95 protein-coding genes (2 of these 95 running past the window's edge) are annotated in these 115343 nt (G+C 59.2%); 44 read left to right on the top strand and 51 right to left on the bottom strand.

Annotated elements, in window-relative coordinates; all coding sequences use genetic code 11:
- The 5 genes from nirB to F3I21_RS20445 all read left to right on the top strand — a co-directional run.
- Positions 1–352 carry the 3' end of a nitrite reductase large subunit NirB gene (gene nirB, locus F3I21_RS20465; protein WP_150059659.1) on the top strand. 2189 nt of this gene lie to the left of the window's left edge, so 352 of the gene's 2541 nt are visible here — the last part of the coding sequence; the start codon falls outside the window, past its left edge; its stop codon occupies positions 350–352.
- Positions 349–675 carry a nitrite reductase small subunit NirD gene (nirD, locus tag F3I21_RS20460; protein WP_021507431.1) on the top strand — a complete coding sequence of 109 codons (327 nt, stop codon included), beginning with the start codon at positions 349–351 and terminating at the stop codon, positions 673–675. The genes nirB and nirD overlap by 4 nt, the downstream gene beginning before the upstream one ends.
- Positions 676–705: 30 nt before the next feature.
- Entirely contained in the window at positions 706–1509 is an 804-nt protein-coding gene (gene nirC / locus F3I21_RS20455; protein ID WP_058780172.1) for a nitrite transporter NirC, read from the top strand.
- A 45-nt stretch (positions 1510–1554) separates the two neighbouring features.
- Complete coding sequence (cysG, locus tag F3I21_RS20450; protein WP_150059658.1) at positions 1555–2919, top strand: siroheme synthase CysG; 1365 nt, start codon at positions 1555–1557, stop codon at positions 2917–2919.
- A 72-nt stretch (positions 2920–2991) separates the two neighbouring features.
- Complete coding sequence (locus F3I21_RS20445; RefSeq protein WP_058759299.1) at positions 2992–3438, top strand: hypothetical protein; 447 nt, start codon at positions 2992–2994, stop codon at positions 3436–3438.
- A gap of 40 nt (positions 3439–3478) precedes the next feature.
- On the opposite strand, the gene trpS is transcribed toward F3I21_RS20445, so the two are convergent.
- From trpS to pilM, 12 genes are all read right to left on the bottom strand, one after another.
- Positions 3479–4483: a tryptophan--tRNA ligase gene (gene trpS / locus F3I21_RS20440; RefSeq protein ID WP_058770971.1), complete on the bottom strand. Its 1005-nt coding sequence runs from the start codon at positions 4481–4483 to the stop codon at positions 3479–3481.
- A gap of 15 nt (positions 4484–4498) precedes the next feature.
- Entirely contained in the window at positions 4499–5176 is a 678-nt protein-coding gene (locus tag F3I21_RS20435; protein WP_021507426.1) for a phosphoglycolate phosphatase, read from the bottom strand.
- Positions 5160–5843, bottom strand: a complete 684-nt coding sequence (gene rpe / locus F3I21_RS20430) for a ribulose-phosphate 3-epimerase (protein WP_021507425.1) — start codon at positions 5841–5843, stop codon at positions 5160–5162. The genes F3I21_RS20435 and rpe overlap by 17 nt, the downstream gene beginning before the upstream one ends.
- A gap of 65 nt (positions 5844–5908) precedes the next feature.
- Entirely contained in the window at positions 5909–6721 is an 813-nt protein-coding gene (gene dam / locus F3I21_RS20425; RefSeq protein WP_021507424.1) for an adenine-specific DNA-methyltransferase, read from the bottom strand.
- A 96-nt stretch (positions 6722–6817) separates the two neighbouring features.
- A complete protein-coding gene (locus F3I21_RS20420) occupies positions 6818–7846 on the bottom strand; it encodes an SPOR domain-containing protein (protein WP_150059657.1) in 1029 nt (342 codons plus the stop codon).
- Positions 7847–7940: 94 nt separating this feature from the next.
- On the bottom strand, positions 7941–9029 hold the full coding sequence (aroB, locus tag F3I21_RS20415) for a 3-dehydroquinate synthase (protein WP_058780177.1): 1089 nt from the start codon (positions 9027–9029) through the stop codon (positions 7941–7943).
- 39 nt (positions 9030–9068) lie between these two features.
- Positions 9069–9590 carry a shikimate kinase AroK gene (gene aroK / locus F3I21_RS20410; protein ID WP_010617392.1) on the bottom strand — a complete coding sequence of 174 codons (522 nt, stop codon included), beginning with the start codon at positions 9588–9590 and terminating at the stop codon, positions 9069–9071.
- Positions 9591–10071: 481 nt separating this feature from the next.
- Positions 10072–11331, bottom strand: coding sequence for a DNA uptake porin HofQ (hofQ, locus tag F3I21_RS20405; RefSeq protein ID WP_059011217.1), 1260 nt, complete (start codon positions 11329–11331; stop codon positions 10072–10074).
- Positions 11273–11653 carry a HofP DNA utilization family protein gene (locus F3I21_RS20400; RefSeq protein ID WP_127834665.1) on the bottom strand — a complete coding sequence of 127 codons (381 nt, stop codon included), beginning with the start codon at positions 11651–11653 and terminating at the stop codon, positions 11273–11275. The genes hofQ and F3I21_RS20400 overlap by 59 nt, the downstream gene beginning before the upstream one ends.
- Positions 11643–12131, bottom strand: a complete 489-nt coding sequence (locus tag F3I21_RS20395) for a hypothetical protein (protein ID WP_150059656.1) — start codon at positions 12129–12131, stop codon at positions 11643–11645. Before F3I21_RS20395 ends, F3I21_RS20400 begins: the two co-directional genes overlap by 11 nt.
- Positions 12124–12666 carry a PilN domain-containing protein gene (locus F3I21_RS20390; RefSeq protein WP_150059655.1) on the bottom strand — a complete coding sequence of 181 codons (543 nt, stop codon included), beginning with the start codon at positions 12664–12666 and terminating at the stop codon, positions 12124–12126. The genes F3I21_RS20395 and F3I21_RS20390 overlap by 8 nt, the downstream gene beginning before the upstream one ends.
- Positions 12666–13475, bottom strand: coding sequence for a type IV pilus biogenesis protein PilM (gene pilM, locus F3I21_RS20385; RefSeq protein WP_150059654.1), 810 nt, complete (start codon positions 13473–13475; stop codon positions 12666–12668). The genes F3I21_RS20390 and pilM overlap by 1 nt, the downstream gene beginning before the upstream one ends.
- Positions 13476–13623: 148 nt before the next feature.
- On the opposite strand from pilM, the gene mrcA reads away from it, so the two are divergent.
- Positions 13624–16173, top strand: coding sequence for a peptidoglycan glycosyltransferase/peptidoglycan DD-transpeptidase MrcA (gene mrcA / locus F3I21_RS20380; protein WP_150059653.1), 2550 nt, complete (start codon positions 13624–13626; stop codon positions 16171–16173).
- 83 nt (positions 16174–16256) lie between these two features.
- Here the strand turns inward: mrcA and nudE are convergent, their stop codons facing one another.
- The gene (gene nudE / locus F3I21_RS20375; RefSeq protein WP_021507415.1) at positions 16257–16823 is read right to left on the bottom strand and encodes an ADP compounds hydrolase NudE; all 567 of its coding nucleotides are present in this window, start codon (positions 16821–16823) and stop codon (positions 16257–16259) included.
- A 398-nt stretch (positions 16824–17221) separates the two neighbouring features.
- On the opposite strand from nudE, the gene F3I21_RS20370 reads away from it, so the two are divergent.
- From F3I21_RS20370 to pckA, 4 genes are all read left to right on the top strand, one after another.
- Positions 17222–19363 carry an intracellular growth attenuator family protein gene (locus F3I21_RS20370; protein WP_150059652.1) on the top strand — a complete coding sequence of 714 codons (2142 nt, stop codon included), beginning with the start codon at positions 17222–17224 and terminating at the stop codon, positions 19361–19363.
- Positions 19364–19602: 239 nt separating this feature from the next.
- Positions 19603–20004, top strand: coding sequence for a ribosome-associated heat shock protein Hsp15 (hslR, locus tag F3I21_RS20365; protein WP_021507413.1), 402 nt, complete (start codon positions 19603–19605; stop codon positions 20002–20004).
- Between the two features lie 25 nt (positions 20005–20029).
- The gene (hslO, locus tag F3I21_RS20360) at positions 20030–20902 is read left to right on the top strand and encodes an Hsp33 family molecular chaperone HslO (RefSeq protein ID WP_150059651.1); all 873 of its coding nucleotides are present in this window, start codon (positions 20030–20032) and stop codon (positions 20900–20902) included.
- 270 nt (positions 20903–21172) lie between these two features.
- Positions 21173–22792, top strand: a complete 1620-nt coding sequence (gene pckA, locus F3I21_RS20355; RefSeq protein ID WP_021507411.1) for a phosphoenolpyruvate carboxykinase (ATP) — start codon at positions 21173–21175, stop codon at positions 22790–22792.
- A 133-nt stretch (positions 22793–22925) separates the two neighbouring features.
- Here pckA and envZ read toward each other — a convergent pair whose 3' ends face one another.
- Entirely contained in the window at positions 22926–24284 is a 1359-nt protein-coding gene (envZ, locus tag F3I21_RS20350) for a two-component system sensor histidine kinase EnvZ (RefSeq protein ID WP_031279686.1), read from the bottom strand.
- Complete coding sequence (ompR, locus tag F3I21_RS20345) at positions 24281–25000, bottom strand: two-component system response regulator OmpR (protein ID WP_001157751.1); 720 nt, start codon at positions 24998–25000, stop codon at positions 24281–24283. The genes envZ and ompR overlap by 4 nt, the downstream gene beginning before the upstream one ends.
- Before the next feature lie 510 nt (positions 25001–25510).
- Here ompR and yjbE point away from each other — a divergent pair.
- Positions 25511–25753, top strand: a complete 243-nt coding sequence (gene yjbE / locus F3I21_RS20340) for an exopolysaccharide production protein YjbE (protein WP_021507409.1) — start codon at positions 25511–25513, stop codon at positions 25751–25753.
- A 102-nt stretch (positions 25754–25855) separates the two neighbouring features.
- Here the strand turns inward: yjbE and greB are convergent, their stop codons facing one another.
- Positions 25856–26362, bottom strand: coding sequence for a transcription elongation factor GreB (gene greB, locus F3I21_RS20335; protein ID WP_021507408.1), 507 nt, complete (start codon positions 26360–26362; stop codon positions 25856–25858).
- A 53-nt stretch (positions 26363–26415) separates the two neighbouring features.
- On the bottom strand, positions 26416–27678 hold the full coding sequence (locus F3I21_RS20330) for a hypothetical protein (RefSeq protein ID WP_150059650.1): 1263 nt from the start codon (positions 27676–27678) through the stop codon (positions 26416–26418).
- 236 nt (positions 27679–27914) lie between these two features.
- Between F3I21_RS20330 and F3I21_RS20325 the strand changes: the two genes are divergently transcribed.
- Both F3I21_RS20325 and F3I21_RS20320 read left to right on the top strand, forming a co-directional pair.
- Positions 27915–30245, top strand: coding sequence for a Tex family protein (locus tag F3I21_RS20325; RefSeq protein ID WP_150059669.1), 2331 nt, complete (start codon positions 27915–27917; stop codon positions 30243–30245).
- A gap of 96 nt (positions 30246–30341) precedes the next feature.
- Positions 30342–32030: an alpha-amylase family glycosyl hydrolase gene (locus F3I21_RS20320; protein ID WP_150059649.1), complete on the top strand. Its 1689-nt coding sequence runs from the start codon at positions 30342–30344 to the stop codon at positions 32028–32030.
- Here the strand turns inward: F3I21_RS20320 and bioH are convergent.
- Entirely contained in the window at positions 32011–32784 is a 774-nt protein-coding gene (gene bioH / locus F3I21_RS20315; protein ID WP_150059648.1) for a pimeloyl-ACP methyl ester esterase BioH, read from the bottom strand. The genes F3I21_RS20320 and bioH overlap by 20 nt on opposite strands.
- A gap of 35 nt (positions 32785–32819) precedes the next feature.
- On the opposite strand from bioH, the gene gntX reads away from it, so the two are divergent.
- Together gntX and nfuA are read left to right on the top strand one after the other, a co-directional pair.
- Positions 32820–33497 carry a DNA utilization protein GntX gene (gntX, locus tag F3I21_RS20310; protein ID WP_150059647.1) on the top strand — a complete coding sequence of 226 codons (678 nt, stop codon included), beginning with the start codon at positions 32820–32822 and terminating at the stop codon, positions 33495–33497.
- 58 nt (positions 33498–33555) lie between these two features.
- The gene (nfuA, locus tag F3I21_RS20305) at positions 33556–34131 is read left to right on the top strand and encodes a Fe-S biogenesis protein NfuA (protein ID WP_021507402.1); all 576 of its coding nucleotides are present in this window, start codon (positions 33556–33558) and stop codon (positions 34129–34131) included.
- A gap of 36 nt (positions 34132–34167) precedes the next feature.
- Here the strand turns inward: nfuA and malQ are convergent, their stop codons facing one another.
- The 5 genes from malQ to glpE all read right to left on the bottom strand — a co-directional run bounded on the left by malQ (position 34168) and on the right by glpE (position 40885).
- Positions 34168–36225 (bottom strand): 4-alpha-glucanotransferase, encoded by a 2058-nt coding sequence (gene malQ, locus F3I21_RS20300; RefSeq protein WP_150059646.1) that lies wholly within the window; start codon positions 36223–36225, stop codon positions 34168–34170.
- A 56-nt stretch (positions 36226–36281) separates the two neighbouring features.
- Entirely contained in the window at positions 36282–38687 is a 2406-nt protein-coding gene (gene malP / locus F3I21_RS20295; protein WP_150059645.1) for a maltodextrin phosphorylase, read from the bottom strand.
- 212 nt (positions 38688–38899) lie between these two features.
- Positions 38900–39658: a DeoR/GlpR family transcriptional regulator gene (locus F3I21_RS20290; RefSeq protein ID WP_058759319.1), complete on the bottom strand. Its 759-nt coding sequence runs from the start codon at positions 39656–39658 to the stop codon at positions 38900–38902.
- A 43-nt stretch (positions 39659–39701) separates the two neighbouring features.
- Entirely contained in the window at positions 39702–40526 is an 825-nt protein-coding gene (gene glpG / locus F3I21_RS20285; protein ID WP_058759383.1) for a rhomboid family intramembrane serine protease GlpG, read from the bottom strand.
- 32 nt (positions 40527–40558) lie between these two features.
- On the bottom strand, positions 40559–40885 hold the full coding sequence (gene glpE / locus F3I21_RS20280; RefSeq protein WP_021313438.1) for a thiosulfate sulfurtransferase GlpE: 327 nt from the start codon (positions 40883–40885) through the stop codon (positions 40559–40561).
- A gap of 227 nt (positions 40886–41112) precedes the next feature.
- Here glpE and glpD point away from each other — a divergent pair, with 227 nt between their 5' ends.
- Positions 41113–42621 (top strand): glycerol-3-phosphate dehydrogenase, encoded by a 1509-nt coding sequence (glpD, locus tag F3I21_RS20270; protein WP_058759321.1) that lies wholly within the window; start codon positions 41113–41115, stop codon positions 42619–42621.
- 12 nt (positions 42622–42633) lie between these two features.
- Positions 42634–42924, top strand: coding sequence for a DUF943 family protein (locus F3I21_RS23645; protein ID WP_150059644.1), 291 nt, complete (start codon positions 42634–42636; stop codon positions 42922–42924).
- A gap of 362 nt (positions 42925–43286) precedes the next feature.
- On the opposite strand, the gene iolE is transcribed toward F3I21_RS23645, so the two are convergent.
- From iolE to iolD, 3 genes are all read right to left on the bottom strand, one after another.
- On the bottom strand, positions 43287–44183 hold the full coding sequence (gene iolE, locus F3I21_RS20260) for a myo-inosose-2 dehydratase (RefSeq protein WP_058770955.1): 897 nt from the start codon (positions 44181–44183) through the stop codon (positions 43287–43289).
- Between the two features lie 69 nt (positions 44184–44252).
- Entirely contained in the window at positions 44253–45266 is a 1014-nt protein-coding gene (locus F3I21_RS20255) for a Gfo/Idh/MocA family protein (protein ID WP_021507394.1), read from the bottom strand.
- Positions 45267–45329: 63 nt separating this feature from the next.
- On the bottom strand, positions 45330–47264 hold the full coding sequence (gene iolD / locus F3I21_RS20250) for a 3D-(3,5/4)-trihydroxycyclohexane-1,2-dione acylhydrolase (decyclizing) (protein ID WP_021507393.1): 1935 nt from the start codon (positions 47262–47264) through the stop codon (positions 45330–45332).
- Positions 47265–47809: 545 nt separating this feature from the next.
- Here iolD and iolC point away from each other — a divergent pair.
- Positions 47810–49723 carry a 5-dehydro-2-deoxygluconokinase gene (gene iolC, locus F3I21_RS20245; RefSeq protein WP_150059643.1) on the top strand — a complete coding sequence of 638 codons (1914 nt, stop codon included), beginning with the start codon at positions 47810–47812 and terminating at the stop codon, positions 49721–49723.
- 576 nt (positions 49724–50299) lie between these two features.
- Positions 50300–51142, top strand: a complete 843-nt coding sequence (locus F3I21_RS20240; RefSeq protein ID WP_031279682.1) for a MurR/RpiR family transcriptional regulator — start codon at positions 50300–50302, stop codon at positions 51140–51142.
- A gap of 86 nt (positions 51143–51228) precedes the next feature.
- Here the strand turns inward: F3I21_RS20240 and iolB are convergent, their stop codons facing one another.
- From iolB to F3I21_RS20225, 3 genes are all read right to left on the bottom strand, one after another.
- A complete protein-coding gene (iolB, locus tag F3I21_RS20235; protein WP_058759327.1) occupies positions 51229–52044 on the bottom strand; it encodes a 5-deoxy-glucuronate isomerase in 816 nt (271 codons plus the stop codon).
- A 23-nt stretch (positions 52045–52067) separates the two neighbouring features.
- Positions 52068–53573 carry a CoA-acylating methylmalonate-semialdehyde dehydrogenase gene (locus F3I21_RS20230; protein WP_150059642.1) on the bottom strand — a complete coding sequence of 502 codons (1506 nt, stop codon included), beginning with the start codon at positions 53571–53573 and terminating at the stop codon, positions 52068–52070.
- A 568-nt stretch (positions 53574–54141) separates the two neighbouring features.
- Positions 54142–55365 (bottom strand): MFS transporter, encoded by a 1224-nt coding sequence (locus F3I21_RS20225; RefSeq protein WP_150059641.1) that lies wholly within the window; start codon positions 55363–55365, stop codon positions 54142–54144.
- A gap of 208 nt (positions 55366–55573) precedes the next feature.
- On the opposite strand from F3I21_RS20225, the gene F3I21_RS20220 reads away from it, so the two are divergent.
- The 3 genes from F3I21_RS20220 to F3I21_RS20210 all read left to right on the top strand — a co-directional run bounded on the left by F3I21_RS20220 (position 55574) and on the right by F3I21_RS20210 (position 59527).
- Positions 55574–56650, top strand: a complete 1077-nt coding sequence (locus tag F3I21_RS20220) for an AI-2E family transporter (protein WP_150059640.1) — start codon at positions 55574–55576, stop codon at positions 56648–56650.
- Positions 56651–56988: 338 nt separating this feature from the next.
- On the top strand, positions 56989–58593 hold the full coding sequence (locus F3I21_RS20215; protein ID WP_058770992.1) for an EAL domain-containing protein: 1605 nt from the start codon (positions 56989–56991) through the stop codon (positions 58591–58593).
- Complete coding sequence (locus tag F3I21_RS20210) at positions 58568–59527, top strand: D-2-hydroxyacid dehydrogenase family protein (RefSeq protein ID WP_104189573.1); 960 nt, start codon at positions 58568–58570, stop codon at positions 59525–59527. The genes F3I21_RS20215 and F3I21_RS20210 overlap by 26 nt, the downstream gene beginning before the upstream one ends.
- A 27-nt stretch (positions 59528–59554) precedes the next feature.
- Here F3I21_RS20210 and F3I21_RS20205 read toward each other — a convergent pair whose 3' ends face one another.
- Together F3I21_RS20205 and F3I21_RS20200 are read right to left on the bottom strand one after the other, a co-directional pair.
- A complete protein-coding gene (locus F3I21_RS20205) occupies positions 59555–60025 on the bottom strand; it encodes a hypothetical protein (protein ID WP_021508122.1) in 471 nt (156 codons plus the stop codon).
- Entirely contained in the window at positions 60018–60809 is a 792-nt protein-coding gene (locus F3I21_RS20200) for a hypothetical protein (protein ID WP_150059639.1), read from the bottom strand. The genes F3I21_RS20205 and F3I21_RS20200 overlap by 8 nt, the downstream gene beginning before the upstream one ends.
- A 358-nt stretch (positions 60810–61167) precedes the next feature.
- Between F3I21_RS20200 and proP the strand changes: the two genes are divergently transcribed.
- The 3 genes from proP (at position 61168) to F3I21_RS20185 (ending at position 65018) form a co-directional block, all read left to right on the top strand.
- Positions 61168–62673 (top strand): glycine betaine/L-proline transporter ProP, encoded by a 1506-nt coding sequence (gene proP, locus F3I21_RS20195; RefSeq protein ID WP_058759333.1) that lies wholly within the window; start codon positions 61168–61170, stop codon positions 62671–62673.
- 276 nt (positions 62674–62949) lie between these two features.
- A complete protein-coding gene (gene hemB, locus F3I21_RS20190) occupies positions 62950–63927 on the top strand; it encodes a porphobilinogen synthase (RefSeq protein WP_031279816.1) in 978 nt (325 codons plus the stop codon).
- A gap of 116 nt (positions 63928–64043) precedes the next feature.
- A complete protein-coding gene (locus F3I21_RS20185; RefSeq protein WP_150059638.1) occupies positions 64044–65018 on the top strand; it encodes a diguanylate cyclase in 975 nt (324 codons plus the stop codon).
- Positions 65019–65025: 7 nt separating this feature from the next.
- On the opposite strand, the gene F3I21_RS20180 is transcribed toward F3I21_RS20185, so the two are convergent.
- Complete coding sequence (locus tag F3I21_RS20180; protein WP_370515581.1) at positions 65026–65994, bottom strand: alpha/beta fold hydrolase; 969 nt, start codon at positions 65992–65994, stop codon at positions 65026–65028.
- Between the two features lie 373 nt (positions 65995–66367).
- Between F3I21_RS20180 and F3I21_RS20175 the strand changes: the two genes are divergently transcribed.
- Complete coding sequence (locus tag F3I21_RS20175) at positions 66368–66862, top strand: helix-turn-helix domain-containing protein (RefSeq protein ID WP_058759336.1); 495 nt, start codon at positions 66368–66370, stop codon at positions 66860–66862.
- 238 nt (positions 66863–67100) lie between these two features.
- On the opposite strand, the gene F3I21_RS20170 is transcribed toward F3I21_RS20175, so the two are convergent.
- Positions 67101–67448, bottom strand: a complete 348-nt coding sequence (locus tag F3I21_RS20170; protein WP_141496757.1) for a hypothetical protein — start codon at positions 67446–67448, stop codon at positions 67101–67103.
- 178 nt (positions 67449–67626) lie between these two features.
- On the opposite strand from F3I21_RS20170, the gene F3I21_RS20165 reads away from it, so the two are divergent.
- Complete coding sequence (locus F3I21_RS20165; protein ID WP_150059637.1) at positions 67627–71319, top strand: S6 family peptidase; 3693 nt, start codon at positions 67627–67629, stop codon at positions 71317–71319.
- Positions 71320–71467: 148 nt separating this feature from the next.
- A complete protein-coding gene (locus F3I21_RS20160) occupies positions 71468–72871 on the top strand; it encodes an autotransporter outer membrane beta-barrel domain-containing protein (protein WP_190286118.1) in 1404 nt (467 codons plus the stop codon).
- 250 nt (positions 72872–73121) lie between these two features.
- On the opposite strand, the gene F3I21_RS20155 is transcribed toward F3I21_RS20160, so the two are convergent.
- Together F3I21_RS20155 and F3I21_RS20150 are read right to left on the bottom strand one after the other, a co-directional pair.
- Positions 73122–76745 (bottom strand): transporter substrate-binding domain-containing protein, encoded by a 3624-nt coding sequence (locus tag F3I21_RS20155; protein ID WP_150059635.1) that lies wholly within the window; start codon positions 76743–76745, stop codon positions 73122–73124.
- A 2-nt stretch (positions 76746–76747) separates the two neighbouring features.
- Positions 76748–77374 (bottom strand): response regulator, encoded by a 627-nt coding sequence (locus F3I21_RS20150; RefSeq protein ID WP_058770944.1) that lies wholly within the window; start codon positions 77372–77374, stop codon positions 76748–76750.
- 248 nt (positions 77375–77622) lie between these two features.
- On the opposite strand from F3I21_RS20150, the gene F3I21_RS20145 reads away from it, so the two are divergent.
- The 8 genes from F3I21_RS20145 (at position 77623) to F3I21_RS20110 (ending at position 88446) form a co-directional block, all read left to right on the top strand.
- Positions 77623–78225 (top strand): response regulator transcription factor, encoded by a 603-nt coding sequence (locus F3I21_RS20145; protein ID WP_150059634.1) that lies wholly within the window; start codon positions 77623–77625, stop codon positions 78223–78225.
- A 1070-nt stretch (positions 78226–79295) separates the two neighbouring features.
- Positions 79296–79988 carry a DUF1120 domain-containing protein gene (locus F3I21_RS20140; RefSeq protein WP_150059633.1) on the top strand — a complete coding sequence of 231 codons (693 nt, stop codon included), beginning with the start codon at positions 79296–79298 and terminating at the stop codon, positions 79986–79988.
- 123 nt (positions 79989–80111) lie between these two features.
- On the top strand, positions 80112–80801 hold the full coding sequence (locus F3I21_RS20135; protein WP_150059632.1) for a DUF1120 domain-containing protein: 690 nt from the start codon (positions 80112–80114) through the stop codon (positions 80799–80801).
- Between the two features lie 74 nt (positions 80802–80875).
- Positions 80876–81565, top strand: coding sequence for a DUF1120 domain-containing protein (locus tag F3I21_RS20130; protein WP_150059631.1), 690 nt, complete (start codon positions 80876–80878; stop codon positions 81563–81565).
- Positions 81566–81666: 101 nt separating this feature from the next.
- Positions 81667–82368 (top strand): fimbria/pilus chaperone family protein, encoded by a 702-nt coding sequence (locus F3I21_RS20125; RefSeq protein WP_150059630.1) that lies wholly within the window; start codon positions 81667–81669, stop codon positions 82366–82368.
- A gap of 11 nt (positions 82369–82379) precedes the next feature.
- Positions 82380–84788 (top strand): fimbria/pilus outer membrane usher protein, encoded by a 2409-nt coding sequence (locus F3I21_RS20120; protein ID WP_150059629.1) that lies wholly within the window; start codon positions 82380–82382, stop codon positions 84786–84788.
- Positions 84789–84802: 14 nt separating this feature from the next.
- A complete protein-coding gene (locus F3I21_RS20115) occupies positions 84803–85360 on the top strand; it encodes a hypothetical protein (RefSeq protein WP_150059628.1) in 558 nt (185 codons plus the stop codon).
- Positions 85361–85440: 80 nt separating this feature from the next.
- Positions 85441–88446, top strand: a complete 3006-nt coding sequence (locus F3I21_RS20110; protein ID WP_190286117.1) for an autotransporter outer membrane beta-barrel domain-containing protein — start codon at positions 85441–85443, stop codon at positions 88444–88446.
- 73 nt (positions 88447–88519) lie between these two features.
- On the opposite strand, the gene F3I21_RS20105 is transcribed toward F3I21_RS20110, so the two are convergent.
- Positions 88520–88885, bottom strand: a complete 366-nt coding sequence (locus tag F3I21_RS20105; protein ID WP_058780214.1) for a hypothetical protein — start codon at positions 88883–88885, stop codon at positions 88520–88522.
- Between the two features lie 390 nt (positions 88886–89275).
- On the bottom strand, positions 89276–90460 hold the full coding sequence (locus F3I21_RS20100) for an NAD(P)/FAD-dependent oxidoreductase (protein ID WP_150059626.1): 1185 nt from the start codon (positions 90458–90460) through the stop codon (positions 89276–89278).
- 240 nt (positions 90461–90700) lie between these two features.
- On the opposite strand from F3I21_RS20100, the gene pitA reads away from it, so the two are divergent.
- Entirely contained in the window at positions 90701–92200 is a 1500-nt protein-coding gene (gene pitA / locus F3I21_RS20095) for an inorganic phosphate transporter PitA (RefSeq protein WP_021508108.1), read from the top strand.
- Between the two features lie 78 nt (positions 92201–92278).
- Here the strand turns inward: pitA and uspB are convergent, their stop codons facing one another.
- Positions 92279–92614 (bottom strand): universal stress protein UspB, encoded by a 336-nt coding sequence (uspB, locus tag F3I21_RS20090; RefSeq protein ID WP_010618665.1) that lies wholly within the window; start codon positions 92612–92614, stop codon positions 92279–92281.
- A 426-nt stretch (positions 92615–93040) separates the two neighbouring features.
- On the opposite strand from uspB, the gene uspA reads away from it, so the two are divergent.
- Positions 93041–93478, top strand: a complete 438-nt coding sequence (gene uspA / locus F3I21_RS20085) for a universal stress protein UspA (RefSeq protein ID WP_021508107.1) — start codon at positions 93041–93043, stop codon at positions 93476–93478.
- Between the two features lie 156 nt (positions 93479–93634).
- On the opposite strand, the gene rsmJ is transcribed toward uspA, so the two are convergent.
- The 4 genes from rsmJ to F3I21_RS23455 form a co-directional block, all read right to left on the bottom strand.
- Positions 93635–94384, bottom strand: a complete 750-nt coding sequence (gene rsmJ, locus F3I21_RS20080) for a 16S rRNA (guanine(1516)-N(2))-methyltransferase RsmJ (RefSeq protein ID WP_058759341.1) — start codon at positions 94382–94384, stop codon at positions 93635–93637.
- An 8-nt stretch (positions 94385–94392) separates the two neighbouring features.
- A complete protein-coding gene (gene prlC, locus F3I21_RS20075; protein WP_150059625.1) occupies positions 94393–96435 on the bottom strand; it encodes an oligopeptidase A in 2043 nt (680 codons plus the stop codon).
- Positions 96436–96651: 216 nt separating this feature from the next.
- On the bottom strand, positions 96652–98430 hold the full coding sequence (locus tag F3I21_RS20070; protein ID WP_150059624.1) for a hypothetical protein: 1779 nt from the start codon (positions 98428–98430) through the stop codon (positions 96652–96654).
- Between the two features lie 133 nt (positions 98431–98563).
- Positions 98564–99013, bottom strand: coding sequence for a hypothetical protein (locus F3I21_RS23455; protein WP_021508101.1), 450 nt, complete (start codon positions 99011–99013; stop codon positions 98564–98566).
- 336 nt (positions 99014–99349) lie between these two features.
- On the opposite strand from F3I21_RS23455, the gene F3I21_RS20060 reads away from it, so the two are divergent.
- Positions 99350–100192 (top strand): 23S rRNA (adenine(2030)-N(6))-methyltransferase RlmJ, encoded by an 843-nt coding sequence (locus F3I21_RS20060; protein ID WP_021508100.1) that lies wholly within the window; start codon positions 99350–99352, stop codon positions 100190–100192.
- A 3-nt stretch (positions 100193–100195) separates the two neighbouring features.
- Here F3I21_RS20060 and rnz read toward each other — a convergent pair whose 3' ends face one another.
- Positions 100196–101107: a ribonuclease Z gene (gene rnz / locus F3I21_RS20055; RefSeq protein ID WP_059012345.1), complete on the bottom strand. Its 912-nt coding sequence runs from the start codon at positions 101105–101107 to the stop codon at positions 100196–100198.
- Between the two features lie 130 nt (positions 101108–101237).
- On the opposite strand from rnz, the gene gorA reads away from it, so the two are divergent.
- Positions 101238–102590 (top strand): glutathione-disulfide reductase, encoded by a 1353-nt coding sequence (gene gorA / locus F3I21_RS20050; protein ID WP_058770933.1) that lies wholly within the window; start codon positions 101238–101240, stop codon positions 102588–102590.
- A gap of 141 nt (positions 102591–102731) precedes the next feature.
- Positions 102732–103664, top strand: a complete 933-nt coding sequence (locus F3I21_RS20045) for a hypothetical protein (RefSeq protein ID WP_058759347.1) — start codon at positions 102732–102734, stop codon at positions 103662–103664.
- Positions 103665–103703: 39 nt separating this feature from the next.
- Here F3I21_RS20045 and F3I21_RS20040 read toward each other — a convergent pair whose 3' ends face one another.
- A complete protein-coding gene (locus tag F3I21_RS20040) occupies positions 103704–104525 on the bottom strand; it encodes an SDR family oxidoreductase (RefSeq protein ID WP_150059623.1) in 822 nt (273 codons plus the stop codon).
- A 95-nt stretch (positions 104526–104620) separates the two neighbouring features.
- On the opposite strand from F3I21_RS20040, the gene F3I21_RS20035 reads away from it, so the two are divergent.
- Positions 104621–105523: a LysR family transcriptional regulator gene (locus tag F3I21_RS20035; RefSeq protein WP_141496764.1), complete on the top strand. Its 903-nt coding sequence runs from the start codon at positions 104621–104623 to the stop codon at positions 105521–105523.
- Between the two features lies 1 nt (position 105524).
- On the opposite strand, the gene F3I21_RS20030 is transcribed toward F3I21_RS20035, so the two are convergent.
- Complete coding sequence (locus tag F3I21_RS20030; RefSeq protein WP_021508093.1) at positions 105525–106166, bottom strand: hydrolase; 642 nt, start codon at positions 106164–106166, stop codon at positions 105525–105527.
- 253 nt (positions 106167–106419) lie between these two features.
- Between F3I21_RS20030 and F3I21_RS20025 the strand changes: the two genes are divergently transcribed.
- On the top strand, positions 106420–107337 hold the full coding sequence (locus tag F3I21_RS20025) for a bestrophin family protein (protein ID WP_150059622.1): 918 nt from the start codon (positions 106420–106422) through the stop codon (positions 107335–107337).
- A gap of 88 nt (positions 107338–107425) precedes the next feature.
- On the opposite strand, the gene F3I21_RS20020 is transcribed toward F3I21_RS20025, so the two are convergent.
- The 4 genes from F3I21_RS20020 to F3I21_RS20005 form a co-directional block, all read right to left on the bottom strand.
- The gene (locus F3I21_RS20020; protein ID WP_058759350.1) at positions 107426–108322 is read right to left on the bottom strand and encodes an alpha/beta hydrolase; all 897 of its coding nucleotides are present in this window, start codon (positions 108320–108322) and stop codon (positions 107426–107428) included.
- Positions 108323–108483: 161 nt separating this feature from the next.
- On the bottom strand, positions 108484–108831 hold the full coding sequence (locus F3I21_RS20015; RefSeq protein ID WP_021507870.1) for a hypothetical protein: 348 nt from the start codon (positions 108829–108831) through the stop codon (positions 108484–108486).
- Between the two features lie 25 nt (positions 108832–108856).
- Positions 108857–110206 carry a sodium:proton antiporter gene (locus tag F3I21_RS20010; RefSeq protein ID WP_150059621.1) on the bottom strand — a complete coding sequence of 450 codons (1350 nt, stop codon included), beginning with the start codon at positions 110204–110206 and terminating at the stop codon, positions 108857–108859.
- Between the two features lie 53 nt (positions 110207–110259).
- Positions 110260–111468, bottom strand: coding sequence for an MFS transporter (locus F3I21_RS20005; protein WP_031279767.1), 1209 nt, complete (start codon positions 111466–111468; stop codon positions 110260–110262).
- Between the two features lie 93 nt (positions 111469–111561).
- On the opposite strand from F3I21_RS20005, the gene F3I21_RS20000 reads away from it, so the two are divergent.
- Positions 111562–112491 (top strand): LysR family transcriptional regulator, encoded by a 930-nt coding sequence (locus F3I21_RS20000; RefSeq protein WP_132466546.1) that lies wholly within the window; start codon positions 111562–111564, stop codon positions 112489–112491.
- A 157-nt stretch (positions 112492–112648) separates the two neighbouring features.
- Here the strand turns inward: F3I21_RS20000 and F3I21_RS19995 are convergent, their stop codons facing one another.
- Together F3I21_RS19995 and kdpD are read right to left on the bottom strand one after the other, a co-directional pair.
- On the bottom strand, positions 112649–113149 hold the full coding sequence (locus F3I21_RS19995; protein ID WP_021507874.1) for a TIGR00645 family protein: 501 nt from the start codon (positions 113147–113149) through the stop codon (positions 112649–112651).
- Between the two features lie 54 nt (positions 113150–113203).
- A protein-coding gene (gene kdpD, locus F3I21_RS19990; RefSeq protein ID WP_150059620.1) for a two-component system sensor histidine kinase KdpD crosses the window boundary here: on the bottom strand, positions 113204–115343 show its 3' portion. Its footprint extends 536 nt past the window's final position; only the last 2140 of its 2676 coding nucleotides appear in the window; its start codon lies beyond the right edge, outside the window; it ends in the stop codon at positions 113204–113206.

The raw sequence follows: 115343 nt of genomic DNA, 5'->3' as shown, positions 1-115343 counted from the left end.
TCTCGACCGCTTCATGATGTTTTACATCCGCACCGGCGACCGCCTGCAGCGCACTTCGCTGTGGCTGGAGAGCATGGACGGCGGCATCGACTATCTGCGCAGCGTGATTATCGACGATCGGCTCGGCCTTAACGCGCAGCTGGAGCAGGAGCTGACGCGTCTGCGCGCTGACGTCCGCTGTGAATGGACCGCCACGGTTAACGACCCGCAGCAGCAGGCGCACTTCGCCACGTTTATTAACAGCCCGCAGCGCGACCCGCTGGTGCAGCACGTCAGTGAACGCGAGCAACATCGCCCGGGGCGTCCGGCGGAGCGCATCGCGATTACCCTGATCGAGGAGGCTGACGCATGAGCCAGTGGTACACCGTGTGTGAACTCACACAAATCCTGCCCGCTACCGGCGTGTGCGCGCTGGTTAACGGCCAGCAGATCGCCATCTTTCGCCCGCGCGACGATGCGCAGCTGTACGCTCTGAGCAACATCGACCCGTTTGCTGAAGCCAGCGTGTTGTCGCGCGGCCTGATCGCCGAACACCAGCACACGCTGTGGGTCGCCAGCCCACTGAAAAAACAGCGTTTTCGCCTGAGTGATGGCGTTTGTCTGGAAGATGAAAGCCGCTCGGTGGCGAGCTATGCGGTGCGCGTCAGCAACGGCCAGGTCGAAGTCTGCGCCTGACAGAATTCCTTCACTTTATGAGACGTCACTATGTTTTCTGATACCCTGAACACCTGCGCCGCCAATGCGGCGCGCATTGTACGCACCGCGCAGCACAGCCCGCTGGCCTTCTGGATTGGATCGGCGATGGCCGGCGCTTACGTTGGCCTGGCGATCATCCTGATCTTTACCCTCGGCAACCTGGCGGACCCGGCGTATCGTCCACTGCTGATGGGTGCCACCTTCGGTATTGCCCTGACGCTGGTGATCATCGCCGGTTCCGAGCTGTTTACCGGTCATACCATGTTCCTCACCGTGGGCGTCAAAGCCGGCACCATCAGCCACGGTCAGATGTGGTGTGTGCTGCCGCAAACCTGGCTGGGTAACCTGATCGGCTCGGTGTTTGTCGCCCTGCTCTACTACTACGCCGCTGGTGCGCTGCTGCCGAACGCCGGTTCGCTGATCCACAGCGTAGCGCTGGCGAAAACCACGCAGACGGCGATGGCGCTGTTCTTTAAAGGCGCGCTGTGCAACTGGCTGGTGTGTCTGGCGATCTGGATGGCGGTGCGCAGCGAAGGTGCCGCGAAGTTCATCGCTATCTGGTGGTGCCTGCTGGCGTTTATCGCCTCCGGCTACGAGCACTCCATCGCCAATATGACGGTGTTTGCGCTGTCGTGGTTTGGCCAGCACAGCGCCGACCTGACGCTGAGCGGCATCGGCCACAACCTGCTTTGGGTGACGCTCGGCAATATGTTCTCCGGCATGGTGCTGATGGGCCTCGGCTACTGGTATGCCACGCCGCAGGCGCAGCGCCCGCAGACGCAGGCTCAGGCTTCGCCGCTGAAATCGGTATAATCCCTTCCACAGCCCGCACCGTGCGGGCTTTTTTCAGGATTCGTTATGGATTACTTTCCGCTGTTTTGTCGGCTGCAAGGCAGGCGTTGTTTACTGGTTGGCGCAGGCGACGTGGCTGAACGCAAAGCGCGTTTGCTGCTGGAGGCCGGCGCAGAGCTGTACGTCGGCGCGCGGGATTTTTCCCCGGCATTTCAGCTGTGGGCTCAACAGGGAAAAGTGACGTTACTGCACGGCGCATTTACCGATGACTGGTTGGATGAATGCTGGCTGGCGATTGCGGCCACCAACGATGATGCCGTCAATCAGCAGGTGGCTGACGCCGCCGAACAGCGCCGCCTCTTCTGTAACCTGGTGGATGCGCCGCAGCAGGCCAGCGCCATTATGCCGTCGATCGTCGACCGCTCGCCGCTGATGATCGCCGTTTCTTCCGGTGGCCGCGCGCCGGTGCTGGCGCGTCTGCTGCGCGAGAAGCTGGAGGCAATGCTGCCCCAGCATCTCGGCGAACTGGCTGCGCTGGCGGGCTCACTGCGCGAGCGCGTGAAGCAGCATTTTAGCGCCATGGCGCCACGCCGCGCCTTCTGGGAGCGCTTCTTTACCAGCGATCGGCTGGCTCAAACGCTGGCCAACGGCGATCGGGCACGCGCTGCCGCACAGGTCGATGCCTTGTTTGCGGCGCCGCTGACGCAGCAGGGCGAAGTGGTGCTGGTCGGCGCCGGGCCGGGCGATGCCGGTCTGCTGACGCTGAAAGGGTTGCAGGCTATCCAGCAGGCTGATGTGGTGGTGTATGACCGGCTGGTGTCGGAGCCGATTCTTAATCTGGTGCGGCGCGATGCCGAGCGCCTCTTCGTGGGTAAGCAGGCGGGCCATCACTGCGTGCCGCAGGAACAAATCAACCAGCTGCTGCTGGAGCAGGCGCAGCGCGGCAAGCGTGTGGTGCGCCTCAAAGGCGGCGATCCCTTTATTTTTGGCCGCGGCGGCGAAGAGCTGGAGGTGCTGGCGCAGCATAACATCCCGTTCAGCGTGGTGCCGGGCATCACCGCCGCCTCCGGCTGTGCCGCCTACAGCGGTATTCCCCTCACCCACCGCGACCATGCCCAGAGCGTGCGCTTCGTCACCGGCCATCTGCAGCAGCACGGCGAAATGGAGTGGAGCAAACTGGCGGCGGAACAGCAGACGCTGGTGTTTTATATGGGCCTCAGCCAGGCGGCCGACATTCAGCAGCAACTGTTACGGCACGGGATGGACGCAGCGATGCCGGTGGCTATCGTGCAGCACGGTACCACGCCGCAGCAGCGTGTCGCCTGCGCCACGCTGCAGGAGCTGGCGACGCTGGCACAGCAGTTTGCCAGTCCGGCGCTGATCATTGTGGGCCGCGTGGTCAGCCTGCGCACGCAGCTGCGCTGGTTCTGATGCGGTAAAATACTGTACAGCGCTGCGCTTTGCCGCCAGACTGAGCAGCCAAATCAATCACAAGGAGTTTCCATGCGCATTATTTCTCTGGCCGCGGCGCTGCTGATGCCGCTGAGCGTGGCGGTGAGTGCCGCCCCGGTGACGTGGTCAACGGTCACGGGCGAATGGCAGGTGGTTGCCGTGACGCCGAAAAAGGAGAACGGCCAGATTTACATCAAAAACGATCCGCAGTTTATGGGCGCGCGCGTGGCGTTTAAACCCAATGCGATTAGCTGGACGCGCGGTACTGCCGAACGCGGCATCAATCCGGCGACCGACAATTGCCAGGGCAAACCGCGCCTGAGTGCCGCCAGCGGGGCCGGACAGGATCGTGATTTCAGCTTTCGCTATGGCTTCAACGTGCACTGTGGCAATCAGGCGTGGGGACCGGCACCGGGCGCGGTACTGAGCGTGCTGGCCGACGGCAATGCGCGGCTATTCTGGGATGGCGCAGAGCTGACGCTGCATCGGGTGAAATAAAGCCTGCGGGGCGCGTTGTGCTGCGCCCCGGCAAACCGGCTTATGGCTGCGCCACGAAGCCTACGGCGTCATACACTTTCTTCAGCGTTTCCTGGGCATGCGCACGGGCTTTCGCTGCGCCATCGCGCATCACCTGGTTGAGGAACGCTTCGTCATTGCGGAAACGATGATAACGCTCCTGCAGCTCAGTCAGCATCTCAGACACAGCATCTGCCACCGCGCCTTTCAGGTGACCATACATTTTGCCTTCGAACTCCTGCTCCAGCTGCGCAATCGACTTACCGGTCACGCCTGACAGGATATCCAGCAGGTTAGACACGCCCGCTTTCTCTTTGATGTCGTAACGCACCACCGGCGGCTCTTCCGAGTCGGTCACTGCACGCTTAATCTTCTTCACCACCGATTTGGTGTCTTCCAGCAGACCAATCACGTTGTTGCGGTTGTCATCGGATTTCGACATCTTCTTCGTCGGCTCCAGTAGTGACATCACGCGCGCGCCGGACTTCGGAATAAACGGTTCAGGAATTTTAAACACGTCGCCATACAGCGCATTGAAGCGCGCGGCGATATCGCGGCTCAGCTCAAGGTGCTGCTTCTGGTCTTCGCCGACCGGCACCTGGTTAGTCTGATACAGCAGAATATCGGCCGCCATCAGCACCGGATAATCGAACAGGCCGGCGTTGATGTTCTCTTCGTAACGTGCCGATTTGTCCTTGAACTGCGTCATGCGGCTCAGCTCGCCGAAGTAGGCGTAGCAGTTCAGCACCCAGCTCAGCTGGGCGTGCTCCGGTACGTGCGACTGCACGAAGATGGTGCTTTTTTCCGGATCGATACCGCAGGCAAGGTACAGCGCCAGCGTATCCAGCGTGGCTTTGCGCAGCGCGGCCGGGTCCTGACGAACGGTGATGGCGTGCAGATCGACGATGCAGTAAATGCAGTGGAAATCATCCTGCATCTGCACCCACTGACGCAGCGCACCCATGTAGTTGCCAATGGTCAGTTCACCGGAAGGCTGGGCGCCGCTGAAAACGATGGGTTTGCTCATGTTATGTCCTGATAATCACAGCCCGAGAACGGGCAAAAGTTCGCTAAAAGTATCGAGTGTTAAATCGGGCTGGCTGGTGGCAATCGGCTCACCGTAGTTGTAGCCGAAGGTCATCGCAACGTTTGGCACGCCCGCCGCCTGGGCAGCGAGAATATCATTGCGCGAATCACCGACAAACAGCAATTGTCCTGGAAGCACGCCGAAACGGCCGAGAACGAGGAAAATCGCCGCCGGATGTGGTTTTTTCACCACCACATCGTCGCCGCCGATGATCAGAGAAAAGTAGTCGGCAATGCCGAGCGACTGCAGCAGCGGAGCAACAAACGGTGTGGGTTTGTTGGTGACGATGGCCAGCGGCAGACCGCTGGCATGCAGCGCAGCCAGCGTCTCCTGCACCTGTGGAAACAGCGTACTGCCGGCTTCCACCGTTGCGGCGTAATGCTTGTCGAACAGCGCACGCGCGTCGCGCTGCTCGTCGGCCTGCGGCTCACGGCCCAGCGCCCAGCTGAGCGCCCGCGCCATCATGATGTCCGCACCGTTGCCAATCCAGGTTGAGACGCGCTCAACGCCCGCGGGCGGCAGCTGCAAATCGGCCAGCGCCAGATCGATCGCCTGTGCCAGGCCTGGCGCGCTGTGCACCAGCGTGCCATCGAGATCGAACGCCAGCGCGCGGATATCAGTGAAATGAGCCATTAACTTTCTCCAGTTCGCTGCGCATCTCATCGATCACCTTCTTGTAATCCGGATGACCGAAGATCGCCGAGCCGGCAACAAACATATCGGCACCGGCCGCCGCGATCTGACCGATGTTATCGATCTTCACGCCGCCATCCACTTCCAGACGGATTTGATAACCGCTCTGGTCAATGCGACGACGCGCTTCGCGCAGTTTATCCAGCGTGCCCGGAATAAAGGACTGGCCGCCGAAACCTGGGTTGACCGACATCAGCAGAATGATGTCGAGCTTATCCATCACGTAATCGAGATAGCTGAGCGGCGTTGCCGGATTGAACACCAGACCGGCTTTACAGCCGTGCTCTTTGATCAGCTGCAGCGTACGGTCAACGTGCTCGCTGGCTTCGGGATGGAAAGTAATGAAGCTGGCACCCGCTTTGGCGAATTCCGGGATCAGCGCATCGACCGGTTTGACCATCAGATGCACATCGATGGGCGCGGTGATGCCGTAATCGCGCAGCGCTTTCAGCACCATTGGCCCCATGGTCAGATTGGGAACATAGTGGTTATCCATCACATCGAAATGCACCACGTCGCCACCGGCTTCCAGCGCTTTAGCGGTATCTTCGCCCAGGCGGGCAAAATCAGCGGCAAGGATTGATGGGGCCAGTAAAAATTGTTTCATCCGAATCTCCCAATTTTGTGCGCCAGCCGGAGCTGGCGTGATGCGTTGGTCGCGGACGAAACAGGCTAGCGGAAAAGCGCCAGCAGTTCGTCAACCTGAGTGCGACCACTTATGCTTCGGCTGATGGAACGCCGGGCTTTAACTACGTGTAAATCCGCATGCTGATACCACTCGCGCGTCAGCAGGGTATCGTGGTTTGAAATCAGTACCGGGATGCGGCTCTCCTGCGCCAGCTTACTGGCCAGTTCCGCCAGATGCTGCTGCTCGCGCAGGCTAAAGCTGTTGGTGTGGTAAGCGGTAAAATTAGCCGTCGCCGACAGCGGCGCGTACGGCGGATCGCAATAAACCACTGAGCCTGCAGGGGCGTTGCCCAGAGTAACATCGTACGATTCACAGACAAAGGTGGCTTTTTGCGCGCGCTCGGCGAACCATAACAGTTCGGCTTCCGGGAAGTACGGCTTACGATAGCGACCAAAGGGCACATTAAATTCACCGCGCAGATTGTAACGGCACAGGCCGTTGTAACCGTGGCGGTTAAGATAAAGAAACAGCACGGCGCGCTGATAGGTATCCGTGCTGGCGTTGAACGCCGTACGCTGGGCGTAATAGGTTTCCGCCGTATTGCCGCTGGCGCTGAACAGCTGGCGCGCGTCTTCAATAAACGAGGCGGTGCGCGTTTTGACGATATTGTAGAGATTGATCAGATCACCGTTGATGTCCGCCAGGTGATAACGGTCATAATCGGTGTTGAGGAATACGGAACCGGCGCCGACAAAAGGTTCGATTAAACAATCACCTTGTGGCAGATGACGACGGATATCGTCAAGCAGCGGGTATTTCCCTCCGGCCCATTTCAGGAAAGCGCGATTTTTCTTCATGCTGTCGTGGCTATTACATCTTAATTATTGGCTGTGGCGAAACCGACAGCAGATCTGCGCTTAGAACGGGGCCGCAGCAGCGCGGCCCCACATCACTTACTGGCTCTCTTTCTTCACCTGGCTGAGCGGTTTAACCCACGGGTTCGCCGCACGCACTTCCGCCGGCAGTGAAGCTACTGCACGTTTGGCTTCGGCCGGTGTGGCATAAGCGCCGCTCACCAGCACGTACCACGGCTGGCCGTTACGCGTGGTTTTATACACGTGATAACCGCTCAGATTCTGTTTCTTCGCCCAGGCGTTCAGGCTCGCTTCTTTCGACGCCCCGCTCAGCTGCAGCGTGTAGTTGCCGCCCGATGGCAGCGACTTGCTGGCACCGCCACTGCTGGCCGGTGCGCTGTTGTGCGCGGTGGTGGTGTGCGTTTTGTTCTCTTTTACTGCGGCCGGTTTGCTGGCAGCCGGGGTTTTGTGGCTGCTGCCGCTGCTGGCACCGAGGCTGCGTGGTGGCGTCTCAGCGCGTACCGCCGGCGGCGTGACCGCTTTGCCGGCGCTGCCGCTGACCGTTGCCGGTGCGGTAGGCAGCGAACTGTTGCCCTGTGCGCCCTGCGCCGCGGCATCAACGGAACCCTGCTGATTATTCAGCGCGGTATTGAGATCGCCCGGCAGCGTTACGCGCTGCTGGTTGGCCGGTGTGTCAACCGGTTCTGCCTGAGTGGGCGTGGAGGAGACAGACGGCATGGAGATTGACTGACCGTCACTGCCGGCGGGTGCGGCGTTACCGGCGGTATTCTGCGGCGCACTGCCCTCAGCCGACGGCGTGGCATTCTGCTGGCCGCTCATGGCGGTTGAACCTGACAGGTCGATATTCTTTTCACTGCCGCCGCCAGCCGGTGCCGCGCTACCAGTGCTGGCGCTGTTGCTGGCCGGTTTTTTCTCGTCCGGGCCGGTCAGCGCGGAGCCAATGCCCAGCACCAGAATCAGCAGCACCAGAATGCCGATACCCATCATCATATGCTGACGGGAAACCGGTACTTTCGCTTTCGGCGCAGAAGACGATTTGCGAGGCCGCGTGGGACGGCGGTCACTGGCGTCAGGTTTTAACTCGTCTTCCGGTTTGAACTCATCCATTTAGCCTCCTCCGTAAAACGGCACGCTTCCCACGTGCCGCATCACTGCTCACTGTTCCCCCGCCGGACGGCAGCCCGACGTAGTCCGGGGATAATCAAGATACTTTGCAATCGTTAATCGCAGCCAGCACCATATCATGCGCCACGCCGCCGCGCACTTCGGAGCGGCCAATAGCGAGAGGCAGCACCAGACGCAGCTCGCCGCCGAGCACTTTTTTATCGCGCATCATGTGCGGCAGATAAGCTTCTGCCGTCATGCTGGCCGGGCCGTTAACCGGCAGGCCAGCACGCTGCAGCAGCGCAATAATGCGGTCAGTGTCGGCAGCGCTGAACTGACCCAGACGCTCAGCAGTGCGCGCCGCCATCACCATGCCCGCCGCAACCGCTTCACCGTGCAACCAGTTGCCGTAACCCATATGCGCTTCAATCGCATGGCCAAAAGTATGACCGAGATTGAGCAGCGCACGCAGGCCGGTTTCACGCTCGTCGGCCGCCACCACGTCGGCTTTCAGCTCGCAGCAGCGGCGAATGCAGTAAGCCATGGCGGTGTTATCCAGCGCCAGCAGCGCATCAAGATTCTGCTCCAGCCACTGGAAAAATTCACCGTCGAGAATGATGCCGTATTTGATCACTTCCGCCAGACCGGAGGCCAGCTCGCGCGGCGGCAGCGTGGTGAGGCAGTCGGTATCGACCACCACCGAAGCCGGCTGGTAGAAAGCACCGATCATGTTTTTACCGAGGGGATGGTTCACCGCGGTTTTGCCCCCGACCGAGGAGTCAACCTGCGACAGTAAGGTGGTCGGCACCTGAATAAAGCGTACGCCGCGCTGGTAGCTGGCGGCAGCAAAACCGGTCAGATCGCCAATCACGCCACCGCCCAGCGCAATCAGCGTGGTGTCACGGCCGTGCGGCTTCTGCAGTAGCGCGGTGAAAACCTCGTCCATCACCGCCAGCGTTTTGTACTGCTCACCGTCGGGCAGAATCACCTGATCCACTTTCACCCCGGCGTTGCTCAGCAGCGTCGCGAGTTTGTCCAGATAGATCGGTGCCAGCGTCTGATTCGTCACCAGCATGGCATTGTCGCCGGCTTTCAGCGGCCAAAAAGAAGCCGGATCGTTAAACAGTCCGGCAGCGATGGTGATGGGGTAACTGCGATCCCCCAGTGAGACAGTGATCTTCTCCATGATGACCGATACCTATTGCTGAGCCCTCAGGGTGCTGGATTAATTTTTTTCCAGCATGTTGATGATCTGATTGGCGACAACTTTTGCACTTTGATCGTCAGTGCGAATGGTGACGTCAGCGATCTCTTCATAAAGCGGATTACGTTCGCCAGCCAGCGCTTCCAGTACTTCGCGCGGCGGTTCGTCAACCTGCAGCAGCGGACGCTTTTTATCACGCTGAGTGCGGGCAAGTTGCTTTTCGATGGTGGTTTCGAGGTAGACGACCACACCGCGGGCGGAGAGACGATTACGGGTTTCACGGGATTTGACGGAGCCGCCACCGGTCGCCAGGACAATGCCCTGTTTCTCGGTCAGCTCGTTGATGATTTTCTCTTCACGATCGCGAAAACCGGCTTCGCCTTCCACATCAAATACCCAGCCTACATCCGCTCCGGTACGTCGCTCAATTTCCTGATCGGAATCGAAAAATTCCATATTGAGTTGCTGAGCTAACTGACGACCAATAGTGCTTTTGCCGGCACCCATCGGCCCAACCAGAAAGATATTGCGTTTCTCTGCCATTTTGTCGGTATTACTAAGAATTCGTTGATGATACCCCGCGTTCAGCACATTGCTGGCGGGACAGGAACTGAGACCTCATGAGCGTTAGCAAGAGTCAGACGGAAAATTATCTCAACACTCATGGCCGTTTGGCAACCGAATAAATTGCCCCCGGCGACCTTCAAACAGGACCGGTCTGTGGTTCGCGAGACGGTAACGCTCTTCCTTTTTTGCCATCCTTGTGCGCGCTACAGGTGCGCTGGCTGGGCCTGTCGCTCCCGACAGCTTACCTGCGTAAACTGTGGAATAGGTGCCGTTGCTGACGTCCTGTACCACCCAAAATTCGGGCATATTTCTTTCGATGTCAGTATCGCTTGTCACTGACACCCGCCGGAAGGTTATCCTGCCGCGTTCCGTTACACCGTTTTAAAATCGCTAAACCTTGTATGCTAATTCCTGCCCTGCGTCAACGCAGTTGGTCATATGGAGCGAATTTTCCGCTTTATCCGGCGGTAAGCGCTGCTTCCCTGACCAGTCGCGGCGTGATGAAGATCACCAGCTCACGTTTTTTGCGCTCGTCGGTCTGCTGACGAAACAGACTGCCGAGCAGCGGCACCTCGCCCAGCCACGGCACGCGCTTTTCGCCCTGGGTGCGCTGCTGCTGGAAAATACCGCCCAGCGCCAGCGTTTCACCGTCGCGCAGCGTCACCTGAGTGGCGATTTCCTGCTTATCGATGCTCAGCACCTGACTTTCCCCCATCGTCAGGCTGCGACCCGGCATGTTCTGGCTCAGCCGCAGCGTGAGCTGAATACGCCCGTTGCCCAATACCACTGGCGTCACCTCCATGCCCAGCACCGCCTCTTTGAACTCAATCGCCGTCGCACCGCTGTTACCGGATTTCACCTCATAGGGAATTTCGGTGCCCTGCTTGATGGTGGCGGTCTGCTGGTGTGAGGTAAACAGCCGCGGGCTGGCGATGATTTCGATCTGGTTCTCCTGCTCCAGCGCACTCAGCTCCAGATTAAGCAGTTCGCCGTTCATCGGTCCGAGCGTGACGCCGGCGCGTATCGCCGGATTGCTCACCGCCAGCGGCACCAGCAGCTGCGGATTGCGCAGCGCCCCGGTGACGACATCGCCGGGTGCGGTGCTCCAGCTGACGCCGAGCTCGCGCAGATGCTCTTCATTGATGGTGACAATGTGCGCTGACAGCTCAACCTGCTCCAGCGGCAGATCCAGCGCCTGCAGCCAGCGCTCGGTGTCGCGCAGCGCCTGCGCACTGTCCCGCAGCAACAGGCTGTTGGTACGGCTATCCACCGTCACGCTGCCGCGCGGCGTCATCAGCGAGCGTTCCGCCTGCAGGCTGCGGTAGACATCGCTGGCACTGGCGTAGTGCAGCGTGACAGTGCGCTGCTCAAGCGGCGCCTGCAGCTGCTTCTCTTCACGCTCCGCCTGTGCCTGCTGTGCCTGTCGCTGCTGCCAGCTCTCCGGATAGACCAGCAGCACGCCCTCCTCCTGGATCACCGTGAGTTTCGCCAGCCGCGTGACCAGCGCCAGTGCGCGCTCCCAGCCGACGTTATCGAGTCGCAGCGACAGCCGCCCCTCCACGCCCGGCGCGATCAACAGGTTGGTTTGCTGATAGTCAGCCAGCGCCTGCAGAATGCGCTCGACCGGCGCATCATCAAATACCAGGCTCAGGGGCTGATCAGCGGCGTGCAGCGGACTGCTCAGCGCCAGCGACAGCAGCAGCATCATCCTTTTCATAAAATCCTCCTTTTATTACCCATGTAATGTGCTGCGGCGGACAGCTCTGCGGGGCGCTCAGTACCAGCGTATGTGCACTGAGCTGGGTCACCTGCCACGGTGCCACCGGAAAAGCAGCCGGTGCGCTCAGCCGCTGACGTTTGCCCTGCGGTGAAACCAGCCAGGCCACAAAGTGCGGCGCGCGACCAATGATGCCCTGTAAGCGCCAGCCCTGCGGTACGGCAGCGGGTGCCTGACAATGGCTGGCAGCCAGCGGCTGGAACGGATCGCGCGCCAGCGCCCAGCTGCTGCACAGCAGTAACACCAGTGCGCTACTCCGCATCGTCACTCTCCAGCCAGAATTCGCTGTGTAACACGCCCTGCTCCGCCTGCAGCTGAAAACGCTGTGGCACCGCTAACGCCGTCGCAGCCAGCCCGCTGAACAGCGGCAGAAACTGCGGCCAGCTCAGGCGCAGCGCCAGCTGCTGTGGCTGACTGTCCGGATGCCAGGCCTCGAGCTGATTGCCGCGCGCTGCCACCAGTTGCTCTAACGATACGGACGCCGCCGTTGCCGCTGGCTGCAGCGTTGCGATCTCCGTCTGAAGCTGTCCGATGGCCGGTCGCGCGTCCAGCTGCTGCTGACGTTGCTGGTGCTGCTGCGCCAGTTGTGACAGCTGCTGTTGCAGCGTGCTGAATTGCTGCTGTTGCGGACGCAGCAGCAGTAGCCACGCCAGCCCGAGTAGCAGCAGCGCCAGCAGCTGCAGGCTGGCTATCCGCCACGTCAGTGCCAGCTGCAGCCAGCGCTGGATGAGTTCATTCATCGGTCGCGTCCTGCAGCCGGGCACGCAGCGCGAAGCGGTAATCTCCCTGCGCCTGACGCTGTACGCTGCCCTGCTTCACCGCCGCAAACAGCGGCTGCGTCTGCAGCTGATGGCGGAACGCACTGACATCAGCCAGGCTTTGCGCCAATCCGTCCAGCACCAGTTGCCCCTGACGCCGCTCCACGCGACTCAGCCACAGCGTCTCCGGCATCAGCGCGGGCAGTTGCTGCCAGAACTGCTGCCAGCGTTGATGCTGCTGCAGCCGCTGTTGCTGCGCCTGCTGCCTGCGTAACAGGTCATCCCGCTGCGCCATCAGGGTTTGCTGTTGCGCCAGCCGCTGCTGGATCTGCTGGAGCTGTATGGTCATATCGGTGTGCTGCCGGGCTGCATGCTGGAGCCGCTGTTCAGCGCGCCACCACAGCAGCAGCGTGACTAACAGCGTTACCAGCAGCACGACAACCAGCAACGCCACACTGTGCTGGCGGCGTAGCAGCAACTGCTGTGCCCGCCACGGGAGCAAATTGACCGCCAGCATCAGTAATCCTCCGGACGCAGCGCCAGGCCTAGCGCAATCGCCAGCGCGCCCGCCTCTGCGGGTAGTGGCGGTTGCAGATAATGCAGCAGCGCCAGTGGTTTGCAGCGCTGCACTTCCGCCTCCGGCAACGCCTGCGGTGAGGTGCAGAACACCGTTTGTGCCTGGGGAAAGGTGTCACGCAGATGGGCGAGCGTCAGGGGTTCGGTTGCCGCGCCGCAGGCGCTATTTTCGCCGGCCAGCGTCCACAGCCAGTGGTCGCAGAGCGGATGGATCAGCAGCTGATGCGGGCGCAGCGGAACGCGCATGGCGATCTGCATCAGCGCCAGACTGCTCAGCTCAAACACGTCGGGGCGCAGTCCGGCCTGCTGCAGCGGCGCCAGCCACTGGGCGATGACGTCGCGGCGCGCGGCGGTGACGTGCAGCTGGCTGGCGCTGCCGCCCAGCCGGTAATCCAGCGACAGCGAGGCGGCTTCGACCGGGAACAGGCGTGATGCGGACGCGTTAACGTAGCGGCTGAGCGCCGGCTCGCGCAGTGAGGTTTGCGGCAACGGCAGCGTACGCTGCAGCACCAGCTGCGGCGGCAGGCCAACGCGCAGTGAGTAGCGCCTGGGTAAATGACGTTGCCAGCGCACCAACATCTCCTGTAACACTGGCGAGGTTTGCAACACGCCGTTGCGTAACGTATCGTGCGGCAGCGGCTGCTGCCACCAGTGTCGCAGCTGCCATCCGTGACGGCGTCGTTCAATGCCAAGGGCGCAGAGTTGCCCGTTCTGGATGTCCAGTCCAATTTGCCAGCGCTGAAAAGCCATGCGCGCGATCTCCTTATCGTTACAGGAAAAAGGATGATTACCCGCATTGCATGAAGAATGACGGGTATATCAAAGCGTCAGGCTTGCCTTTATACTACCGCGCGATTGTTTATAAACTGCCCAAACGCCAACAGATGGGAATTCTCAGGTGAAGTTCGTAAAGTATTTATTGATCCTTGCAGTGTGTTGCATTTTGCTGGGAGCCGGCACGGTTTATGGTTTGTACAAATACATAGAGCCGCAGCTGCCTGATGTGAACACATTGAAAGATGTGCGCCTGCAAACCCCGATGCAGGTTTACAGCGCGGATGGCGAGCTGATCGCCCAGTACGGTGAAAAGCGCCGTATCCCGCTCACCCTGCAACAGATGCCGCCTGAGCTAATCAAAGCGTTTATCGCCACCGAAGACAGCCGCTTTTATGAGCATCACGGTGTCGATCCGGTGGGGATTTTCCGCGCCGCCAGCATCGCGCTGGTCTCTGGCCACGCCTCGCAGGGCGCCAGTACCATTACGCAGCAGCTGGCGCGTAACTTCTTCCTCAGCCCTGAACGCACGCTGATGCGTAAAATCAAGGAAGCCTTCCTGGCGATTCGCATCGAGCAGTTGCTGAGTAAGGATGAAATCCTTGAGCTGTATCTGAATAAAATCTATCTCGGCTATCGCGCTTACGGCGTCGGTGCGGCGGCGCAGGTTTACTTCGGTAAACCGGTCGATCAGCTGTCGCTGAGTGAGATGGCGATGATCGCCGGCCTGCCGAAAGCGCCGTCGACCTTTAACCCGCTCTATTCACACGCCCGTGCGCTGGCGCGCCGTAATGTGGTGCTGGCTCGCATGCTGGATCAGAACTACATCACGCAGCAGCAGTATAACGACGCGCGCAACACGCCGCTGACCGCCAGCTATCACGGCCCGGAAATTGCCTTCTCTGCACCGTATCTCACCGAGTTAGTGCGTCAGGAGATGGTGAAACGCTACGGCGACAGCGCCTATGACGATGGCTACAAGGTGTATACCACCGTGACCCGCCATCTGCAGGAAGCCGCACAGCAGGCGGTGCGTAACAACGTGATGGCGTACGATATGCGTCACGGCTATCGCGGCCCGACCAACGTGCTGTGGAAAGTGGGTGAAGCCAGCTGGGATCACACCCGCATCGTCAATACGCTGAAAAATCTGCCGGTCTACGGTCCGCTGAATGCCGCCATAGTCACCAGCGCCAGCGCCGACGAAGCCACCGCCATGCTAAAAGATGGCAGCAGCGTTTCGCTGACCTTAGCCGGCGTGCGCTGGGCGCGTCCGTATAAATCCGACACCCTGCAGGGCCCGACGCCGCGCAGCGTCACTCAGGTGCTGCAGGCTGGCCAGCAGATTTGGGTACGTAAAGTCGGTGACGCGTGGTGGCTGGGACAGGTGCCGCTGGTGAACTCGGCGCTGGTGTCGCTCAATCCGGAAGATGGTGCGGTACGCGCGCTGGTGGGTGGTTTTGACTTCAACCAGAGTATGTTCAACCGCGCCACCCAGGCGCTGCGTCAGGTCGGCTCGAACATCAAGCCGTTCCTGTATACCGCCGCCATGGACCGCGGCCTGACGCTGGCCTCCATCCTCAACGACGTGCCGATTTCACGCTGGGATGCCGGTGCCGGCGCAGACTGGCGACCAAAGAACTCGCCGCCGACCTATGCGGGTCCGATTCGTTTACGCCAGGGGCTGGGTGAGTCGAAAAACGTGGTAATGGTGCGCGCGATGCGTGCTATGGGCGTTGATTACGCCGCTGAGTATCTGCAGCGCTTTGGCTTCCCGGCGCAGAACATTATTCATACCGAGTCGCTGGCACTGGGCGCCGCATCCTTCACGCCAATGCAAGTGGCGCGCGGCTATGCGGTGATGGCCAACGGCGGCTTCCTGGTCGATCCTTACTTCATCGCGAAGATTGAGAACGAACAGGGCGGCGTGATTTTCCAGGCGCAGCCGAAGATCGCCTGCCCGCAGTGCAATCTGCCGGTGATCTATGGCGACACCAAAAAGTCGGTGGCGCTGAATGAAGAGAGCGTGGAAAACGTCGCCACCTCGAATCAGCAGCAGAATCAGACCGTGCCGCAGCCCGAGCTGGAGCAGGTACCCGCGCAGCCGCAGCCGGCCGGCGATCAGCAGTACGCGCCGCACGTGATCAACACGCCGCTGGCGTTCCTGATTAAGAGCGCGCTGAACTCCAACATCTTCGGTGAACCGGGCTGGATGGGAACCGGCTGGCGTGCCGGCCGCGATCTGAAGCGCAACGATATCGGCGGCAAAACCGGTACCACCAACAGTTCCAAAGATGCCTGGTTCTCCGGTTATGGTCCGGGCGTGGTGACGTCGGTGTGGATTGGCTTCGATGATTCGCGCGCGCTGGGACGCACCACGGTATCGGGTGCGATTCCGGATCAGATCTCCGGCTACGAAGGCGGCGCGAAGAGTGCGCAGCCGGCATGGGATGATTACATGAAAGTGGCGCTGGATGGTGTGCCGGTGCAGCCGCTGACACCGCCGGACGGCGTGGTGACGGTGACCATTGACCGCAGCACCGGCAAGCTGGCCAACGGTGGCGGCAACACCCGTCAGGAGTACTTCATTAACGGCACCCAGCCGACCGAGTATTCGGTGCATGATGTGGGCACCACCATCATGGACAACGGTGAAAGCCACGAACTGTTTTGATCAAAAAAGCCGGGGGAAATCCCCGGCTTTTTGTTTTTACCCCGTGCGACTTTCCGCGCCTTTTATTGCGCCGCCAGGTGTCCTCAATAACTCAACCGCCCCTGCTTCACCAGCCACTCACGCACCATGAACAGCGCGCTGACGTTACGCGCCTCGCGAAAATCCGGCTCTTCCAGCAGCGCCAGCAGATTGCTGAGCGGCCAGCGGCGTACAATCAGCGGCTCCGGCTCATCCCCTTCCAGCTTCTCTTCGTACAACCCTTCAGCTACCACGATATTCATCTTGCTGGAGAAATAGGACGGCGCCATGGTGAGTTTGCCCAGCGCTTCCAGCTGGTGCGCGCCAAAGCCCACTTCTTCTTTCAGCTCACGGTTAGCGGCTTCAAAAGCGCTTTCACCAGGATCGATTAAACCTTTCGGGAAGCCCAGCTCATAGGTTTCCAGTCCGACGGCGTACTCCTGGATCAGGATCACGTCATCGCCAATGATCGGCACAATCATCACCGCTTCACGATCGGAGGGCTTCATGCGCTCATAGACGCGACGCGCCCCGTTGCTGAAGGCGAGATCAACCGCTTCGATGGTAAACAGGCGGGAGCGGGCCACCGCTTCCACGTTGAGGATGTCAGGTTTTTTCAGGGGAGTGGTCATATCAGCCTCAAACTTAGCACAGCCTTGTGAAACGCGATGACGTCAGCATACCGAAGCCCGCGGCATTGTGCGACACGCAGCGCGGGTCAATCATGGTGACATACATTTGCCCGCTGCCGCTAACAACTTCTTGTTATCTGCACAGTAAGATTTTCACAATAAGTCAACGGGGTAGCAGCAAATTCGGATAATACCGATGTTTAATTGAGGGGCTTGTGAGTACCATCCCGTTAAGGAATAATCTAACAAATTTATAATACAATGATTTTGCGCGGTATTTTGTTTCATTTGCCTCTTGTCAGAATGACTTCTGCTCGCCAAAATTGACTCGTATTGCAGGTTTTACCGGGAGCACATCGTAAACGTGACGGCAGTTTTTTGGCTGGATTGAGCAAAGCATGAGCACTCTTATCGTCATTCTGGCTGTCATGCTGGCCTGTTCGTTAGTGGCCGGAATCGGCTACTGGTACGCTATGCGGCATCGTCCGCCGTTGGCGAAACCACTGCCGTTTATCAGTCCGCCCTGCCGTAAACTCACCGATGAAGAACGCGCTGCCGTTGAGAAGTATATTGCGTCGCTGGGTAAAGCGCGTCAGCACAGCAGTGGGCGATCGACCCGATCGTCACGGGAACCCGAAGCGCTGGCGCTGACCGCACAGAGCAATAATGTTTATCCCGTTACCCGCTCCATCACCCGTTACGGCCTCTCCACTGACGATCCCCACAAATGGCGCTACTACCTGGATGAGGTTGAGGTGCATCTGCCACCGCTGTGGGAGCAGTACATCGCTGAAGAAAACTACGTCGAGCTGATCCGCACCCAGACCCTGCCGCTGGTGATCTCGCTCAACGGCCACTCGCTGGTGAACTATGCGGTGGAACAACCGGCGCTGCCACCGCTGGTGCGGCCGATGTCGACCAACGCTTCGATTCGTAAAGAGGAGAGCGAAAACGTCGAGCTGCTGCAGGTGCGCAAAGAGTCGCCGGAAGAGTATCAGCTGTCGCGCGCCGACGGCACGCGTGAAGCGAGCGCTATTTGCTGCGCCTTCCTGCTGTTTTTCCTCAGCCTGGTGCTGCCCGGCAGCCTGATGCTGTGGATTGCGCTGCCCGCCGGCGCGATCGTTGCTGTCAGCCTGTGGTTTATGTACCGATTCCCCGGTGAAAAAGGGCTGCGTGATGTGCACTGTCTGCGTGGCGCACCGAAGCGCTGGGGTCTGTTTGGCGAATCCAATCAGGAGCAGAGCAACATTTCGCTCGGCATCATCGACTTAATCTATCCGGCACACTGGCAGCCTTATGTGGCGCACGACCTGGGCCAGGTGACGGATGTGGATATCTACCTGAATCGTCAGGTGGTACGCCAGGGGCGCTTCCTGTCGCTGCAGGATGAAGTCCGCAACTTCCCGGTACAGCGCTGGCGTAAAAACCTGGTGCTGGCGTGCGGTTCGCTGCTGGTGCTGGTGATGCTGGTGAGCTGGATTCCGCTCAGCATGCCGATCAAACTCAGCCTCGCCTGGTTAAAAGGGACTGAGAGCGTGGAAGTGAACAGCGTCGATAAACTCACTGCCCTGCCGCTGCACATTGGCGATAGCCTGAAAGTGAGCGGCACCGGCATGTGCTCGGTTCCGGGCAATTACCAGAGCAACCGCAGCTACGCGTACATGCCGTTCGACTGCTCGGCGATTTACTGGAACAACGCTGCGCCGCTGCCGCTGCCGCAGTCCGACATCATCGATAAGGCCGCCGCGCTGCTGGAGACCACCACGCAGCAGCTGCATCCGGAAACCAACACCGACCCGAAACTTAACCCGCAGCTGGCGTCGGCGATTCAGAAATCAGGCATGATCCTGCTGGATGATTTCTCCGACCTGGTGCTGAAAACCCAGCAGCTGTGCAGCCAGCAGCAGGACTGCGTGCGCCTGAAAAATGCGCTGGTCAACCTCGGTAATGCGAAAGACTGGGATACGCTGATTCACCGTGCGGATTCTGGCAAGCTCAACGGCATGAATGTGCTGCTGCGCCCGGTTAGCGCCGAAGCGCTGGAGAATCTGGTGAACACCGCCACCTCGACCTTCTTCTCGCGGGAGACGCGTCGCGCGGCGGAAACCCTTAACAGCCCGCCGCCGGGCGGATTCCTGATCATTAGCGATGAAGGCCGGCAGATGGTGAACCAGCCGCAGCCGTCGGTGGCGCTGTTCGATCTCGACGCCCCAGCGCAGTGGCACGAACTGCAGCGCCTGTCCGGCATGCTGCTGCACACGCCATTTGCCGCCAGCGGTATCATTACCAGCATTACCACCGATGCCAACGGCACGCGCCATATCGCCCTGCACAACGAGCCCGACGCCATGGCGCAGTGGCGCTATCTGGGCACCGCGCTGCTGATGCTGGTGCTGATTGTCAGCGCCGTCAGCAACGGCCTGCTGGCGCTGCGCCGCATCCACCGCAACCGCCTGCGTATGGCGCAGATTCAGCAGTATTACGACAAGTGCTTTAACCACAACCTCAGCACTATGCAGAGCGTGCGCTCGCTGTTCTGACCCTCCGCCTTCTGTGCTACCCTGTCGCCCTGTTTTTCAGGGCGGAAAACAAAATGCCGATTACGCTTAAGGGATTGGCGATGGATCGGCAGTCCGCAACGGTACCTCGCCCTTGATTTATCACGTTGTACCCATACCTTTGGGTATCAGGCACCGGCCCGATCCATCTTTCCGGCGTCATGCGACCGTGTGCGACCGATCGCCAAACGGCGCGACGCAGCGTAACAGCAGGAGCCGCAATGAAAGAGAAAACCAGTGAAGGCGTCCGCCTTGATAAATGGCTGTGGGCCGCGCGCTTCTATAAAACCCGCGCGCTGGCTCGCGACATGATTGAAGGCGGCAAAGTGCATTACAACGGCCAGCGCAGCAAACCGGGCAAAGTGGTCGAACTGCAGGCCGAGCTGACGCTGCGTCAGGGCAACGATGAGCGCACGGTAATCATTACCGCCATCGGCGACCAGCGGCGTCCGGCCAGCGAAGCGCAGCAGATGTACGCGGAGACGGCCGCCAGCATCGAAAAGCGCGAAAAGAACGCGCTGGCGCGCAAAATGAATGCCCTGACCATGCCGCATCCCGATCGCCGCCCGGATAAAAAAGAGCGCCGCGATCTGCTGAAATTTAAATTGTCGGGCGATGAATAACTCGCGCCCCCACGAGAGAAACCTTATGTCTGTTCAAGATCAACTGCATCGTTACCTGTTTGAAAACGTCGCCGTGCGCGGCGAGCTGGTCAACGCATCTCAAACCTGGCGCGACATCGTGCAGAACCACGACTACGCCGAGCCGGTCAAAACGCTGCTGGGCGAACTGCTGGTCGCCACCAGCCTGCTCACCGCTACGCTGAAATTTGACGGCGATATCACCGTGCAGCTGCAGGGCGATGGCCCGCTGAGCATGGCGGTGATCAACGGGAATAACCGCCAGGAGCTGCGCGGCGTGGCGCGGCTGAAAGAGGATGCGGAGATCGCCGTAGGCAGCAGCCTGAAGCAGATGGTGGGTAACGGCTATCTGGTGATCACCATTTCACCTGAGAAAGGCGAGCGCTATCAGGGCGTGGTCGGCCTGGAAGCCGATACGCTGGCGGGCTGTCTGGAAGATTACTTCATGCGTTCCGAGCAGCTGCCAACCCGCCTGTTCATTCGCACCAGCGAGAAAGGCGCAGCCGGTATTCTGCTGCAGGTGCTGCCCGCGCAGGAGCCCAACCTGGATGACTTCAACCATCTGGCCACGTTAACCGAAACCGTGAAGAGCGAAGAGCTGATTGAGCTGCCCGCGACTGACGTACTGTGGCGTCTCTATCATCAGGAAGAAGCCACGGTTTACGATCCGGCGCCGGTCAGCTTTAAATGCACCTGCTCGCGCGAACGCTGCGGTGAAGTGCTGAAAACGCTGCCGCCAGAGGAAGTGGATGAGATTCTGGTCGAAGACGGCAAAATCGATATGCACTGCGACTACTGCGGCACGCACTATGTGTACGACGCCGTGGATATTGCGGCCATTCGTAACGCTCCCTCCGGCAATAGCGATCAACTGCATTAATCAGCAAACGGGCGGTGACGCCGCCCGTATTTTCCGCCGGCGTAGCGCTATGATTTTTCACGGAAATTAACTAATTTACGCTAACTTTAGTTTCATAAGTGGCAGATTTCTCTACTTGTCACGTTCCAGCTCGCATTTTTAACTCTCTTCACTTTTCCACCTCGCTCAGACGTGTACACTGCGCGCGATCTGCCCTGTGCGGCTATGCGCAGCAGGACGCAGAAACCCTCATAAAAAATGCCATGAAGTACCGATTTAAGGAGCAGTCACATGCGCGTTAACGGCCTGACATCGCAAGACCTCGAAACGCTCGGAATTAGCGGCACCACCGAGGTGGTGTACAACCCTGATTACGCCACGTTATTTCAGGAAGAAACCCGCCCGGAGCTGGAAGGTTACGCGCGCGGCACCCTGACGCAGAGCGGTGCCATTGCCGTGGATACCGGCATCTTCACCGGACGTTCGCCGAAAGATAAATACATCGTGCGGGATGACACCACGCGTGACACGCTGTGGTGGAACGATGTTGGCAACGGCAAGAACGACAACCAGCCGCTGTCACAGGAAACCTGGCAGGCGCTGAAAGATCGCTGCACGCAACAGCTTTCCGGCAAGCGTCTGTTTGTGATTGACGCCTTCTGCGGCGCCAACCCGGACACCCGCCTCAGCGTGCGTTTCGTGATGGAAGTGGCGTGGCAGGCGCATTTCGTCAAAAACATGTTTATCCGTCCGACTGAGGCCGAACTGGCTGAGTTTACGCCGGATTTCGTGGTGATGAACGCAGCGCAGTGCACCAATCCGGACTGGCAGGCGCAGGGTCTGCATTCAGAGAATTTTGTCGCCTTTAACCTGACCGAACGCATGCAACTGATCGGCGGTACCTGGTACGGCGGCGAGATGAAAAAAGGGCTGTTCGCCATCATGAACTATCTGCTGCCGCTGAAGGGTATTGCCTCAATGCATTGCTCGGCCAACGTCGGCAAAGCGGGCGACGTGGCGGTGTTCTTTGGCCTGTCCGGTACTGGTAAAACCACGCTCTCTACCGATCCGGATCGTCAGCTGATCGGCGACGATGAGCACGGCTGGGATGACGACGGCGTCTTTAACTTCGAAGGCGGCTGCTACGCCAAAACCATCAATCTGTCAGAGCAGGCCGAGCCGGAGATTTACCGCGCGATTCGCCGCGATGCGCTGCTGGAGAACGTGGTAGTGCGCGCCGACGGCACGGTCGATTACGCCGACGCCAGCAAGACGGAAAACACCCGCGTGTCTTACCCGATCGAGCACATCGAAAACATCGTGCAGCCGGTGTCGAAAGCGGGCCACGCGAAGAAGGTCATCTTCCTGACCGCCGATGCCTTTGGCGTACTGCCACCGGTTTCGCGTCTGACGCCGGAGCAAACCCAGTACCACTTCCTGTCCGGCTTTACCGCCAAGCTGGCCGGCACCGAGCGCGGTGTGACGCAGCCCACCCCAACCTTCTCCGCCTGTTTTGGCGCGGCGTTCCTGACGCTGCATCCAACGCAGTACTCGGATGTGCTGGTGAAACGTATGCAGGCGTCCGGCGCGCAGGCCTATCTGGTGAATACCGGCTGGAACGGCAGCGGCAAGCGCATTTCGCTGAAAGACACGCGCGCTATCATCAACGCGATTCTGGCCGGTGAGCTGGATGAAGCGGAGACCGTAACGCTGCCGGTGTTTAATCTGCAGGTGCCCACCACGCTGGCACAGGTGGACGATGCCATTCTCGATCCGCGCCGCAGCTGGCCTGACGCCGCCGCCTGGCAGCAGGCTGCCGAAGCGCTGGCGCAGCGCTTTATCACCAATTTCGAGAAGTACACCGATAACGATGCCGGCAAGGCGCTGGTGCAGGCCGGCCCGCAGCTGTGAAGTAGCCCAGCCGCCACAACGGCGGCTTAGCGATGGCACATTTCGTCGCGGCGCGATTTATCGCGCATGCCTGCAGCGGCAATATCGCTGATGGATGCGCAATAGATTGCGCCGCGACGGTTGGTGCGGAAATTTAACTAACGTTACTGCTTACTGCCGTCGTGGCGCTGTTTTCCGGGATCGGTAACCACGCGCGGATACGTAATCCGCCGCGTTCACTGTCGCCAATCTCCAGCGATCCGTCATGCGCATCGATAATACGCTGCACAATCGCCAGGCCAAGGCCGGTGCCGCTGGTGCTGCGCGCGCTGTCGCCACGCACAAACGGCTGGAACAGATGCTGTAACTGATCCGGCTTAATGCCCGGACCATCATCCTCCACCTGGAACCACGCGCGATTCAATTCCTGACCGCTGCTGACCTTGATCCAGCCGTTACCGTAACGCGCCGCGTTAACCACCAGATTCGCCACCGCGCGTTTAATCGACAGCGGGTTAATATCCAGCATCAGCTCCGCGTCCATCACCGCATTCTCAATCTCGCGCTCGTAGCCGCTCTCCGCCGCCACCACTTCGCCCAGCACGCTATTCAGATCGGCGCGCTCGGTTTGCATCTCCTGCCCGGTGCGCAGGTAATCGATGAACTGCTCGATGATGGCGTTACACTCTTCGATGTCTTTGTTGATCGACTCGGCCAGGTAGCCATCTTCCTCGCCCATCATCTCGGTGGCGAGACGGATGCGCGTCAGCGGCGTGCGTAAATCATGGCTGACGCCGGCCATCAGCAGCGTACGGTCATCGGCCAGCTGCTTCACGCCCGCCGCCATCTGGTTGAAGGCGCGCGTCACCGAACGCACTTCCGAAGCACCGTATTCGCGCAGCGGTGGCGGAATAATGCCTTTCCCCACCTGCAACGCAGCGTGTTCAAGATCGACTAAGGGCCGGTTTTGTATTCGGATAAACAGCCAGGCGCCGCCAATCGCCAGCAGCATAATCGCCAGGGTATAGCGGAATAGCGGTGAGAAGTCGCCCTGATGGATTTCGGTCAGCGGTACGCGCACCCAGATATCCGGCGACAGCCAGGTTTTCAGCCAGACCACCGGCGAGTTTTTGTTAACCTCAACCCGCACGTCGGTCGGCCCGCCCAGCTGCTGCGCCATCTGTTCACTGAGGAATTCATAATGCTGCGCCCAGCGCAGCCCGCTCTCTTCCGCCGCCGCGTTGGTGTACAACGAGATGCCCAGCTCACGATAAATTTCGCGCCGGAAGGCCGGCGGCACTTCCAGCTGCGTACCATCCTCCAGCTGCAGCCGATCGGTCATCAGCATACGCACTTCGTAGGCGAGGACTTTGTTGAACTGCTGCAGGCTGGGAAGAATGGCAAAATTGAGCACCACCAGGTAGGTCGTTACCAGGCTGACGAACAGCAAGGTAACGATCAACAACAGGGTGCGGGCAAACGAACTGCGGGGTGAGAAGCGCAATCGCCTCATGCTTTACTGCCGTCCGGAACGAACACGTAGCCAAGGCCCCAGACGGTCTGGATGTAGCGCGGATGCGCCGGATCTTCTTCGACCATGCGGCGCAGACGAGAGATCTGCACGTCGATAGAACGCTCCATCGCACTGTACTCACGCCCGCGCGCCAGGTTCATCAGCTTATCGCGCGACAGCGGCTCACGCGGATGGCTCACCAGCGCTTTCAGCACGGCAAACTCTCCGCTGGTCAGCGGCATCGGCTCATCTTCACGGAACATTTCGCGCGTACCGAGGTTCAGTTTGAACTTACCGAAGGCGATGACCGCTTCTTCCTGCGACGGCGCGCCCGGCAGCTCATTGGCCTGACGACGCAGCACGGCACGAATTCGCGCCAGCAGCTCACGCGGGTTGAACGGTTTTGGAATGTAGTCATCGGCGCCGATTTCCAGCCCCACGATACGATCGACCTCTTCACCTTTCGCGGTGACCATAATGATCGGCATCGGGTTACTCTGGCTACGCAGACGACGGCAAATTGACAGGCCATCTTCGCCCGGCAGCATTAAATCCAGCACCATTAAATGGAATGATTCGCGGGTCAGCAGACGATCCATCTGCTCGGCGTTGGCGACGCTGCGCACCTGAAAGCCCTGTTCGGTGAGATAACGTTCGAGCAGTGCGCGCAGACGCATATCATCATCGACGACCAGAATTTTGTAGTTCTCTTGCATGTTCAACTCCCAAAGGCGCCATTGCCTGAGCCGATATTGTGTAAAAAAGATGCCCGTCTGTGACAGTCATTAATGGTTTATATTCTAGCCGAAATTGTTACAAAGCATATTAAACAGCAGCTTATCTTTAATTTTAACCGCGAACTGCGGCTTCGCTCGCGCTTTTCTGACTGATTTTGACGCCGTTTAGCGCTTGTCTGAAAATCAGCGCCGTTTTCTGCCGGCGAGTGGTCCAGCCGGGCCGTCCCGCTTCCGCCGTCAGGCGGGGCGCGCCATTTGGCTTAAGTTTCGCCTGCAGGATAAGCCAGCGGCCGCGCTCAGCAGCATAAAATATCGCGTTTTCGCCGCTGACTGCGTATCCGCGCTCGGAACAGTGCCAGTGCGCGCGTAAAATAAGGCCAGCGTTAAATAAAGTGATTTAAATCAGTCAGTAAACTCCCCTTTCCTCTGCGCAAATGATCTCCGACACTGCATCGGTACCTGCTTACTGAGTTCATGTGGAGAAGAAAGATGAAAAAAACCGTTGTTCTGCTGAGCGCTCTGGTACTCACCAGCCTCACACAGGTTCAGGCCGCTACGCCAGCGGGCGAAGCCGCCGGCGCACAGGCGTCGACCACGGCCAAAGGTAATTCCGATGCTATCGGCATCGGTGCGGTGGGAGCCCTGCTCGGCGTCGCGCTGGCCACCATGGGCGGCGGCGATCACGGCGGCAGCAGCACCTCAACGACCACGGCGACCACGCCGGGCAAATAACGCTTATCTGGCGCGGCAAGGCTGCGGCGCTTCCCCCTCTTATACTGCCAGCCCTTTCGCCAGCGGAGAATAAGTTGCGCCCCGGCTTGTTTCACCAGGCCATTACTCTCCGCCTCTTTTTTCCTCACTTTCCGTGACGTACTCAATGCGGTTCACAAACCACACCTTCTGTCCTTCCGGCGTGTTTACCGTCACCTCGTCATCCACCTCTTTTTTGATCAGCGCGCGCGCCATCGGCGAGTCGATGGAGATGTACTCTTTCACCGTATCGCCATAGATCTCGTCCGGTCCGACGATGCGAAAACGCTTCACGTCGCCCTGCTCATTCTCCACTTCCACCCAGGCACCGAAGAACACTTTGCCCTCCTGCTGCGGCGCATAATCAACAATTTTCAGCTCGGCGAGGCATTTACGCAGATAGCGCACGCGGCGATCGATCTGGCGCAGCAGGCGCTTGTTATAGGTGTAATCGGCGTTTTCAGAGCGATCCCCCAGGCTGGCAGCCCAGGAGACAATGCGGGTGATTTCCGGCCGCTTCTCATTCCACAGATGGTCGTGCTCAGCACGCAGCTTGTTATAGCCTTCGCGGGTAATCAGTTGGGTTTTCATCGCTTCACTCGTGGTTACAGCCCTGTTCACTGCACAGAGGCTATCACAAAGCATTACCTGCCCGGACAGGCACCCAGCGTCTTTTTCATCAGGCGCACATAATCGGCGACCAGGCCGGGTGTCCAGGTCATGATTTCTGCCCGTTCGCGCAGCACGCAGGCGCCCCAGAATGCCGGCTGCAGCAGCAGCGCAAACACCTGTTGCAGCCGCTGGCCGTAATAGCCTTCAAACGCCACGTCCAGCGCATCCACCACGGTGGTCGAACAGTTTTTTGCCGTCAGATTATACAGGCTGTCACCACGGTTGGCCTGCCAGTAGCTGGCGAGCGCCTGTCCGTTGTAGTGCTGAAAACTGAAGGTTAAATCCGGGCTGCGCCAGTCGGCAATCTCTGCCGCCAGCGAGGGGAGAAAACGGCCGGGACGATCGTTAATCTGTCCGGCCAGCAGCAGACGCGGCAGCTCGTGCGGTTGCGGATCGATCTCCTGCTGCGGATAAAGGCTGATGTAGCCGCGCTCGCCAAAGCTCAGTGCCGCGTGGCCGGTACAAAAGTGCCCTTCACCGTTAATCACGCCGATGTAACGGTCAATCACATAGCGCTTCGGCTGTTGACTGGCTTCAGACTGCGCCTGCCAGACGTGGACACAGAGAGGAAATGCCGCAGCGTCCGGCGGAAAGCGGGCCTGCTGCCACGGCCGGAGCCGCGCGATATGACGATGGCCGCGACAAAACCACGGCAGCAGCGTAACGGACTGACCCGCCGGCAGGCGCTGCCACTGGCGCCAGACGCGCCACACCGTCAGGCTGAACGACAGCAGCAACAGTACCAGCCATCTGCCCAGCAACAGGCAGGTATGCAGGTTGTCATTGAAAAACAGCACCACGCTCAGCACCATCTCGCCGCAGCCCAGCATAAAATGTCGCACCCAGCGCTGGCGCTGAATCAGCGCCGCGCTCAGGCAGCGAAACAGGCCGTTAAACAACAGGCAGATTTCCATCACCGTCAGCAGCAGTTTCTTCAGCTGCCTTTCGTCACCGTGCCACAGCGCGCCGGCCAGCAGCGTACCGACAAAAATCAGGGAAAACAGCAAATTGAGCCAGCGCTGCAGCGACACCTCGCCGCTCAGCAGGTTAAACAGCAGCGACAGCGACAGTAAGAGCGCCAGCACCTGTAGCGACAGATTGATATGCCCATCGACCAGCACGTCCGCCACGATCATGCCGGCCAGCAGCACGCCGCACAGCGCCAGGCCATAAATCAGCAGACGATAACGCACCAGCAGCTCGCGTCCGGCCAGCAGCAGCAGTAATTTGATCATTGCTTCACCCTCCTTCCGTGGTTTGCCGCGGATTATAGGGCAGAGGCGGGGCGAGCCTGGCAGCAACCGGCACGCCATTGCGCTGGGGTTTAACACATAGGTGGCTAAGTTTCTCTGAGTTGCGCGCTGCATTCAGAAAAAGACGGATTCACCGGTCAGCGGCTGGCAATTTGCGGCCTCAGTCCGTATAACTGTCCCCTATTTCTAACCCTGTGTAAGCAAGACCGTTACTGATGATGAAAGATTCGCTGAGCCAGATTATCGCAGGTGAGCTGAAGGCACGCGCCGACCAGGTTGACGCCGCCATTCGCTTGCTGGACGAAGGGAACACCGTGCCGTTTATCGCACGTTATCGTAAGGAAGTGACCGGCGGGCTGGATGATACCCAGCTGCGTACGCTGGAGAGCCGTCTCGGCTATCTGCGTGAGCTGGAGGAACGCCGCCAGTCGATTCTGAAATCCATTGATGACCAGGGCAAACTGACGCCGGAATTAGCCACTGCCATCAACGGCACGCTGAACAAAACCGAGCTGGAAGATCTCTATCTGCCTTATAAGCAGAAGCGCCGCACGCGCGGGCAGATCGCTATCGAAGCCGGGCTGGAACCGCTGGCTGAGACGCTGTGGAACGATGCGTCTCAGGATCCCGAGCAGCTGGCAGCGCGTTATGTCGACGCGGACAAAGGCGTCGCCGATGGGCGTGCCGCGCTGGATGGCGCACGCTATATCCTGATGGAGCGCTTCGCCGAAGACGCCACGCTGCTGGCGAAAGTACGTGAATACCTGTGGAAGAACGCCCATCTGGTTGCGCGCGTGGTGGAAGGCAAAGAGGAAGAAGGCGCTAAATTCCGCGACTACTTCGATCACCACGAAGCGCTGAGCAGCGTGCCGTCGCACCGCGCGCTGGCCATGTTCCGTGGCCGTAACGAAGGCATTTTACAGCTGTCGCTCAACGCCGATCCGCAGTTCGACGAGGCACCGCGCGAAAGCTACGGCGAAACGCTGATCGCCGACCACCTTGGCCTGCGCCTGAACAACGCACCGGCCGACAGCTGGCGCAAAGCCGTGGTCAGCTGGACCTGGCGCATCAAGGTCCTGCTGCACCTCGAAACCGAACTGATGGGCACCATCCGCGAACGGGCGGAAGACGAAGCGATCAACGTGTTTGCCCGTAATCTGCACGATCTGCTGATGGCGGCTCCCGCCGGCATGCGTGCCACCATGGGTCTCGATCCTGGCCTGCGCACCGGGGTTAAAGTGGCGGTGGTCGATGCTACCGGCAAGCTGGTCGCGACCGATACCATCTATCCGCATACCGGCCAGGCGGCCAAAGCCGCGACCTCGGTGGCGGCACTGTGCGCGAAACATCAGGTTGAACTGGTGGCGATCGGCAACGGCACCGCTTCACGTGAAACCGAGCGTTTCTTCCTCGACGTACAGAAGCAGTTCCCGCAAATCAAAGCGCAAAAAGTGATTGTCAGTGAGGCCGGAGCATCGGTCTATTCCGCTTCCGAACTGGCGGCGCAGGAGTTCCCCGATCTCGACGTTTCGCTGCGCGGTGCGGTGTCTATCGCCCGTCGTCTGCAGGATCCGCTGGCAGAGCTGGTCAAAATTGACCCGAAATCTATTGGCGTTGGCCAGTATCAGCACGATGTCAGCCAGAGCCAGCTGGCGAAAAAACTCGATGCGGTGGTGGAAGATTGTGTGAACGCCGTGGGCGTCGATCTGAATACCGCTTCGGTGGCGCTGCTGACGCGCGTCGCCGGTCTGACGCGCATGATGGCGCAGAACATTGTCAGCTGGCGTGACGAAAACGGCCGTTTCCAGAACCGCCAGCAGCTGCTGAAGGTCAGCCGCCTTGGCCCGAAAGCCTTTGAACAGTGCGCCGGCTTCCTGCGCATCAACCACGGCGATAATCCGCTGGATGCCTCAACGGTGCATCCGGAAGCCTATCCGCTGGTGGAGCGCATTCTCGCCGCTACGGAACAGGCGCTGAATGAACTGATGGGCAATCCGGGTAGCCTGCGCGACCTGAATGCGCGCGACTTCACCGATGAGCGTTTCGGGCTGCCGACCGTCACCGATATCATCAAAGAGCTGGAAAAACCGGGCCGCGATCCGCGTCCGGAGTTCAAAACCGCGCAGTTTGCCGAAGGCGTGGAGACGCTCAACGACCTGCTGCCGGGCATGGTGCTGGAAGGTGCAGTGACCAACGTGACCAACTTCGGCGCGTTCGTCGATATCGGCGTGCATCAGGACGGCCTGGTGCACATCTCTTCGCTGTCGGACAAATTCGTAGACGATCCGCATCAGGTGGTGAAAGCCGGCGATATCGTCAAAGTGAAGGTGATGGAAGTCGATCTGCAGCGTAAGCGTATCGCGCTGACCATGCGTCTGGATGAGCAGCCGGGTGAGAGCAACGCGCGCAGCGGCGGCAACCGTGGCGCAGGCAAAGAGGCCGCGCGGCCCGCCGCCGGTGCCAAAGGCCGCGGCAAACCTGCCAGCGCCAGCGTCGGTAACAGTGCGATGGGCGATGCGCTGGCGGCCGCGTTTGGGAAGAAACGCTAAGCGGCGCGCGAGTACAGGAGGTTGATAAATTGTCCTGGCGGACTACGCTGAAAAAACCGTGTGAAAAAATGACCTTCCGCGTAACCCGGCGATCCGATGGACATTATCAACTTCCTGCTCGATGAGATTTATGAAGGTAGCTTCCCCGTCGCGGCGCGCGAGCGCCTGCTTTCGCACATCCGCGCGGCGCGCGACACGGTAAAGCTGCCGCGTAAAGCGCACTGGGATGAAAAAGACGTGGTGCTGATCAGTTACGCCGACCAGTTCCGCGAACCCGAGCAGCCCACGCTCGCCAGCTTTACGCGCTTTTATCAGCAGCATCTGCAGTCCACCTTCAGCCTGGTGCATCTGCTGCCATTTTTCCCCTACTCGTCCGACGATGGCTTCTCGGTTATCGATTACCACAAAGTGAACCCGATTTGCGGTGACTGGCGGCACATCACGGCGCTGCACAGCGAAACCCGGCTGATGTTCGATTTCGTCTGTAACCACATGTCGGCGCACAGCGCATGGTTTCGCCACTTTCTGGCGCAGGATGCCGGCTGGGACGACTTCTTTATCAGCATGCCGCCCGCCACCGATCTCAGTGCCGTGACGCGCCCGCGCACCTCACCGCTGCTGACGCCGTTTACCCTCGCTAACGGCGACACGCGCTTTATCTGGACCACCTTCAGCGCCGACCAAATCGATCTCAACTTCGCCAATCCGCAGGTGCTGATCCGTATGGTGGGCGTGCTGCTGGATTATCTCAACAAAGGCGCGGATTACGTGCGGCTGGACGCGGTGGGCTACATGTGGAAAACGCCAGGCACACGCTGTATCCATCTGACCAAAACCCATCAGCTGGTGAAGCTGTTTCGCGCCATCGCCAACGAAGTCGCGCCAGGTACGGTGATCGTGACCGAAACCAACGTGCCGCATCAGGATAACATCAGCTATTTCGGCAACGGCCACGACGAAGCGCAGATGGTTTACCAGTTTTCGCTGCCGCCGCTGGTGCTGCACGCCATTCACTCCGGCTCGGCGCGCGCGCTGCGCCAGTGGGCCAGCACGCTTGAGCCCGGTGATGGCGGCACCACCTTCTTTAATTTTCTCGCCTCGCACGACGGCATTGGCCTCAATCCGGCACGCGGCATTTTGTCGGAAGTCGAGATTGTGGCGCTGGTGCGTGAACTGGCGCTGGAGGGCGCGCTGGTGTCCTATAAAAACAACCCGGACGGCAGCACCAGCCCGTATGAAATCAACGTAACGTATCTGGATGCGCTCAATCACCAGACCGACGATGACGAGACGCGCCTGCGTCGCTTCCTGCTGGCGCACGCGATTCTGCTGGCCTTTCCTGGCGTGCCCGCCATCTATATTCAAAGTATTCTCGGCTCGCGCAATGACAACGAAGGCGTGCACGCTGCCGGGCACAACCGCGCCATCAACCGTGAGAAGTACAGCCTGCGCGATATCGAACAGCAAATCAGCGGCGGCAACCCGCTGCGTCAGCAGGTGTTTGAGCGGCTTAGCGCGCTGATTCAGCTGCGCACCCGGCAGCCGGCGTTCCATCCGGACAATCCGATGACGCTGCTGGAGAGCGACAACGCGGTGCTGCTGCTGCGCCGTTACGCGGCGGACAGCGACGAAGGGTTACTGTGCGTGTTCAATCTCAGCAGCCGCGAGATCAGCACCGCGCTGCCGCAGGCGCGCCCTTTTCAGGATGTGATCAGCGGGCAGCGCGTGGATGGCAGCCAGCCGCTGGTGCTGGCCGCCTGGCAGTTTATGTGGCTGCGTGGATGAACTGCTGCACCTGCTGGCAGAACGCCTCCGGGTGCGAAATAAACGGCGCGTGCGCGGCCTTCGCAATGACAACCGACTGCGAATACGGCCAGCGCGCATCCAGCTGCGGCGCAATGCGACGCGGCACCAGGCCATCCAGCGCGCCATAGATACGCAGGAACGGCAGCGTCAGCCCATCCAGTGCGCTGCGTAAATCTTCGTGGCGCAGAATGTTCAATCCCCCTTCCAGTACCGCCACCGACGGCATTGGCTGCGACAGTACGACCTCTTTCAGCTGGCGCGCATCCTGACGCGCATTTTCCGTCCCCATGGTTTGCAGCGCGAGAAAACGCTCCACCGTGCGCTGGAAATCGCTGCTCAATTGCTGCTGGAACGTCGCCAGCGTCTCAGGCTGAATGCCGGGCCATTCATCCCGGGCGGTAAAGCACGGCGACGACGCCACGCTAATCAATGCCGCCACGCGATCGGGCTGGCTCAGCGCCAGCTGGCTGGCCACTAAGCCGCCCAGCGACCAGCCGAGCAGCACGGCGCGCGCTGGCAACTGCGGTAGTAGCTGCTGCGCCATCTGCGCCAGGCTCAGCGGCCCAAATCCCTGGCTGCGGCCAAATCCCGGCAGGTCCACCAGGTGCAGACGAAAATGCGGGCTGAGTCGCGGAACAATGTGTTGCCACACTTCGGCGTTCAGTCCCCAGCCGTGCAGCAGCACAAGATCGCGATCGCCTGTGCCTGTGGTGTGCCAGTAAAGCGAACTCATCGGTTACACTCCCGAAAAGTGAAAAGGAGGTCGCTATGCTAGCAATCCCGGCCCTGTGTTGGCTATGCCGTCTGCCGCTGCGTATCGCCCGGCACGGCCTGTGCAGCGTATGCCTGCGTCAGCTACCGGCACTGCCGGCGCTCTGTCCCTGCTGCGGACTGCCGGCCAGCGGCGATCAGCCGTGCGGGCGCTGTCTGCGCCGGCCGCCGCCGTGGCAGGCGCTCACTTGCGTGAGTGATTATGTGCCGCCGCTGAGCGAATGGGTGCAGCAGCTCAAATTCTCGCGCGCAACCGCACTCAGGGTGATGCTGGCGCGGCTGCTTTTGTTAAAATTATTAACAAAGCGCCGCCAGCAGCCGTTGCCGCGTATCGATCTGGTGCTGAGCGTGCCGCTGCACCGCCGCCGCGCCTGGCATCGCGGTTATAATCAGGCCGCGCTGCTGGCTAAACCGCTGGCGCGCTGGCTCGGTTGTGAATACCGCGAAGGGCTACGCCGGGTGCGTCACGGTGCGGTGCAGCATGCGCTCAGCGCCCGCGCCCGGAAAAGCAATCTGCGTGGAGCGTTTCGCCTTGAAATGGCGGTGCGCGGACGCCACATCCTGCTTATCGATGATGTGGTGACCACCGGCAGCACGGTGGGGGAAATCAGCCGCTTATTACTGGCGCAGGGCGCGGCCAGCGTACACATAGGATGCCTGTGCCGTACCTTGTAGAGCGTCGGCGTTGGGCGTATTATAACCAGGTATTTTAGTCAACTATTGAGCAATCGCCATGATCCGTATTACTGATACTGCGCAAGAGCACTTCGCAAAACTGCTGTCAAAACAGGAAGATGGCACCCAGATTCGCGTATTCGTTATTAACCCGGGTACGCCAACCGCCGAGTGCGGCGTCTCCTACTGCCCGCCGGACGCGGTCGAAGCCACCGATACCGAACTGAAGTTCGACAAGCTGTCTGCCTATGTTGATGAGCTGAGCGCGCCGTACCTCGAAGATGCGGAAATCGACTTCGTGACCGATAACCTCGGCTCACAGCTCACGCTGAAAGCGCCGAACGCTAAGATGCGTAAAGTGTCGGACGATGCGCCGATGGTTGAGCGCGTGGAGTATCTGCTGCAGGCGCAGATCAACCCGCAGCTGGCCAGCCACGGCGGTCGCGTCTCGCTGATGGAGATCACCGACGAAGGCTACGCCATTCTGCAGTTCGGCGGCGGCTGTAACGGTTGCTCGATGATTGACGTGACGCTGAAAGACGGCATCGAGAAAGAGCTGCTGGCCGCCTTCCCTGAGCTGAAAGGCGTGCGCGATCTCACCGAGCATCAGCGCGGCGAGCACTCCTACTACTGATAGAAGATGCGGCAGCCACCCCGGCTGCCGCGTGTTTTACGGCTTCTTACGCCCTTCATTGACGATCGCCAGCAGCTGCTGCACTTTCCGGTAACTAAACAACTTCTCCAATGGTACGCGCAGTTTGCGCCGCCAGTTGGGGTATTCGGCTACCGTGCCCGGCACGTTGACCGGCGTCTCCATTCCCAGCCAGTCCTCCGGCTGCAGCCCCAGCAGGGCGCTGTCGGTGTACGCCAGAAAGCGGTGCACGCCCTGATTCAGCGCAGGCGTCAGACGCTGGCCGACGCGGTTTTTGCTGCGCGTATCAATGGCTTGCGCCTCGCTCAGGGCGTTCAGCAACGCGGTTCTCTGCCCATCGCGTTCCGCGATGGCCGCCTTCAGCATGCTGCGTTTAGTAAACAGCCCCAGCTGCTCGCGCAACTGCAGATCGGCGGCATGCCAGAATCCGCTCAGCGTCGGCAAATCATGGGTACTGGCGCTGGCAATCGACTGGCGCGGATAGGCTGCCGGTGGCCGGAACTGCCCGTCCTCCCCGCACTCGAACATCAGCACCTTCCACGAAAAAATGCCGCGGTCGCGCAGCAGGCTGACGATCTCCTGCGGCACGGTGCCGAGATCTTCACCGATCACCATGCAGCGCTGACGCTGACTCTCCAGCGCAAGGATCGCCAGCAGGTCGTGCACCGGATAGGCGACATACGCGCCTTTATCGGCACTTTCGCCATAGGGAATCCACCACAAACGCAGTAGCGCCATAACGTGATCGATGCGCAGCGCCCCGCAATCGCGCATATTGGCGCGCAGCAGATCGATAAACGGCTGATAGCCCCGCGCGCGCAGTACATGTGGATCGAGCGGCGGCAGCGCCCAGTTCTGCCCGAGCGGGCCAAGCGGATCCGGCGGTGCGCCCACCGACGCGCCCAGCTTATACAGCTGCGGATCCTGCCAGGTTTCCGCGCTGTGCTGTGCCACGCCAACCGCCAAATCGCGATATAACCCGACCGCCATCCCCAGCTGCTGGCTACGCTGCCAGCAGGCGGCGAACTGCTGCTGCGCCAGCCACTGCAGCCAGCTCCAGAACAGAATGTCGTCCTCATGCTGCGCGCACCATTGCTGCACCTCCGGCTGCTGCGCCTGCTGCCAGCCTGACGGCCACTTTTCCCAGCCCCACTCATCGGGATGCTGCTGGCTGCGCGCCGCTACGATGGCGTCAAACGCCGCCTGATAACGCAGCGCATCGCCGCCTTCAGCCAGAAACTGCTGAAACGCCGGCTGCCGGGTCAGCTGCGGCTGTGCGTGCTGCCAGGCAAAACGCAGCGCAGTCAGCTTGAGCGTCGTCACCGCGCGATAATCGACAAACGCTGCGCTGCGCGCCTGTTTTAGCGCTTTGCGCGTTGGCGCGCTGTGCCACCAGCGCTGGGCGGCGTCACTTTGGGTGAATTCGTCGATTTGATTGATGTCGATGTACAGCACGTTGAGCCAGCGGCGCGAGCTCGGGCTGTACGGGCTGACGTGATCCGGCTGCGCCGGATAGAGCGCATGCAGCGGGTTGAGACCGATGAAATCTCCGCCGTGAGCGGCGACCTGCTCCAGCATCTGCATCAGATCGCCAAAGTCGCCGATGCCCCAGTTACGCGCCGAGCGCAGCGTATAGAGCTGCACCAGCGCGCCCCAGCGCTTCTCCCCCTGCGCCAGCGCTGGCGGCAGATAACAGCGCGCCGGTGCGATGATAATGCGCGTCTGCCACTGCTGGCGTGAAGTGCTCAGCGTGAGCTGATGGTAGCCCTCGGGCAGTTCTGCCGGCAGCGCCAGGCTTTCTCCCGCGCTCAGCGTGCCGTCATAGTGCTGCCCCTGCTCGCTCACCAGCTGCCAGCGGTAGTCGTCGCTGCCCTGCGGCGTCAGTTCAGGCAGTCCGGGCGGCGTTAACACCAGCACCGGCGGCAGCGGTGGCGCGCTGCCCGTCGGGGCGTCCATCAGCGCCATCAGCGCGCGTTTGGTGTCGTCGCTGATGGTCTGTGACTCACCTTTATTGTTGATAAAACTCAGTGCGATACCGGCATCCCGTGCAGCCTGATCCAGTTTCTTCATGGCCATGTTGTCTCCTTCGTTGCCGTGCGCACATTACGCATGCAGCGTCATTTTCCGGCGGCTCAGCGCGCCGCCTGCCAGATACGCTGTTGATAATCGCGAATCGAACGATCGGCACTGAAGCGGCCGGTATGCGCCGTGTTGAGAATCGCCGCTTTGGTCCACGCTTCCGGATCGCGCCACAGCGCTTCGACGCGCTGCTGCGCCGCGATATAAGCGGCGAAATCGGCCAGCACCAGCCACGGATCGCCCTGTTTGCTCAGGCTCTCCAGCAGCGGCGCAAATACCTGCCGGTCGCCGTCGCTGAATTTGCCCTTTTCCAGCTCCTTCAGCAAACCGTCGAGATAGCGATCGTGCTTGCGCAGTTTCTTCGGACTGTAACCGTCGGCCTTCAGTGCTTTTACCTCATCCACCGTGTTGCCGAAGATAAAGATATTTTTCTCACCGACCGCCTCGGCAATCTCCACGTTAGCCCCGTCCAGCGTGCCAATGGTCAGCGCGCCGTTGAGCGCCAGCTTCATGTTGCCGGTACCGGAGGCTTCGTAACCGGCCGTGGAGATCTGCTCCGAGAGATCGGCTGCCGGAATCATCAGCTCGGCGGCGGTAATCCGGTAATCCGGCACAAACACCACCTTCAGGCGATCGCCCACCAGCGGGTCGTTGTTGATCACCTCCGCGACTTTATTGATGGCACAGATGATGTTTTTTGCCAGCAAATAGCCGGGCGCCGCCTTGGCGCCAAACAGAAAGACGCGCGGCACGAAGTCGGGATTGTCCGGGTTATCGCGCAGCTGGCGATAGCAGTGCAGGATGTGCAGCAGACTGAGATGCTGGCGTTTGTATTCGTGCAGGCGCTTGATCTGCACATCAAACAGCGCGTCAGGATTGATATCGATGCCGGTCACGCGTTTGATGTACACCGTCAGCCGCAGTTTGTTTTGCTGCTTGATGGTGCGGAACTGCTGGCGAAAGCTTTTCTTCTTCGCCAGCGGCGCCAGCCATTCCAGCGCGTCGAGATCGTTGGCCCACTCCACCTGCAGGCTGTCGTCAATTAGCGCGGACAGCAGGGGGTTGCACTGCTTCAGCCAGCGCCGCGGCGTAATGCCGTTGGTGACGTTATGAAACTTGTGCGGCCACAGCTGGTGATATTCCGGGAACAGATCGTTAACCACCAGCTGCGAGTGCAGCGCTGCCACACCGTTGACGGCGAAACAGCTCACCACGCACAGATTGGCCATGCGCACTTCGCCGTCGCTCACCACCGCCAACTTGTGCCAGAGGGCACTGTCGTTCGGCCAGCGCTGTTTGACCTGCTGCTTCAGCTGGCGATTGATCTGTTTGATGATTTGCAGATGGCGCGGCAGCAGTTCGCGCAGCAGGCTCGCCGGCCAGCGCTCCAGCGCCTCCGGCATTAGCGTATGGTTGGTATACGCAAAGGTGCGGCTGGTAATGTGCCAGGCGTCGTCCCAGCTCAGGCCATGCTCATCCAGCAGCAGACGCAGCAGCTCCGGAATAGCGATGGTGGGATGGGTATCGTTGAGCTGAATCACTTCGAAATCCGGCAGCGTATGCAGCGCACGGCCCGCCAGCCGGTGACGACGCAGTATGTCGCTCACCGCGCAGGCGCACTGGAAATACTGCTGCATCAGCCGCAGACGTTTACCAGGCGCATGGTTGTCATTGGGATAGAGCACTTTGGTCAGCTTGTCGGCTTCAATGCCCGGCTGCTCCGCCTGCAGGAATTTCCCGGCGTTAAACAGCGTCAGGTCAAACGGCTGCGCACTGGTGGCTTGCCACAGGCGCAGCGGCAGCGTGATGCCGTTGCGATAGCCGATTACCGGCAGATCCCAGGCCTGGCCGATCAGCTGCTGTGCCGGACGCCACTCGACGCTGCCGTCGTCGCGCTTTTTGACCTTACCGCCCAGCCCCACCGGCACATCCAGCGCCGCGTTGTGGCGGAACCACGGATAGCGATCGCGCTGCCAGTCATCCGGCGCTTCGTGCTGCTGTCCGGCCACGAACGACTGACGAAACAGGCCGTACTGATAGTTGAGGCCGTGCCCCATCGCCGGCTGGCCGACCGTCGCCATCGCATCCATGTAGCAGGCCGCGAGCCGTCCCAGTCCGCCGTTGCCCAGCGCCGGATCGACCTCCTCCTCCAGCAGTTCATTCAGCTCAACCTCGTGCTCTGCCAGCGCGGCAGCCACCTCGTTATACCAGCCGAGATTGAGCAGGTTATTGCCGGTCAGCCGGCCGGGCAGAAACTCCATCGAGAGATAATTAACGTGGCGCTGAGCGCTTTTCGGCGGCACGGGTGGCTGTGCGGCGAGCAGTTCCATCAGCGCCCGGCTGAGCGCCTGCCACCATTGATGCGGCGTCATCTGCCGGGCGGAAGTCAGTCCGAGCTGCTGCCACTGGCGGGTCAGCGCGGCGTCAAAGCGGGTTTTATTGAATTTTAGCGGCGACATAGTGCATCCCTTTGCATCCGAAACGGTAAACACGGGCAAGCGCAAATCTGAAAGAGTAAGTTAAGCCGGGGACGCTGAAAAAAGCGACAGGGAAATGAAGATGCAGTGAAAAAAGGCGTGCCGCTGCGGCCTGGTCGCCATCAATGGCGACCCTACAATAAGCGCGATGACCTGGTGCCTCACAGGGTGCGCATTGATGCGCACCTGGGAAATCAGCACAGCTCCAGATGCACTTCGTGCTGTTCAATCACCTTCAGTACGCTTAATGGCGGGGTTTGATCGGTATACAGGTAATCAATCAGGCTCATGTTGCCAAGGTTAACCATGGCGTTACGGCCAAACTTCGAGTGATCCACCACCAGCATCACGCAGCGCGAGTTCTCGATAATGGCGCGTTTGGTGCGCACTTCGTGATAGTCGAACTCCAGCAGCGAACCGTCCATATCAATACCGCTGATGCCGAGAATGCCGTAATCGAGCCGGAACTGAGAGATAAAATCGAGCGTGGCTTCCCCCATGATACCGCCGTCGCGCGTGCGCACTTCACCGCCGGCGATAATCACGCGGAAATCCGGCTTGCCCATCAGCAAAATCGCCACGTTAAGGTTGTTGGTGACAATACGCAGATTGTTGTGGTTGAGCAGCGCATGCGCCACCGCTTCCGGCGTGGTGCCGATATCAATAAACAGCGTGGCGCCGTCCGGGATCTGGCTCGCCACGCGCTCGGCGATGCGTGCCTTTTCCGCCGACCACATCATTTTGCGATCCTGCCACGCGGTGTTTTCCGAGCTGGAAGGCAGCGCCGCGCCGCCGTGATGACGCTGAATTTTGTTTTGATCGGCCAGATCGTTCAGATCGCGCCGGATAGTCTGCGGGCTGACCTCAAAGTGATCCACCAGCTCTTCCGTACTGACATACCCCTGACGCCGGACCAGATCGATAATGGCGTCATGACGTTGCGTCTGCTTCACATCTCTCTCCTCGGCTCAAGGCCGTGTTCTTTTTATCCTGCTACTAGCGACGTGCGCGTTTGCGCGTATCAACGAACGCCATCGCCAGCCCCACCAGCAAACCGGTGACGTGCGCAGCGTTCGCGATCGACAGGCCAAAGGCGCCGTACCAGCCAATCACCAGCCATACAATAGCGAAGCCAATCAGGCCGCGCTCGAGATAAATGCCACTTTCGGGATCGCGCTCGCCGCGCAGCCAGCAGTAGCCCATCAGCGCATAGACCACGCCGGACAGCCCGCCAAACAGCACGCCGCTGAATTTCGCCTGCATCCAGCCGCTCAGCAGCGCTGAAATCAGCATGATAACGAACAGCTTGCCGCTGCCGAGACGCTTCTCTACCGCACCGCCGAGATACCACCACCACATCAGGTTGAACAGAATGTGCAGCAGCGAGAAGTGCAGCAGCGCGTGGCTGAACCAGCGCCACACCTGAAAATACTGGGAGGAATCCGCCGGCCAGGCCAGCCAGCCGAGTACCACATCGTCGCCGACAATCTGCATCAGGATAAACACCGCCACGCAGGCGATCATGATGGTCAGCGTGAGCGGACCTGCGCGTTCGCGAATGTTTGCCCAGATATTGCCACGCTCATAACGCAGACCGCTGTCGGTGGTACCGCTGTGCCAGCTCGCCGCCTGATAGCGTGGATGGTTGGGATCGCGCACGAACTGCGCGAGTTCGTTTTCGACCATCTCCAGCTTGCTGTCGTCATCCAGCACAATGACACAGTGACTTTCGCGCTCAATGCGCAGCGTGACGCCACGCGTCGCCATGTAATCCACAAACGCCTGCGCCATGCGCGGCTGGTTAAACTGGGTGATGCGCATCATGCGGTGCTCTCCTTCCTTTAATCGGTCAATCAGAGGCTGCCGGTGGCGACCTGCGTCGGAAACGCCGCGCGCCAGGCATCAAAACCGCCGTCGATGCTGTAGACGTCGCTAAAGCCCTGGCTTAACAGGAACTGCGCCGCGCCTTTACTGCTGTTACCGTGATAGCACATCACCAGCACCGGCTGGTCGTGCCGGGCACCGGCAATGAACGTCGCCAGGTTGTCATTGGTCAGATGTTGCGCACCGGTGGCATGGCCCATGGCGAAGCTTTGCGGATCGCGGATGTCTACCAGTTGCGCTCCCTGTGCCAGATGCTCGTTAGCCTGCAGGACATTAATACACTCGAAGGTTTCCATGGGTCTCTCATTACCTCGTCATCAATTGGCGTTAGTTTACCCTGATAAGCCGCCGCTATAACCTGACAAATCCTGTGGATATGTGATTTTTTTCCTGCCGAAATGTTAGCTATATCACGCAAGAATGTTTTTATTGAGTTAAGCGCTGGCGTCAATGTTGGTTTCCGATTATTATTACGCTCGAAAACGAACATTTTAGAACTATTCCGAACATCGGAGGAGATGACGTGGAAACCAAAGACCTGATCGTGATCGGCGGCGGCATCAACGGTGCCGGCATTGCAGTGGATGCTGCAGGACGCGGCCTGTCAGTGCTGATGCTGGAGGCGCGGGATTTGGCCTGTGCAACCTCCTCTGCCAGTTCCAAGCTGATTCACGGTGGCCTGCGCTATCTGGAACATTACGAATTCCGTCTGGTGGGCGAAGCGCTGGCCGAACGTGAAGTGCTGCTGAAAATGGCGCCGCACATCGCCTTCCCGATGCGTTTCCGTCTGCCACACCGCCCGCATCTGCGTCCGGCGTGGATGATCCGCATGGGCCTGTTTATGTACGATCGCCTCGGTAAGCGCACTACGCTGCCAGGCAGTAAAGGTCTGCGTTTTGGCGCGGAATCGGCCCTGAAGCCTGAAATTACGCGCGGTTTCGAATATTCCGACTGCTGGGTAGACGATGCGCGTATGGTGGTGCTCAACGCGCAGGAAGTGGTGAAACAGGGCGGCGAAGTGCGCACCCGCACCCGCGTAACCCGCGCCTGGCGTGAAGCCGGTCTGTGGATGGTGGAAGCGGAAGACGTCGATACCGGCAAAACTTACACCTGGCGCGCCAAAGGGCTGGTTAACGCCGCCGGTCCGTGGGTAAAACAGTTCTTTGACGATGGCCTGAAGCTGAAATCGCCGTACGGTATTCGCCTGATCAAAGGCAGCCATATCGTGGTGCCGCGCGTGCACACCGAGAAGCAGGCTTACATTCTGCAGAACGAAGATAACCGCATCGTGTTTGTGATTCCGTGGATGGATGAGTTTTCGATCATCGGTACCACCGACGTCGAATACAAAGGCGATCCGAAAAATGTCAAAATCGATGACAATGAAATCAGCTACCTGCTGAAGGTGTATAACGCGCACTTTAAAAAGCAGCTGACCAGTGACGATATCGTCTGGACCTACTCCGGCGTGCGTCCGCTGTGCGATGATGAATCCGATTCACCGCAGGCGATTACCCGTGATTACACGCTGGACGTGCACGATGACAACGGTCAGGCACCGCTGCTGTCCGTATTCGGCGGCAAGCTGACCACCTATCGCAAGCTGGCGGAGCATGCGCTTGAGAAACTGGCGAAATACTACCCCGATGCCGGTCCGGCGTGGACCAAAAACGCCGTGCTGCCAGGCGGTGATTTCTCCGGTACGCGTGAAGATTACGCTGCCAGCCTGCGCCGTCGCTATCCGTTCATCAGCGAAGGCATGGCGCGTCACTTTGCCCGCACCTACGGCAGCCGTACTGAAGTGCTGCTGGAAGGCGCGAAGAGCCGTGAAGATCTGGGTGAAAACTTTGGCCACGAATTCTATGAAGCCGAACTGCGTTACCTGGTGAAACACGAGTGGGTGCGCGAGCTGGACGACGCCATCTGGCGCCGTACCAAGCAGGGTATGTGGCTGAGCGAAGCCGAACAGGCGCGCATCCGCGACTGGCTGGCGGAAAACGGCCAGAAACCGGCGCTGTCGCTGGCTTCCTAATCGCCTTAAGCATTGTCCTCAACCCCGCCACCGCGCGGGGTTTTTGTTTTTTCTTTTAGAGCCTTTAATAAAAATGGACCCATCACCTACTATTTTTATGCATTAAGTAATGGATATCAGCGATTAGAAAAAGAGGGCCGTATTTGTTTCAAGCAAATGCAACCCCCTGCTAATTGCCTGGATAAAAATTTACTGATGAAAATTCAGCGGGCGCAGGATGGGGGCGTGATGTTCTCACTGGATTCAGTAAATTACACAGTGAATAAAGACAAAGAAATGAGTCAATTGCAGAAGCGTAATTGATACATAGCGCGATAAATCGCGCCGCTACAGTGTGTGCGGTTGATAAGAAAAAAGTCACTGCCGCATTTACCGTAGCGGCGCAATTCATTGCGCTAACTGACCGTCAATCTTACAACCCGGCATTGTCACGAATATATTTACGGGCTTTCACCGCATATTCGGAGGGATTAGCGATGGCCGGATCCTGTTCCGCTTCAACCTTAGACAGTGAATAAAGACAACGAAATGAGTCAATTGCAGAAGCGAAATTAATACATAGCGCGATAAATCGCGCCGCTACAGTGTGTGCGGTCGATAATGACGAAAGTCACTGCCGCATTTACCGTAGCGGCGCAATTCATTGCGCTAACTGACCGTCAATCTTACAACCCGGCATTGTCACGAATATATTTACGGGCTTTCACTGCATATTCGAATGGGTTAGCGATGGCCGGATCCTGCTCCGCTTCGACGACCATCCAGCCTTTGTAGCCGTAATCATCGAGGATTTTGAATACCGGTTTGAAATCGATCACGCCATCGCCTGGTACGGTGAAGGTGCCTTTCTTCACTCCGTCGAGGAACGACAGCGAGTTTGCGCGCACCTCTGCCACCACGCTGTCACGCACATCCTTCAGATGCACGTGGAAAATACGCGGCAGATGCTGGGTCAGCACATCCAGCATCACCTGCTGTGATCCTTCGGAGTAGTAAATGTGGCCGGTGTCGTACAGCAGACCGACGTTATCGTTGGTCATTGCCATAAAACGGTCGATCTCGGCTGGCGTCTGAATGCCGGTGCCCATGTGATGATGCAGCGTCACGCGCATCCCTTTCTGCGCCGCGATCGCCGCCAGTTCGTTGTAACCCTCTGCCGTCAGGCGCCACTCTTCGTCAGTGAAAACCGGCTTCTGCTCCAGCACCGGCAGCGACGTGCCCTGAATGCTTTTGCTCTGTTCCGAGCAGCCAATCACGCGCGCGCCCATGGCGTGCAGGAAATTCATGTGATTGATGAACTGATCGATGGTTTTCGCTTTGTCACCGTTGGCAAAAAAGGTACTAAACCAGGCGTTACAAATCTGCATACCGCGGATATCCAGCATCGGCTTCAGCACCGCCGGATCGCGCGGATACTTGCTGCCCACTTCGCTACCGGTGAAACCCGCCAGCGCCATCTCGCTGACCGTTTGCTGGAAAGTATTTTCGCTGCCGAGTTCCGGCATGTCGTCGTTGGTCCAGCCAATCGGCGCAATCGCCAGTTTGACGTTCTCTTGGTTCATTTTCAGCTCCCTGATACAGAGAGGCAGCGGTAATCCGCTGCCGTGGATAGGTTTAGCGCACGCGCCTGATTATTTCTGGTAAAACGCCGGACGCGGCGGCATGGCAACGGGCTCAATCGCGCCGCTGGTTTGCGCCTTCAGGCAGGCATCGGCAGCCACCGAGGCGGCAAAGCCATCCCAGGCGGAAGGCCCGCTCAGCTGGCCTGCTTTCACATCATTGATAAACGCCTGCAGCTCAACGTCGTAGGCGTCGATAAAGCGATCTTTCCAGTCGGTCAGCAGCGCGTTGCCAAGGCGGGCATCTTTGCGCATCTGAATGGCCGATGGCTCCGGCAGTCTGGCGATGCCCTCTTCGCCCACCACTTCACACTGAATGTCATAGCCGTACGCGCAGTTCACAAAGATCTCCACATCGATGCGGATGCCCTTCTGCGTTTCAAACAGCACGATCTGCGGATCTTTCAGCTTCGCGTGTGACTTTGAGGTCGTGCGCGGGAACACCACCTGCACGCTCTTGTAATCGTCCTCGGTCAGCCAGCGCAGGACATCCAGCTCGTGAATCAGGGTGTTGGTGATGGCCATGTCGGTGGTGTAATTCTCGCCGACGCTCTGATTACGGTGCGCGCAGTGCAGCATCAGCGGCTCGCCGATGTCACCGTCGGTGATCACCTTTTTCAGCGCGCGATAGCCGGCATCATACGGGCGCATAAACCCTACCTGCACCAGACGTTTGCCGTGCGCGATCTCGGCGTCGACAATGCGACGGCAGCCCTCCGCGCTCAGCGCCAGCGGCTTCTCGCAGAACACCGGTTTCCCGGCGGCAATCGCGGCCAGCGTGAACTCTTCATGCGTCGGGTCCCACGAGGTCACCAGCACGGCATCCACTTCCGGCGAGTTAATCACCTGATGACCATCCTGATACACTTCGGCCTGGATATTCAGCCGCTGCAGCGCCGCGCGTGCACCTTCCACATTGATGTCTGAAACCGCCACCACTTTTGCGCCCTGCAGCACGTTGTTGCAGCGACGAATATGTTCCTGACCAATTGCGCCGGTACCGATTACACCGAGTTTGAGCGTCATAATTACACCTGTAGAGTCGGATAAGTAGGGTAAAACGGCCGGGCAGCGCCGGCCTGAAAAGGGTTAGTACTTACGCGCCTGTTGAATATGCTGATTGAGCTTGTCGGCCACCTGCTGCGTCCGCTCTGAGGTGGAAGCCTGCGCCACGCCGACGTGCCACCAGCTGAAGTATTTGTGCACCATGGTTTTTGGCAGCACTTTGATGTCAATCAGGGTCGAAACCGTCTGCTGCTGCGCATCTTCCAGCGCCGCCTTCAGCTGCTCCAGCGTGGTGACACGGTAGGTTTTACAGCCGTAGCCGGCGGCTATCGCCGCGAAATCAACCGGCACGAAGCCGCCATCCAGCTTGCCGCCCTGCGGATTACGGAAGCGGAACTCGGTGTTGAAACTGTCCATGCCGTGTTCCATCTGCAGGTTGTTGATGCAGCCATTGGTCATGTTATCCAGCAGGATGACGTTGATTTTCGCCCCTTCCTGAATCGAGGTGACCAGCTCGGAGTGCAGCATCATGAACGAGCCGTCACCCACCATGGCGTAGACTTCGCGCTGCGGCTGTGCCAGCTTCACGCCCAGCGCGGCATTCACTTCGTAACCCATGCACGAGTAGCCGTACTCAACGTGATACGCGTTGTAATCTTTGGTGCGCCATACGCGCTGCAGGTCACCCGGCAGACTGCCGGCGGCGGCGACAATCACCGCATCCTTTGGCAGCTGTTCGTTTAAGGTGCCCAGCACGCTGCTCTGCGTCAGCACCGACTTTGTCAAACGCTCAAACTCGGCGAACAGCGCGGTGCGATCGATGTGGTCAGCGATTTCCGGAATAAAGTCGTCGGTGTTGAAAGTGGCGGCGTACACGCGCTGCGTCTCTTTCAGCAGCTTGCTCTGCGCCTGTTCAATCTGACCACCCCAGTGATTCTCAAAGCCGTTCAGTCCGGCTTCCAGCGCGGTTAATCCTTCGCGTGCATCCGCCAGCAGCTGCACGCCATCCAGCTTGTAGCTGTCGAAGTTGTTGACGTTAATGTTGAGGTAGCTGATTTCCGGATGCTGGAAGATCCATTTCGAGGCCGTGGTGAAATCGGTATAGCGCGTACCAATACCGATCACCAGATCGGCCTCTTTAGCCAGCAGGTTCGCCGCCAGACAGCCGGTTTCACCCACGCCGCCCACGTTCAGCGGATGGTCGGAAACGATGGTGCCTTTGCCGGCCTGCGTTTCGGCAAACGGAATATTGAAACGCTCGGCAAAGCTCAGCAGCGCCTGACCGGCATCGGAGTATTTCACGCCGCCACCCACTACAATCAGCGGCTTGTGCTTACGCGCAATCAATGCCAGCGCCGCGTCCAGCTGGGCCGCCGTCGGCAGACGCCGGTCAAGCAAATGCACGCGTTTCTGGAAGAAGTATTCCGGGAAATCCCAGGCTTCGCCCTGCACATCCTGCGGCAGCGCCAGCGTTACCGCCCCGGTTTCCGCCGGATCGGTCAGCACGCGCAGCGCATTGATACAGGCGGTCATCAGCTGTTCCGGACGGCTCACGCGGTCCCAGTATTTACTCACTGCGCGGAAGGCATCGTTGGTGCTGATGCTGAGATCGTGACTCTGCTCGATCTGCTGCAGCACCGGGTCCGGCTGGCGCGTGGCGAACACATCGCCCGGCAGCAACAGCAGTGGAATCCGGTTGGCTGTTGCCGTGGCTGCCGCGGTAATCATGTTGGCGGCACCCGGTCCGACGGAAGAGGTACAGGCAATGATTTGACGGCGCAGCGACTGCCGGGCAAAACCGATGGCAGCGTGCGCCATACCCTGCTCGTTACGGCCCTGATACACCTGTAAATCGCCGCTGTCCTGCTCCAGCGCCTGGCCGAGGCCGAGCACATTGCCGTGGCCGAAAATAGCAAAGATGCCGTGCACGAATTTGGTTTCAACGCCGTCAACGTTCAGGTACTGGTTATCCAGAAATTTCACCAGCGCCTGTGCGGTAGTCAGTCTGATAGTGCCCATATGCTTCTTCCTTTACATGTGGTACCCGCTCAGGGGGTACGACGCGGTTCGGGTCGGCGGTGAAAACGCGCCCGACGCTAAGTGAAACGTGTGGCGATTATAAACAAATGTTTTTTCCATTAAACCTAATTACAGAAGAAACATTTCATTTTGCGATGAAGATCAAATTCGGCGCTGAAACGTGGCTGGCGATGGGACGGGATGACAGCAAAGTGAAACAGCCTGCTATGCCTCAGCCATCATAACGAAATTTCATTTCACCTCAGCAGCTTCCTCTCATCCGTCATCATTTCCTGCGAGCTGGCTCACAAGCCAGAGCACCCGCGAAACGGGCAAGCCGTAAAGGGCGGGAAAGGTAGCGGCACCAGAGTTTTACCTGGCTCACAAAATCGCGATGGATGTTTCATTTCATATTGTTTTTGGAATTTTTATTCCTCATACTGCCCACATAGCCAGTCAGGCACCCTGAGACCCCGGAAGCATTGCGCTTGATAGTGGGCGGCAGCGCCCGCCGTGTCTGCTTATCACAGAAGGAAACCATCAGTATGAGTACACAACAGAAGCGGCTTGATGTGATTTGTATTGGACGCATCGCCGTCGATCTTTACGGCCAGCAAATTGGCTCGCGCCTGGAAGATATGACCAGCTTTAACAAATACCTCGGCGGCTCTTCCGGCAACGTAGCTTATGGCACCGCGATCCAGGGGCTGAAGTCGGCGATGCTGGCGCGCGTCGGTGACGAACACAATGGCCGCTTCCTGCGTGAAGAGCTGCAGCGCGTGGGCTGCAATACTGACGGGCTGATCACCGATAAGCAGCGCCTGACCGGGCTGGTGATTCTCGGCATCAAAGACGAAGAGACCTTTCCGCTGATTTTCTATCGCGACAACTGTGCGGATATGGGGCTGGTTCCCGAGGACATTCGCGAAGAGTTCATTACCTCGTCCCGCGCCGTGGCGGTAACCGGCACCCACCTGTCGCATCCGGACACGCGGGCGGCGGTGCTGAAAGCGCTGGATATCGCCCGGCGCAACGGTCTGCGCACCGCGCTGGATATCGATTATCGCCCGGTGCTATGGGGTCTGACCTCACTGGGTGACGGCGAAACACGTTTCATTGAATCCGGCCAGGTGACGCAGCAGCTACAGGAAGTGGTGCACTATTTCGATCTGATTGTTGGAACGGAAGAAGAGTTCCATATCGCCGGTGGCAGCACTGATACGCTGACCGCGCTGAAAAATGTGCGTAAGGCCAGCAGTGCCACGTTGGTCTGCAAACGCGGGCCGCTGGGTTGTGTGGTGTTTGAGGGCGAGATTCCTGATAGCTGGGAACAGACGCGCCTGCACAGCGGCGTGCGCGTTGAGGTGCTCAACGTACTGGGCGCCGGCGATGCGTTTATGTCGGGCCTACTGCGCGGCTGGCTCAACGATGAGAGCTGGGAGCAGGCGTGCCGCTACGCTAACGCCTGTGGCGCACTGGTGGTATCCCGTCACGGCTGTGCACCGGCGATGCCAACGAAAGAAGAGCTGGACGATTTCCTCAGCCGCGATAACGCGGTGAAACGCCCGGATCTGGACGCGCGCCTCAATCATCTGCATCGCGTTACCACGCGTAAGCAGCAGTGGCCGGAGCTGAATGTGTTCGCCTTTGACCACCGTAAACAGCTGGCCGATATGGCGCGCGAAGCGGGCGTCAGCGAGGATCGCATTCCGCAGCTGAAGCTGCTGCTGCTGCAGGCGGCACAGGAGGCGGCTAACGAAGCCGGTCTCAATGAGAAGAGTGGCATCCTGGCGGATACCACGTACGGCCAGAAAGCGCTCAACGCCATCACCGGCAAGCACTGGTGGATTGGGCGGCCCATCGAGCTGCCGAGCTCACGACCACTGCGTCTTGAGCACGGCAATATTGGCTCTCAGCTGGTGGACTGGCCGGCCGAACACGTCGTCAAGTGCCTGGTGTTTTATCATCCCCATGACAGTGCTGAACTGCGTAAAGAGCAGGACGAGCTGGTTCTTGACGTGTGGCGCAGCTGTAACAAAAGCGGGCACGAGCTGCTGCTGGAAGTGATTCTGCCGGAGAGCAACCCGAACCGTAACGAGTCCTACTATTACGACATGCTGAGCCACTTCTATAGCCTGGGCGTGCAGCCGGACTGGTGGAAGCTACCACCGCTGACGGCGGAGAGCTGGCAGGCAATCGGCGAGCTGATTGAGCAGCAGGATCCGCACTGTCGCGGCATTCTGTTACTCGGCCTTGATGCGCCAGAAGAGAAGCTGAAAGCCGGCTTCGCCGCCGCCGCGCAGGCGACGTGGGTGAAAGGTTTTGCCGTGGGTCGCACCATTTTTGGCCAGCCGTCACGCCAGTGGCTGAACGGTGAGCTGGATGATAAAGCGCTGATTGAGACCGTGAAAGGCAATTATCTGCGCCTGATTGGCTACTGGCGCGCCGCGCGCGGCTGACGGATTTGAAGAGGATGTACTGAGAAGCGGCCTGACGGGCCGCTTTTTAGTGAGTTGCGCGCGGATGCCCTCACCCCCGCCCTCTCCCACCGGGAGAGGGAGCCGTTCAGGCAGGTCGTTAAGCATTGTGCCAGCCCTGTCAGACCGCTCCGGACTGTCCCCTCTCTCACTGAATGAAGAAGCAAAACCTTGCGACCTGTCTCATAAACCGCTCCGGACTGTTCCCTCTCCCGCCTGCGGGAGAGGGTTAGGGTGAGAGAGCCGTTCAGGCAGGTCGTTAAGCATTTTACCAGGCCTGTCAGACCGATCAGACCGCTCCGGACTGTCCCCTCTCTCACTGAATGAAGAAGCAAAACCTTGCGACCTGCCTGATAAACCGCTCCGGACTGTCCCCTCTCCCGCCTGCGGGAGAGGGTTAGGGTGAGGGCAAGCCTTCAACCCCCTGAGTTTTGTGAGGCAATTCATAAACCGATGAAATAGCCTTCACGATAGCGTCAAACAAATGAAATTTTCCATCCATCTGGTACTATAGCGCTCATTATCCAGCCATATTTCCTTTTCTGACGGGCCGAAGTAATGACCAATAACCCAACGCAATTAACCTTGTTACAGGACGATATCCGTCGTCGCTACGAGACGCTGAGTAAACGCCTGAAGCAGGTGGCTCGTTATATCCTTGATAACAGCAACAGCATCGCGTTTGATACCGTCGCCTCTATCGCCCAGCAGGCGGATGTTCCGCCCTCCACGCTGATCCGCTTCGCCAACGCGTTCGGCTTTAGCGGCTTCAACGAAATGAAACAGGTCTTTCGTCAGCACCTGATGGAAGAGACCGTGAACTATACCGAACGGGCGCGCCTGTTCCGCCAGACGGCCACCGACGACAGCGCCAGCTCACCGGAGAGCCCGGTGGAGATCCTCAACGTCTTTACCATGGTCAACAGCCAGGCGCTGCAGCAGCTGGCGATGCAGGTGAATCCCGACCAGCTGAACAAAGCGGTGAAAATGCTCAATGAGGCGGAGAACATCTACATCATCGGTCTGCGCCGCTCGTTCAGCGTGGCCTCGTATCTGGTGTATGCGCTGCGCCATCTGGAGCGTCGCGCTTTTCTGATTGATGGCCTGGGCGGCATGTTCACTGAACAGCTCAGCATGGTGAATCCGAAAGACGTGGTCATCGCCATCAGCTACTCGCCGTATGCGCGTGAAGCGGTGGAACTGGTGGAGCTGGGCGCTAAACGCGGCGCGCATCAAATCGCCATCACCGACAGCCAGGTGAGTCCGCTGGCGGCGTTCAGCGATGTCTGTTTTGTGGTGCGCGAAGCGCAGGTAGATGGCTTCCGCTCGCAGGTGGCCTCGCTTTGCCTGGCGCAAACCCTGGCGGTGTCGCTGGCACTGAATAACAGCAGCAGCGAATAAACCCCGGTTACCGAATGGAACAAAGGCAGCCATCTGGCTGCCTTTTTTTATCTGTGCGCATTTCCGGCGACCGCGCGGAGACCCGATTAACGGCGCGGATACTGCTCGCTGTTCACCCAGGCGTGATCCTTCTCCCAGGTAAATTTCCACAGCCGCACCGGCCCGGCCATCACGTTCAGATAATAGTTATCGTAACCGGCCAGCGTCGCCACCGGATGATACCCGCGCGGCACCGTTACCACATCGCGGTTATACGGGGCCATACACTCGTCGAGCGAACGGTCGTCGGTGTAGACGCGCTGCATGGCGAAACCGGGCTCGGGGTCGAAACGGTGATAATAGGTCTCTTCCAGATAGGTTTCGTCCGGGCTGTCCTTCTCATCGTGTTTGTGGCTGGGGTACGAACTGGTCGCGCCTTCGTCGGTATACACCTCGACCACCAGCAGGCTGTCGGCCGGTTGATTATCCGGCAGAATGTTATGCACCAGGCGCTGGTTGCGCCCTTTGCCACGGTGCTCCACGCCAACATCCTGCGGTGCAATCAGCCGCGCCGGCAGATTGCCACTGCCCGGCGCACTGCACACCGCCAGCTCCAGATCGCTGTCGGCAGTGACTTCAACCTCATCATGATGCGGCACGTAAACCGAGTAAGGCGGCGTGCGCTCAAACGGCGACAGGCGCTTACCGATGCCAGGGAATTCTGCGTCGCGGGTTTTCACCGACGCCAGACCGGCCACCAGCACCAGGCACAGCTCTCTCTCGCCGCTGCTTAACCGCAGCGTCTGGCCCTTTTTCAGCAGATAAGCGTCAAAGCCCACGTATTCCCAGCCGGCGCTCTCGGGCGTCACGTGCTGGATACGCCCGTGGCTGTCCGGCTGCTGCACTTTTGAAATCAGTGACATCCTGTTTCTCCTGTTGCGCGACATTAACCCAGCGTTGGCATGCTGAATTCAGAAACGGTCTGCTGACCGCTTGGCCAGCGCACGGTTGCCGTTTTCATGCGGGTGTAGAAACGCACCCCGTCCGGACCGTGCACGTTGAGCGCACCAAACACCGAACGCTTCCAGCCGCCAAAGCTGTGGAACGCCATCGGCACGGGCACCGGCACATTGACGCCCACCATGCCCGCTTCCACGTTGTGCACAAATTCACGGGCGGTGTGGCCGTTGCTGGTGAAGATGGCGCTGCCGTTACCGAATTCGTGGCTATTCACCAGCTGCAGCGCGCTGTCGAAGTCGCTGGCGCGCATAATGCTCAGCACCGGTCCGAAAATTTCTTCGCGCCAAATCACCATCTCCGGCGTGACGTTATCGAACAGCGTACCGCCAACGTAGTAGCCCTCTTCATGGCCCGCGACTTTCACGCCGCGTCCGTCAACCACCAGCGTCGCGCCTTCCTGCTCACCTTTGTCGATGTAGGCCAGCACTTTCTTCTGGTGCGCAGCGGATACCACCGGCCCCATTTCATTCTCTTCGGCACCCTGCTGCATGCCCGGCCCCACGCGCAGCGCTTTGATCAGCGGCGTCAGGCGCGAAATCAGTTTGTCGGCCGTATCATCGCCAACCGCCACCACCACCGGCAGCGCCATGCAGCGTTCCCCGGCAGAACCGAAAGCACCGCCCATGATGGCGTTCACGGTGGCATCCAGATCGGCATCCGGCATCACAATGGCGTGGTTTTTCGCGGCGCCGAAGGCCTGCACGCGTTTGCCATGCGCGCTGGCGGTTTTGTAGATGTGCTCGGCCACGCCGGACGAGCCGACGAAGCTGACCGCCGCGATGCGCGGATCTTTATACAGCTGCTCGGCGTCTTCGTTTGAGGAGTGCACCACGTTGAACACGCCATCCGGCAGCCCCGCTTCTTTCAGCAGTTCAGCCATGCGTACCGAGGCAGAAGGATCGAGCGCCGGCGGCTTCAGCACAAAGGTATTACCGCACGCCAGCGCGATGGGGAACATCCACAGCGGCACCATCGCCGGGAAGTTGAACGGCGTAATGCCCGCGACCACACCCACCGGCTGCATCAGCGAATAGCTGTCGACGCCGGAACCGACGTTCGGTGAGTTTTCCCCTTTGATCAGGTGCGGAATGCCGCAGGCAAATTCGATCACTTCGATGCCGCGCGTCAGCTCACCCAGTGCATCGGACCAGACTTTACCGTGCTCAGAAACAATCAGTGCCGCCAGTTCATCGCGATGTTTTTCCATCAGCGCTTTGAAGTTGAACATGACGCGGGCACGACGCAGCGGCGCCGTTTTTGACCATTCCGGAAACGCCGCATGGGCGACCTCGATGGCCTGCGCCACTTCTGCCGCCGTGCTTTGCGTCAGTTCGCGGATCACTTTGCCGGTCGCCGGATCGTAGACCGGAATGGTTTCGTTGCTGGCGCTGTGCGTGATTTTGCCGCCGATAAAGTTTCCTACGATAGTCATGTCGTTGCCTCTTTGATTTGTAAGGTCCCTGCAGGCCGCGGGTCAGTCTGGGTCGCGCCCGATCAGGCAATACGGAAAGCGTGCTATGAAGCTATTACAGTGAAATAAATTTTTCAAATAGTTCTTTTTGGAAAATTTACTTTTAGCGGCCTGGATCGCATTTTTCCGCCAGCATTAGCGGACTGGCGCAAAGTGCGGGCCTGATGACAATACCGATGCGGCCTGCGCCCGTAATCAGCAGCAGGGAGATTAGCAGGACGAGCAGTCAGCGAGAGGGTCAGCGCCGGAGCGTGGCTGGATGAAACGAAATATGAAATTTTTGCGAGGCAGATCCAATATCCGTTATTTCATAATTCAATTAAAACGAAATAAATGTTTTCTTTGCACCATCTGCAGACAATGCGATGTGAAACGAACCCTTATCTGTGTCTTAGCGACACGCTTTTGTTAGTGTTGGCCTCGGTCGGAGGCCTTTTTTTCACTTGTTTCCCCCATCCGATGCGTGATTGCCGCAGCGGATTGCCCGATGCACATCAATGCGCGCTGTGTCATGCTGTAGGGGCGCCATTTATGGCGACCTGGACGCAGTATCCTCGGCTGGCAATCCAGCCTGACGCTTGATCATCCGCAGGGTACAAAGCAGCGCAAATCCCACCAGCAGCGCAGTCAGCAGATACACCAGCTGTACGCCGGCTAAGCTCATGATAAAACCCGCGATCGGACCGGTGATGCCGAGCGACAGATCCATAAACGCGGTGTAAGTGGCCAGCGCGCTGCCCTGGTTCTGCTGTGGCACCACTTTGACTGCGACCACGCCAATCGCCGGGAACACCAGCGAGAAACCGGCGCCGGTGAGAAAAGCGCCGAACTTCGCCATCCACGGATCGAACGCGCCCGCCACCAGCAGCAGGCCAATCGCCTCGACGGCAAAACACAGGCTGGCGACGCGCAGTCCGCCGAGCTTATTAATGGCGTTGGGAAACAGCAGGCGCATGCCAACGAACGCAGCGCTGAACAGCGTCAGCGCGAAGGCGGCACCGTCCCAGCCCTGCTCCTGATAAAACAGGGTGATAAAGGTGGCGATCACGCCAAAGCCCGCCGAGCCCATCGCCAGCAGCAGGCCAAAACCGTACACCTTACCGAGCACCGCGCGGAACGGCAGCGGTTTGGCCTTGCTGCCTTTCACCGGCGCACGGGGCAGCGCCAGCGCAATCGCCAGCACGCTGATGGCGATAATCACGCTGGAGAGCAGCAGCAGGCCGCCGCTGCGAAAGATCATCACCCCAAGCGGTGCGCCAATCGCCATTGCGCCATAGGTGACAATGCCGTTCCAGGAGATCACCCGGCCAATATGCAGCGAGCCGACTTTCGCCACGCCCCACAGCGAGGTGCCGGTGCCGCAGAAACTCTGACCGACGCCGAGCAGCACGCGCCCGAGGCACAGCAGCGCGAGACTGAGCACTTCCTGCTCTTCCGCCAGCGCCGACAGCAAAATACACAGCCCGCTCACCAGGCTGCCAAACAGACCAAGCACCACCACCTTTTTGGGTCCCCAGCTGTCGGCATAGCGACCGGCATGCGGACGGCTTAGCAGCGTGGCGACATATTGCAGACTGATCACCACGCCGGCCCAGAAAGCGCTGTAGCCCAGGCCGTCATGGACAAAGCCCGGCAGCACCGCCAGCGGCAGGCCAATGGTGAGATAGGTGGCGAAGTTGAACTTCACGATGGAGAGAATCTGTAAATTCAGACGAAAACGGCTGTATTCGGCCGCGGCGGGCTGGTCAGGCATGAGTGATTGCGCTCGTGTTTGACGAAATTTTTATAGCTGAAGCTTTACTATACGCCTTTTCTCGCCGTGCGCACCGTCGATTCGCGGCGGGCCGATGGCGGTATCTCCGACGGCGCTTATCGGGTACGCTTCGCTTACTCCTAAACAAACAATTACTTACTGGCGTTCAACTACACTTTCCACAGCGAACCACCATTCAGGAGAGGGAATGAACGAAAAGCCACAGGAGAAAATTGGCCAGAACATCCTGGTCAAGCTGGCGATGTTAGTGATTATTCTGGCGGGCATTCGTGCCGCGTCGGATATTCTGGTGCCCTTCTTACTCGCCAGCTTCCTGGCGATTGTGCTTAATCCGCTGGTGACCCTGCTGATGCGCCGGGGTTTGCGGCGCGGCGTGGCGATCTCGCTGGTGATCACGGTGATCTTCATTGTGATGCTGCTGCTGGTCGGGGTGCTGGCCAGTTCGGTAAGCGAGTTCAGCGATACCTATCCGCAAATCCGCAGCCTGCTGGAACAGAAGCTGACGGTGCTGCAGCATTTTGCCGCACAGTTTCATATCAATATCTCCACCAGCGCACTGGCGGCACGGCTCGATCCCAATGTGATTATGAACATGGCCACCACGCTGCTGGCGCAGTTCTCCGGTGCCATGACCAATGTGGTGCTGTTGATTCTTACCGTGGTGTTCATGCTGTTTGAGGTGCACCATCTGCCGTACAAATTGCGCAATGCGATGATGAATCCGCAGATCCGCATCGCCGGATTGCACAAGGCGCTGAAGGGCGTCACGCACTATCTGGCACTGAAAACGCTGGTCAGCCTGATTACCGGGCTGGCGGTGTGGCTGGTGCTGATGCTGCTGGACGTCAAATTTGCGCTGTTCTGGGGCGTTGTCGCCTTTATCCTCAATTTTATCCCCAATATCGGCCCGATTATCGCCGGTGTGCCGCCGTTTATTCAGGCGCTGGTGCTGAATGATGTGTATGACGCCGTGCTGGTGGCGGCGCTGTTCAGTGCCATTCACATGGTGTTTGGCAATATGCTGGAACCGCGCCTGATGGGACGCGGGCTGGGACTGTCAACGCTGGTGGTGTTTCTGTCGCTGATTTTCTGGGGCTGGCTGCTCGGTCCGGTCGGGATGCTGCTGTCGGTGCCGCTGACCAGCGTCACCAAAATCCTGATGGAAACCACGCCGGGCGGCAGCCGGCTGGCGATAATGCTGGGTAATGGCCGCCCCAAACCGCGCCTGCGCGTCAAAAATAACCGGCCCGCGCCGCGCCCGTAACGTCTTACCACGCCACGATGCCAGACGATCCGTATTTGCCGATCGTCTGGCAGCGCCCCTGCGCAGTGACGTTGCCGCCGTATGGCGTCAGTGCGCATCGCCATACCTGATGATTCTGGCGCAACACTCTTACTCATCTCGTGCCACAGGCTTTTCCTGCCGGGAAATGCCAGTAACGGCAAAACATTGTCAATAAACGCAAAGCGCAAACCATAATTGACTTGTATCAGATTGGTGGAAAATCAAAACGCTAACATGCACGGCCGCGGGAAAGTGTTATGCTGCTGACGCCGTAACGCGCTTCCTGAATGCTGCTTAAACCGACCGAGGAAAGTCTGGTGCCTCTGCAAAAACGACAACGCGATTTTGGCTGGCTGTTGATTGTCTGTGCCGGGTTATTACCGCTGGTGCTGGGCATATTTTGCACAGCCATTGAGGCGCGCCATACGGTCAGCCAGCAGCAAATTGCCACCGCCAATGCCCTGCTGACGCAGGCAGAAAAGATGAGTGACAGCGCATGGGACATGGTGACCCGCCTGCGTCAGTACCAGAATCGTCGCTGCGCCGATATTGATGAAGATTTGCAGCGCGCCGGCACCCTTAACGCCTACTTCCGCTCGATTGGTACCCTGCAGGGCAGCGAAATCACCTGCTCGTCGGCTTACGGGCTGCAGCACGACACGCTGGCCGGGATGATGATGCAGTCGCCGCCGGTGACCGGCAAAGCCTGGTGGAGCCTGTCGATTCGCGGCACCTCCGGCGTACCGGATCGCCCGGCGGTGATTTTCGTGCGTCACCTGCCGGACAGCAGCGGTTTCTGGGCGGTGATTGATGGCCAGTATCTGATGGACTTCATGCGCGCCATCGGTGAGTCGAACCGTTATCAGATGAGCCTGCGCTTCAACGGCGGCAGCCCCATCGCCAGCGGTCCGGACGACCAGCCAGAGCTGCTGTACCTCAGCAGCGCCAACTATCAGGCGGAGTCCAGCCGCTATCCAATCAGCGTCAGCGTGACGGTACCCGCCGCCGAGCTGATCAAAGCCTGGCGTCAGGCGCTGCTTATTTTCCTGCCGATGGCCGCCATCTTTTCGATATTGCTAATGGTGCTGACCGCCAACTGGCTGCGCCGCCGCCTCTCATGGGCGGATGAAATTCGCCGGGCGATACGCAACCGTGAGTTCACGGTGCACTATCAGCCGGTGTACAGCACCGGGATTCAGCGCTGCACCGGTGCGGAAGCGCTGATGCGCTGGCAGCGGCCCAACGGCGAAATGATCCGCCCGGATATCTTCATCAGCCATGCCGAAGCGGAAGGCATGATCGTGCCGCTGACCCAGCATTTGCTGGCGATGATGGCGGAAGATATCCAGAGCTGGCAGGTAGAACCGGGCTTCCACATAGGCTTTAACCTCGCCGCTGAGCATCTGCAACACCCCGATTTTGTGCAGGACATGATGCGTTTTGCCCGCAACATCCGTGACAAACAGATGCTGATCACGCTGGAGCTCACCGAGCGCAGCCTGATCGAGGACGGCGACGCGGTGTCGCGCAAGCTGCGCTATCTGCAGTCGCACGGCATGAAGGTGGCGATTGACGACTTCGGCACCGGCCACTGTGCGCTCTCCTATCTGATGACCTTCCCGCTCGATTACCTGAAGATTGACCGCGGCTTTATCAACGCCATTGAAGGACTGGAGATCGAAACCCCGGTGCTGGATGCCATCATCAATCTGTGCCACAAGCTGCAGCTCGAGGTACTGGGTGAAGGGGTAGAAACCGCGTTGCAATTTCAGTATCTGCAGCAGCGTGGCGTGGTATTTATTCAGGGCTATTATTACGCCCGTCCGATGGACAATAACCAGCTTCGCGCCTGGCTTAATCAGCAGGGGCGCCAACCGCTTCCCGTTGAGGACCACCATGAGCCTGAACTGCATCATTCTTGATGATTATCAAAATGTTGCCCTGTCGCTGGCCGACTGGGCATCGCTGCAACCGCAGGTACAAACTACCGCGCTGCACCGCCACTACGCCGACGAAGATGAACTGGTCGCTCACATCGCGCACGCCGACATTCTGGTGGTGATGCGCGAACGCACCCCGCTCAGCGCCCGGCTGATAGGCCGCCTGCCCAATCTGAAGCTGATTGTCACCTCCGGTATGCGCAATGCCTCAATTGATCTGCACGCCTGTGCCGAACGGCTGATTGCAGTGTGCGGCACCGCCAGTAGCAGCGCGGCGCCGCTGGAGCTGAGCTGGGGGCTGCTGCTCGGTCTGGCACGCCATATTCCGGCGGAGAGCCAGGCGCTGCGCAGTAACGGTGCGTGGCAGCATACGCTGGGCATGGCGCTGCACGGCAAAACCCTCGGCCTGCTTGGGCTGGGCAAGATTGGCGGTGAGATGGCTAACGTGGCGCGCGCCTTTGGCATGCGCGTGTGCGCCTGGAGCCAGAACCTGAGCGAAGCACGCGCAGCGGCGTGCGGCGCAGAGAAGATGGCTTCACTGCCGGCGCTGCTCAGGGCGAGCGATGTGGTATCGATTCATCTGGTGCTGAGTGAGCGCACCCGTCATCTGCTGGACGGCGCGGCGCTGGCGCACATGAAGCCGGGCGCGCTGCTGATTAACACCTCACGCGCCGGGATTGTCGATCAGCAGGCGATGATCAGCGCGCTGCAGTCTGGCCAGCTGGCGGGCGCCGGGCTGGATGTCTTTGAACAGGAGCCGCTCCCTGCCGATCATCCGCTGCGTCAGCTGCCGAACGTGCTGGCAACGCCGCATCTGGGCTATGTTGCCGATACCAATTACCGCACCTACTTCAGCGAGGCGGTGGAAGATATTGCTGGCTGGCTGCACGGCGCGCCGCTGCGCTCGCTGCTTTAAGCCCCCGGCGCGTCGACAGCACCAGGGTTAGCTGTGGCAGTACAGCCGCGGCAGCCCGGCATAATTAATCATCTGGTCGCCATTGGGCAGCTGGTACATCTGGTAATAATCGTTATTGCCCTCGCGCGCTGGCGAAAACACGATCTGTGCCGCCAGCGCGGGCGGTACGGTGTCGTCTGCCAGGATACGGACGTTGCGCGTGGTGCTGAGCATGAAATCGCCCTGGCGGCGCCAGGTGGTATCGGATACGCGATGCAGGCGATAGTGGCGATCGCGTACCGTGACGGTGCCAGTCAGCGTTGAGCTGCCGCTGCCGTCCGCCTTAAAGCGCGTGCGAATGGTGGCATCAATCGCGCCAGCCGGCGCGCCTTCATGATCAATACGATACGGTACTTCACACCACTCCGGCACCGGTTCTGCCGGCCGCAGCAGCAGTGCCAGCGCCCACGGCAGCACAAAGGCCAGCACCACCGCCGTGGTGATTATCGCTTTACGCATCAGGTATCTCCTGCGCTGACACCATCCATGAAATACATTCGTTGTCCTTCTGCGCGATCGGTTTGGCGCACAGGAAGGTGCTGGAAAAGAGTCGGGTGCGCACCGGGTTGATGTACACCATCGGCGGCGCTGAGCCATCCGGCAGGCGCGGCTGCCACTGCCGATAGCGCCGCAGCGCGTCCTGCACCACCCACGAATCGTCTTTCAGGTGAGCGGCAACATAAATCTGGCTGTTCTGGATGCGCAGCAGCGGCCGGAAATCCAGCGCATCGTGCTGCACCGGCGCGAACATCTGGCGTGCCAGCAGCGCCAGCGCGACATTCACCAGCAGCAGCGCAACGATTACCCAGCGCAGCACAGGCCGCTTCTTCTTTACGCTGGCCGGCGCGGGCACCGGTTGCGGACTGACCACCGCTGCCGCTGGCGTAGCCACCGGCTCATCGCTCAGCGGCGCCACATCGACCTGATCGGCCAGCACGCAGCCAATCAGCGGCACCTGATGCACCAGCGGACCCGGCGCGTGTGCCAGCTGTGCCTGCTGATTGATGGCGGCAATGGTGGCCGTCAGGCGTTCGGCGAACGGTGTGTCGCTGGGGACGCGCTGGAACAGCGCATGCAGGGTCTGGTTGCGCACCAGTTTGCCATCCGCATCAATCACGCGCCGCAGAATGGCGGTTTGCAGCGGCGTCAGTGCCACGCGGTGCGCGGGCGACTGCACCGGAAAGAGGACCTGCTGGTCAACGTCAAAACAAAGACTTTTTGCAAATAAAACAAAGCGTGCCATGCGGCGCCCGATCTCCGGCAGAGAAACTGGCGCAAGTATAGATATTTTCGCTCGCCAGCGCATCTGCGCTGCGGCCTGCGTCGCGATTCAGACAATTTTTTTGCCGCGATTGCGGACCAAAACGGCCATAGTTTTAGCCAAAAAATAGCCAGTTATTGGCGGAAACATGACAAATATCACATTTAAACGGTATACTCTGTCGCGGGATGCAATAATTACCTGAGTAATAATTGCTTTGGCAGGCCAGGGAAAAAACCACTTTCACGGCTATGCTTTAATTTTCTCAACGCCGCGGACTGCACGCTCCACCGAGTCCGCAGCGTTGAGGACTTTTTGAATTCCAATACAGGGTAACCTCATGAAATTACGTAGGAAGCGTGTAAAACCTATTGGGCTGGATGACGTCACGATTATCGATGACGCTCGTTTACGTAAGGCCATTACCGCCGCGTCACTCGGTAACGCGATGGAATGGTTCGATTTCGGTGTTTATGGCTTTGTGGCCTACGCGCTGGGTAAAGTGTTCTTCCCGGACGCCTCGCCTGGCGTGCAGATGATTGCCGCACTCGGGACCTTCTCGGTACCGTTCCTGATCCGTCCGCTGGGCGGCCTGTTCTTCGGCATGCTGGGCGATAAATACGGTCGCCAGAAAATCCTGTCGATCACCATTGTCATCATGTCGATCAGTACCTTCTGTATCGGCCTGATTCCTTCTTACGCCTCGATTGGCATCTGGGCACCGATACTGCTGCTGCTGGCGAAAATGGCGCAGGGCTTCTCGGTGGGCGGGGAATATACCGGTGCGTCGATCTTCGTCGCCGAGTATTCGCCGGACCGTAAGCGCGGCTTCATGGGAAGCTGGCTGGACTTTGGTTCGATTGCCGGCTTCGTGCTGGGCGCGGGCGTAGTGGTGCTGATCTCAACGGTGATTGGCGAGCAGAAATTCCTCGACTGGGGCTGGCGTATTCCGTTCTTCCTCGCGCTGCCGCTGGGCATTATCGGCCTGTATCTGCGTCACGCACTGGAAGAGACGCCAGCGTTCCAGCAGCATGTCGATAAGCTGGAGCAAGGCGACCGCGAAGGTCTGCGCGACGGCCCAAAAGTGTCGTTTAAAGAGATTGCCAGCAAACACTGGAAAAGCCTGCTGGCCTGTATCGGTCTGGTGCTTGCCACCAACGTGACCTATTACATGCTGCTGACCTACATGCCGAGCTATCTGTCGCATAACCTGCACTACTCGGAAGATCACGGCGTGCTGATTATCATCGCTATCATGATGGGGATGCTGTTTGTGCAGCCGGTGATGGGCATGCTGAGCGACCGCTTCGGCCGCCGTCCGTTCGTGATCGTCGGCAGTATCGCCCTGTTCTTCTGTGCGATTCCGGCCTTTATGCTGATCAACAGTAACGTACTGGGGCTGATTTTTGCCGGTCTGCTGCTGCTGGCGGTGATCCTCAACGCCTTCACCGGCGTGATGGCCTCGTCGCTGCCGGCGATGTTCCCGACGCACATTCGCTACAGTGCGCTGGCCAGCGCCTTCAACATCTCGATTCTGATTGCCGGTCTGACGCCAACCGTGACCGCCTGGGCGGTGGAAGCCAGCAACAATCTGTATATGCCGGCTTACTACCTGATGGTGGTGGCGGTGGTCGGTCTGGTGACCGGTCTGTACATGAAAGAGACCGCCAACAAACCGCTGCGCGGCGCGACACCGGCGGCATCGGACCTCGAAGAAGCGCGTGAGATCCTGCAGGAGCATCACGACAATATCGAGCAGAAGATTGAAGATATTGATGAAGAGATCGCCCGCCTTGAGGCGAAGCGCAAAAACCTGGTGCAGCAGCACCCGGACATCAACGAGTAATCTGTCCTTTCACTCCCGCCACCCGGCGGGAGTTTTGTTTCTGCGGTGGCCGGGTGCGTGAGAATGTGTGCTGCGGTGAGGCTTCCAGGTGCGCATGAATGCGCACCCTACGGGTAACGGCGGGTTGGGATTCGGCGGTTGCCGGGTGCGCTGTAGGGTCGGCATTGATGCCGACCGGCAACAACGCCCGGCCCGCACCGCACACAATCCTTCATGCTACCCGGCGAAAAGGGGTAAACTGTCGCCACTTTTTTCACCAGCATAAGTTAACCGAGCATGTCTGATTTCAATCTCATTCAGCGCCCAAGAAGACTGCGCAAAAGCGCGTCGATGCGCGAACTGTTCCAGGAATCCCACCTCAGCCTGAACGATCTGGCCCTGCCGATCTTCGTTGAAGAAGGCGTGGATGATTACGTACCAATCAACGCCATGCCGGGCGTGATGCGCATTCCGGAAAAACGTCTGGCGTACGAAATCGAACGCATCGCCAAAGCCGGTATCCGTTCGGTCATGACCTTTGGTATCTCGCACCACACCGATGCCACCGGCAGCGATGCGTGGAACGAAAACGGCCTGGTGGCGCGCATGTCGCGCATCTGCAAAGACACGGTGCCGGAAATGATTGTCATGTCCGATACCTGCTTCTGTGAATACACCAGTCACGGCCACTGCGGCGTGCTGTGCGATCACGGCGTCGACAACGACCAGACGCTGATTAACCTCGGCAAACAGGCGGTGGTTGCTGCGCAGGCCGGTGCCGACTTCATCGCGCCGTCAGCAGCAATGGATGGCCAGGTGAAAGCGATTCGCCAGGCGCTGGACGCGGCCGGTTTTACCGATACCGCTATCATGTCCTACTCCACCAAATTCGCCTCGTCGTTCTACGGCCCGTTCCGTGAAGCAGCGGGCACCGCGCTGAAAGGCGACCGCAAAACCTATCAGATGAACCCGATGAACCGCCGTGAAGCGATTCGCGAGTCGCTGATTGATGAAGCGGAAGGTGCAGATTCGCTGATGGTCAAACCGGCAGGCGCTTACCTCGATATCCTGCGTGATATCCGCGAGCGCACCACGCTGCCGCTGGCGGCTTACCAGGTGAGCGGTGAGTACGCGATGATCAAATTTGCCGCTCAGGCGGGCGCCATCGATGAACGCAACGTGGTGCTGGAGAGCTTAGGTGCCATAAAACGTGCCGGTGCCGATCTCATTTTCAGCTATTTCGCCCTTGATCTTGCCGAGCAAAAAGTGCTCTGATCCTCTCGTTACGCTAAACAATCGCGCATTACCGCGGTTGTTTAGTGCTCTCTGCCCCTGCGCGGGCACGACATCCGGTTTGCTGTAACACATCCATCATTAACAAGAGTTACGCGATGAAAGCACCTGCACTGCCTGCGGACGAATCACAGCGTCTGGCCCAGTTACGTGCGCTCAACATTCTGCACACACCCACAGAAGAGCGTTTTGACCGTTTAACCCGCCTTGCCCGACGTCTGTTTGACGTTCCGGTCGCGATGGTCAGTCTGCTGGAGAATGACTATCAATGGTTTAAATCCAGCGACGGTTTTGATCGGCCAACCACCGCGCGTAACATCTCTTTTTGCGGCCACACCATCCTGCAGGATGAGGTGATGGTGGTTGAGGACGCGCTGGCCGACACGCGCTTCAGCGATAATCCGCTGGTTACCGATGCAGACAATCCGGTGCGTTTCTACGCGGGCTATCCGCTGCGCACGCCGTCCGGTGCCAAAGTCGGTACGCTGTGCATCATCGATAATCATGCGCGCCAGTTCAACGCGGAGGATCTGCACGCGCTGCGCGATCTGGCGGCCATGGCCGAAGCCGAGCTGGTAGCGTTTCAGACCGCGACGTCCGATGAGCTGACGCAAATCACCAACCGGCGCGGCTTTATGACGCTGGGACAGATGGCGCTGAATGAGTGCCTGCTGAGACAACTGCCCGCCAGCCTGACGTTTCTCGATCTCGACGGCTTCAAGGCCATCAATGACCGGCATGGTCACCGCGAGGGCGACCGCGCGCTGATGGACTTTGCCGATGCCATGAAGGTGAGTTTTCGCCATGCCGATATCTTTGCCCGGCTCGGCGGCGATGAGTTTGTGGTGCTGCTGAACGGCATTCGTCAGGACGAGGCGGAAGCGACGCTGTCGCGCTTCGCCCACTATCTGCATAAACAGATGCAGGATCTGGAGCGGCGCTACACGCTGCAGTTTTCGTCGGGCATCGTGGAATTTGATCCGCAGCAGCCGCAATCGCTGGAGCAGCTGCTGGAAAGCAGCGACGCACGCATGTACGCCGCCAAGTACCAGAAAAGGCAGCCGCGCAGATAGCCGCTCCTTAATGCGCCAGGTCGTCAATCAACGTCTGATTAAACTTCGCTGGCGCTTCCATCTGCGGCGCGTGCCCCATACCGGGGAACTCAATCAGCCGCGCGCCGGGAATCAGCTGTGCCACCTGTTTGCCCAGTACATTGTAATGGCCGAGCTGCGCTTTCACCGCCGGTGAAGCGATATCGCTGCCAATCGCCGTGGTATCGGCCGTGCCGATCATCAGCGTGGTCGGCACCTTCAGGTCTTTAAACTCGTAATAGACCGGCTGGGTGAAAATCATGTCGTAGATCAGCGCCGAGTTCCACGCCACTTTCTCATGCCCCGGTCCTTTATTCAGCCCGGCCAGCATCTGCACCCATTTGTCATATTCCGGCTTCCACTGGCCGCTGTAATAAGTGTGCTGCTCATATTTCTTAATGCCCGCCGCGTCGAGCTTCAGCTCGCGCTGATACCACTGATCCACCGAGCGCCACGGCGCGCCCTTCGCCTTCCAGTCCTCAAGGCCAATCGGATTGACCAGCACCAGCTTCTGCGTCTGCTGCGGATACATCAGTGCGTAACGCGTCGCCAGCATACCGCCGGTCGAGTGGCCAACGATCACCGCTTTCTCAACGCCGAGCTGCGCTAACAGCTGATGGGTGTTTTGCGCCAGCTGCTGAAAGCTGTACTGATAGCGGGCGGGTTTGGTGGAGGTACAGAAACCAATCTGATCTGGCGCAATCACGCGATAGCCCTGCTGGCTCAGCGCGTTGATGGTGTCTTCCCAGGTGGCAGCGCAGAAGTTTTTACCGTGCATCAGTACCACTGTCTGACCATTGGCCTGCTGCGCCGGCTTCACGTCCATATAGCCCATGCTGAGCGACTGCTGCTGGGAGGAGAAGGCAAAATGCTGCAGCGGATGCGGATAGTGAAATCCCTCCAGCTGCTCGCCATACACGGCCTCAGCGGCCTGCGCGCTGAGCGTGCCGCACAGCATCGCTGACGCCAGCGCTACGCTCAGTAACGGTTTTAATCGAAAACGAAACGTCATGTGACCTCTTCTGTACAGGGGAAAAACCCTCAGTCTGGCACGAAAACCGCCGGTGGATATTGATGCGCCGTGCCGCCGCCCGTCACACCTTTGACTGTTAAGCCGCGCAAAGCGATAACCCATTTGCGTTAATAATAACGGCCGTAATTACGGCAACTATTCAACATCATCACAACATGTCGTCGGTTAATTTCACGATAAACAAGACCAGTCTTGATGACAATTAATAAAAAAGCTATTTCCTGATAAAACTTTACGTTACGCCAGTGCTTAAAAAGTTTAATTTAATTACACTGTGTCGAGTTATTGGAGGACCATAATGATGCAGCAAAAATACAACCAAGGGGTGATTGATTCGGTGACCGAATGGATTATGGCCAACCTGGATCAACGTTTGAGCATTGATGATATTGCACTGAAATCTGGCTATTCCAAATGGTATTTACAGAAACTGTTTGCCCGTTACCATAACGAAACGCTGGCGCGTTATATTCGCAAAAAGAAACTGATTTGTTGCGTGAATGAGCTGAAATTCAGCCGCACACCGATTATCAGTCTGGCGGTTAAATACCATTTCGAAAGTCAGCAATCCTTTACCCGCTCATTTAAACAGGTGATGGGCTGCACGCCGCTGTTCTGCCGCAAACGCCAGCTGAGCGATGCTGCCGAAGCCCTGTTGCGCAGCAGTGACGATCCCTGCGCGCTGTGTCGCAAAGTCGGGTTTAATCGCAGCGAGCAGGAAAAACAGGTTGTTAATCCGGTAAGCGAAAATAATGGGAAGTTTCCAGCGCGTATTAGCTGCGCGGTGCGTTAATCACGTCTGATATTTCGGGAAAATATTTATAACCGCATAGGTTGAAGCGGCGCGATTTATTGTGCTGATGTGCAGTTGCACCGCGCCCATTCAGGCATCGCGCAATAAATTGCGCCGCTACGGTACGTGCGAAATATCATTTCGGTGCCTGTCGACCGCACAGATTGTAGCGGCGCGATTTATCGCGCTGATGTTGAGTTGCACCGTGCCAGTCCGGCCGGTGAAACCCTGTTATTTCTCAGCGCACCGGCTGGCCCGGCAGCAGCTTATCTGACATCAACTGGCGGCAGACAAACGCGTCCTGCCGCGCCTGCTGCTGCTGTTGCGGCGACAAATCCTGCCACACCGTTTGCAGATGCTCTGCCAGCCCGGACTGGAAATGAATCTTCTGCAGCGCGTAATCCGAATTACCGCCTTCAATAATCTGCTGCATCGCCTGCGCGCTGTTATCACGCCCGTCATGGGTCAGCGTACAAAAGGTCGCGATGTAATAAGCCTTGTCCTCATCGCTGTAATGCGGCATCAGCCACCAGACCAGCGCACTGACAACCAGCAACAGCGGCAGCAGGAATTTGATTTTTAACATGGGTTTATTGACCAGCTGAAAAAGAAAACGCCGCGATCTTAACAGATTCGCCGCGCCATGCCGCACGCCATTTTCAGGCTTTTCTCCGGCAGATTGAGACGAGGCTTAACCGTGAATAACGCCGATGCGCTTATAAAGTAGCCCACTTCATTTGCTTCATTATTCAGGGAAGAAAATCATGAGAAAAAGCCAGCTGGCACTGCTGATTGGTGCCTTGTGCCTTAGCAGTTCGCCTTATGCCGGGATCCTGCGCTATGACATTGACGTGCAGGAATACCGCGATTTTGCCGAGAACCGGGGTAAATATGCTGTCGGCGCCACCGACATTCCCATCTACCGCAAAGATGGCACCTTTGAAGGCTATTTAATGAATGTCCCCATGCCGGACTTCAGTATGGTCAGTGATAAGGGTTTCAGCTCATTTATCTCGCCCTCGTTTGTCACAGGCGTCAAACATATGCAGTCCCACAGATTGGTGAACTTAGGGAATAAGGCAAAATTTTCGCCAACTTACCGTAGTATTGCCATAAATAATGATCCCTCGCGCGATTTTAACTTACCGCGCATGCACAAGGTGATTGTCGAAAGCGCGCCTACGCCTTACATCGGCGGTGAAGAGTTTAATGCTAACCCCAGTCGCTATACTGCATTTGCCCGCGTGGGGGCGGGTTATCAGCAAATTGACGATCCCGAAAGCGGTAAATTGATACCCATCGAGGGTGCCTATGTCTATAACACAGGTGGGACATTCAAGCCCGAAGCTATCACGAATATATTTTCTAAATTCATAAAATGGAGAATTTTTGCTCCTAATCATCCGGCATTCTCTCTGTTAAGCATTGGCACTCGTGGAGGTGATAGCGCTAGTCCGCTCTTCGCCTGGGATAATATCGAGAAACGCTGGGTACAGTTCGCAGTTCACTCTGGCGGCTATGGCGGCGGCACCACCTACAACTATCACTTTGCCAGTGAATTAATTAATGGAACATATGTTCAGGAGATGCTGGATTCCGTCAGGGATGCCGATGTTGAAGACAGTGGCGCCGGCACCCTCGAATGGCGCGGTGATAGCATTATGCAGGATGGCAAAAGCTGGCAATGGCACGGGCTTAATCAGGCTCAGGCAGAAACCGCACCCGCCAGCGCCAGCAATGAACAGCTCGATGCCACCAAAGATCTGCGCTTTAACGGCGACGGCGGCATCATTGAGCTAGCGCAGTCGGTCAACCTCGGCGCGGGTTTGCTGCGTTTCTCTAACGACTACACCCTGCGCGCCGCAGGCGACGGCAACTTCAGCTGGGTCGGCGGCGGCGTTGAGGTCGACAAAGACAAAACTGTGCTGTGGCAGGTTAACGGCCTGCAGGACGATGCGCTGCATAAAATCGGCGCCGGTACGCTGCACGTTAACGCCAGCGGTATTAATTCCGGCGCGCTTAACGTCGGCGACGGCACGGTCATCCTTGACCAACAGGCAGACGCGCAGGGACGCAAACAGGCGTTCTCCACCGTCACCCTGTTCAGCGGCCGCCCGACCGTGGTGCTCAACAGCGCCGATCAGTTAAGCACTGACAACATCCGCTTCGGCTATCGCGGCGGTACGCTGGACATTAACGGCCACGATTTGACCTTCGACGATATCCTGCACAACGACAGCGGCGCGCGCATTGTTAATCGCAGCCAGACGCTGGCGCATCTCGATCTCACCGGCGATAACCGCCTGTTCCTCGGCGAGCTGGGCGAAGCGGACTCACGCGATAACCTTAACGTGACCACCCATCAGCGCTGGCAGCTGGCCGGCGGCGCGCAGCTTAATCAGCTGGCGGTGGCCGACGGTGTACTGACGCTGAGCGGCGAACAGGTGGAGCATGCCGGGAAGGTGTTCTTTGCCAATGACTGGCAGTACAAAACGTATCACATCAACCAGCTGCAGGTGGCGCAGGACGCCGCGCTAACCGTCGCTGAGCACGCTCACGTTACCGGCGATATCACGCTGGCCGACAAGGCCACGCTTAACGTGCTGGGCCGATTCACGCTGGCCGGCGACATCAACCTGAGCGGCACCACTTCCAGCCTGATTGCCGATATCGCGCAGTACGTCAGCACGCTGGGCGAGCTGGCTTCCACCATCAGCGCCAATATCAGTGGCCAGGGCAGCGTGATTAAAAGCGGTGACGGGCGGCTGACGCTGAGCGGTGACGTCAGCAACCAGCAAGGCGTGGAGGTGCAGCAGGGCGAGCTGGAAGTGAGCGGCAAGCTGCACACGCCGCTGAACATGGCCGCCGGCACGCTGCTCTCCGGCGGCGGCGTCATCAATCATGCCAGCCTCGCCGATAACGTCACGCTGGCACCGGGCTGGAACAATGCGCCGGACAGCTGGTCGACCATGCGCCTTGGCGATCTGCACCACGGGCGCGACACGGCGCTGGTGCTGAACTCCGCGTTCCGCGACAACGCCAGCGATCGCCTGCTGATCGATGGCGATCTGCAACAGCCGGACGATGCGCCGCTGTGGCTGACGGTAAAACCGCAGGCCAGCTGGATCGATAGCGATCGCAACCACAACGGCGCAGCGGATAACACTGAAGGTGTGTCGCTGGTGCAGGTCGGCGGCCAGGCGCACGCCGACAGCGTCCAGCTGGCCGGCAGCTATGTGGCGCGCGGCGCCTGGGCTTATGGTCTGTACGCTTTCGCGCCGGGCCGCGCCAGTGGTGATGAACGTCTGGTGGCGGGCGAAGGGGATCAGTACTGGGATTACCGCCTGCAAAACATTCTGCTGGCGGAAGGGGATAACCGCGAACCTTACCTGCCGGAGCCGGAACCTGAACCGCAGCCGGAGCCTGAACCGCAGCCGGAGCCTGAACCGCAACCCGATCCAGAACCACAGCCGGAACCGGAAAATCCGCAGGTGCCGCAGCCAGAGCCAAAACCGGAGCCGGGCAAGGTGCGCGCGGCGGTGATTCCGCAGGTGCCGGCCTACATCTCGCTGCCCGCCGCCTTCCACAGCGTGACACACAACCTGCAAGCGCTGTTCAGCAGCAGCGCGCAGCAGGCGGGCGCAGAGGGCCGTCCGGATCTGTTTGTGTCCGGCTACACCGGCGACGACCGCTATCACAGCGCGGGCGGCTTTATGGATTACGGCTACGATTTCCACAGCCGCTATCAGGGCTGGATGATTGGCAGCCGCTTCCCGCTGCAGTCCGCGCTGGCGCTGAGCGTCGGCGTCAATAAGGGCAACCTGAGCATCACGCCGGAAGCGCGCGACGGCAACAGTCACGCCCGCGTCGATACGCTGGGCGCCAGTGCGCTACTGAGCTGGCAGCCCGATCAGGGCCTGCAGCTGGCCGTGCCGGCTGGCGTGATGCAGTATCGCGGCAGCGTCAGCACCGACCTGCGCGGTAACGTAACGCAGCTGAAAGCGCGCGGCGCTAACCTCGGGCTCGACAGCGGCTGGCGCTGGCAGTCCGGCGCGCATGCGCTAACGCCGGTGGCCGGCGTGAATGCGCAGTGGCTCGATATCAATGATTTCACCGACAGCGACGGCGCACAGGTCAGCTACCGTAATCCGCTGCAGTGGCAGCTCTCCGGCGGCGTAAAATACGACTTCCGCCCCAACCAGAAGCTGAAGCTGGGCGCGGAAACGCGCTACGTGCAGCGCATCAGCCAGCGCGATCGGGTAGCGATTGGTGACGGCCAGCAGGCGGCGCACTTCGCCACCGGACGCGGCGGTAACAGCCTGCAGTACAGCGGTTACGCCGGCTGGCAGGTGCTGGACAATCTGGAGCTCAACACCCAGCTTCAGGGACAGCAGCGCCTGACGCAAAAAGGCATCAGCGACTGGAATCTGCAGGCCGGTGTGAAAATCAGTTTTTAATCGCGGCTCTCACCACGCATCAGCCCGGGACAATTCTTACCGGGCTTTTTTATGCTTTTCTGAAAAAAAACCAGACAAAACTTAATTTCCGCATTATTCGGTCGCATTAGGTTGACGATTCTCGCTATTTTCATCCATGGAAGAGAATATGAAACTTACCCCGCTAACGCTGGTGATCAGTACGTTCTGTTATAGCCTTCCTGCATTCGCTGATGAGCGCGCCCCTGCATTTTCACCATTACAAAATAATAACGTTAACGCTGCGAATATTCCGTTTCTGCCAGAGCCTTCGTCTGGCCAGACAACCCAGGAAATCCCTGAGCTGCCGCTGCTTGCCCAGGTCAGCCGCCAGACTGGCGAAGGGATTAAACAGCTTGGGAAAATGATCGCCCGCGGCTCATGGTTTGATGAGATCAATCCGGCGACCTCGGGCCTGGTGCGATCCAATGTGCTGGCCGGCAATAACAGCCATCATTTGTGGTATTACCGGTTACAAAACGTGGTTGTGACCGGTGAGCCAGACAATGGTATTCCTCAGTTAATTGATACACCGAAAGACGTGACACCAGCACCCGACCCTGGTCATGGCGAAGTTGTCATATTGCCGCCACCTCCACCGCCTGAGCCGGAACCGCCACAGCTCATACCCGCGCCACAAATCCCGACCTATCTCGCCCTGCCCAACATGCTGTATGCCCTCAACGACGCCATGCAAACCCGCTTCCACTTCGCTGCCCAACAGATGAGTCTGGATGATCATCACAACCTGTTTGTCTATGGCTATAGCGGCGGCGAGCGTTATCGCAGTGCGCAGGGCGATAGCGATGCCACCAGCCGCTATCAGGGCTGGATGCTGGGTGCGCGCTGGACGCCTGAAGCGGAACAGAGCCCGCTGGCCTTCAGTGCGGGCGTGCACAAAGGCGTGATGACTATGCTCTCGGATACGCCGGCCGGGCGCAGTCAGCTGCGTATGCAAACCCAGGGCATTAATGCGCTGATCGGCATTAAGCCGCCTGAAGGCTGGCAGCTGGAGATACCGCTGGGGCTGACGCATTATCGCGGCACCTTACGCCATGAAACCCAGGGTGAAGTGGCGCGGATCAGTGCCGTTAGCGGCAATATCGGCGCAGAAACGGGCTGGCGCTGGCTGCAGGATGCGCATAGCCTGATGCCGCTGGCCGCAGCCGGTGTGCAGTGGCTGCATGTTGCGGATTTCACCGAGCAGCAGGGTGCGCAGGTGAACTATCTGCTGGCGCCGCAGTTCAGCCTTGCTGGCGGGGTTAAGTATGATTATCAGCCGCTGTCGTCAGTGAAGCTGGGGCTGGAGGCGCGTTATGTCTGGCACAGCGGCAGGCAGAATACGCTGGATGCCGGCGATATGCGTGGATTGCCGATTGAGCGCGCCCGCCACAGCGCCCAGCTGGGCGGTTACGTCAGCTGGCAGCTGCATGAAAACGTGGAGATCGGCACGCAGTTGCAGGTGCAGCAGCGGCTGGATCGCCCCGGCGTGAGCGACTGGAATGTACTGAGCGGAGTGAAAGTGGCGTTTTAAACCAGTAAAAGGATGCAGATTGTTGTAGCGGCGCGATTTATCGCGCATTTCAATTACCGCACCGCGGCGGAATGCGCAATAAATTGCGCCGCTACCATCCGTGCAGTTATCTGCGGCATCACATGGAAGGGATATCTGCGCGAGAAATCACACCACTATGATTCATTGCGGATGCGATTTCTGCACTGTCCCGTCGCACAAACCGTAGCGGCGCGATTTATCGTGCAATTTCAATTACCGCACCGCGTCATCACGACGCCTGTAAATAATGCACTACCGACTGGTTCAGCGTATCCAGCTTCTCTTCCAGCAGGAGAAGCCCTTCGCGGATGACCTCCTGATCTTCAGCGCTTTGGCAGGCGCGCTCGATCTGCCCGCACAGATCATCGATCTCGACAGCGTAAATGATCTGCGCCGATCCGCCCAACCGATGCAGCGACGAGGCCAGCGCCGGCCAGTCCTGCGCATCGAAATGGCGCCAGCACTGCTGCATATCGTTGCGGCTCTCCTCGCCGACCTTCTCCAGCATCTTCGCCACCATCGCATCGTCGTGATACACCATGGCGCGCAGCGATTCGAGCGACAGCAGCGCATCCAGCGCCGGCACTTCGGCGGCCGGCTCGTTGCTGCTCAGCAGCTCAGCCAGCTTGTCAATTTTCAGCGGCTTAAACAGGCAGGCGTTCATGCCCGCTTCAAGACAGCGCACGCGCACGTCCGACTGCGCATTCGCCGTCAGACCAAAAATTTTCACCGCGTTGCCGCTGCGGCGCAGGGTCTGCGTCAGTTCGATGCCGCTCATGCCCGGCATATTGCAGTCGGTAATAATCAGATCGAACGCCTGATGCGCCAGCAGCGCCAGCGCCTCTTCGCCGCTGCTGGCTTCGCTGATCTGCTGGCCCAGCTCGCTGAGCTGGCTTCGCAGCAGCAGGCGGTTGGCCGGATGATCGTCGACCACCAGAATATTCAGCTGTGGCAGCGCACGGCTGCGCGCCACGCGGGTTTTCTCCAGCAGCTTGCGCGCCCGGCGTGCCGGCATCATTACATTAAGCTGAATCAGCGTGCCGCGTCCCGGCTGGCTGTTGAGGTTCATGGTGCCCTGCATCTTCTCCAGCAGCTGGGCGCTGATCACCAGGCCAAGGCCGGTGCCGGTCTGCTTGCGTCCCTCTTCGGTCTGGGCAAACGGCTGAAACAGTTTGGCCTGATCGGCAGCGCTGATGCCCACGCCGCTGTCTTCGATCTCAATTTCCAGCTCCAGCGAACCGTCTTCCCACTCATGGCCGATCACCCGCACTTCCACGCCGCCTTCGTGGGTAAACTTGATGGCGTTATTGATGTAATTGGCGATCACCTGGCGGAAGCGCGCGGCATCAATAAACACTTCCAGCCCCGGCGGCGTGTCGCTGTGGTAGTGCAGCGTCAGATTTTTGCCGCTGGCCATGCCGTCAAACAACCGCACCACCGGCAGCACCAGCTGCTCGGTGCTGACCCACTCCGGCATCAGCTCCAGCTGGCCGCTCTCAATCTTGGCCATGTCGAGGATATCGCCAATCAGCCCCAACAGCGTGTTGGCCGACTCGTAGGCGATCTGAATGGCTTCATTGTCGCGCTGCTTGCGCCCTTCCAGCTCCAGCAGGCCGATGATGGCGCTGATCGGCGTGCGGATCTCATGGCTCATGGTGGCGAGAAACGAACTCTTGGCGCGGTTGGCTTCATCCGCCACCTTTTTCTCCGCCTGCAGCGCCAGCATCAGCAGTTCGTAGGCGGTAACATCCTGCCAGCCGCAGATCAGTCCGGTAATATTGCCCTGCGCATCGCGCTGTTTCTGCGCCCAGTGGTGCACCATGCGCGCTTCGCTGCCATTTTCGATCTCAATTTCCAGATCCTGGGCGGTATCGCCCCACAGACTGTTGTGCGCCAGCGCCACCAGCTCCGGATCGTTGACCGCTTCCGGGCTCATCAGCGGATAGAGTTTGCTGATGAGCGGCGACAGCGGATGGCGTTGATCGTAAAGCGAAAAGCTCAGGCGCTGCGCGTCGACGCCGGCAAAAAAGCGCTGAAACGCACCGTTAGCACTGACCACGTTCCAGTTGCGATCCAGCACGTAAACCGGCGTTGGCAGGCCATTCAGCAGCGCATCGCGAAAGCGCAGTTCGGCCTGCAGGTCAGCTTCTGCGCGACGGCGATGCTTCACCTCTTTGCCACGATAGTAAACCCACGCCAGACAGGCGATCAGCAGCAGCGCGGTCAGCAGAGTGATGGCGTAAAACTGCGCGCGGTACAGCTGCCAGGTGGTGCGCGTGGTCTGTGGTGTGCCCTGCCAGCGGCTGGCAATCAGCGAGATTTCGCTCGGCTGAATGTCGGCCAGCGCCTTATCAATAATGCTCAGCAGCTCCGGCTGATCGCGGCTGACGGCAAAGCTCAGCTCCACCGGCGGCAGCGCCAGGCGCGACACGATCTTCAGCGGCTGCTGCGCGTAGCGCGCCAGTAACGTGTTCACGCTCAGCTGGTTATCGATCAGCCCGGCAACCTTGCCCTCCTGCAACAGTTGCAGCGCCAGGCTGGCGTTATCCACTTCAGACAGCTGCAGCGTGGGGAAGCGATCCAGCAGCGCCTGACGCGCCGGATTGCCTTTGACGATACTGAGCTTCATGCCGGGATAGAGCGCCTGCGGCGCATCGGGCTGGTCCGGCACCAGCAGCACCAGCGGCACCTTCAGGTAAGGTCGGGTAAAGCGCACCGCCTCCTGATGGCCGCCATCCTGCGCCACCGCCGCCAGCATCGCTACCTGATGTTGCTCCAGCTGCTGTAGGCCGTCATGCCACGAATACGCCGGCACCGGGGTGAAAAACAGCCCGGTGCGCAGCTGGATCAGATGCAGCAGATCGGCGCTGATCCCCTGAAATTCACCCTGCTCATCCAGCAGCGCCAGCGGTGCGGAGAACGGATTGAACGCCACCTTCACCTGCGCATGCTGCTGCAGCCACTGCTGCTCGCGCGGCGTCAGACTGAGCGGATCCTGCAGTCGCCAGACGTCCGGCCGCTGCGACCACTGTCGCGAAATCAGCCGATGCTGTTCGCCGGGAATGGCGGCGATGGCGGCATTCAGCGCTTGCAACAGCGGCTGATTATCGGCTTTCACCACCAGACGGCTGCCGTACAGCGCGTCTTCCGGCAAAATCGCGGCCAGCGCCAGCTGATTGACATAGCTGCGCTCAATCAAAAACGTCGCCGCCTGCAGGCTGCCGAGCGCATAGTCCGCTTCACCACTCGCTACCGCCGCCAGCGCCGCCTGGCTGGAGGGATAACGCACGATGGTGGCGTCAGGGAAATGCTGTTTGATTTGAGCATCGGTAAGAAAGCCTTCACGCATGGCGAGGCGCAGCGGCGCATCGTACGGCACCGGCTGTGAGGCCTGCTTCTCCGCGGCGATCACCACCGGACGGTTGATGAGAAAACTGTCTGTTGCCCTGAAGGCCGCCGCATCGTGCAGTTCGCGGCCCGGCGAGCTAAACAGCGCATCCGCCGCGCCGCTTTTTACCGCCGCCTGCGCCGCCGCCTGGCTGGGATAACGCACCATCACCGCCTGCACGCCAAGATTACGCGCCAGCAGTTGCAGATAATCGGTGTAGATGCCTTCCACGCTGTTGCCGCTGCCCGCTGCTTCCTGATAGATCAGGTAAGGCGGCAGCTCCGGTGTCCACACCGCGATGCGCAGCTCATGTTTAATGCGCAGCCAGCGCCACTCATCACTGCTCAACTCAATATGCAGGGGTGCCAGCTTTTCACGGCTGAACAACTGAAATATCTCGGGCTGCGGCTGGGCGGCCAGCAGCGGGCTCAACAGCAGCAGAAGCAGGGTGACCAGGCGCAGCATCGCTACTCCATGTGATTACGATTGGCGAAGGCAAAGAGATCGCGCAGGCTTTTGCAGTGCAATTTCTCCAGCAGACGGCCTTTGTAAGTTGAAACGGTTTTATTGCTGAGATTCATGCGGTTAGCAATGCGCATGTTATCCAGCCCCTTCAACAGATAAGTGAAGACCTGAAATTCCTGCGGCGACAGCGATTCCAGCAGCTGCTTGTCAGAGTGGATGTGATTCTCTTCCGCCGGCACATTAATACCGGCCAGCGGGAAGTAGCCATAGCCACTTTGCGCTGCACGAATTGCGGTGATGATTTCCGGCAAATTGTCTTTTTTACTGATAAAACCATTCGCTCCGCAGCGCACACTCTGTACCGCATAAAAGTTCTGATTCTTACCTGAGACGATAATAATAATACCCGGAAAACTCTTAGCACGCAGCGCTTTAACCACTTCGATGCCGTTCAGCGAGTGAATATCAATATCCATCACCACGATATCCGGATAATGCTGGTCGATAAGCTGCAGTGCTTCATAACCATCATCGGTTTCGGCGACCATGCTATGCCCTTCTTTTTCAAGAAGAAAGCTTACCGCCATGCGGGCCATAGGATGATCGTCGACGACAATAAATTTCGCCATGTTTTATTTCCTGACGTGACCTTAAAGAGAAAAGTTAATTACCTGACTATTAGACTAATAAATTCAACCCTGAATCAACCACAATCAAATAACAAAACGTAGGTCGCGTCCTACACGTCACCGATGAACATTCCCATATCCCTGTGCGTAATTTAATCGTAAGATCTCACTATCGCGAATTAATTACTCTGCGAACAATATGAGTTGTATTTAAATGTAAGGGCGTAAATATGGGAAAGGAGATTCCAGTGAAAGCAGGCAGTGATAATAAGCCGAAGAGAATCATTATTGCGCTCAGCTGCCATTTTGCACTGACCGGTTTACGTGCGTTGTGCCAGCCGCTGAAGGATTGCAGCGTACAAGCGCTGCAGATTGCGCCGGAAACGGTAGCGGAAGAGCTGATGTTCAACCACGCCGATTTACTGATTACCGAACTGCCGCGAGACGCCGCCGGCCTGGCCGAGCTGCTGCTGATTCCCGAGTGGTTTAAAGGCCATACGCTGATTCTGCTGGATGAAGAGACCGAGCCGATGCGTCAGACGCTGGTGGCCGCCGGGTTCTCTGCGGTGATGAGCAAAAACGATCGGGCTGAGGTACTGCAGCGCAGCATTGGCCAGCAGCTGCAGCGTAAACCGTCGCGCTACGATTACGCCGCACCGGGCCGCAATGCGCTGGCACGCGAAAAACGCGTAATGTGCGCCCTGCTGCGCGGCATGAAGCCAGCACGCATTGCGCGTGAAATGGGCCTGCACCCGCGTGAGATTAGCCGCAGCAAGGTCAACAGCCTGGCGCGCAGCGGGTTTCCCTCGCTGAACGCGATGCTAGCCTGTACCGGCCGCCGCCCGATTTAACTGTGGGAAAGCGCACGTCGCAAAAGCGTATATAAATCCGTAGGGTGCGCATTCATGCGCACCTGGATAGCGCAGTAATAAAACCGTGCACCAACCGTAGCGGCGTAATTTATTGCGCAATCTACTGCGGTGCGGCTGGCGGACTCGCGCGATAAATCGCGCCGCTACGAAACCTGCGGTCTGGAAACCGGGCACCTGAATGGCGCAGCCATATCATCGCTGCAACCGGTGCGACTGAACACTCTGCCACCCGGACGGCACAGCAATAACAACACGCACCAACCGTAGCGGCGCAATTTATTGCGCAATCTACCGCGTTGCGGCTGGCGGACTCGCGCGATAAATCGCGCCGCTACGACACCTGCGATTTGCAAATTGGGCACCTGAATGGCGCAGCCATAATGCCGCTACGACACCTGCGGTCTGGAAACCGGGCACATGAATGGCGCAGCCATAACATCGCTGCAACCAGTGCGACTGCACACTCTGCCACCCGGACGGCACAGCATTGACACCTTGCACCAACCGTAGCGGCGCAATTTATTGCGCAATTGACAGCGGTGCGACAGCCAGATTCACGCAATAAACCGCACGTCGCAAAGCGGTTATAAATCCGTAGGGTGCGCATTCATGCGCACCTGGACAGCGCAGAAATAACACAGCGCACCAAACAGCGCAGCGAAATAATTACACAACCATTAATTCGCAAGATAATAAAAATTACAGACCGGTCTTAATTGACACGCAACCATTAAAATATTAATCGCTGTCTCAGATGTTTTTTAATTTAATTCTTAAGACAGGGACTACAGAACACCGATGAACATTCGCATAGTGACACAGGAACTTTCGCTCTATTATAACTTCATCGCTTAGCAGCCACACCGCTAAAAGATAATAAAGCAATAATCTGATTACCTGCGCTGTTATCATTAATAGCCTGTAAGAGAAGACAGCCACATTATTTTTAAAGGAAATTAACCCAGCGCACTATCGGGATAATGCCTACCACCTTCTCCGTTTTATTTATCAGGGAAGAAGGTTATTAAACACAACGAAGGAAATAAACCATGATGAACAAAATGATGAAAACTGCCTGCGCCCTCGCTGTGCTGGCGGCCTCAGCCAACGTAATGGCTGAAAGCGTAGAGCTGAAAGTGATCGGCACCATTTCACCGCCGTCCTGTAAGCCAACCCTGAGCGGCAGCGGCGGCATTGATTACGGCAGCATCCTGTCCGACTCACTAAACCCAACCGGCTACACACAGCTGGCAGACAAAGAGACCACCCTGAGCATCGTGTGTGATGCACCGGCTAAAGTGGCAATCCAGGCAGTAAGCGGTCGTAAAGACTCTACCGTCTCTGACGGTGCCGAAGGTGCCAGCGGTGCCGCCGCACCGGTGAGCGCAGTGGGCCTGCCAGCTGGTTTTGGCGTTGTGGGTCTGGGCATGGTCGGTGAGACCAAAGTCGGCGCGTACGGCGTAGCAATCAGTGATGTCACCCTCGACAGCACTGCGGCGAAAGCCATCCAGTCTGATGACAAGCAGAGCTGGAACGACAGCAATGCCAGCTCGCTGTACAAAGCGGACGGCAGCACCAGCTACCTGAGCTGGAGCGACGCCGGTGAGGTCGCGCCTGCCGCCTTTGAAACCATGAACGCCAAACTGACAGTGAAAACCTATCTGAACAAAACGTCAGATCTGGATCTGTCTAAACCGGTACAGCTGGACGGCCTGACCACTATTGAGCTGGTCTACCTGTAATTACTATTTAACTAAACGCATTAACGCAGCCGGCGTTTTAACCTGGCTCGCCGTTAATAGCTAAGTCTTTATTTCCCTGCGCCATAATCCGCAAGGAAATTAACCCAATAAGGGATTTTAATAATGAAAAAAATGATGAAAACTACCTGCGCGCTGGCCGTGCTGGCCGCCTCCTGCAACGTCATGGCTGAAAGTGTCGATATGCGCGTGACGGGTGCAGTTACGCCTATTGCCTGCAAACCGGTGCTTGCTAACAACGGCATTGTTGATTATGGCAATATCAACACCAATACACTGAGCAATGATAACTATACATTTCTTCCCAGCAAAGATATCAGTTTAACTATCTCCTGCACCGCGCCGGCTAAAATTGCGCTGCTGGCAACCAATGGCCGCCCGGGAAGCACGCTTTCTGATGCCAAAGAAGGTACTGCGGGAACCGCATGGCCAATTATTCGTGGTTCTATTCCATATAATTCTGGTGTAGCGGGTTTAGGTATGGACGGTGATAAAAAAATTGGCGCTTACACCTTAATTTCCGTTGATACCAAGGCCGATGGCGAATCAGTAAAACGAATTATTTCATCTAACAAAACGAGCTGGAATGGTGCTAGCTCAGAATCATTTTTCGCTGATAATGGTAATTATCGTTACATGACCTGGTTCAAGGACGACCTGGTCGAGCCTGTAGCATTTAAAAATCTCACCTCAACGATTAGAGTCATGTCATACATCAATAAAGCTTCTGAACTCGACCTGACAAAGCCAGTCAAGCTTGATGGGCAAACCAATTTCGAAATGTTTTATCTTTGATTAAGTTAACTTCACTTACTCAAAAAGCAGATTCAAATTGTATACACCACCAAAATTTACTAGCAGGATAAAACATGAAAAAGTATATTAAGACTCTTTGCACACTGGCCATTCTGGCCTCTGTTAATCAGGCCAGCGCTGAGACTTTTCAGCTTGGTGTCACCGGAAACATTACACCAACAGCCTGTACGCCAGCTATCGCCAGTAATGGTGTAGTCGATTACGGCGTAATCAAAACTGAGACATTGAATAAAGATAATTATACCTGGCTGGATGAAAAAGAGATTACATTGAATATTTCCTGCAACGCACCCGCTAAAGTTGCATTGTTCGCAACCAATGGGCGTAAAGGAAGTACACTCTCAGATACGAAAGAAGGTGTTACCGGTGCCGCCTGGCCTGCTATGCGCGGCAAGATCCCTCTAACTGCAGGAGTAGCCGGGTTTGGTTTGGATGGCGAAACTAAAATTGGTGCTTATGCTGTTACTATTGGACAGGTAATTAAAGATGAAAACAATGCTGCAGTTATTAAATCACCCAATAAAAACTCATGGACCACAAATTACCCGTACTCTCTTTATGATCAGGAAGGTAACACACAATATGTAACAATAAAAGAAGATGGTGCGGTGGCTCCTGTAGCATTTACTACAGCCACTTTCCCATTAAAAATCATTGGTTACGTTAATAAAACTTCTGAACTGGATATCTCCAAGCCAATCAAACTCGATGGCCTGACCAATATCGAAATGGTTTATCTGTAATAACTGCTGTAATAACCCAGGCCGGAATAAACCCCCGGCCTTATTCACCCACTTTATAATTCTTATATTGAATTAACAACCAAACCAGCCGGGAACACATTATGCTGAATTTATTTACCCGCCGCACGGCATGCGCGGCCGCCCTGTTATTGTCTGCCTCTCAGGCTTATGCCACCGGTATGGTACCGGAAACCTCGGTGGTGATTGTCGATCAGGCCGATGGCGAAGGCGCACTGAATATTCAAAACACCGATCCAACGCCGGTATTATTGCTGACCACGCTGCAGGATACGCCAGACGATAAAGAACCGCTGCTGACCGTTACGCCGCCCGCGGCGCGCGTCGAGCCGGGAAAATCACAGCGCGTACGTTTTATTCTTACTACTAAAGAGCCGCTGAAAACCGAACGCCTGAAGCGCGTGGTGGTGGAAGGCGTGCCGCCACAGAAAAAAGACTCCAGCGAAGTGCGCATGACGGTGCGGCAGAACCTGCCGGTGATCATCCGTCCGGCCGGTCTGGCCAAAGAGATGGCACCGTGGAAACGCCTGAACTGGAAAATGCAGGGCGACCAGCTGACCGTCAGCAATGACTCACCGTACGTGGTGCGCCTGAACCAGGCGGTGCAGACGCTGCCCAACCGCAACGTCTACATGCTGCCGAACAGCTACGTGCTGCCGGGCCAGACATTTACCCTGACGGCGCAGGACGGCAAAAAAGCCGGAAATGCACAACAGGTACGCATCTCTCCGGCCACCACCTGGGGTTACAGCGTCGACACCTACGACGCGCCGCTCGCGCGCTAATGGAGTGAGCCGTGCCTGGAATTAACACGACACGACGTCTGCTGCCGCGCCCGCGCCTGCTGTGCGCGGTACTGTTCCCGGCTCTCTGCTGCTTCTCCGCTTACGGTGCTGAGGAGCTGGAGTTTGATAGCGCCGCGCTGGCCGCGCGCGGTATCGACCCGAAACTTGCGGCGCTGTTTAAAAATGCGCCGCGCTTCCTGCCCGGCGCGACCACGGTGGCACTGCGCGTCAACGGCGCTGAACGCGGTCGGGTGCGCGTCACCTTCGATGAGCAAGGCGATCCCTGTATTGATCGCACCTTCCTGAAAGCCGCCGGCCTGCTGGTGCCGCGCGGCGTCAGCGACGACGGCTGTTTTGATCTGAAAAGCGCCTGGCAGCAGGCGGAAATCAGCGCCGATCCCGGCGAAGAGCGGCTGTCGCTGCTGGTGCCACAACAGGCGCTGGCCGCGCCGGATCAGCATGATAGCTGGCAGCACGGCGGTGCCGCCGGCATGCTGAGCTACGACGCGCAATACCTCGATTCGATTGGCAAAAACGCCGGACTCAACTTCATGCAGGTCGGGCTGGAGGGCGGTTTTAACGTCAGCGACTGGATTGTGCGCAGCCGTCAGACAGTATCGCGCTTCAACGGCGAAGTCTCACTTAACCACCAGGGCGCCTATGCCCAGCGTAGCTTTACCCAGACTAAACAGGTGCTGCAGGTGGGCCAGATCAACCTGCAAAACTCGCTGTTCGGCACCGGCCAGGTGCTGGGGGTGCAGCTTTTTCCTGAGCTCGGTCTGGAGAAGCGCGGCGGCGCCGGGCTGGTGGAAGGCATCGCGAACAGCGCGTCGGTGGTCGAAGTACGCCAGGCGGGCGTGCTGGTGTACAGCACCAGCGTGCCGGCCGGTCCGTTCAAACTGCAGGGTTTCTCCCTGCTCAATACCCGCAACGATTTGCAGGTAACGCTCACGGATACCCAGGGCAATAAGCAGGAGTTCGTGGTGCCGGCTGCGTCGCTGCCAATGAGCAGCGGCAGCGCACCGGGCCTGTCGATTGGCGTGGGTAAAATGACGCAGCTGGCGAGCAACGCCGGTTCGCCGTGGGTGGCCACGCTGTCGCGCGGCTGGGAACTGAACGCGCGCAATATCTTTACCGCCGGCCTGATGACCACCGCGCAGTGGCGCGCCGCCGCCATCAGCCTCAACAGCCAGCCGTTCAGCCGTACGCAAACCCAGCTGCAAATCACCGCCAGCCAGGATGCGCGCCACGGCGATCGCGGCGTGTCGGTGTATAGCGCAGTGAGCCAGAAAGTCAGCGAACGCATCAGCCTGAGTCTCAACGCCTCCACCCAAAGCAAGGGTTACAGCGATATGGGCGATGCGCAGCAGAATGAGCGTCGTCAGCGTGATTACAGCAGCCGCGACCAGATCGGCGCTGGCATCAGCTGGGCCGGTGGCGATGTCGGTACTTTCTCACTCGGCTGGGCGCGCAGCCGCACGTTCAACGGCGATAGCATCTCGTATCTGCGCGGCGGCTGGAGCAAATCGTTTGACCGCGCTTACCTCAGCCTCAACGTCGAACGCAGCGGTGGTGGACGCAACAACACGCCAGAGCAGCGCGTTTATATGGCGCTTAACGTGCCGTTCGGTGATTCACGCACCGTCAGCAGCTACCTCAACCACAGCGATAAAAATGGTGCCCGCGCCGGTGCGCGTTACAACGACCGGCTGTCGCAGGATCGCAGCTGGAGCCTGTCGGCCGAACGCGACTTCCGCCAGCAGCGCGACAGCCTGAGCGCCGGTATGGATATGGTGACGCCGCTCAGCCAGCTGAGCGGCAGCCTGAGCCGTTACGCTGAAGACAGCACCAGCTGGTCACTGCGTGCCAGCGGCGGCGCGGTGGTGCACGGCGGTGGCGTCACGCTGTCGCCGTATCGCATCGGCGATACCTTCGGCATTGCCAAAGTCGGCGACGAGCGCGGCGTACGGCTGGATACGCCAGGCGGCCCAACCTGGACGGACGGACGCGGCTACGCGGTCATTCCATCACTCAGTAGCTATCGCCGTTCTCAGGTGCAGATTGATGCACGCAGCCTGAAGAAGAACGTTGATATCGCCAACGGCGTACAGGAAACCAGCGCCGCACGCGGGTCAGTGAGTTATCTGGCATTCGATATCGTACGCAGCCGCCGCGTACTGGTCGACGTTAAGGACAACGTCGGCAAAGTCCTGCCGTATGGCGCCAGCGTGTTCGACGCCAAAGATAACTTCGTGACGGCAGTGGGCAGCGACGGCAGCATCTTTATTTCCGATGCCGGTGACGGTGGCCGCATGGAAGTGCAGCTGGGCGGCAAAACCATTTGCAGCTTCGATCTGAAGTTGCCCGCAAAGCCGCAGGACGCCGGACTGTTTGAAAACGCCAGCGCGCAGTGCAGCTAACAGGAGAGAAGAAGATGAAGCATCTGTTTTACCCGCTCGGGCTGGCGCTGCTGCTGTGCCAGAACGCACTGGCCAGCCTGCCCACACTGCCCCAGGTGGCGCAGGATACGCCCTGCTCGCTGTCGCTCGGCACGCAGGAAGTGAACTATGGTCGCCAGACGCGCTATCAGCTGACGGACGCTGGCGGCGGTCAGCTTTCGCCCGGCAAACGCGAGCTGCTGCTCGGCGTGGTGTGTCCGTATAGCCAGCCGATGAAACTGGCACTGCGTGGCGATCGCGCGCTGGATGGCGCACTGCGCTGGGGTGAGCACGGCAGCGTGCGGCTGCGGCTGTACGACGCGCGGCTCGACGGCCAGCCGGTCGCGCTGCTTCAGGAGCAAAGTGGCCAGAGCAGCGAAAGCCTGCTGCTGCGTCCCGGCGAGCCGTTCAGCGCGGTGCAGAACGGCAATGTGGTGGAAGGGAAAGCCTTTACCGCGCAGCTGGAAATTGTGCCACTGCTGCCGGAGAGCGCATCACGCGTGGCGCTGCAAACCGACAACGAAGCACGACTGACCCTGGAGCTGCTGCGCTAACCGCGCTGCACCGCTCCGCCATTCCCGCAACGGGCGCACTGATGCGCCCGTTTTTTTACGCCATAAAAAGGAGAACAGACATGGCACACTTCCGACTTTCCCCTCTCTCTTACAGCTGCGCGCTGGCGCTGCTGGTTGCCAGCGGTGCGCAGGCGGCCTCGGCGTGGCAGGCGCTCGACGGTGCCAAAGTCGCGGCGACCAGCGGCTACGAATCACGCAGCGCGCGTGACTATCCGCTGCTGGCCAGCGGCGCCGGCAGTCTGCTCACCACCGCCGTGCCCGGCCTGAACTTCGTCACCACCGGTAGCCTGCTGTATGCGGCGCAGGCACTGAACGGCGGATGCATCGAACTGGATGGTGCCCATCTCGCCACTGACGGCGTGATGGCGCACGGCGCGAACCTCAGCGACGGACAATTAGTGATGCGCGGCGGCAGCATCAGCACGCTGGGCGACAGCAGCGCCGGCGTGATGGCCAGCGGCGACAGCGAGGTCACCCTGACGGATGTCACGCTCAGCAGCCGCGGGCGCGATGCCACCGGCGTTACCCTCAGCCAGGGCCAGCTGACGCTGCGCGACAGCCGCATCAGCGCCAGCGGTGAAAATGGCGGCGGATTAGCGCTGGGCGGTGGCGGACGCGGCAATGCGCGCGCGGCGCTCAGCGATGTGACCATTGAACTGAGCGGTGCCGGCACGCGTGCGGCAATCGAGCTGGGCAACGGTACGCTGAACGGCAGTCAGGTAGCGATCAACGTCAGTGACCGTCATCGCGGCATTGAGATCTATAACCCGCAGGGCAGCAGCGGACGCGGCAGCGTAACGCTGAGCGATAGCCAGATCGTCACCGATGCCGGCGACGGCGTGTATACGCTGGGCGGCGATGTGCTGCTGGATAACGTTACGGTCGACACGCAAAGCGGTATGGCGGTCAACGTCAACAATCGCTCGACCGCCACGCTACTCGGCGGCAGCTTTAACACGCACGCCGATAACGCGCACACGCTGTGGATCGCCTCGGAGAGCGCCTCCGCCCACGCGCAGGACAGTCGCTTCAGCAGCGAAGGCAACAATGCCCACGCCTTTCACGCACAGTTTGGCAACGCCACGCTGGACAATGTTGCGCTCAGTACGCAGGGAGCCGGCAGCTATGGTCTGTACAGCGAAGCGCAGGTTGATGCGCAGCATCTGACGGTGGAAACCCACGGCTCCGGCGCCATCGGCGTGTTTGCCGCGCGCGGCGGCAACATCAATCTGGCCAACACTCAGGTGCGCACCGCCGGTGATTCCGCCACTGGCCTGCTGGCCTATCCGGGCTCGGCGATCAGCGGTAAACAGGTCGATGTCAAAACAGAAGGCGCTGGCGCGCACGGCGCCTGGGTGCGCTCTGGCAGTATGCAGCTGCAGCACAGCACGCTCAGCACCGCAGGCCAGCAGGCAGCGGGTTTGCTGGTGAACGCCAACAGCAACGGCGACAGTAGCACGGTAACGCTCGACAGTACGCAAATCGTCAGCCAGCAGGGTGCGGCCATCAAAGTGACCAACAGCAACGCTGACATCACGCTGACCAACGGCAGCCAGCTGCAGGGCGGCGACGCGCTGCTGGACGTGGCGAGCGGCACGCTGCCGTCAGAAGTCACGCTGAACGCGGATAACCATGTACGGCTGCAAGGCGACGTGCGCGCCGACGCCGCCAGCCGGGTGGCGCTGGCGCTGAGCAACGCCTCACAGCTGAGCGGCAGCGTTCAGGGCGTCGATAGCCTGACGCTCGACGCCAGCAGCCAGTGGCAGCTCCGCGCCAGCTCAACGCTTAATACGCTGCACAGCGACGGCAACGTGAGCTTTGCCCCGCAGGCCAGCGGCTTCAGCACGCTGGATGTGCAAACGCTGAGCGGCAACGGCAGCTATCACCTGAACACCGATCTGGCAGCATTGCAGGGCGATCTGATTCGTGTTGTGGGCGCTGCCAGCGGCGATCATCGGCTGGGGATTAGTAACAGCGGGCGCGAACCGCAGCAGAGCGACGCGGCGCTGACGGTGGTGACTACCGGCGGCGGCGATGCCCACTTTGCGCTGGAGCACGGCGTGGTGGATGCCGGCGCGTGGCAGTATCAGCTGGAGCAGCGCGGCCAGGACTGGGTGCTGGCGCAGAAGCACGATGAGGACAAGCAGCCGTTACCAACGCCTTCCGCCGCCACAGTCACCGCACTGTTTAACGCCGCGCCGATCGCCTGGTACAGCGAGCTAACTAATCTGCGTACCCGTCTTGGCGAAGTGCGCAACAGCGCAGCGCAGGGCGGCGCCTGGACGCGCGTCATCGGCAATGACTGGCGTATCAATGCGCGCAGCGGCGTGGCGTGGCGCCAGCAGATGCAGGGCGTGGCGATGGGCGTCGATAGCGCCAAAACCACCGGTTATGGCCAGCGCCTGCTCGGCGTGTTCAGCGGTATCAGCAAAAGCCGGCTGGCCTTCAGCGGCGGCAGCCAGGGCACCATCAACAGTTTCTATATTGGTGGCTATCACACCTGGCTGCTGAATGACGGTTGGTTCGCCGATGCGGTGGTGAAAGCCAACAACTTCAGCAACCGCGCCGACGCGCGCATGTCCGATGGCAGCAAGGCCAGCGGCAGCTATCAGACCGCCGGATTTGGTGCCTCGCTGGAGCTGGGCCGCAAGTTTAACTATCAGAACGGCTGGTTCGCCGAGCCATCACTGCAGTTCTCCTCGCTGTGGGTGCAGGGCAAAGCATATCGCCTGAGTAACGATCTGGCGGCGAAGGCGGCGTCTGGCGGATCGCGTCTGGCAACGCTGAACCTGACCGGTGGACGCGAGCTGGCGCTGGAGAACGGCGGCAAAGTGCAGCCGTGGCTGCGTGCCGCGCTGGCGCAGGAGCTGGTGCGCGATAATACCGTCAGCGTTAACGATCAACGCATGAACAGCAATCTGGCGGGCCAACGACTGGAGCTGGGCGCGGGCGTTAACGTCTCACTGACGCGCGATGTTGCGCTGTATGCGGACGCCAGCTGGAGCCACGGCGATAAGCTGACATCACCGTGGAGCGGCAGCGCGGGCCTGCGCTGGCAGTTCTGATCCTCATCTGGCACGCATTCAGCGTGCCTTTTGCTGCGGCACCACTGTCTGGCTGACAGGGTGCCGCAGCGCGTTAAGCGACACGCCCTACGCGTCCACCGCCCTGCGGCTGAAACAGAAAGAACAGCCCGGCGCCGGGACTGATCACCAGCATACGTCCTCCCTTTTGCGGCTGCAGCTCCGCCAGCGCCAGCGTGCGTGCGTCATTGAAATCCGTCACCAGCGCCGGAAAATGCGCCATGCCGTTAATCTGCGCCCGGTACTCGCGCATCATGCCGCGTCGCAGGTGCTGCACATCGTTATTGAGCCAGCGCGGCAGGCTGTTCGCCAGCTGATGCGCGGCCACCGGCCCGCCGGTATAAGCCAGCAAACGCACGCGCGCCTGGCGCGGCGGCTGAATAAAGTGGTGAATAAACCAATCCATGTATGCGTCTTTCATCCCTGCGCTTCCCCTGTGCTGACCGGCTGGCCTCAGGCTATTTTAAGGACTGGCAGGTTTAAGGTTAATGAGACCAGGCCTACGCGCCGGTCAGTGCAGTCTGACAAATGGGGGAGATTCTTAGTCGTTTGGGTTTGGGTTTGCCCTCACCCCGGCCCTCTCCCGCAAGCGGGAGAGGGAGTGGTCCCCTGCCGGCGGGGAAGGCAGTGCGTCACATTCGTTAACCGGGAAGGCGCAGCGGGTGGAAAGTGTGAAAGGCATGCACCGCCCAGTTTCCTTTCCTCAACCGGCACCGCCCAGTTCCCTCTCCCCAACCGGCACCGGTCAGTTCCCTCTCCCGCTTGCGGGAGAGGGTTAGGGTGAGGGAAAAACCACTATGAATTCAAATGATTAAACCGCCTGCGCGCACGCCCACGCCGAGCTCCACGCCCACTGGAAATTGTAGCCGCCGAGCCAGCCCGTCACGTCCACCACTTCGCCAATGAAATAGAGCCCCGGCACATCACGTGCTTCCATGGTCTTAGACGACAGCTGCGTGGTATCCACGCCGCCCAGCGTCACTTCGGCGGTACGATAGCCTTCGGTGCCGTTTGGCTGCACGCGCCACTGGTGCAGCGTAGTCACCAGCTCGCTCTGCTGCTTGCTGTTAAGCTGCTTCAGCGTTACGTCCGGAATCTGCTGCAGCTCCTGCAGCACTTCCACCAGCCGCTTCGGCAGGATCTTCGCCAGGCTGTTTTTCAGGCTGAGGTTGGGATGCGCCGCGCGCTGCACGTCGATAAAATCGTCCAGCGCGGTCTCCGGCGACAGGTTGACGGTGACAAAATCGCCCGGCTGCCAGTAGCTGGAGATCTGCAGCACCGCCGGACCGGACAGGCCGCGGTGGGTAAACAGCATCGCCTCTTTAAACAGCGTGCCGTCCTGAGCGGTGATGGTGGTCGGCAGCGCCACGCCGGAAAGCGTGTTCAGCTGCTCCAGCAGCGGCTTATGCAGCGTAAAAGGTACCAGCGCGGCGCGCGTCGGATGGACGCGCAGGCCAAACTGTTCCGCCACTTTATAACCGAAAGGCGTTGCCCCCAGTCCCGGCATCGACAAACCACCGCTGGCGATCACCAGCTTGTCCGCGCGAACCGCCGAGCCATTCAGTTGCAGCGTATAACCGTCGTCGTCGCGCGCCACGCTCAGCACTTCGCTGCGCAGTCGCAGCGTCACCTGGCCGGCTTCACACTCCTTCAGCAGCAGATCAACAATCTGCTGCGCCGAATCATCGCAGAACAGCTGGCCGAGAGTTTTCTCGTGCCAGGCGATGCCGTGACGATTAACCAGATCGATGAAATCCCACTGGGTGTAGCGCGCCAGCGCCGATTTGCAGAAGTGCGGATTATGCGACAGATACGCCGCCGGTTCGGTGTACAGATTAGTGAAGTTGCAGCGGCCGCCGCCGGACATCAGAATTTTGCGCCCTGCCTTCTTGCCGTTATCCAGCAGCAACACGCGACGGCCTAATTGCCCGGCCTGCGCCGCGCAGAACATGCCGGCCGCGCCTGCACCAATAATGATAACGTCAAACTTTTCCACTGCCTTAACCCACCTGATTGAAAGGCGCTGATTGTAGAGATCTGCGGCTTTTCGCGCCAGCGACAAAAAATTGCCGTAAATGTGTCATATTGTAACTTGCTCATTTTGCGGTCTTTTTGCCATTAATTACCTGCCGGATGACAAATTTAAGACAAAAAAGAGCTATATTTTTCTTTCCCATAGCGCACGTTGTCGCAGATAATGCGCCGCGTTCATGTCCTCCAAAATGGCGTAACGTTTATGCTACATCTGTTTGCTGGTCTTGACCTAAGCACCGGCCTGTTATTGGTTCTTGCTCTGCTGTTTGTGTTGTTTTACGAAGCAATCAACGGCTTTCACGACACTGCCAACGCGGTCGCTACAGTCATTTACACCCGTGCGATGCGGGCGCAACTGGCGGTTGTGATGGCCGGTGTGTTCAACTTCTTAGGTGTGCTGCTCGGCGGTTTGAGCGTGGCCTATGCCATCGTGCATATGCTGCCAACCGATTTGCTGTTGAATGTCGGTTCGGCGCATGGGCTCGCCATGGTGTTCTCCATGCTGCTGGCGGCGATTATCTGGAACCTCGGTACCTGGTATCTCGGCTTACCGGCGTCCAGTTCACACACGCTGATCGGCGCTATCATCGGTATTGGTCTCACCAATGCGCTGATGACCGGTACATCGGTGGTGGATGCGCTGAATCTGCCGAAAGTCATCAATATTTTCCTCTCCCTGATTCTGTCGCCGATTGTTGGTCTGATCATTGCGGGTGGCCTGATTTTCCTGCTGCGTCGCTACTGGAGCAGCACCAAAAAACGGGCTCGCATCCACATGACGCCTGCTGACCGCGAGAAGATCGACGGCAAGAAAAAGCCTCCGTTCTGGACACGTATCGCGCTGATTGTCTCCGCCATTGGCGTGAGCTATTCGCACGGTGCCAACGACGGTCAGAAAGGCATCGGCCTGATCATGCTGGTTCTGATCGGTGTCGCGCCGGCGGGCTTTGTGGTGAATATGAATGCCTCCGGTTATGACATCACCCGTACGCGCGATGCGGTGAACCATCTGGAGCAGTATTACCAGCAGCACGGCCAGTCGCTGACGCACATCGTGCAGATGGCGCCACCGGCGGTGCCGACGCCGGAAGAGTCGCTCGGCGGCCCGCAGGAGTTCCATTGTGATAGCTCCCGTGCGCTCGATGCGATTAACCGTGCGCAGGGTCTGCTGGGTAATCTGCAGAGCTACAGCGATCTCACGCCTGACCAGCGCGGTCAGATGCGTCGTCTGCTGCTGTGCATCTCCGACACCGCGGACAAAGCCGCTAAGCTGCCGGAGACCAGCGCCGACGATAAGCGCTTCCTCAATAAGCTGAAAGGCGATCTGCTCGGCACCATCGAGTATGCGCCGGTATGGATTATCGTGGCGGTCGCGCTGGCGCTCGGCATCGGTACCATGATTGGCTGGCGCCGCGTGGCGACCACCATCGGCGAGAAGATCGGTAAAAAAGGCATGACGTATGCGCAGGGCATGTCGGCCCAGGTCACGGCGGCGGTGTCGATTGGTATCGCCAGCTACACCGGGATGCCGGTTTCGACCACGCACATTCTGTCATCGTCGGTTGCCGGTACCATGCTGGTGGATGGCGGTGGGCTGCAAAGCCGCACCATCAAAAATATCGCAATGGCCTGGGTATTCACCCTGCCAGTGTGTATTTTGCTGTCTGGCTCGCTGTACTGGATTGCGCTGAAGCTGATTTAACGCTTCAGCGTTGCACGGTTCTGCCGTGATGCGTTGCGAATACAACACAGCGCGCCGCGACAGAACCCGCTCCCCCTCTCAGTGCCAAATCGCTAAGGCGATCAGGCTCACCACCACCAGAAAACACAGCCCGCTGGTCAGAACAAACTGACCGCGCACCCGCTCGCAGCGACGAATAAATTCATCGTCGTGATGATCGCGATAGCGTTTCTCCCAGATATAGCGCACCAGCCGCACCTGCTTGCTCGGCTGACCGTGGGACGTAAAGAAACCGGCACCATCAACATACTGATACAGCAACGGATCGCACCCGCGCAGCACCGCCAGCAGTGAGCGCAACGATGAGAAGTAACGCGCCATATTCACCAGACAAACCACACACAGAGCCCAAAAAAGCGCGATAGTGCTGATCATGTTCCCCTCCCGGCTGGAGCCGCAATGACGTTACCTGCAGCGGGGAAAAGCTGCAGACGCCCCACGGGAAATAAGCCAGCCACAGATGAATCGAATTGCATTGTTGTTTGTTATGCGGACCTGAGCGCGCTACCCGGACGGGAGTGGCCCTCATTTTCAGTGTAGGAGATCTGTTTAAATTTTTTCCAGCGATGATTTTCGTTCAGCGCGAGCGAAAAAAGCGATAACCCATGATCTGACTCACAGCCGGGCTTCGGTTTGCAGCATTTGCTACCCACTCTGGCTATACTCGGGATATAACAATTATTCGCCTGCGTGGCTGACATTGTGGTTGGTGGCGCTTCATCGCCGTTACGCGCAAAGGATTACGCCAGCCGAACGGCAGAAATTCGGGTTGCCCCAGAATCTTGAGAAAGGAGTTTTATCATGGCTTATAAACACATCCTGATTGCAGTAGACCTTTCCCCGGAAAGCCAGTTACTGGTTGATAAAGCGGTATCACTGGCCCGTCCTTATGATGCAAAAATCTCGCTGATTCACGTTGATGTGAACTATTCAGATCTCTACACCGGGCTGATTGACGTCAACCTCGGCGATATGCAGAAGCGTATTTCGGAAGAGACACACACCGCGCTGCGCGAGCTTTCCACCAACGCCGGTTATCCGATTAGCGAAACCCTGAGCGGCAGCGGCGATCTCGGCCAGGTGCTGGTGGACGCGATTAAAAAATACGATGTCGATTTGGTGGTGTGCGGCCATCATCAGGATTTCTGGAGCAAGCTGATGTCATCAGCGCGCCAGCTGATTAATACCGTGCATATCGATATGCTGATTGTGCCGCTGCGCGACGAGGAAGAGGAATAACCGCGAGGCGTGGGGTCGCCGGGACCGGATTCGGTCGCCATCAATGGCGACCCTGCAGGATACGGTGCGATTCGGTCGCCATCAATGGCGAACCTGCAATGAACATAAACGCTGTAGGGTCGGCATTGATGCCGACCTGTTTTATTGCCGCACCGCCTAAACCAACGGCGGATAAATATCGAAACGGTGGCTTTTGGTCACCACCGCTGATTGGGTGGCGACGCCGGCCAGCGGCGGTGCGTAATCCGGGCGCTTCACCACGATGCGCTTCTTCGCCAGACGGCGCGCCGGTTCGAGCAACGCATCGGCATCCTCGTCCGGCCCCACCAGCGACTGAAACACCCGCATCTCCTTCTTCACCAGCGCGCTTTTCTGCCGGTGCGGATACATCGGATCGAGATACACCACGTCCGGTGCCGGCGTGATATCACTCAGCGCCTGCTGGCTGACCACATGCAGCAGCGTCAGGCGCTCGCGCAGCCAGCCGCCGATCTCCGCATCTTCATAGCCACGCCGCAAACCATCTTCCAGCAGCGCCGCGACCACCGGATGGCGCTCCAGCATACGCACGCGACAGCCCAGCGCGGCCAGCACAAAGGCATCGCGCCCCAGTCCCGCCGTCGCGTCCACCACGTCGGGCAGGTAATCCCCTTTGATGCCCACCGCTTTCGCCACCGCTTCGCCGCGCCCGCCGCCAAATTTGCGCCGGTGCGCCATCGCACCGGAAACGAAATCGACAAATATGCCGCCAAGCTTTGGCTCATCCACTTTACGCAGCTCCAGATGCTGCGCTGTCAGCACCAGCGCCAGCGTGGCGCTGTCGTCCTGCTCCAGCCCCCAGCGCTGCGCCAAATGTAATAAGGCGCCGTCTCCGGCGCCTGTTTCATCCACTAAACCGATCTTCACAAGCAGGCTTATCCCTGAATTCCGTAGTGTTCCAGCATCGCATCCAGCTGCGGTTCACGACCGCGGAAGCGTTTGAACAGCTCCATCGGCTCTTCGGAACCGCCGCGCGTCAGGATGTTGTCGAGGAACGACTGACCGGTCTGACGGTTGAAGATGCCCTCTTCTTCGAAGCGCGAATACGCATCGGCAGCCAGCACGTCGGCCCACAGATAGCTGTAGTAACCCGCCGCGTAGCCACCGGCAAACACGTGGCTGAAGGCGTGCGGGAAGCGGCCCCACTCCGGGCTCGGCACCACGGCAACCTGCTTTTTCACTTCACGCAGGGTTTCGAGGATTTGCGCGCCCTGCGCCGGATTAAACTCGGTATGCAGACGGAAATCGAACAGGCCGAACTCCAGCTGACGCAGAATGAACAGCGCCGCCTGATAGTTCTTCGCCGCCAGCATTTTATCCAGCAGCGCTTTCGGCAGCGGCTCACCGGTTTCGTAATGGCCGGAGATGAACGCCAGCGCTTCCGGCTCCCAGCACCAGTTTTCCATAAACTGGCTCGGCAGCTCGACCGCATCCCACGGCACGCCGTTGATGCCAGACACGCCCGGCGCTTCGATGCGCGTCAGCATGTGGTGCAGGCCGTGGCCGAACTCGTGGAACAGCGTGGTCACTTCATCGTGAGTGAACAGCGCCGGTTTGCCCTGGACCGGGCGATTGAAGTTACAGGTCAGGTACGCCACCGGCTTCTGCAGACTGCCATCGGCTTTGCGCATCTGCCCGACGCAGTCATCCATCCACGCGCCGCCGCGCTTGTGCTCGCGCGCGTAAAGGTCGAGGTAGAAGCTGCCACGCAGCTCGCCGCTCTCGTCGAACAGGTCGAAGAAACGCACATCCGGATGGTAAACATCCACATCGGTACGCTCTTTGGCGGTGATGCCATAAATACGCTTCACCACTTCAAACAGACCGTTCACCGCGCGTGATTCCGGGAAGTACGGACGCAGCTGTTCGTCGCTGATGGTGTACAGATGCTGTTTCTGCTTCTCGCCGTAATAGGTGAGATCCCACGGATTCATGTCATCCACGCCAAACTCTTTTTTGGCAAAGGCACGCAGCTGCGCCAGCTCTTTTTCACCCTGCGGACGCGCGCGTTTAGCGAGGTCGTTCAGGAAGTCGATCACCTGAGACGGGCTTTCCGCCATTTTGGTCGCCAGCGATTTGTCGGCGAACGAGTCAAAGCCCAGCAGCTCGGCCAGCTCGTGGCGCAGCGCCAGCTCTTCCGCCATGATCGGGCCATTGTCCCATTTACCGGCGTTCGGGCCCTGATCGGAGGCACGGGTGGAATAGGCGCGATACATCTCTTCACGCAGCGCGGCGTTGTCACAGTAGGTCATCACCGGCAGATAGCTTGGGATATCCAGCGTCAGCAGCCAGCCTTCCTGCTGTTTGGCTTCCGCCTGCGCTTTGGCTGCGGCCAAAGCGCTCTCCGGCATGCCCGCCAGCTCGGCTTCGTCGGTGATCAGTTTGCTCCAGCCCATGGTGGCGTCCAGCACGTTGTTGCTGTAAGCCGATCCCAGTTCGGAGAGGCGCGCGGCGATCTCGCCATAGCGTTTCTGTTTCTGTTTATCGAGGCCGATACCGGACAGCTCAAAGTCGCGCAGGCTGTTATCCACCGCTTTCTTCTGCGCGGTATCCAGCTGTGCGTAGCTCTCGCCCTCATGCAGGTTGCGATACGCCTGATACAGGCCTTCATGCTGGCCCACCCAGGTGCTGTATTCGGACAGCAGCGGCAGCGTCTGCTCGTAGGCTTCGCGCAGTTCCGGGCTGTTTTTTACCGAGTTGAGATGGCTGACCGGCGAGAAGATGCGGCCCAGGCGATCGTCCACTTCCGCCAGCGGCTGGACTAAATTTTCCCAGGTGTAAGGCGCGCCCTGCGCCACTACGCGCTCCACCGCCGCGCGACAGTCGTTCAGCGCTTCAGTTACAGCGGGAACCACGTGCTCAGGTTTGATGGCGGAAAAAGGCGGTAGCGTAAAAGGCGTGAGTAACGGATTGGTCATAAGCGCAGTCCTTTCATCATGGAGTGGGGCCGCGCGCAGGGGCGCGGCGCAATTTTACTAACATGCGGCCAGACGAGGGGAAAATCAATGCCACCCGCAAGGGCGGACAGAAAAACGCGCGATGAATCGCGCCGCTACAATAAGTGCACGTATCAGTAGCGACGCGATCTAGCGCGCAATGTTGAAAAAAAAGCCCGCCAGACGGCGGGCCAGAGGTTATTTGATGGTCAGCTGATAATGGATCACATCATACGGCGCGACCCACGGTGGCAGCGGCTCGCGCTCATAAATATCTTTCGCCAGCGCCCAGCCTTCCACTGCGCCGCCTTTACCGGTCAGCGACATGCCCTCCTGCAACAGTGGCGGCAGGCTGTCGTTGAACGGCACCTGATCGTGCGAAAAATCATTGATTACCTTGCCGCTCAGAGTGGTAACGCGGACGCTGACCGCCGCCTGCTGGTCCGGCAGCAGTTTGCCTTTGACGCTTTTCACCGCAAACCACTGCATGCCGAGATCTTTCTTCAGCGCTTTACGCTTCGCCACTTTCTTGTCCAGCTGCGCGTAACCTTTTTCAATCAGTGCGTTCAGTCCTTTGCCAATGGAGGCCTGCATAGTGGCGTAACGGCGCGCCATCTCTTCGCCATCAAGCAGCGAATCACCGCTTTGCAGCTGGGTGGTTAAGCCGGCAATCAGCTGATCCATACTGATGCTGAGGCCGATGTCTTTGACCATCTGCAACTGCACTACCGCATTGCTGGCGATGAACTGACCCAGCGTGTAACCATCGCGTTCAGCATCGCTTTTCGGGGCAGAAAGTTTCGGCGCGGCGGCCGGTTGCTGCTTCGCCGCCTCCAGTTCCCGCGTCAGCTGCGCCAGGTTGTGCGCCTGCTGCTGTTTTTCGCTATCCAGCGCGGCGAGTTGTTTTTCGCGCTCGGCCTGCTGCGTCTGCAGCGCGGTGAGCTTCTTCTCGCTTTCCGTCTGCTGTGACTGTAACGCTTGCAGCTGTTTGTCGCTTGCAGTCTGCTGCGCGGCCAGTTTTTGGGCGCTCTCAGCCTGCTGGGCGCTGAGCTGTTTTATGCTCTCTGCCTGCAGCGCCGCCAGCGCCTTGCTGTTTTCTGCCTGTAGGGCCGCCAGCTTTTTGTCGCTTGCCGCCTGCTGGGCGCTGAGCTGCTTTTTGCTCTCTGCCTGCAACGCCGCCAGCGCTTTCTCGTTTTCGGCTTTCAGCGCTTTAAGCGCGTCGACGCTCTGGGTGGCCGCCGTGCGCGCGTCACTGAGCTGTTTCGTCAACTGGGCGCTGCCGGAGCTGTGCTGCTGCTGTGCCTCTTTCAGCGCCTGCTGCAGCGTGGCGATGTTTTTCTCCTGCTGCTGCTTCTCCGCGCTGAGCGCCGCCAGCTTTTTGTCACTTGCGGCCTGCTGGGCACTGAGCTGTTTTTTGCTCTCTGCCTGCAGCGCCGCCAGCGCCTTATCGTTTTCCGCTTTCAGCGCCTTCAGCGCGTCGGCGCTCTGGGTGGCCGCCGCGCGCGCGTCGTTGAGCTGCTTCATCAGTTGGGCGCTGCCGGTGCTTTGCTGCTGCTGTGCCTCTTTCAGCGCCTGCTGCAGCGTGGCAATGTTTTTCTCCTGCTGCTGCTTCTCCGCGCTGAGCGCTGCCAGTTTTTTGTCGCTGGCGGCCAGCTGCGCCTTTAACACATCATCCGCTTTCACCGCAGGTGCCGCAGACAGCTTTTCCAGCTCCGCCACGCGGGCGCGCAGACGCGTCAGTTCCGCACTGTGATCGGGCGCTGTTGCGGCTTTTTTCTCTGCCCTGCTGACGGTTTTCGCCGCCGGTTTAGCGGCCGGTTTTGCAGGTGGCTGTGGTTTTGCTGCCGGTGCCGGCGGCAGGGTGCGCGCTGCTTCGCTGAACGCGCGCAGCATGTCATCATCAGCCGCTGACGCGGCCTGTCCGGGTAGCAGTAAGGCCGCGCTAATCAGCACCGCCAGCAGATGACGCTGTGTCATCAAAACCTCCAGTCGCGGCTCCTTGCCGCTAAGAAAACAAAAGGCCTCATCTCAATATGTTAATTGAGATGAAGCCATCCACCGCGCGAGGTTGTCGCGCTGTTAAAAAAGGGGTCGGCTTACGCCGTTATTGTTAACCGGCCTGGCGAATAATCAGCTGTGACAGACGGGTTTTAATGCGGAAGCACAGTTCACGGATCTGGAACTGATAGCGCGGCATGACTAAATCGTTAATATCCGCGCCAATCGAATCTTTAATCTGCAGATATTTGTTGGTCTGCGCGCCAATTTTCTGGAATTCCGCCTGGTAGCTGTCGTAAGACGCCTGGCTGTAGAGGCGCATCGCATCCAGCTCTTTACGGCACTGCTGAATGTTGCTGGCGCGATCGTCAGCGAACGAGGCAGCGGCCGGCTGGGCTGGCGCTTCGGTTACAAACGGCTGGCCGTCAGGCCGTGCAGCGGATTCAGCCATCGGCTGAGCGTCGGCGGCGGGCGGCGTTACCAGGCTATGAACAGGCTGTTGTTTCGCGCAGCCGGCCAGTGCCAGCAGGCTTGCCACCGCGATACCAGTCATTTTTTTCATTATTGTCACCAGGAGTTATTAAGGATGCTTAAAGCAAAAAATTATACGGCCATGGCCGAAAAGTTTCCTTGCCAGAGACGCATTCCTGGCATTTCGCTCGCGACCGCTTCGTTTTCGGCTACTAACTTACTTAATCTGCGGTAAAATTTCGAGAGTCGAATTATCCCTAAGTGAAATTAGTTCTCTACCAGACCGGTCGCATTCCGCTAAAGCGACCCGGGCGCTGAAAACTTAAGCGGATGGTAAAACGTCAGCAATTTTTATGCGGCGCGGCTATAATCGCGCCACACACGATCTATTCGACTTCATTGATCCAACCGCGGACCCCTCTTTTTTATGCTGAGTTATCGCCACAGTTTTCATGCCGGCAACCACGCCGACGTGCTGAAACACACCGTTGAAAGCCTGATCCTCACCGCCCTGATGGAGAAGGAGAAACCTTTCCTCTATCTGGACACCCACGCCGGTGCCGGACGTTACCAGCTGAGCGGTGAGCACGCCGAACGTACCGGCGAATATCTGGAAGGCATTGCGCGTATCTGGCAACAGCCGGACGCACCGGCGCTGCTGAAGCCCTATCTGGCGGCGATTCGCAACCTTAACCCAACCGGTACGCTGCGCTATTACCCTGGCTCGCCGCTGATCGCCCGCCATCTGCTGCGCGACGAGGATAAGCTGCAGCTCACCGAACTGCATCCGACCGATTACCCGCTGCTGCGCAGTGAGTTCAGTAAAGATGCGCGCGCCCGCGTTGAACGCGCGGATGGTTATCAGCAGCTGAAGGCCAAACTGCCGCCACCGACCCGTCGCGGCCTGATCCTTATCGACCCGCCGTACGAAATGAAAAGCGATTATCAGGATGTGGTGAAAGGCATTCAGGAAGGTCACAAACGTTTCGCCACCGGTGTCTATGCGCTGTGGTATCCGGTGGTGTTGCGCCAGCAGATCAAGCACATGCTGAAGGATCTGGAAGCCACCGGCATCCGAAATATTCTGCAGATCGAGCTGGCAGTACGTCCGGACAGCGATCAGCGCGGCATGACCGCGTCCGGGATGATTGTCATCAACCCGCCGTGGAAGCTGAAAGCGCAGATGGAAGAGCTGCTGCCGTGGCTGCACCAGAAGCTGGTGCCCGCCGGCACCGGTCACTACAGCGTGACGCAAATCGTGCCGGAATAAGCGCTACACCTCAAATATCGCAAAATCATGCGCCAGTTCGGTGGCCGGAAACACCGACTGGCACTCAGCCAGCAGCCTTTCCCGATCCTGTGACAAATAGCGCGAGCTAAAGTGCGTAGCGATCATGCGTTTTGCGCCAGCGCGCTGTGCCACGCTGGCCGCCTGCACTGTCGTGGAGTGGCCGCGCCCGTTGGCTTTTTCCGCCATCGCCGCTTCCAGCGTGGTTTCATGCACCATCACATCGGCGTTCGCCGCCAGCTGCAACGCCACCTCGGTGGGGCCGGTATCGCCGAAGATCGCCAGCACTTTGCCTTTGGTGGCCGGGCCAAGATAGTCGGCGCCGTTGATCTCGCGGCCATCTTCCAACGTGATGCGTTTGCCCTGTTTCAGATCCTGATACCATGGGCCGCGCGGCACGCCTTCCGCCTTCAGGCGCGGTGCGTCTAGGAAGCCCGGCTTATCATGCTGTTCGATGCGGTAGCCATAGCACTCGACCACGTGGTTTAGCGCATAAGCAGTGACGCGAAACTCACCGTTATCCAGCACCGGACCGGCTTCGATCTCAACAATCTCCAGCGGATAGCCGGTATAAGAGCCACTCAGGCTGAGCGCGGTGTCGACAAACTGGCGCAATCCTTTCGGACCGTACAGCGTCATCGGCTCGGTCAGGCCCGCCATCGAACGGCTGGTGAGCAGCCCTGGCAGGCCAAAGATGTGATCGCCATGCAAATGGGTAATAAAGATTTTTTCCAGCTTGCCGGGCTTAAGCGCCGATCGCATAAACTGATGCTGCGTCGCTTCGCCACAGTCGAACAGCCAGGTCTCGCCGCGTTTCGACAGCGTCAGCGCAATGGCGGTGACGTTACGCTGCAGGCTGGGCGCGCCCGCGCCGGTACCAAGAAATGTCAGGTGCATGATAAGTTCCTTTAAGCCAACCCCTTGCCGGCATTCAACCCTATTACATACATAGGTGCAAACTTTGCGCCGGTAACTGAAGCGGCGTTACACTCTATGCCAGTTTTCCTCCAACAGATGGACACAACGGATGACCAGACATTTTGATTACCTCGCCATTGGCGGCGGCAGCGGCGGTATCGCCTCCATTAACCGTGCGGCGATGTATGGCCAGAAGTGCGCGCTGATCGAAGCGAAAGAGCTGGGCGGCACCTGCGTCAACGTCGGCTGTGTACCGAAGAAAGTGATGTGGCATGCGGCGCAAATCGCCGAAGCAATTCACCTGTACGGTCCGGATTACGGCTTTGATACCACCGTTAATCGCTTTGACTGGTCAACGCTGGTGAAAAATCGCAGCGCCTACATCGACCGTATCCACACCTCGTACGACAACGTGCTGGGTAAAAACCAGGTGGAAGTGATCAAAGGGTTCGCGCGCTTTGTCGATGCCCACACGGTGGAAGTGAACGGCGAGACCATTACCGCCGACCATATCCTGATCGCCACCGGCGGGCGTCCCAGCCATCCACAGGTGCCGGGCGCAGAGTACGGCATCGATTCCGACGGCTTCTTTGAACTGGAGGCGCTGCCAAAACGCGTTGCGGTAGTCGGCGCAGGCTATATTGCGGTAGAGCTGGCCGGCGTGGTGAATGCGCTGGGCGCAGAAACTCACCTGTTTGTGCGTCAGCATGCGCCGCTGCGCAGCTTCGACCCGCTGATTGTTGAGACACTGGTAGAAGTGATGCAGGCGGAAGGTCCGACGCTGCACACCGAATCGATCCCGAAAGCGGTGATCAGGAATGCTGACGGCAGCCTGACGCTGCAGCTGGAAAACGGCCAGCAGCAGACGGTGGATTGCCTGGTGTGGGCGATTGGCCGCGAGCCCGCCACCGATAACCTCAACCTGGCGGTGACCGGTGTGGCGCTGAATGACAAAGGCTACATTCAGGTCGACAAGTTCCAGAACACTAACGTAAAAGGCATCTATGCGGTGGGTGATAACACCGGTGCGGTCGAGCTGACGCCGGTGGCCGTGGCGGCAGGCCGTCGCCTGTCCGAACGCCTGTTTAATAACAAGCCGGACGAGCATCTCGACTACAGCAACGTTCCCACCGTGGTGTTCAGCCATCCGCCGATTGGCACCGTCGGTCTGACTGAGCCGCAGGCGCGTGAGCAGTATGGCGACGACCAGGTGAAAGTGTACAAATCGTCGTTCACCGCCATGTATACCGCCGTGACCCAGCACCGTCAGCCGTGCCGCATGAAGCTGGTATGCGTGGGGCCGGAAGAGAAGATTGTGGGTATTCACGGTATCGGCAACGGCATGGATGAGATGCTGCAGGGCTTTGCGGTGGCGCTGAAGATGGGTGCCACCAAAAAAGACTTCGACAACACCGTGGCAATTCACCCGACGGCGGCGGAAGAGTTCGTCACCATGCGCTAACACCGCCTCCGCGCCATCACCATAACCCCCGCCTGGGGGCTTTTTTGTTTGCTGACTACTCAACAGCGCGCATACCCGCTATGATTTTTGCTTTGCTGGCCCGGCGGCCAGCGTTTTGCGGTTACGGGACGACGTCAGCACGTGAATATCATCAGCATAATTATGGAGTCGGGCAAAGCCGCGGTCGACGTCGCGCTTTACACCCTGATTCCCATCATGGTGGTGATGCTATTCATCATGAAATACCTCGAAGTGAAAGGCGTGCTGGATTTTGTCGTGCGCCACGCCACGCCGTTACTGAAGCCGCTGGGGATTACCGGCCTGGCGCTGTTCGCACTCATCCAGTTAAATTTTGTCAGTTTTGCCGCACCGCTCGCCGCGCTGGCGATCATGGAGAAGCGCGGCACGTCAGACCGCCACATGGCGGCCACGCTGGCGATGCTGTTTGCGATGGGCCAGGCCAACGCCTTTTATCCGCTGATTCCTGACGGGCTCAACTGGAGCGCCGCGCTGCTGTTCTCCATCAGCGGTGGCGTGCTGGCGGCCGCCTCAACCTATCACTTTTTTGCCCGTAAACTTTCCGACGTCGCGCTGCGCGATGAAGACCAGGGCGTGGAGAACAGCGACGCGAAGCCGGGGCTGATCGCCATCATCAACACCTCGGGTGCCGACGCCATTCGCCTCGCGCTCGGTTCGCTGCCGATGCTGATCCTTTCGCTGTCGGTGGTGGGCATCCTGAAGAGTGCCGGCGCCATTGAGCTGCTGACGCAGCTGCTGGCACCGCTGTTACAGAAACTGCATATCGCCGAGGTGTATGTGCTGCCCGCGCTGACCAAATGCCTGGCCGGCGGCACCGCCTATTACGGCGTGGTTGCCGGTCTGGTCGAACAGGGGCAGTACAGTGCGCACAACATCAACGCCTCGGCAGGCCTGCTGATTCAGACCTTCGACCTGCCCGGCATCGGCATTTTCCTCGGGCTCTCCAGCCGTTTTCCGCGCCTGTTCCGCTTCGCCGTGCCCGGCATTTTGCTCGGCATTGCGCTGCGCGCCACGGCGCACAGCCTGCTGTTCTGATGCCGGTTTCCCGGTCAGGATTTTGCCACAGCGACAGACTTACGCATCCGCGCCAAACGCCAGCGCTTTCTGCGTTCGCAGTTCTGCCAGCCGGGCTTCCAGCGCGGCCTCGATGTGCTGATAGGCCGTGCTGCCGAGCGCCAGCCGCAGCGGCATCGTTTCCTGATCCAGCGTCGCCAGCGTGGCCGTCACGCATTTTCCGGCATCACCCAATATAGCAAAGTCACCCGCTTCAATCGCCCGACGCAACTGACCGGATGCGTTGTCACGATAGGCGTCGAGCGGCGCGGCGATATCCAGCCCGCTGGCGAAGTTGGTGACGGTCGGGCCCGGCTCCACCAGCAGCAGCTCGATGCCAAAGCTGGCGACTTCCTGGCGCACCGCTTCGACAAAACCTTCAATGCCCCATTTGCTGGCGTGATACAGGCTGAAATTGGGATACGCCACCTGGCCGCCCTCGGACGAGATCTGCGCAATGCGGCCACCGCCCTGCTGGCGCAAATGCGGGATGACGGCGCGAATCAGCTGGATCGAGCCGGTGAGATTGGTGGCGATCTGGCGTGCAATCTGCGCGTCGCTGAGCTCTTCCGCCGCGCCAAACAGACCGTAAGCGGCGTTGCTTACCACCACATCAATACGCCCGACGCGGGCAAAGGCGGTGGCGATGGCCGGTGCGATACTGGCCGTTTCGGCCAGATCCAGCCGCATCACCAGCAGCCGATCGCCATATTGCTGCTGCAAATCGGCCAGTGCCTGCTCGCGGCGCACCGTTGCCACCACGCGATCGCCACGCTCAAGTAAACGTTCACTCATCAGTCGGCCCAGTCCGCTGCTGGCACCGGTAATTAACCAGGTTTTCATTTTGCGCTCCTCATGTTGAAAACCTGATGATAGATCGCTTTACTGGTGGTCATAATCTCCCCAATCGCACATGACCTGGTGAGGAAATACCACCAATGAAACGCCCTTCCTGGCACGAACTGCAGGCGATTAAAACGCTGGGCGAGCAGCGCAGCTTTCGGCGCGCCGCCGAGCTGCTTGGCCTGAAGCGCTCTTCGCTCAGCCACCTGGTGAAAACGCTGGAGCATAACCTCGGCGTGCAGCTGTTTCAGCGCACCACACGCAGCGTGTCGCTGACCGACGCCGGTGAGCAGCTATTACAGCGCCTCGCGCCGCTGCTCAATCAGATGGATGAGGTGCTGCACGACGTCAGCCTGAGCCGCCAGCAGCAGTACGGTACGCTGCGCATCAGCGCCAGCGATGTGGTGATTGGCCTGCTACTGGATCAGGTGGTGCCCGAGTTCAGCGCGCGCTATCCTGGTATTCAGCTTGATTTCTCCGCCCAGGGCGCGCTGGTAGATATCACCGCCGCCGGGTTTGATGCCGGCATCCGTCTGATTGAAGATGTGCCGCAGGATATGGTGGCGATTGCGCTCGGCGGCCCGCTGACCTTCGTTACCGTAGCCTCGCCCGACTATCTGGCGGCGCACGCGCCGGTGCGTCAGCCGCAGGATTTACTGCAGCAGCAGTGTATTCGTCATCGCCTGCCCGGGGGCAAACGCTATCGCTGGGAGTATCAGCGAGCGGAAGAAAGCCTGGAGATTGACGTGCCGGGTACGCTGACGTTAGACAATAACGCGCTGATGGCGCGCGCGGCCATCAACGGTTCAGGGATTGCGTTCGTGCCTTCGCTGTATGTTAGCGAGGCACTGCAGCAGGGGAAATTAGTGGAGCTGCTGGCCGACTGGCGCATTCAGTCGGCGGGAATCGCGCTGTGGTTCCCGCCGAACCGGCATCAGTCGATGGCGCTGCGGCTGTTTATCGACGCATTAAAAACCCGCCTGCCGCATCACCGCTGAATCAGCCCTGACGCTGCGGCGCTTTGTGCACCATGGTGTAGGCGTAGTCGACGCCCATGCCGTAGGCACCGCTGTGCTCACGCACCAGATCCATCACCGCATCGTAGGTCTCTTTGCGTGACCAGTCGCGCTGGTACTCCAGCAGTACCTGCTGCCAGGTCACCGGCACCGCACCCGCCTGCACCATGCGCTGCACGGAACGTTCGTGCGCATCAACACTGGTGCCGCCGGAGGTATCGGTCACCACATACACTTCGTAACCGGCTTTCAGCGCCATCAGGGCCGGGAAAGTCAGGCACACTTCGGTCCACAGCGCCGAGATGATCAGTTTTTTGCGGCCGGTTTTCTCTACCGCCTCGACAAATTTCGCGTCTTCCCAGGAATTCATGGAGGTGCGCTCAATCGGCTTCGATTCCGGGTGCACCGCCAGCAGTTCTGGCCAGATGTAGCCGCTGAAGCTTTCCGTTTCTACCGAGGTGTAAATCACCGGCACGTCGAAAATTTTCCCCGCTTTCGCCAGGGCGACGGTGTTATTTTTGAGCTGCTGGCGGTCAATATTGGCGACACCAAACGCCATCTGTGGCTGGTGGTCGATGAAGATCAGGGTTGAGTTCTGTGGGTCAAGCAGGTCGAGTTTAGACATGATAGTTTCCTCTAAAGTGGTTTTAAATTTGTGTGTTGTGCTGCTGGAATAAACTTTAGAGAAAGCGCGGACAAAGAGATAACGCAAAGAATTTTACAACTTGTTCAAAGCGTTTTTAGAAGCTTGATTTAAATAGATTAATTAGCCAAAGCGCAGCGTTTTTGCTGGTAAAACAGCGGATCACCGGCGTTGATTCTGCGCCTGCGACGGGCGTAATCTGTGGCGACAAAATCATAAAAAACACCATCGCAAAATGATCCTACGTCCTCATCAACACTGGTTTCTCCGGTTGTTTGACTGGCACGGCTCAGTGCTTTCTCGCATTGCGTTCCGCCTGTCGCTTAACCTGCTGATGTCAGTGATCGCCATTCTGGGTTATCCCTGGTATTCCACGCTCGGCATTCACCTGACCACCGCACCGTTCAGCCTGATTGGCGTGTCGATCGCCATCTTTCTTGGCTTTCGCAATAACGCCAGCTACGCACGCTTTATCGAGGCGCGCACGCTGTGGGGAAATATGCACATCACTCAGCGCTCGCTGCTGCGCCAGGTGAAAACGCTGCGCGGACTGCGTGCGGAACAGGTGCAGGAGTTTATCGGGCTGCAGCTGGCGTTTAGCTGGAGCCTGAAACACCGGCTACGTAAAACCGATGCCCAGGCCGATCTGCAGCGGCTGCTGCCGCCCGCGTGGCACGCCGCGGTGCTCGGCCATCCGATGCCGACCTCACAAATCATGTTATGCATGGGCGAATGGCTGGCGCAGCGGCGTGATGAGGGTTTAGTGACGGATATCGTCTGGCAGAGTATTGATGACAACCTTAACCATTTGTCGGCGTATCTGGGTGGCTGCGACCGGCTGGCCAGCACACCGATTCCCTTCGCCTACAGCCTGATTCTGCACCGCACGGTGTATCTGTTCTGCACCCTGCTGCCGTTCGCGCTGGTGGCGGATTTGCACCTGATGACGCCGCTGGTGTCGGTGTTTATTTCGTATACCTTTTTGTCGCTGGAGTCGCTGGCGGAGGAGCTGGAAGATCCGTTCGGCACCGCGCCCAATCATCTGCCGCTGGACGCGCTGTGCGTGAATATCGAACGCAATCTGAAAGCGATGAACAACGATTTCCCGCTGCCGGCAGCGAGCCAGCCGGACCGGTATTTTAATCTGACGTGAACCAGGTGCGCATGAATGCGCACCCTACAAAACAGCGCGCCACACTGTTGTAGGGTCGCCATTCATGGCGACCGCAGCCCATGACACCTTAACCCAGCTTATCCAGCCAGCGGACATACGCCTGGTCCCACAGCGCGGCGGGGGTGCCGGCTTTACCGAGGCCAAAGCCGTGGCCGCCGCTGCTCAGTTCAATCAGCTCAACCGGCACGCGCATACGGCGGCAGGCGTCGCGCATCAGCTCGGTGTTGTGGGGGTTGGACGTATGATCGTCCTCCGCCTGCGCCAGGAAGGTTGGCGGATAGGCGCGGGTGACGTAATTTTGCACTGACCAGTTGGCTTCCTGGGTCGGCGTGGCGTCATTGCCCACGATCATCTGGTGAGTACGGGTGTGCTGATACGGCGCTTCAAGGGTGATAACCGGGTAAATCAGCCCGACGCTGTCTGCGGTTGGCCGGATGTCATCCAGCGAATCCTGCGGTGAATAGGTGACGAAGTCAGGCCGCGCTGCCGCCATGCCGAGCAGATGGCCGCCGGCCGAAAAGCCCAGCAGGTGCACCTTGTTTTCCATGGCGCGCACCATGCGAATCGCGCGCTGCGCATCCTGCAGCGGCGCCAGTCTGCCGGCCTGCCACTTTTCACCCGGCAGACGGTAGCTGAGCACGTAGGCGGTATACCCGTTGGCATTAAGCCAGCGCGCGACCGGCCAGGCTTCGCGCCCCATGCCGATAAAACGGTAGCCACCACCAGCCGCAACGATCACCGCTTCGCCGTTGGGATTTTCCGGACGAAAGCGCTGAATGGCGGGAGAAACGATATTGGTCCACGAACCGTTAGCGCTGACTTTCAGCAGGCCAGACGGACCGCCGCCACCCGGTGGGTCGTCCGGCCAGAGCGGAATAATGTCATCCCGGGCAAACAGTTTGCCCGCCGTCATGGAGAGTACGGTTGCTCCGCTAGCCAACAGAAAACGACGCCGTGTAATCATCTTGCCCAGTAGCCGGTATGGAAAATGCGCCAGCCCGAAGGCGGCGTCTCATTATGTGATGCAGGTCCTGTTTCAATCTGGCGATAATGTACGCATTTCGTACAAAAAAGCCATAAAAAAACGCGCCAGAAAAGGCGCGTATTCACGAAGAGAAGGGAAAATTAATCCTGCTGCTGGAATTGAGTCATCACCGTCTGCTCGCACTGCTGCTGATCGTGACGCAGCTTCGCCCGCTCTTCTTCGCCCAGCTCCAGCCAGCCGTTGACCACTTCCTGCGCGGTTTCCTCGTTAAAGGAGGGTTTGTTCATGGCCGACGGTGACTGGCTGGCCGCCAGCTGTGACTTCATTTTCTCAGTGTAACTCTGCATGTCACCGGTTTTCTGCTCCCCGCTAACAATGTGGCACAGCTGGCTGGCGTAGATATTCTCCTGCGCGTCGGCATCCGTATCATCCGCCAGCGCGCTGGCAGACAGCGACAGCCCTACCAGGGCGATAAGCAATGCTTTCATAATAAACTCCCGTTATTTCCAGAAATCACGTTTCGTCTTGCTGCGCGCGTGCCGCCTGCCGGGCAGCACGCCAGTTCAGTAGCGGCGTCACCGTGATGCCGTGCAGCACAATGCTGCACACCACCAGCGTCAGCGCCATGTCCATCATCTGTTCCGCCTGCGGGCCCTGCAGGCCGTGCACCCAGGCATAAGCAATATAATTGATACTGCCGATGCCGCGAATCCCCAGCCAGCCAATCAGCATCCGCCGCATAAACGGCATCTCGCAGCGCCAGGTGGTCAGCCATACCGCCAGCGGTCGCACCACTACAAACAGCAGCAGCGCCAGGCCGATGCCGGTGAGATTCCAGTGATGCGCCAGCGTGATGCCCAGCACCACCATCATCGCTGCCGCCAGCAGGCGTTCGATAGTATCACCAAACGACAGCGCATCGCCGACCACCAGGCCGACCGATTTTACCGGGCTGCCGCCCCCCTGCTTCAGGCGCTGGTTAGGATTGACCAGCACCTCTGCCGGCAGGTAGCGCTTCTCTTCCGGTAAATCTTCCAGTGGAAAGCGTTTGGTCACGCGCAGCTCGGCGCGGCGTAAGCCAACGCCTGCCGCAAAAGTGGCAAGGAAGCCAGACGCATCCACCGACTGCGCCGCCGCGTAGCTCAGGGCGATCAGCGCCAGCGCGAGGAAATCATTGGGGGCCACATCGTGATGCGCGCTGCGCAGATGGGTCGCCAGCTGGCCGATCAGCCGTCCGAGCAGATAACCAATCGCCAGCCCGCCGCCAATCGCCCACACCACATCGCGCGCTGCCCAGCCGCCCAGCAGCTGCAGACTGAAGGCGCCCGGATGCATCAGCAGCAGCGCCAGCATCAGCAGCGGCAGCGCTGAACCGTCGTTCATGCCGGCCTCGCTGGAGAGCGCCACGCGCAGCGCATCGTCATCGCGCGCATCGTTAACGGAGATCAGGCTGGCAAGCACCGGGTCGGTCGGGGCAACAATGGCACCAAACGCCAGCGACAGCGGCCAGCCAAAGCCGGTAATCCAGTGAATCAGGCAGGCCATGCCGCCGACGGTCAGCAGCATCGCCGGAAAAGCCAGCCGCAGCCCGACGCGCCACGCGTGCGCGCTCATCGGCAGACGCAGCTTGAGCCCGGTGATAAACAGCGAGGCGGCCATGGTGATTTCGGTGATATGGGCGGCGAGCTCGGCGTGGCCGATAATGTCGATTTGCAGCAGATTAAGCATCCACGGGCCGCACAGAATGCCCGCGATCAGGTAGAGACCAAACGACGTCACCGGCCCCCGGTGAATCCAGCCGGAAGCCAGTGACATCAAAAGTAGCAGACCGCCAGTAAGGGCGGTCCAGGCCAGGAAGTTCATAACGCTCCGTTTTTAAATAACATTCTCCTTTAAGCCTGGCACAGGATCGTGAATTAGTTTTGCAGATGGCGACTGGCGAGACGAATCAGCAGCGCAAGCACAGCGGCAGCCGTCGCAAGGCTGACCACGCCATTCCAGCCGAAATGGGCCAGCGCCAGGCTGCCGAGCGCCGCGCCGGTCGCCATACCAATAAACACCACGGTGAACATCAGCGCATTGAGGCGGCTGCGCGCTTCCGGCGCCAGGCTGTAGACCAGCGTCTGATGCGCCACCAGCGTGGCCTGCACGCCAAGGTCAAAGCCGATGGTGCTGAGGATAATCAGGCCGAGCTGCGCCGGCACCGGCAGTACCGGCAGCAGGAACATCAGCGCAAACGACACCATCACCAGCGTGGCGCCATACTGGGTGACACGCGCCGGGCCGATGCGGTCGGCAAAACTGCCCGCCAGTGGCGCGGCCAGCGCCCCGGCGGCACCGGCCAGACCGAAGGCCCCTGCCACGGCGCTGTCGAGATGGAAGCGATCGCTCAGCATCAGCGCCAGGGTAGACCAGAAGGCGCTGAAACTTACCGACAGCAGGCCCTGCGCCAGCGCCGCACGGCGCAGCGTCTGGTGATGCTGCCACAGATGCGCCAGCGACAGCAGCAGACGCGGATAGCTCACCGTGGTGCCCGGCGTAAAACGCGGCAGCGCGCGCCACAGCGCCAGACTGCTCAGCAGCACCGCCGCCGCCGCCATCATGTACATGGTGCGCCAGCCCAGATACTCCGCCACCACGCCGCTCACCACGCGCGACAGCAGAATGCCGACCAGCAACCCGGTCATCACCGTGCCGACGGTTTTGCCGCGGCTGCGCTCCGGAGCCAGCGCCGCCGACGCCGGCACTATGTCCTGCGCCACGGTAGCGGTTAATCCGGTAACAAAGCTGGCGATCAGCAACGCATTGATGCCGCCGGAAAAGCCACACAGCAGCAGCGCGGCGACCAGCAGCAAGCCTTTAACCAGAATGATGGTGCGGCGATCGTGGCGGTCACCGAGCGGGGCCAGCAGCAGAATCCCCAGCGCGTAACCGGCCTGGGTCAGCATCGGTACCATACCAACGCTGCCAATGCCCACATTGAACTGTTTACTGATGATATCCAGCATCGGCTGGCTGTAGTAAATCGATGCCACGCTGAGACCGGCACCGGCCGCCAGCGTAAACACCAGCGGTGCCGGCAGCTTTTCAGCAGGCATGGCAGAAGATTGAGACATGGCAGACATAGTGGTTTTCCCCCGTGATGATGCGCTTATTAAAGCGCGTTGCGGCCATACGCGGTAGACTGCTACGACACAGAACTGTTATGCATGGTACGTATGAGCACACTCACCAGCGTTGACCGCATCGAACTGATGCAGACGTTTATCCGCATTGTTGAAAGCGGCTCGCTGTCGGCGGCCGCGGCGCAGCTCGGCACCACCCAGCCCACCGTGAGTCGCCGTCTGCAGGCGCTGGAACAGCGGCTCGGCCTGAAACTAATTTTACGCACCACCCATGCGCTGAAACTCACCGATGACGGAGAGCGCTGCTATGCCCAGGCGCGGCAGCTGGTGGCGACCTGGCACGCGCTGGAAGATGAGTTAACCGGCGCGAATGACGACCCGATCGGCACCCTGCGCGTGCGTGCGCCGCATGCATTTGGTCAGGATCAGTTGATTGCACCGCTGATGGATTATCTGCAGCGCTATCCGCGCCTGGCAGTGGAGTGGATGCTCAACGACCGCACGCCGGACTTTGTCAGTGAAAACGTTGACTGCGCCATTCAGGTCGGCGCGCCCACCGATCCGTCGGTGGTGGCGGTGCTGCTGGCGGAAGTGCCGCGCTTTGTCGTTGCGGCACCGGCGCTGCTGGCGGCTCATGCGCCGGTGAAAGAGGTTACCCAGCTGACGCAGCTGCCGTGGCTGGCGCTGACCAGTTTTTATCGTAACGAAATTGCGCTGCAGCGTCTCAGCGACGGCCAGCCGATCAACCTGGCGATTGCCCCGCGCCTCGCCAGCGATAGCCTGTACGCGGTGCGTAAAGCCGCGCTGGCGGGCATGGGCGCCGCGATTGTGTCGTCATGGGTGGTGCAGGAGGATTTAGCCAGCGGCGCGCTGGTGCAGCTGGTGCCCGAGTGGCAGGCGCCGCCGCTGCCGGTGTGGCTGACCTACCCGTGGGCCAGTTATTATCCGGCCCGCCTGCAGCATTTTTTCGCGATGATCAGGGACGTGATGCCGCAGCTGACCGGCACGCAGCCGGTGCGGTAAGGGCCAGGTCGCCATTCGGGTTTTTGTAGGGTGCGCATTCATGCGCACCTGGCAACTGGCCAGGTCGCCATGAATGGCGACCCTACGGGGCACTGCGGTTTTTACAGGGTGCGCATTGATGCGCACCTGATGTAATCGGTCAGCTCGTGCGTAAAGGTCACGATTTCTTTTCAACCTTCGACATATTATCCAGCCAGCCCATCACAAAGGCCGACAGCACGAAGGTCAGGTGGATGATCACGTACCACATCAGCTTTTCGTTGGCGACGTTGCGCGCATCCATAAAAATACGCAGCAGGTGAATCGATGAGATCGCCACAATCGAAGCTGCCACTTTGTTTTTCAGCGAGCCGGAATCCATCTTGCCGAGCCAGCTCAGCTTCTCTTTGCTTTCATCGATATCCAGCTTGGAGACAAAGTTCTCATAGCCGGACAGCATCACCATGACCAGCAGGCCACCGACCAGCGTCATGTCCACCAGCGACAGCAGCAGCAGAATCAGATCGTTTTCCGCGATGCTGAGAATGTTGGGCAGCAGGTGAAAAATTTCCTGAAAAAATTTAACCGTCAGCGCCAGCAGCCCCAGCGAAAGTCCAATGTAAACCGGTGCCAGCAGCCAGCGCGATGCATACATCAGGTTTTCGGTAAAACGTTCCATAAGTTCCCATTTATCAACAGACAAGCCATCGAGTATAACCGAACTTATGTGAAGTTATTTCAGTGCTTCTTCAGAAATTTCAGGCGCGGCCGGCAGCGGCAGCGACAGGCGAAACACCGCCCCGCCCTGCGGCCGGTTTTCCGCCCAGATGCGTCCGCGATGCGACTCAATAATGGTTTTGCTGATGGCCAGCCCCAGCCCGACGCCCGGCACGGCCGACTCCTTGTCGCCGCGGGCAAACTTGTCAAAAATGCGCGTCAGATTCTCCGGCGCAATGCCCGGTCCGTTATCCCATACGGCGATCTCCAGCCGGGTTTTATCGCGCCAGGCACGAATGCCGTGCTGCGCGGCATTGCCGGCATACTTCAGGCTGTTTTCGATCAGGTTAGTAAACACCCGCTCCAGCATCGCGCTGTCGCCTTTGATCAGCACCAGCTCCGGCGGTAAATCCAGCGTGAAGTCGTGCCCTTTCAGCGACGGTCCCATGCTGCTTAGCGCGCCGCCAATCACCTCGTCCAGCGCCACCCACTCTTCGCGCAGGTTCAGCCCGCCGGACTGAATGCGCGCCATGTCCAGCATGTTGCTCACCAGCCGGATGGTGCTCAGCGTCTGTTCGCGAATCTGATTGGCCTGGCCAACGTATTTTGACTGTTCGCTGGCGAGGTCCAGCATCAGCATCTCAGCCTGGCCAAACAGCACCGTCAGCGGCGTGCGCAGATCGTGGGACAGCGCCGACAGCAGCGCATTACGCAGCTGCTCGCGCTCGGCGGCCAGCCGTGACGCGGCTTCGCTGTGCGACAACGCCATGCGTTCCAGCGCGTTGGCAATCAGCACCGTAAAGGTCTCCACCAGCCGCTGCTGTTCGGGAATCATCAGCTGGCGCAGGTTGTCCGGCTCAACCACCAGCAGGCCGCGGCAGTGTGCCCCGCTTTTCAGCGGCAGAATCTGGTACGGCACCGCCGGTAACGTATCGGTGCCGGCACCGGCCGGTTGCCCTTTGCTGTAGCTCCATTTGGCGATGCCGAGGTCGGGCGGCGTCCCGATGGTGCTTTCACCCGCCGACTGCAGCTCACCCTGTTCGTCGGGCAGCAGCAGCTGGCTGCGCGCCTGCAGCGTCACCTCAATGACGCGCTGGCTGGTAGCAGCGATATCCTGCGGCGTCAGCGCGCTGCCAAGCGATTTCGCCATCTCATACAGATGGCGCGCGCGCTGTTCACGGTAGCGCGCCACCCGCGCCTGATAGCGCACGCCGGCGGTGAGATTGCCGACAATCACCCCGACCGCCAGCATCACCGCAAAGGTCACCAGGTATTGCAGATCCGATACCGCCACCGTGCCGGTGGGGGCCACAAACACCAGGTCGAAGGCCAGAATATTGATTACCGTGGCGAATACCGACGGCCAGCGGCCAAAGCGCAGCGCCACCAGCACCACCGCCAGCAGATAGATCATTACCGCGTTGGCGGTATCAAACTCCACCAGCCACCAGCGACCAATCAGCGTCACCAGCACGCACAGCGCGATCGCCATCAGACATCCGCGCAGGTGCAGCCGCCATTTCTCGCTGCTGGCACGCTGGCCGCTCAGGGCCGCTGGCACATCGCGCACCGGCTCATCCAGCGCCACTACCAGCAGGTCGAGCTCCGGCCCCAGCTCGCCGAGACGCTGGGCAAAGCTGTCGCGTCGCCAGCGCCGCTGCGGCTGCCGGCCGGTAACAATTTTGCCGAGATTGTGCTCGCGCGCATAGCGCAGCACCGCGCGCGCCTCGTCCGGGTCGGACAGCGTGGCGGTTTCCGCGCCCAGCTCCTGCGCCAGCTGCAGCGTGCGCAGAATGGCGCGCCTCTGCGCTTCCGGCAGTCGGTTGAGGCGCGGCGTTTCCACATACACCGCATGCCACTCGCTGCCGAGACGGGCAGCAAGACGGGCGGCGGTGCGTACCAGCTTTTCACTGCCGGTGTCGTCACCGATGCACAGCAGAATCGCGTCGCGCGTGTGCCACACTTTGTCGCGCCCCTGCTGATCGCGCCAGGCGCGCATCTGATCGTCTACCCGGTCGGCCGTGCGGCGCAGCGCCAGTTCACGCAGCGCGAACAGGTTGCCTTTGCGGAAGAAATTTTCGATGGCGCGCTCGGCGCGGTCGCCGACATACACTTTGCCCTCTTTCAGCCGCTGACGCAGATCGTCCGGCGGCAGA

The sequence above is a fragment of the Pantoea sp. B_9 genome, from assembly GCF_008632015.1.
Classification (GTDB): domain Bacteria; phylum Pseudomonadota; class Gammaproteobacteria; order Enterobacterales; family Enterobacteriaceae; genus Pantoea; species Pantoea dispersa.
Note: the sequence above shows the minus strand (reverse complement) of the source record. Positions and strands in the feature narration are given on the sequence as shown.

Coding starts and splice junctions, on each gene's coding strand:
- nirD (WP_021507431.1), top strand. CDS start 349: ATGAGCCAGTGGTACACCGTGTGTGAACTCACACAAATCCTGCCCGCT.
- nirC (WP_058780172.1), top strand. CDS start 706: ATGTTTTCTGATACCCTGAACACCTGCGCCGCCAATGCGGCGCGCATT.
- cysG (WP_150059658.1), top strand. CDS start 1,555: ATGGATTACTTTCCGCTGTTTTGTCGGCTGCAAGGCAGGCGTTGTTTA.
- F3I21_RS20445 (WP_058759299.1), top strand. CDS start 2,992: ATGCGCATTATTTCTCTGGCCGCGGCGCTGCTGATGCCGCTGAGCGTG.
- trpS (WP_058770971.1), bottom strand. CDS start 4,483: ATGAGCAAACCCATCGTTTTCAGCGGCGCCCAGCCTTCCGGTGAACTG.
- F3I21_RS20435 (WP_021507426.1), bottom strand. CDS start 5,176: ATGGCTCATTTCACTGATATCCGCGCGCTGGCGTTCGATCTCGATGGC.
- rpe (WP_021507425.1), bottom strand. CDS start 5,843: ATGAAACAATTTTTACTGGCCCCATCAATCCTTGCCGCTGATTTTGCC.
- dam (WP_021507424.1), bottom strand. CDS start 6,721: ATGAAGAAAAATCGCGCTTTCCTGAAATGGGCCGGAGGGAAATACCCG.
- F3I21_RS20420 (WP_150059657.1), bottom strand. CDS start 7,846: ATGGATGAGTTCAAACCGGAAGACGAGTTAAAACCTGACGCCAGTGAC.
- aroB (WP_058780177.1), bottom strand. CDS start 9,029: ATGGAGAAGATCACTGTCTCACTGGGGGATCGCAGTTACCCCATCACC.
- aroK (WP_010617392.1), bottom strand. CDS start 9,590: ATGGCAGAGAAACGCAATATCTTTCTGGTTGGGCCGATGGGTGCCGGC.
- hofQ (WP_059011217.1), bottom strand. CDS start 11,331: ATGAAAAGGATGATGCTGCTGCTGTCGCTGGCGCTGAGCAGTCCGCTG.
- F3I21_RS20400 (WP_127834665.1), bottom strand. CDS start 11,653: ATGCGGAGTAGCGCACTGGTGTTACTGCTGTGCAGCAGCTGGGCGCTG.
- F3I21_RS20395 (WP_150059656.1), bottom strand. CDS start 12,131: ATGAATGAACTCATCCAGCGCTGGCTGCAGCTGGCACTGACGTGGCGG.
- F3I21_RS20390 (WP_150059655.1), bottom strand. CDS start 12,666: ATGCTGGCGGTCAATTTGCTCCCGTGGCGGGCACAGCAGTTGCTGCTA.
- pilM (WP_150059654.1), bottom strand. CDS start 13,475: ATGGCTTTTCAGCGCTGGCAAATTGGACTGGACATCCAGAACGGGCAA.
- nudE (WP_021507415.1), bottom strand. CDS start 16,823: ATGACCACTCCCCTGAAAAAACCTGACATCCTCAACGTGGAAGCGGTG.
- F3I21_RS20370 (WP_150059652.1), top strand. CDS start 17,222: ATGAGCACTCTTATCGTCATTCTGGCTGTCATGCTGGCCTGTTCGTTA.
- hslR (WP_021507413.1), top strand. CDS start 19,603: ATGAAAGAGAAAACCAGTGAAGGCGTCCGCCTTGATAAATGGCTGTGG.
- hslO (WP_150059651.1), top strand. CDS start 20,030: ATGTCTGTTCAAGATCAACTGCATCGTTACCTGTTTGAAAACGTCGCC.
- pckA (WP_021507411.1), top strand. CDS start 21,173: ATGCGCGTTAACGGCCTGACATCGCAAGACCTCGAAACGCTCGGAATT.
- envZ (WP_031279686.1), bottom strand. CDS start 24,284: ATGAGGCGATTGCGCTTCTCACCCCGCAGTTCGTTTGCCCGCACCCTG.
- ompR (WP_001157751.1), bottom strand. CDS start 25,000: ATGCAAGAGAACTACAAAATTCTGGTCGTCGATGATGATATGCGTCTG.
- yjbE (WP_021507409.1), top strand. CDS start 25,511: ATGAAAAAAACCGTTGTTCTGCTGAGCGCTCTGGTACTCACCAGCCTC.
- greB (WP_021507408.1), bottom strand. CDS start 26,362: ATGAAAACCCAACTGATTACCCGCGAAGGCTATAACAAGCTGCGTGCT.
- F3I21_RS20330 (WP_150059650.1), bottom strand. CDS start 27,678: ATGATCAAATTACTGCTGCTGCTGGCCGGACGCGAGCTGCTGGTGCGT.
- F3I21_RS20325 (WP_150059669.1), top strand. CDS start 27,915: ATGAAAGATTCGCTGAGCCAGATTATCGCAGGTGAGCTGAAGGCACGC.
- F3I21_RS20320 (WP_150059649.1), top strand. CDS start 30,342: ATGGACATTATCAACTTCCTGCTCGATGAGATTTATGAAGGTAGCTTC.
- bioH (WP_150059648.1), bottom strand. CDS start 32,784: ATGAGTTCGCTTTACTGGCACACCACAGGCACAGGCGATCGCGATCTT.
- gntX (WP_150059647.1), top strand. CDS start 32,820: ATGCTAGCAATCCCGGCCCTGTGTTGGCTATGCCGTCTGCCGCTGCGT.
- nfuA (WP_021507402.1), top strand. CDS start 33,556: ATGATCCGTATTACTGATACTGCGCAAGAGCACTTCGCAAAACTGCTG.
- malQ (WP_150059646.1), bottom strand. CDS start 36,225: ATGGCCATGAAGAAACTGGATCAGGCTGCACGGGATGCCGGTATCGCA.
- malP (WP_150059645.1), bottom strand. CDS start 38,687: ATGTCGCCGCTAAAATTCAATAAAACCCGCTTTGACGCCGCGCTGACC.
- glpG (WP_058759383.1), bottom strand. CDS start 40,526: ATGCGCATCACCCAGTTTAACCAGCCGCGCATGGCGCAGGCGTTTGTG.
- glpE (WP_021313438.1), bottom strand. CDS start 40,885: ATGGAAACCTTCGAGTGTATTAATGTCCTGCAGGCTAACGAGCATCTG.
- iolE (WP_058770955.1), bottom strand. CDS start 44,183: ATGAACCAAGAGAACGTCAAACTGGCGATTGCGCCGATTGGCTGGACC.
- F3I21_RS20255 (WP_021507394.1), bottom strand. CDS start 45,266: ATGACGCTCAAACTCGGTGTAATCGGTACCGGCGCAATTGGTCAGGAA.
- iolD (WP_021507393.1), bottom strand. CDS start 47,264: ATGGGCACTATCAGACTGACTACCGCACAGGCGCTGGTGAAATTTCTG.
- iolC (WP_150059643.1), top strand. CDS start 47,810: ATGAGTACACAACAGAAGCGGCTTGATGTGATTTGTATTGGACGCATC.
- F3I21_RS20240 (WP_031279682.1), top strand. CDS start 50,300: ATGACCAATAACCCAACGCAATTAACCTTGTTACAGGACGATATCCGT.
- iolB (WP_058759327.1), bottom strand. CDS start 52,044: ATGTCACTGATTTCAAAAGTGCAGCAGCCGGACAGCCACGGGCGTATC.
- F3I21_RS20230 (WP_150059642.1), bottom strand. CDS start 53,573: ATGACTATCGTAGGAAACTTTATCGGCGGCAAAATCACGCACAGCGCC.
- F3I21_RS20225 (WP_150059641.1), bottom strand. CDS start 55,365: ATGCCTGACCAGCCCGCCGCGGCCGAATACAGCCGTTTTCGTCTGAAT.
- F3I21_RS20220 (WP_150059640.1), top strand. CDS start 55,574: ATGAACGAAAAGCCACAGGAGAAAATTGGCCAGAACATCCTGGTCAAG.
- F3I21_RS20210 (WP_104189573.1), top strand. CDS start 58,568: ATGAGCCTGAACTGCATCATTCTTGATGATTATCAAAATGTTGCCCTG.
- F3I21_RS20205 (WP_021508122.1), bottom strand. CDS start 60,025: ATGCGTAAAGCGATAATCACCACGGCGGTGGTGCTGGCCTTTGTGCTG.
- F3I21_RS20200 (WP_150059639.1), bottom strand. CDS start 60,809: ATGGCACGCTTTGTTTTATTTGCAAAAAGTCTTTGTTTTGACGTTGAC.
- proP (WP_058759333.1), top strand. CDS start 61,168: ATGAAATTACGTAGGAAGCGTGTAAAACCTATTGGGCTGGATGACGTC.
- hemB (WP_031279816.1), top strand. CDS start 62,950: ATGTCTGATTTCAATCTCATTCAGCGCCCAAGAAGACTGCGCAAAAGC.
- F3I21_RS20185 (WP_150059638.1), top strand. CDS start 64,044: ATGAAAGCACCTGCACTGCCTGCGGACGAATCACAGCGTCTGGCCCAG.
- F3I21_RS20180 (WP_370515581.1), bottom strand. CDS start 65,994: ATGCTGTGCGGCACGCTCAGCGCGCAGGCCGCTGAGGCCGTGTATGGC.
- F3I21_RS20175 (WP_058759336.1), top strand. CDS start 66,368: ATGATGCAGCAAAAATACAACCAAGGGGTGATTGATTCGGTGACCGAA.
- F3I21_RS20170 (WP_141496757.1), bottom strand. CDS start 67,448: ATGTTAAAAATCAAATTCCTGCTGCCGCTGTTGCTGGTTGTCAGTGCG.
- F3I21_RS20165 (WP_150059637.1), top strand. CDS start 67,627: ATGAGAAAAAGCCAGCTGGCACTGCTGATTGGTGCCTTGTGCCTTAGC.
- F3I21_RS20160 (WP_190286118.1), top strand. CDS start 71,468: ATGAAACTTACCCCGCTAACGCTGGTGATCAGTACGTTCTGTTATAGC.
- F3I21_RS20155 (WP_150059635.1), bottom strand. CDS start 76,745: ATGCTGCGCCTGGTCACCCTGCTTCTGCTGCTGTTGAGCCCGCTGCTG.
- F3I21_RS20150 (WP_058770944.1), bottom strand. CDS start 77,374: ATGGCGAAATTTATTGTCGTCGACGATCATCCTATGGCCCGCATGGCG.
- F3I21_RS20140 (WP_150059633.1), top strand. CDS start 79,296: ATGATGAACAAAATGATGAAAACTGCCTGCGCCCTCGCTGTGCTGGCG.
- F3I21_RS20135 (WP_150059632.1), top strand. CDS start 80,112: ATGAAAAAAATGATGAAAACTACCTGCGCGCTGGCCGTGCTGGCCGCC.
- F3I21_RS20130 (WP_150059631.1), top strand. CDS start 80,876: ATGAAAAAGTATATTAAGACTCTTTGCACACTGGCCATTCTGGCCTCT.
- F3I21_RS20125 (WP_150059630.1), top strand. CDS start 81,667: ATGCTGAATTTATTTACCCGCCGCACGGCATGCGCGGCCGCCCTGTTA.
- F3I21_RS20115 (WP_150059628.1), top strand. CDS start 84,803: ATGAAGCATCTGTTTTACCCGCTCGGGCTGGCGCTGCTGCTGTGCCAG.
- F3I21_RS20110 (WP_190286117.1), top strand. CDS start 85,441: ATGGCACACTTCCGACTTTCCCCTCTCTCTTACAGCTGCGCGCTGGCG.
- F3I21_RS20105 (WP_058780214.1), bottom strand. CDS start 88,885: ATGAAAGACGCATACATGGATTGGTTTATTCACCACTTTATTCAGCCG.
- pitA (WP_021508108.1), top strand. CDS start 90,701: ATGCTACATCTGTTTGCTGGTCTTGACCTAAGCACCGGCCTGTTATTG.
- uspB (WP_010618665.1), bottom strand. CDS start 92,614: ATGATCAGCACTATCGCGCTTTTTTGGGCTCTGTGTGTGGTTTGTCTG.
- uspA (WP_021508107.1), top strand. CDS start 93,041: ATGGCTTATAAACACATCCTGATTGCAGTAGACCTTTCCCCGGAAAGC.
- prlC (WP_150059625.1), bottom strand. CDS start 96,435: ATGACCAATCCGTTACTCACGCCTTTTACGCTACCGCCTTTTTCCGCC.
- F3I21_RS20070 (WP_150059624.1), bottom strand. CDS start 98,430: ATGACACAGCGTCATCTGCTGGCGGTGCTGATTAGCGCGGCCTTACTG.
- F3I21_RS23455 (WP_021508101.1), bottom strand. CDS start 99,013: ATGAAAAAAATGACTGGTATCGCGGTGGCAAGCCTGCTGGCACTGGCC.
- F3I21_RS20060 (WP_021508100.1), top strand. CDS start 99,350: ATGCTGAGTTATCGCCACAGTTTTCATGCCGGCAACCACGCCGACGTG.
- rnz (WP_059012345.1), bottom strand. CDS start 101,107: ATGCACCTGACATTTCTTGGTACCGGCGCGGGCGCGCCCAGCCTGCAG.
- gorA (WP_058770933.1), top strand. CDS start 101,238: ATGACCAGACATTTTGATTACCTCGCCATTGGCGGCGGCAGCGGCGGT.
- F3I21_RS20040 (WP_150059623.1), bottom strand. CDS start 104,525: ATGAAAACCTGGTTAATTACCGGTGCCAGCAGCGGACTGGGCCGACTG.
- F3I21_RS20035 (WP_141496764.1), top strand. CDS start 104,621: ATGAAACGCCCTTCCTGGCACGAACTGCAGGCGATTAAAACGCTGGGC.
- F3I21_RS20030 (WP_021508093.1), bottom strand. CDS start 106,166: ATGTCTAAACTCGACCTGCTTGACCCACAGAACTCAACCCTGATCTTC.
- F3I21_RS20025 (WP_150059622.1), top strand. CDS start 106,420: ATGATCCTACGTCCTCATCAACACTGGTTTCTCCGGTTGTTTGACTGG.
- F3I21_RS20020 (WP_058759350.1), bottom strand. CDS start 108,322: ATGATTACACGGCGTCGTTTTCTGTTGGCTAGCGGAGCAACCGTACTC.
- F3I21_RS20015 (WP_021507870.1), bottom strand. CDS start 108,831: ATGAAAGCATTGCTTATCGCCCTGGTAGGGCTGTCGCTGTCTGCCAGC.
- F3I21_RS20010 (WP_150059621.1), bottom strand. CDS start 110,206: ATGAACTTCCTGGCCTGGACCGCCCTTACTGGCGGTCTGCTACTTTTG.
- F3I21_RS20005 (WP_031279767.1), bottom strand. CDS start 111,468: ATGTCTGCCATGTCTCAATCTTCTGCCATGCCTGCTGAAAAGCTGCCG.
- F3I21_RS20000 (WP_132466546.1), top strand. CDS start 111,562: ATGAGCACACTCACCAGCGTTGACCGCATCGAACTGATGCAGACGTTT.
- F3I21_RS19995 (WP_021507874.1), bottom strand. CDS start 113,149: ATGGAACGTTTTACCGAAAACCTGATGTATGCATCGCGCTGGCTGCTG.